Consider the following 115,343-nt stretch of genomic DNA (forward strand, 5'->3'; position numbering starts at 1 on the left):
GACGTAGCTTTCCGCCATGTCGACCACCGACCCTTTCGCCGCGATATCAGATCCGAACCGGCGGTTCTTGCTGGAGCAGTTGCGGCGCGCGCCGAAAACGGTCAACGAGCTCGCCGAAAGCCTGCCCATCAGCCGGCCGGCGGTCTCGCAGCACCTGAAGGCGTTGCTCGACAGCAACCTCGTGTCGGTGACCAGTGAAGGCACGAGGCGCATCTATGCGGTCAACAACCGTGGCTTCGACAGGCTCAATCTGTGGCTTGATCAATTCTGGGCGTGAAGCCTTTGTCCAATAGAAAATGCGCCAGCCCAACTCCGCACTGTTTGGGACTGGCGCATGATATTATCAAAAATCGCCGATCTTCACTAACCCGTTTGAAAGACTGGATTTTATCCTCTTATGCTGCAGGATCAGCGTGCCGGCAATCGGCATTATTGCTTAGTGAACGGATGATTTCAGACGTTGGATTTCGTCTTTGATGCGCAGCTTTCTGCGCTTGCAATCCGCAATGTCGGTGTCTTTTCTGGAGGGAGATGTCATCAGCGAATGCAACTCCTCCTCAAGAGCTACATGCTTTTTCTCGAGTGACTCAAGATGAGCTTGAACAGTCATTAGACCCTTCCTTCCTCTTGCCTTCCCCAGCCATCCATCGCTGGAGTTCTAGGCGTCAACTTTTGGAATGTGACATATTTTTACATCCTTGTCGAAGGCGAAAACGTGCTCAGTCCGTGGCAAATTCATGATCAACACCAACTAGCCGCTGCCGCTATTTGGTGATAGGAGCTTGCGGAAATCATCGCCAGGCCGGACAACGTCCGAAGACGATTATGGGGAGTACGAATGGCCGATCAGGAACAGGCGGAAATCAGGCTCATGGCGGCGCGATTGCGTCAGGAGCACGAGGATTACGACGCCGCGATCAACGCCATGATTGCCATGGGATGCGACGCGTTGCGCATCCAGCGCATGAAAAAGAAGAAGCTCGCCATCAAGGACAAGCTGACCAAGCTGGAAGACCAGATCATTCCGGATATCATCGCCTGAAAGGGTAATGCCGTTGACGCTGACAGACAGACCGCCCGTCGCCATCATCATGGGCAGCCAGTCCGACTGGGAGACCATGAAAAACGCCGCCGACACGCTCGAGACGTTGGAAATTCCTTATGAAGCGCGCATTATTTCGGCGCATCGAACGCCCGAGCGCATGGTGAATTTTGCCAAGACCGCACGCGACGAGGGCTTCAAGGTAATCATCGCCGGTGCGGGCGGCGCCGCCCACCTTCCCGGCATGACGGCGGCGCTGACGCCGCTTCCGGTCTTCGGCGTTCCCGTCCAGTCGAAGACGATGTCGGGCCAGGACAGCCTTCTTTCTATCGTCCAGATGCCAGGCGGCATCCCGGTCGGCACGCTTGCGATCGGCAAGGCAGGTGCAATCAACGCAGCGCTCCTGGCCGCTGCCGTTCTTGCGCTTTCGGACGAGGACATCGCCGAGCGTCTCGATGAATATCGCGAACGGCAAAGCGCCTCGATTGCCGATTATCCAATGGACAACCTATGACGGCAATGACGATCGGCATCATCGGCGGCGGCCAACTCGGGCGCATGCTTGCGATGGCAGCAGCACGGCTGAACTTCCGGACGATCATCCTGGAACCGCAGGCAGATTGTCCCGCCGCGCAGACAGCCAACCGCCAGATCGTTGCGGCCTATGACGATCCCGCCGCGCTTGCCGAACTGGCAAAGGCCTGTGACGTCGTAACCTACGAATTCGAGAATGTACCGGTTTCGGCAGCCGAGGCCCTGGCAAGGAATGTTCCCGTCTACCCCCCGCCCAAGGCATTGGAAGTGGCACAAGACCGTCTTGTCGAAAAGCGCTTCATCAATGAATGCGGCATCCCGACCGCGCGCTTTCACGCCGTCGATAGCCAAAGCGAGCTTGACAAGGCGTTAAAGGACTTCGGCGGCCAGGGCGTGCTCAAGACGCGTCGGCTTGGCTATGACGGCAAGGGCCAAAAGGTATTCCGTTCCGCCGCCGACAGCGCACAAGGCGCCTATGCCGCACTCGGCGGCGTGCCGCTGATTCTGGAGAGCTTCGTCGCCTTCGAGCGCGAGATTTCCGTCATCGCCGCCCGCGCAGCAAACGGCAGCGTCGTCGCCTATGATGCGGCGCAGAACGTACATCGCAACGGCATTTTGCACACCTCCACGGTACCCGCGTCGATCTCACAGGCGACAGCCACGGCTGCACACCAGGCGGCGGAAGCAATCCTCTCCTCGCTCGGCTATGTCGGCGTCATCGGCATCGAATTCTTCGTCCTTGCAGACGGCAGCCTGATCGCCAACGAGATGGCGCCGCGCGTCCACAATTCCGGCCACTGGACCGAGGCGGCTTGCGTTGTCTCGCAGTTCGAGCAGCACGTCCGTGCCGTCGGCGGGCTGCCGCTCGGCAGCGCGGAGCGTCATTCCGAATGCGTGATGCAGAACCTGATCGGTGACGATATCTTGAGCCTGCCGGAATGGCTGAAACGCCGCAATACCTTCGTCCACCTCTACGGCAAGACCGAATCCCGCCCCGGCCGGAAGATGGGGCATGTGACGGTACTGACGGGGAAAGCCTAGGTTTTGCCCGAGAAAACGCCTTCATGTGGTTGACACAGGCATGAGGCCGGGTTATCTGCACGCCCAACCTAAAGAGCGCGCGCAGACGCGCTTTTTGATTGTTTAAAAGATACGGGCGAATGTGAAATTCCCCCACAGAGATCGCGGATCAGAAAAATGAAGATCAAGAATTCGCTCAAGTCGCTCAAGGCTCGCCACCGGGACAATCGTCTGGTTCGCCGCAAGGGCCGCATCTACATCATCAACAAGCTGAACCCGCGCTACAAGGCTCGTCAGGGCTGATCTTGGCGTGAACCGGACTACGCCTGCGCGTTTTATGTGCTGCGGGCTTATCCGGTTGGGTCGCTTCGGTGATCACATCAAATTTTCTTTGATCTTCGGCGCTGGCGGGCTACATTGTCCGCCATGCGCTTTTTTGCTTTGACCTGCGCGGCGCTGCCGCTTGCCTTCGGTTTGCTTGCTCCTGCTTTTCCTGCTGCTGCAGCGGAGAAGGACGTTATTGTCGAGCAGCCGGATGCCAATGCCTCCCCGAAACAGCATCTCGACAATCTCTATGCCCAGCTCAAGCGCGAGCGCGATCCCGACAAGGCCAGCGGCATTGCGGAAGAAATCCGCCTCGAGTGGAACAATTCCGGCAGCGCCACGGTGAACTTGCTGATGCAGTGGGCCGACAAGGCGATCGAGGAAAAGCGCAATCCTGCAGCCCTTGATTTCCTCGATCAGGCAATCGCGCTGAAGCCCGACTACGCAGAAAGCTGGAACCGCCGCGCAACGCTGAACTATGCCATGGGCAATTACCGCAAGTCGATGTCCGACATCGAGCACGTGCTCGATCTCGAGCCGCGCCACTTCGGTGCACTCTCGGGATTGGCGACGATTCTCAACATGTCGGGCAATGATCAACTCACCTTGAAAGCCTGGGAGCGCTTCCTGGAGGTCTACCCCGCAAACCGAGCGGCGCAGCAGCAGGCGAATACTCTCTCCGAAAAACTCGCCGGCAGCCGGACTTGATCTTGACGGCGAACCGGCATGCGCAATCTTACGGACGGGTGCCTTAACTGTTGCCGGTTCAAAGCCATGCTTGCCGAAATTTCAGCCATTCTCGTGCCCATCGCTGCCGCAATCGGCTATTCGTCTTACAAAGCCCGGCAGTTTGAACAGGCATTTCCCAATATCGGCGAACTGAACGATATCGACGGCTACAGGATGAATGCCGTGCACATCCCCCGCCCCGACACGGCCGACCTGCCGCCCCTGGTCTTTATCCATGGCGCGAGCGGCAACCTGCTCGACCAGATCGGCGCGTTCCTGCTGCCGCTCGAAGGGCGCGCGGAAATGCTGTTCGTCGACCGTCCCGGACATGGCTATTCGGAGCGCGGAGGACCGGAGAACGCCTTTCCCTCCGGCCAGGCGGATGCGATTGCAAAACTCATGGAAAAGCGCGGGATAAAAAAGGCGATCATCGTCGGTCACTCCTTGGGCGGTGCGGTCGCCGCGGCCTTTGGCGTCAACCATCCGGAAAAGACCGCCGGTCTCCTCTTCCTTGCCCCGGCGACGCATCCGTGGCCTGGCGGCATCGACTGGTACTATCATATCGCGACGGTGCCGCTGATCGGCTGGCTCTTTAGTCGAGTTGTGGTCGTCCCGTTGGGCCTGTGGCGGCTGGAGCAGGTCACGCTCAACGTCTTCCGGCCAAATCCGCGCCCGGCTGATTACATCTCAAAGACCGGACCGTCCCTGGTGTTGCGGCCGAAGACCTTTAGTGCCAACGCCACCGATTTCATCAGGCTGCTTGAATATCTGAAGGTGCAGTCCCCCTTTTATACCCGCATCACGGCGCCGACCGTCATCATCACCGGCGACAGCGACGGCATCGTCTGGGAGCACCTGCATTCTCAAGCCCTTGCCCGCGACATTGCCGGCTCCAAACTGCTGAAGATCAAAGGCGTTGGCCATAAGCCTGACTATCTCGCCACCGATGTCGCCATCGCCGCCCTGGAAAACATCGCCGGAATGCCGCGCGATCTGCAAGGCGCCGTGCGCGTTGCCGAAGAAAGGTTGTCAGGCGCCAGCTCGATTGCCGCTTGAACAGACTTGCGCACCGCCAAAACGCAACCATATCCCTGCGAATAATTCGATCGTTTGGAGAAGAAGTGATGGGACGCTTGCGCATTAAAGCCATTTCGCTATTTACCGCGTTTACCTTTGTCGTCTCACCGCTCGCGCCGGCGTTCGCCGCCTCGCCTGCGCCCGTCGAAGCCGAACATGGCATGGTCGTCACCGCACAGCATCTGGCCACAGATGTCGGTGTCGAAATCCTCAAGAGCGGCGGCAATGCGGTGGATGCGGCAGTGGCGGTCGGCTACGCATTGGCAGTCGTGTATCCGACGGCGGGCAATATCGGCGGCGGCGGCTTCATGACGATCAGGCTGAAGGACGGCAAGACCACCTTCCTCGATTTTCGTGAGCGCGCACCGCTTGCCGCCACCAAGACCATGTATCTCGATGCCAAGGGCGATATCGTTCCGCGCGCCAGCCTGGACGGCTATCTCGCCGTCGGCGTGCCGGGCTCGGTCATGGGCTTCGAAACTGCGCGTGAGAGATATGGCACCAAACCCCGCGCCGAGTTGCTGGCGCCTGCGGTCCGCTTTGCCAAGGACGGCTTCACGTTGGAACAGGGCGACGCTGCGACGTTCGCCTCAAGCGCAAAGCGCCTGGCGAAAGATGAAGCTGCCGCAAAGATCTTCCTGAAGCCGGATGGCCGACCTTATTCCGCCGGTGAAAAGCTCGTGCAGCCCGAGCTCGCCAGGGTGCTGACCGATATTTCCGAGAAGGGCGCCGACGCCTTTTACAGGGCCGCACCTGCCGAAGCGATCGTAAAGGCGAGCCAGGCGAAAGGCGGCGTTCTCGCGAAGGAAGATTTCGAGCAATATAAAGTGCGCGAATTAAAGCCGGTCGAATGCAACTACCGTGGCTACGACATCGTCTCCTCGCCGCCGCCCTCCTCCGGCGGCGTCATCATCTGCGAGATCCTGAACGTGCTGGAGGGCTACCCGCTTTCCTACATGGGTTATGGTTCGTCCGAGACGGTCCGCGCCATGGTCGAGGCCATGCGTTACGCCTATGTCGACCGCAACGCCGCCCTTGGTGATCCGGACTTCGTCGACAACCCGGTCTCGAAGCTTCTGGACAAGGGCTATGCCAAGGAAATCCGCGAGAAGACCGACCCCTACAAGGCCGGCAAGTCCCAAAACCTGAAGCCGCTCGGCGCCAAGGAAAGCGTTGAAACCACCCATTATTCGATCATCGACGACGAGGGCAACGCGGTCGCCGTCACTTATACGCTGAACGGCTCTTTCGGTGCCGGCGTGGTTGCCCCCGGGACCGGCATCCTGCTCAACAACGAAATGGACGATTTCACCTCGAAGCCGGGCGTGCCGAACCTCTACGGGCTCGTCCAGGGCGAAGCCAACGCGATCGCGCCGAAGAAGACGCCGCTTTCCTCCATGAGCCCGACGATCATCTCCAGGGATGGCAAGCCCTTCATGGTGATCGGCAGCCCCGGGGGCTCGCGCATCATTACGATCACGCTGGAAGCCATCTTGAACGTCATCGATTTCGGCATGGACATCAGCCAGGCCGTCAATGCACCGCGCATCCATCATCAATGGCAGCCGGACAAGATCTATCTCGAACCCTATACCCTGTCTCCGGACACGATAAAGACGCTCGCCGCCATGGGCTACACTTTTGACGACGGCAGCGGTCCGCCGCAATGGGGCCAGGCGGCCGGCATCCTTGTCGGCGGCAAGAGCCTCGCCGATATCGAGAAGGGTGGCGGGGCGCGCTATTATGGTGCGATGGATAGCCGCGCCACCGAGGGTTCGGCAAACGGTTATTGAGCGCCTACCGGATCCGGGCGCGTACATAATCTGCCTTGATGTTCACCAGCGGGCGCGCGCCCGCGACGCTTGGAACGAGGCTGTCGACGTAGGACGCCTTGGCAGTCACGGTGTAATCGACCGGCACATCCTTGCCGAATCCGAGATCGGCATCGAGCGACTGTGCGCAGATCTCGATCCTTTCATCGTGCTTGACAATATCGTAGGTGAGGCTGGCGCGGACGGCGGCGCCGGAGATATCGACGCTGGAAGCGTGGCCTTCGAGCGTAATGTCGGCCGCCTTTCCCGATGCGCCAAGACTTGCGAAGGCGCCATTCAATTCCGCAACGAAAACCTGCTGCTCGATACGCACGGCGCTGCCGGGCGGGACATTTGCCGAGACTTCCGTCGAGCAATCGGCAATGTCGCTCCAGGCCGACATGGCGACGTCGATCGTCAATGTGGCTCCGTCGACTTGTGCCCGGCTCTCGTCCTTGCAGATATTGAAGAACCAGCTCGAATACCAGGATGAAAACCAGCCACTGCGGCGCCCGCTGGTTGCTGCGCGATAGGGCTCATCCGATTTCGTGGTGATCTTGATCGAGCTTGCATCGCCAATGATGACGATCGTGCGGATGCTGGAAACATCAAAGGTCTCGCCGAGCGGTCCTGCACCGGCGAAACCGGAAATCAGCGTCGTGAGAATGAGGGGAATGAAAAGGACTATCGACATCGGCTTTCTCCTGGATGGCACCGTCGAAATGACCGGCCATGTCAGGCTGCCTTCCGGTCCTTTTTATCGAGACCTCAATCATGATTCGGGTCGCCCGCAATTGCGATCGAGGCCATTGTCGTGCTGATATCGAACCATCGAATCCGGACGCCGCCTCATGATCTTTGTTCCGCTTCCCTTCGTCGTTGCATTGCTGCTCTTCATCGTCCAGTTCCGCCTGCTGCGGCAGGAAGACTGGCGTGCGCCGGAAAAGCGGCCGTTCCTGCTTCTCATCGGCATCTACGCGCTGCAGTCCGTTCTGATCGGAATCCGCTGGGGCTACGACGTTCTCGCGATCATGCCGGCACAAGCCATTCTGGCAGCGATGATTGCCGCGCTCGCCTGGGTCAGTTTCCGGAGCCTGACGCTGGAAGGGCCGGCCTCGTTCGCTCAACTGTGGCCTCATATCCTTCCGGCGGTTCTCATAGCCGCCCTTTTGATATTCTGGCGCGAGCTGACGGGCGTTGCCTTGACCCTCATCTTCCTTGGCTATGGAGCGGCGCTGCTCTTACTCGCGCGCCATGGCCCGGACGGGCTTATCGCGTCGCGGCTCGACGGTGCGCTCCTTTCTTATCGTTCACTCCTGATCACGGCCGCGGCGCTCATTGCCGCCGCGCTCGCCGATATCTACATCAGCCTGGATTTCGACCGCACGGGCGGCACGCATGGCGGTGCCATCGTGGCACTCGGCAACGTCATCACGCTGCTGGTTCTCGGCGGCGCCGCGTCCATCGCCAGCGGCGGCCAACCGGCGCAAGAGCCGAGCCTGGAAACAGCCCCCACCCCGCCGTCAATGCCGACGGAAGAGGACGGCGAAGTTGCCGCCTCGCTCGATGCACTGATGCAGTCACGCGAAATCTATCGCGATCCCGAGCTAAACCTCAACCGCATTGCGCGAAAGTTGAGCCTGCCTGCCCGCCGCGTATCGATTGCCGTCAACCGCATCCACGGCATCAGCGTCTCGCAATATGTCAATGAGTTCCGCATCCGTTCGGCCTGCGATCAACTGATCAAGTCGGACGAACAGGTGACGCGCGTGATGTTCGATTCCGGCTTCATCAGCAAATCGAACTTCAATCGCGAGTTCCTGCGCGTGACCGGCACGAGCCCGACCGACTTCCGGCGCCGGCGCATCAGCGGCGTGGCTGACACCGCTGATGCAAAAGCGCCGGCTTTTGTGTCACGGTGACAAAGTCTGCGTTCACAAGTGAAGGCGGGCATCATATTCATGGATGAACCATCAGCCGAAAGAGCTCATAATGGCCAGCATTGAAATGATCGTCGCCGCTCGCGCCCGTCTCCGGGGCCATGCACGGCGAACGCCACTACTTTCTTCCCCGTTCCTCGACGAGATCGCCCGAAGGCATGTCTTCGTGAAGGCGGAATGCCTGCAGCATTCCGGCTCGTTCAAGTTCCGCGGCGGCTGGTCGGCCGTTTCCGGCCTTGATCCTGCAGTGCGTGCGAAGGGCGTCATCGCCTTTTCGTCCGGCAACCACGCGCAGGGCGTCGCCCTTGCCGCAAGGCTTCACGGCATTCCTTCCGTTATCATCATGCCGTCCGACGCGCCGTCGCTGAAGATCGACAACACTCGTGCCTTCGGTGCCGAAGTGGTGCTTTACGACCGCGCAAATGGCGACCGTGATGCGATCGGCGCCCGGTTTTCGGCAGAGCGCGGCCTCACACTGATCAGGCCTTTCGACGAGCCGTTGGTGATTGCCGGCCAGGGCACGACCGGGCTTGAAATTGCCGAACAGGCAGAAGAGGAAGGTGTGAAGTCCGCAGAAGTCCTTGTACCGTGCGGCGGCGGCGGGCTGACGTCCGGCATCGCGCTGGCGCTCGAAGCAAGCGCGCCGGGCCTCACCGTGAGGCCCTGCGAGCCGAAGGACTTCGACGACACCACACGTTCACTGGCATCCGGCAGGATCGAGCGCAACGCGGCGATGACGGGCACGGTCTGCGACGCGATCATGACGCCGGAACCGGGCAAGATCACGTTCCCGATCCTGCAGCGGCTCGCAGGCGCGGGCATTGTCGTCACCGACGAAGAGGCGCTGCGCGCCATGGCACTCGCATTCAAACGGCTGAAGATTGTCGTCGAGCCCGGCGGGGCGGTCGCGCTTGCCGCTGCGCTTTTCCATGGCGACGCCCTGGAAAGCGACAACGTCATCGCCGTGACATCGGGCGGCAATGTCGACGCGGATATCTTTGCCACCGCTCTCGAGCGATACGGCTGACCCGGTCAGCGCCTACGCATTCTTCGATCACCGTTGCGGCACAAAATCTAAGACCGCCTCTCCTACCGCCCGCAGCAAGATGGAAGCGAGCCGTGCCGTCGCCGGATCTGGGTCGGCTTCCGCGCGGTGAAGCACGAGACCCAACGAGGCAAGCTGCGGCAATCCCAGTTGCTCGGGCTTCAGCGGCCTGACCTTTGCCGGCAAGCCTATCGGCGTGCGTATCGTTACGCCCAACCCGGCCGCCGTCGCAGCCCACAGCCCGCTAAGGCTTGGGCTGACGAAGGCAAGCCGCCAGGCAATGTTGGCCCTGTCCAGCGCATTCGTCGCCGCGGTTCGCAGGAGACAGGGCGCCTCCAGCAAGGCCAGTGGCAGCGGCTCGCCGCGTGCGGAATTCCAGCCGGGCTCACCTTCGGCAGGACCGATCCAGCGCATCGGCACCTCGCAGATCTTTTCGCAATGCGCGCTCAAGGTTGCATCACTCCAAGCGAGCGCCAGATCGAGTTTGCCGGTTGTGACGCGCTCGAGCAGTTCCGCGTTACGGACGACTCGCGCCTCGATGCGCACCTTCGGATGGGCGCGGGCAAAACGGCCGAGAACATCGGGAAGCAGATTTTCGCCGAAGTCCTCTTGTAGGCCAAGGCGGACCCAGCCTTCCAGCTCGACGCTTTGGACGGCCGCTGCCGCTTCGTCGTTAAGTTCAAGCAGCCGTCGGGCGTAAGCGAGCATCGTCTCGCCCGCCTCCGTCAAAGCCAGGCCACGGCCTGCCTTACGGAAAATCGGCGTACCGGCCTGCTCCTCCAGTTTCTTGAGCTGTGCGCTGACGGCCGAGGTGGAGCGCCCCAGCCGATCGGCCGCCTTTGCAAAGTTGCCGAGTTCCATTCCAGTCGCGAAGGCTCGCAATACAGCGAGGTCGAAGACCATCCTGCGCATCGTTTAATCCCGTTTTTCAGAACGTTCAGTTCATATAATTCTGATTTTCTGCATCATCGTGGCGTGCGAGGATCATGAAGTCAAGGATTGGCAACGAAAAGGGAGTCTCCACATGCCTTTGGTTCGAATCTCTTTGCTGAAAGGCAAGTCGCCGGATTATCTCCGTGCGCTCTCAGACAACATTCATCGTGCCATGGTCGAAACGTTCGACGTGCCCGTGAACGACCGCTTCCAGGTCATTCATCAGCATGAGCCTGGCGAGTTGATCTTCGACCGCCACTATCTCGGGGGGCCGAGATCCGACGATTTCGTGCTCTTTTCCATCACCGCGGGCAAGCCCCGCACGATCGGGATGCGCAAGGCCTTTTACCGGCGTGCGGCCGATCTGCTTGGACAGTCGCCGGGCCTGAGACCTGAAGATGTGATGATCGTGGTCAACACGACCTCTCCGGAGGAATGGTCCTTCGCCAATGGCGAAGCTTCGATGATGGAACCAGATTGGCAGATGCGAGCGCTCGCAACCATGGAGGCACCCCGATGATCGCCATGCAGTACAGCTTCACCCTGCCGGCGGATTATGACATGACGATCGTCGATCGCCGGATCGGCGACAAAGGGTCAATGATGGACGGCTTTCCGAATCTTCGGTTCAAGGCCTACCTCAGCGCCAGCAAGGGCGAATTCGGCAGCCGGGAGAACCTTTATGCTCCGTTCTATCTTTGGAAGCGGCCCGACGGCGCCAGCGATTTCCTTACCGGTCCCGGTTTCCAAGGCTTGACGCAGTCTTTCGGCTGGCCGCAGGTCATCCATTGGTTGGTATGGAATGCCGAGATCGCGGACTTGCGCGCCGCAAAGTTTGCAAGCCGCGACATCCTGCCGATCCCTGCCTACGCGCCGCTTGCCGAAATCCGCAAGCAGGAGGTCACGCGGTCAAATGCTGAAGCGGCCGAACGCGGCGTGCTGGCCACGATATCGGCTTTCGAGCCGTCGGGCTGGAGCCTTGTGCGCTTCACGCTCTATCGGGACATGCCGTTGATCTTCAACAAAGACCAGATCTATCGCGTCGGTCATGTCTCCCTGCCTTAGGTCAGGTGGTCGCACGCCGATAAAATGCCAATGACCCGGCAAGCGCGAGGAGTGCGCCGCCGCTGATACGGTCAAGCCACATGGCGCCGGAATTCTTGAGCAGGCGCACTGCCTGCGAGCCGAAGACGGCGTATCCGAACATGATGACGAAATCGATCGAGGCGAAGATGAGGGCAAGCACCGCATACTGAGTTGGCTGCGGCAGCGCAGGATCGATGAACTGCGGCAGAAAAGCCGAGAAGAACAGGTAGCCCTTGGGATTTGTGACGGCCACCATGAAGCTTTTAAGCCCGATCGCGAAGGTTGAACCGGCGCCACCTGCGCTTTCCACCTTCGCTGCCGTTTCGATCGTCCCCTTGGAGCGCAGCATCATGATGCCGAGAAAGGCAAGATAGGCGGCACCCAGATACTTCAGTACGGAGAACCAGAATTCGGAGGCCGCAAGCAGCGCGCCGAGGCCGATCGCCACAGCACCGATCAGAACGAAATCCGAAAGCACCGCACCCAGCATGCCGGCAATCGCCCGACGAGTGCCGTAACGCGAACCGTTGGTCAGCGCCAGGAGCACTGTCGGCCCCGGCGTCGCGATACCGACAAAGGAAACCGCAGCAAAAGCAAGAAGCGTGACGATATCCATAGGTCCCTCCAGAGCTCGGATACCGGAAGACTTGCATCTGGCGGAACCGCGATCAAGCCGAAAACGAAAACCGTTTGCTTGCGAGGCAGCGAGCTCGTTCGAGAAGGCGAACGGATCACATGCCGCTTTGGCCGTCCGAGCCGATATAGGCGATGCGGAGCATGTTGGTGGCGCCCGGCGTTCCGAGCGGCACGCCGGCCGAGATGATGATGCGGTCTCCCGGCTTGCCGAAACCCTCTCCGGCCACGATGCGGCAGGCCCGGTTGACCATATCGTCGAGATCGGTCGCGTCATGCGTGACAACGCAGTGCAGGCCCCAGACGATCGCCAGCCGGCGCGCCGTCTTGATGATCGGCGAAAGTGCCAGAACCGGCACCTGCGGGCGCTCGCGCGAAGCGCGCAGGCCTGTGGTGCCCGACGAGGTGTAACAGACGATCGCGGAAAGCTTCAGCGTCTCGGCAATCTGACGGGCGGCGAGCGAAATCGCATCGGCACCGGTCGCTTCCGGCTGGGCGCGCTGGGCATAGATGATGCCCGGATAATGCGGTTCGCGCTCGATGGCGCTGGCGATCGACGCCATTGTCGCAACGGCTTCGACCGGATAGTCGCCGGAGGCGGATTCAGCCGAAAGCATGACGGCATCGGCGCCCTCGAAAACGGCAGTCGCGACGTCCGACACTTCGGCGCGTGTCGGCACGGGCGCGGAGATCATCGATTCCAGCATCTGGGTTGCGACGACGACCGGCTTGCCGGAGCGGCGGCAGGCGCGGATCAGCTGCTTTTGGATGCCTGGAACGGATTCGAGCGGCATCTCGACGCCGAGATCGCCACGGGCGACCATCAAGGCATCCGAGAGTTCGATGATTTCTTCGATGCGCTCGATTGCCTGGGGCTTCTCGATCTTCGACATCAGGCCGACCCGGCCCCTGGCGATCTTGCGGACCTCTGCGAGATCTTCCGGGCGCTGGACGAAAGAGAGCGCGACCCAGTCGACGTCATCGGTGGCCACAATGGCATTAAGATCGGTACGGTCCTTGTCCGTCAGAACGCCGACGCCGAGCAGTGTGTCGGGAAGGCTGATCCCCTTGCGATCCGATATCTTCGTGCCGGATATGACCGTCGTAACGATGCTATTGCCGTCGCACTTTTCGGCGCGCAACGCGAGCTTGCCATCATCGATCAGCAGACGGTGGCCGGGCTTGACGGCTTCGAGAATTTCCGGATGCGGCAGGAAAACACGGCTTGCATCGCCGGGTGCTTCATTGTTGTCGAGCGTAAAGGTCTGGCCCGGCTTCAGTTCGACCTTGGTTTCCGCAAACTTGCCGACACGAAGCTTCGGCCCCTGCAAGTCGGCAAGGATGCCGATCGGACGTCCGGAGCGGGCTTCGACGGCGCGAATACGCTCGATCAGAGTGCGCATCAGCTCATGGCTTGCATGGCTCATGTTGATACGGAAAACGTCGGCACCGGCCTGGTGCAGCTTTTCGATCATCGCTTCTTCGCTCGAGGCGGGGCCGAGCGTCGCGAGGATTTTCACTTTGCGATTACGCTTCATCAATTCGGGCTTTCTTGCGTGCCGGGAGTGTCGGAAAGTTGGACCATCCAGCTGCCCTGGCGGCCCGTGTCATATTCCTTGAATCCCATCCTCTGATAACCGCGGGCATAGCAGTCCTGCACGCCCGTGATCTTGAACTCGTTTTCTGCTACGCACATCTGGATGTCACCCGTCCAGCGCCCTCCCCGGGCGGCATCCTCTGCGTAGAGGTAGTAGTATCGCGACTGCAATTCTCCTTCGATCAGCGTCGCGCAGGTCGTTGCCGGGACCTGCCACCACCCTTCAGTAATCCACCCGTCCTTGGCACGGTATCCGATTGCCACACCCACAAGGTTCTGCGTGCCGTTGCAGACACGAAAATCGGCCCGGGCAACATCGGCAGCGAAAAACGGTGAGAGGGCAGCGAATGCAAAAAAGGCGAAACGGGCAATCCCGGACCGGGTGAGGAAACTTGGTGCGGCTTGCATCAACACGGCTTCCGAATGGCTCCCACGGTTATTCGTTGTCCGTGCCTTCTTGCGCCGCCATCAAACGAATGTCAACGCGATGCTAATCGATTATATTCCTTTCGTAACCTGCTCGTGATCAACGACTTGCCGCAGCTTGGCGCGCATTGCGCTTGAACCTGCAGCATGCGCATGCGATCAGTGACGGCGAGTGCCAAATGACGATCGGCAATTTTCTGATGAATCCCTTCCAATCCTTCGAAATTCTACCTGGAAATCATGACAGCGGCATGGTGATTCTGGCCGACCACGCGATGAACCGCCTGCCTGAGCGCTACGGCAGGCTGGGGCTTCCCGAATCCGCGTTTTCCCGCCATATCGCCTATGATATAGGGATCGAGGGCCTGGTGCGGGAGCTTTCCGCAAGGCTGGGGGTTCCAGCCGTTCTCGGCGGATTTTCGCGGCTTCTAATCGATCCCAACCGCGGCGAGGACGACCCGACGCTGATCATGAAGATCTCCGACGGCGCGATCATTCCCGGCAATCATCCGATCACCGACCAGGAATGGAACTACCGCATCGAGACGTTCCACCGGCCCTATCACAAGGCCGTCTGCGAGACGACCGACAAGGTCGCCAACGCGACCGGCAAGGCGCCGCTCGTGCTTTCGCTTCATTCCTATACGCCTGCCTGGAAGGGCGTTCCGCGGCCATGGCATGCCGCCGTCCTTTGGGACAGCGACCACCGCGCCGTCGTTCCGCTGCTTGACATGCTGAGCAGCGATCCCGATCTGATCATCGGCGACAACGAACCGTATGACGGCGCCCTCAAAGGCGATACGATGTACCGGCACTGCATGGTCACCGGCATACCGCATGCGCTGCTCGAGATCCGTCAGGACCTGATTGGCAACGAGGCCGGCATTTGTGAATGGGCCGGACGCCTGGCTCCGATCTTCGCGGCCATGAATGCCGATCCGGCGCTGCACGAATACAATGTCCATGTGTCGCGCACCGGCCCTTATGAATGAAGGAGAGCGAGATGACCGCACTCAGCAAGAAACAGCAAACCGAATTCGAAGCTGCCGCCTTCCGCCGCCTTGTCGCTCATTTGCGCGAACGGACCGACGTTCAGAATATCGATCTGATGAATCTCGCGGGCTTTTGCCGCAACTGCCTGTCGAACTGGTATCGCCAAGCCGCCGAGGAGGGGGGCCTGCTGCTGTCGAAGGACGAATCGCGCGAGATCGTCTACGGCATGCCCTACGAAGACTGGAAAGACCTGCACCAGAACGAGGCCTCAAACGCACAAAAAACTGCATTTGAACTGAACAAGCCTCACAAATAGGTTCACGACGCCCGATTGGACTTGACCGCGGCGCAGCTTCGCGGCAGTCACTCCCCACCGAATTCAAGACGAGAAAATCAGGAGAACACGATGTCCGATGCTCATGGCGTCGCCCGCGACCAGCTTCGCGCTTTTATCGAGCGCATTGAACGGCTGGAAGAAGAAAAGAAGACAATCGCCGACGATATCAAGGACGTCTACGGCGAGGCAAAGGGCATGGGTTTCGACACCAAGATCCTGAAGAAGGTGGTCGCCCTTCGCAAGAAGGACGAGCAAGAGCGCATGGAAGAGGAGGCCATCCTCGATACCTATCTGCACGCGCTCGGCATGATCGAGGCTCCGCCGGAAGGCTGAGATTTTACTTGGCTGTTTTTTTCCAAGGCCGCCGGAATCATTCCGGCGGCTTTTTGAATGCCATGGATCCGACCGTTTCAACCAGGACGCACTTGAATTCTGAACGGGCTGATCCTTCGGTCCATCAGTCTCCCGCCTCCCGTGCGGGAGGATGTCCCCAGCGCAAAAAAGACCGCCGGATTTCTTCGGCGGCCCGATCGTTCATTTCGGTTGATCGGTTCAGTTCGTATTGAACTTGCGCACTTCCATGAAGTTCACCGCCGAGCCGCTGAAGCGGGCAGGATCGATGGAAGCGGTCTTGACGTTGAAGCCTTCGGCGTAGACGGCGGTCGGCTGGGCGCGAAGCGTCTGGCTGACGAAACGGGGGGCCTTGACCGGCTTCGTGATCATTTCCATGCGGGAATTTGTCAGCGCCCACTGCGAAATTATCTTCTGGGTCAGCTTCGGCTCGGTACGGACGGTCGCGCGGCTTTCCTCGGCAGCAGCAGCAGCCTCCTTCGTCGGGCGCCCGCCCTTGGTCGCAGCGCCACTGGAACCTTCGGAAATCTGCTGTAGGTCGAAGGCGTCGCCGAAGCTTGCGGATTTGACAGGAGCGAGTGCGGCAAGTTGCACCGGTGCCTTGTTCTCAGCCCGATTGGCCACGGGCATTGCTGCGCTGATGGCCTGCTCGACGGTGGCCGGTGCAAGGGCAGCCACCTGCCGGTCGACGGCATTGTTCTGATCAAGCGCCTGAGCGAGTGCCGGAGAAAGCCGATCCGCTTCGGCTTCGTCCGCATCCGCTTCCTGATCGGCTGCTGCCGCCGCAAGCAGATTTTCGGCGACCGCGGGACGTTCGGCCGGGGTTGGAACCATGGGGTCGTTCGACGCCAATTCCGCATCACCCGGGGCGTTGCGCGGGCCAAGCAGCGAAGGAACCGGAACGTGATAGGTGCTGAGATCGGCGAACTGCTGCGGCTGGCCCTGCTCTTCGGTGGCAGCGGCAAGTGCCTGCTGTGCAGCATTGCCGGAATTCGGCGAAACGAGCGCATTTGCAACTTCGCCGCCGGCAAGCTGACCGGCAAAGGCTGGACGAACCTGCGGCACCGGTGCATTGACCGCGGCAACCTCAGTTGGCTGCGGCTCGGCCGCGGCAGCAGGCGCTTCGGCCTTGGGCGGCGTTGCCCTTGCAACGGCGACCGGAGCGGTATCCTCCACGCTATCTTCTTCGTCGTCGGCGCCGCCGCCAAACAGCGCAGCGAACAAGGTCTTCGGCTTTCTCGTCTCGGCATCACCGCCGCTTGCCATGACAAGCTGATTGGTGCTTACCCGGCGCTTATACTCGGCCATCGCCTGCTGGTAGCCCGGCAGGGGCTTGCCGTCAGACGGGATATGAATGGTATTGCCGTTCGGGAAAAGCTGCGCCAGCTCCTGACGGCTCATGCGCGGCCAGGCGCGAACGCCCCCGACATCCATGTGCACGAAGGGAGAACCGGACTTCGGATAGAAGCCAACGCCGCCAACCTGCATTTTCATGCCGATCGCACGCAGCTTTGCAAGCTTCACATCCGGAATGAAGAAGTCCATCGCCTTGCCGAGCATATGCTGGCTCTTTTCGGCAACGCCGGAATTGCGCGAACGGGACTTGAGCATTGAATTGGTGGCGGGCGAACGGAAGCCGCAGACCACGTTGATATAGTCCCTGGAACCGCTCTGGCGGTAGACTTCCCAGATCAGGTCGAAAAGATGGGGGTCCATCTTCGTCGGCTGGTTCTTGCGCCAGTCGCGAAGGAATCGGTTCAGCTGCCCAAGACCCTTCGGATCGAACCTGCCATTGCGTTTGTAGGTGATGACGGCCTTTTCGCCGGTATGGATGAAATAGAGTTTCAGACTGCGCGTCTCGCCGGCTGCCTCGGATGGCGTTCCAACGAATACTGGTGAGGAAACCGCCAGTGCGAGAAGGACAGCCATGGCCGTCCTGACCGCCTTTCCGCCAATGTCGGCGCACACCGTACGCCAGCTCAAGCGCGAAGGCTTGGAGTTCTCATTCAGATCCGGCAAACTCAATCCCCGTCAGACTGCCCAGGTCCCCGAACTGTCCCAATGACTGTCAATTGCGGTGACACGATGGCAAAAATGCCACACACGATCAACCTTTTCTTTACATAGTCAACGATCGACTAACAAGTGGTTTATAACGGGTAACAAAACATGCTTGCGGGAATGTTAACCGATCGCTGCTTATGCTGCGTCTTTCTGTGGATTGTCGGGGTCGATGCCGTAATCCTTGAGCTTTCTGTAAAGCGTTGAACGTCCGATGCCGAGTTTTCTGGCCACTTGACTCATCTGGCCGCGATAGAATTTAAGCGCGAACCGAATCAATTCCTCCTCGACGTCGGCAAGTTTGCGCACCTCGCCGGCCGGATTGACGCTTGCGATCGCATTCTCCGGCATTTCGTCGTGGTGCCCGCGCGACACGCTCGCAGAAACCTGCGGAGCGTGAAAATCCGCAAACTCCACCTCGTGCTCGCGATATGTATTGTCGGCAACCAGCGCCAGATGATCGACCACGTCATATTGCGGCAGCTGGGCAGCGATCTGCGGAAAATCTGATTCGCTGAGCTCCTGGCCCTCGGCCAGCACGACGGCGCGGAAGATCGCGTTCTCGAGCTGGCGGATGTTGCCCGGCCAGTCATAGGCCGTCAACAATGCCAACGCACCCGCGCTGACCGTCATGCGATGGCCATTTTTCTGTTCTGACGAGAAGCGGTCGGTAAAGACGCGCACCAGATGCGGAATGTCTTCCTTGCGCTTGCGCAGCGCCGGAATGGTGATCGGAAAGACATTGAGGCGATAATAGAGGTCCTCGCGGAAGTGGCCGTTCTTGACCTCTTCGATCAGGTCCTTGTTCGTGGCGGAAATGAGCCGGACATTGACCTTGTGGGCCGTCCGTGCGCCAACGGTCTCGACTTCACCCTGCTGCACGGCTCGCAGCAGCTTGACCTGCACGTCGAGCGGCAGATCGCCGATTTCGTCGAGGAAGATCGTGCCGCCGTCAGCCTCCATGAACTTGCCCGTGTGGCGCTCGGTTGCACCGGTAAAGGCGCCCTTTTCATGGCCGAAAAGGATGCTCTCGACGAGGTTGTGCGGAATGGCGCCGCAGTTGACGGTGACGAAAGGCTTACCCGAGCGGTCGCCGCCGGACTGGATGGCACGTGCAACCAGCTCCTTGCCGACGCCGGACTCGCCTTCGAGCACGACCGGAATGTTGGATTGGGCCGCACGCTGCGCCAGATCGATGACGCGGATCATCGCCGGGCTTGCCGAAACGATGTCGTCGAAACCGACCAGGCCCGAGCGCGACCGACGGCCCGAGCGGGCCCGCACTTCGCGCTGGTCCAGCTTCATTGCGTTGGCGATCGAGGTTGCGATGCGCTCCGGTGAAACCGGCTTGACCACGAAATCGAAGGCGCCGGCACGCATGGCCTGCACCACGGTTTCGATGCCGCCCTGTCCGGTCTGCACGATCACCGGGATCTGCGTGCCGAGTTCATGGAGCGCTTCAAGGAATTCGAGGCCGGTCATTTCCGGCATCATCAGGTCGAGAAGGATGACGTTGAAGAGACCACTGTCGCGCTTCACCATCTCCAGGCCGATGCGGCCGTTCTCGGCCTGATGGACGACATGTCCGTGACGCTCGATTGCGTTCTTCAGCAGGCGGCGTTGTACCGGGTCGTCCTCGACCACGAGAATCTGCCCTGCACCCTTGAGCTCACTATAACCAGTCATTGTCGCCTCACTTCATGCGAAACCTGCGGGCACTCTGGCAGAAAGGCTTGAACATCCAGTTTTGAGAAATAATTGCATTTTAACGATTGTGGCGACACCGAATCCGTATCGATGCGGGGCCTCCAGCATCCCGAAAGCACCTTGATACGAGGGCTTCCGGCGCTTATGCAGTCAGACCTGTTCGAAACGAGGAAGAGGAACCCAGCCATGAATTTCGTGCTTTCCGGCGCCGGCCTTAATTTTTCGGCAACAGTTGCCTTTGCCGCGGCTGATCCGGCGCTCGGCGACCTTCCGGTCTGGAAGCTGCAGGATCTCTATCCTTCCGCCACCTCGACTGCCTTCACCAGCGACATGGAAAAGGCGGGCCGGAACGCGATCGCCTTCGAGCAGAAATGGAAAGGCAAGCTTGCCGATGCAGCGGCCCAAAAAGGCGCAGGAGGCATCGGCGAGGCGCTGAAGGAATACGAGGCGCTGGACGATCTCATCGGCCGTCTCGGCTCTTTTGCTGGCCTCACCTATTTCTCCGATACGACCAATCCGGTGAACGGCAAGCTCTACGGCGACGTCCAGGCGAAGATCACCGAATTTTCGGGCCACCTTCTCTTCTTCGCGCTGGAGCTGAACCGCATCGACGACGCAGTGATGGACGCATGCATGGCCAACGACGCTGGGGCCGACCACTACCGCCCCTGGCTGATCGACCTTCGCAAGGACAAGCCCTACCAGCTGGAAGACAAGCTGGAACAGCTCTTTCTCGAAAAGTCGATGACGAGTGCGGCTGCGTTCAACCGCCTCTTCGACGAGACCATGGCCGAGCTGCGCTACGATATCGACGGCGAGAAAGTGCCGCTCGAAGTCGCGCTCAATCTGCTGCAGGACAAGGATCCTGAAGCGCGCCGCAAGGCGGCAATGGCGCTTGCTGAAACCTTCAAGGCGAATATCCGCACATTCACGTTGATCACCAATACGCTCGCCAAGGACAAGGATATTTCCGACCGCTGGCGCGGCTTCGAGGATATCGCCGACAGCCGTCACCTGGCAAACCGCGTCGAGCGCGACGTGGTCGATGCGCTGGCAGCTGCCGTCAAGCAGGCCTATCCGCGTCTTTCGCACCGCTATTACAAGATGAAGGCAAAGTGGCTTGGAATGGATCAGATGAATTTCTGGGACCGAAACGCGCCCTTGCCGGAAACGTCCAATGCAGTGATCTCCTGGGACGAAGCGAAGGACACCGTTTTGTCGGCCTACGGCAACTTCGCGCCGGAAATGGCGGCCATTGCCAAGCGCTTCTTCGACGAACAGTGGATCGATGCTCCCGTGCGTGCGGGCAAGGCGCCCGGCGCCTTTTCCCATCCCACGGTTCCCTCAGTGCATCCCTATGTGCTGGTCAACTACATGGGCAAGCCGCGGGATGTGATGACGCTTGCCCATGAACTCGGCCACGGCGTTCACCAGGTGCTGGCCGGTGCACAGGGGGCGCTGATGTGCCAGACCCCGCTGACGCTTGCCGAAACCGCATCCGTCTTCGGCGAAATGCTGACCTTCCGCGCGTTGCTTGACAAGACGACGGACAAGCGCGAGCGCAAGGCGATGCTCGCCCAAAAGGTCGAGGACATGATCAACACGGTCGTGCGCCAGATCGCCTTTTACGAATTCGAACGCGAGCTTCACACCGCCCGCAAGGCAGGCGAACTGACTGCGGAAGATATCGGCGAACTCTGGCTTTCGGTTCAGTCGGAAAGCCTCGGTCCAGCGATCAGGATCTCCGAGGGATACGAGACCTACTGGGCCTATATCCCGCACTTCATCCACTCGCCTTTCTATGTCTACGCCTATGCCTTCGGGGACTGCCTGGTGAACTCGCTCTACGCCGTCTACCAGAAAGCCGACAAGGGCTTTAAGGACAAGTATTTCGAGCTTCTGAAGGCCGGTGGGACCAAGCATCATTCTGAACTCCTCAGGCCTTTCGGCCTCGACGCCACCGATCCGTCGTTCTGGAACAGGGGACTGTCGATGATTGAGGGGCTGATCGATGAACTGGAAGCACTTGACAAGGCCTGAGAGACAACGACGGGTCAGGGGCCAAGCGGGAGCCTGACCTGCAGCTTCGGCTGTCGCGGCAGGTCGCAAGCTTCATTGTGCAACGCTTACGAGGAACGATGAAGGCAACCCGTTCTTGCTCACTCCTGTGCTTGTCACGGCAATCCAGTGCGCCCAGGTCCTTGGGCGCGGGAGACCCTTTGCAACGAAAAGAGTCCTCCGCAGCGACCGTTTCCAGCAAAGGCAAGCGCGGATGACGATTTCTCCGCCTTGCATCCTCTTCCGCGACGACACGACCGGCGAAGTCATGCTCTTTGCCGATCCCGTCGAGACCATCATCGCCCGCACCAGCGGCGAATTCTTCGCCGGACTCGCGCGGATGGAGACGGCCAAGACGGAAGGAAAGTGGCTGGCGGGATACCTATCTTACGAAGCGGGCTATCTCTTCGAGGAAAAGCTCGCGGGCTTCGTGGAAGAGAACCGGCAGACGCCGTTGCTCTGCTTCGGTATCTTCGACGCCCCGCAAAAGGACGGTCATCCGCTCGCGCAGCCGAAACAACGTCTCGACAACGAGGAATTTTTGACGGCACCCAAGGCCGCTTGGGCATATCCCGTATACAGAGAGCGCTTCGACCGATTGCATCGGCATCTGCGCCTTGGCAATTGCTACCAAGCAAACCTTACCATGCCCATCGAAGCACGTTGGAATGGAGATCCGCGCGCGGCCTTCTGGTCGCTGATCGAACGTCAGCCGGTAAAGTACGGCGCCTTCGTCGATCTCGGCGGCCCCGTCATCCTGTCGCGCTCTCCCGAACTCTTCTTCCGGACGGACGAGGAAGGATGGATCGAGACGCATCCGATGAAAGGCACGGCCAAGCGTGGCGCCGATGCGGCCGAAGATGCCGCCATCGTCGCGGCCATGCGTCGCGATACAAAGACGCAAGCCGAAAACCGGATGATCGTCGACCTGCTTCGCAATGACATCTCGCGCATCTCGGAGGTCGGTACGCTCGATGTACCGAAGCTCTTCGACATCGAGACCTACCCCACACTGCACCAAATGGTAAGTCATGTGCAGGCGAGACTTCTTCCCGGCATTTCGATCCGCGATATCTTCGCCGCCCTCTTCCCCTGCGGCTCGATCACCGGCGCGCCGAAGCTCAGCGCCATGCAAATCCTGCACGAACTCGAAGACACGCCGCGCGACGCCTATTGCGGCGCGATCGGCATGGTCTCTCCGGCAGGCGCCATGCGCTTTTCGGTTGCGATCCGCACGATCAGCCTCTTTGAGGACGGCCGGGCAATCTTCAATGTCGGTGGTGGCATCGTCTTCGATTCCACCGCGGAAGCCGAATACGAAGAATGCCTGCTCAAGGCGCGTTTTGCGATCGGCGACCAGGAAATCGCGCGATGAGCGACTTCTCGCTGATAGAGACATTGCGGTGGGAACCGCAGACCGGATTCATTCGGCTGCGGCTGCATCTTGCCCGACTGACGCGCTCGGCCCGGCGCATCGGCTTTGGGGAGCCGCGACATGCGCTCGACGAGCTCGATTGGTCCGTACGAGGCGCGACGGGCGCTCTGCGCGTCCGGCTGACCTTCGATGCTCAGGGCCGAATAGAAGTCACCACCGCGCCCTTCGCACCGCTTGCGCCCGGCACGGTGTGGAACATCCGCATCGCTTCGACCCGCCTCGACAGCGCCGACAAGCTGCTGCGGATCAAGACCACCCGCCGCACGCTCTACGAGGCCGCCCGTGCCGAATACACGCCGCAGCAGGCCGACGAAGTGCTGATGCTGAACGAACGCGGCGAGGTCTGCGAAGGCACGATCACGTCCGCCTTCCTCGGCGATGGTTCCGGCATCCTCCGCACCCCGCCGATCTCCTGCGGCCTGCTCGCCGGCGTGCTGCGCACCGAGTTGATCTGTGAGCGCAAAGCCCGCGTCGGTCGCATCCGGCTGGACGATTTGAACAGCGGCCAGATCTATGTCGGAAATTCGCTCCGCGGCCTCGTCCCTGCACGGCTTGTCATCTGAGATCGCAGAAATCTTGAAGTTCCGTTTGAATATTCGACAGTTTCGCAACGATAGGCCGGAAGGATCTTGCCATGTTCATGCTCTCGCTCACCTATGTGAAACCGAACGAAGAGGCCGATAAGCACATGGAGCCGCATATGGCCTGGGTCAGGCAGGGCTATGCCAAAGGCTGGTTCCTTGCCTCCGGCCGCAAGGTTCCCCGCACCGGCGGTCTCATCTTCGCCATCGGCAATCGTGCCGAGATCGAGGCCTATGTCGCCGCCGATCCGTTCGTGGTTCAAGGCGTTGCAGAATACGAGATCACAGAAGTCGCAGTGACGACGGTGGCCGCGGGACTCGATATCTTGAAGACCTGAACACCGACAATGGGGTTGCCGCTGCAAAGGGCCGGGCCCACTGCAGAGCTTGGGCATGTTCGCCCGCCTGATAAATCCGTTTCCGGCCCAAACGCTCTTTATTGTGACGCCGATTTATGGTTAGAGCCGGTCACCTCGCATTTCCTTGCGCCATTTCACAAGAATTCCTGAAGGTTCATCGCCTTCCTCGCCTTCCATAGGAGATAAGAATGACGGAACAGACCCACCCGGTATATGCCGAAATTACCGGTCCGATCGTGATGATCGGCTTTGGCTCCATCGGCCGCGGCACGCTGCCGCTGATCGAGCGCCACTTCAAATTCGACAAGAGCCGGATGGTTGTCATCGACCCGCGCGACGAGCCGGCCGACATGGAGATCCTGAAGAAGTACGGTGTCCTCCACATCAAGGAATACGTGACGAAGGACAATTACAAGGATCTCCTGAAGCCGCTTTTGACCAAAGGCGGCGGTCAGGGCTTCTGCGTCAATCTCTCGGTCGATACCGGCTCGCTCGACATCATGAAGCTCTGCCGCAAGCTCGACGTACTTTATATCGACACCGTCGTGGAGCCTTGGCTCGGCTTCTATTTCGACAAGAACATGAAGAACGCCGACCGCACCAACTATGCGCTGCGCGAAACTGTGCGCAAGGAAAAGGCGAAGAACCCTGGCGGCGCAACGGCCGTATCCACCTGTGGCGCCAACCCCGGCATGGTCTCCTGGTTCGTCAAGCAAGCGCTCGTCAACCTCGCCAACGAGATCGGCGTGAAGTTCGACGAGCCGGATCAGCACGACCGCGAAGGCTGGGCAAAGCTGATGAAGAAGGTCGGCGTCAAGGGCATCCATATTGCCGAACGGGACACGCAGCGCACCAAGCATCCAAAGCCGCTCAACGTCTTCTGGAACACCTGGTCGGTCGAAGGCTTCATCTCCGAAGGCATGCAGCCCGCCGAGCTCGGCTGGGGCACCCATGAGAACTGGATGCCGAAGAACGCCAAGAAGCAGAAGAAGGGCTGCAAGGCGGCGATCTATCTGGAGCAGCCGGGTGCCAATACCCGCGTCCGCACCTGGTGCCCGACGCCTGGTCCGCAATACGGTTTCCTCGTCACTCACAACGAGTCGATATCGATCGCCGATTATTTCACGGTCCGCGACAAGGATGACGAAGTCACCTTCCGCCCGACCTGCCACTATGCCTACCATCCGGCCAACGATGCGATCCTGTCGCTGCATGAGATGTTCGGCAACGGCGGCACGCCGCAGCCGGTCCACCACGTTCTCGACGAAGACGAGCTGGAGGACGGCATCGACGAGCTCGGTGTGCTTCTCTACGGCCACGAGAAGAACGCCTACTGGTTCGGCTCGCGCCTGTCGCTCGAAGAAACCCGCCGCATCGCGCCCTACCAGAATGCGACCGGCCTGCAGGTGACCTCTGCCGTTCTCGCAGGCATGGTCTGGGCTCTCGAACATCCAAGGGCCGGCATCGTCGAAGCCGACGAGATCGACTACAAGCGCTGCCTCGAAGTGCAGCTGCCTTATCTCGGCCCGGTTGAGGGTCACTACACCGACTGGACGCCGCTCGATGGTCGCCCGGGCCTCTTCCCGGAAGACATCGACACCAAGGATCCCTGGCAGTTCAAGAACATCCTGGTTCGTTCTTGACCGGACATTCAATCCGCATCGATGCCCGCCGAAAGGCGGGCATTTTTGTAACGCCTGCCGCGTAATTTCGCTTCATCGTTGCAGGAGGCTTGCCATGGCGGCGGGCTCGCGCCATGTTTTTCGAGACTTTCGCGGTAAAAGCCGCTCCGAATCGCCGGGAGAACCATATGATGTTCAGAAACATTCTCGTGCTTGCGGCTGCAGCAGCAGCGCTTGCCGCCTGCGTCTCAGACCGCCCCATGCCGGTAGCGACACGCGCTGCGCCGACCGGCGTCGAGGGATCCTGGGCCGATCCGAACGGCATCATTTCCACCTTCCAGGCAGGCACCTTCACGACCCGCACGACAGACAGCAACCAGCTGCTTGCGTCCGGCACCTATATCAACACGTCGCCGTCGCTGGTCGAAATCAGCATGACTTCGCTGGTTCGCAAGACGCAGTCGAAGGTCAATTGCGCGCTCGTCAGCCAAAGTCAATTGAACTGCACCTCGGATGCGGGTTCGCAATTCACGTTGACGCGGCGCATGTAATTGCCCGCCCAGCTTTCGATGAAGAGGCTCTCCTTTGCGGGAGCTTTTTTCGTTTTGCCTCTTGGAAAGCACCCCGGGAACAACAGCTTTTTTGCACTTGCGGTCGGTCATCGTTGATGAAAACATCCGCCCGCCGGGTAGCCGCCAAACGATTAAGGGAAGGACGAAGTCAGGGGTATGGGACTTCGCCAAATTAGGAGAACAGTATGACCAAGTCATTTAGCTTCGGTCTGTTGACCGCATCGATGCTGGCGCTCAGCGCTGGCGCAGCCTTCGCGGACTACCAGCTCAATATTCTTCATATCAATGATTTCCATTCACGCATCGAATCGATCAACAAGTTCGATTCCACCTGCTCGGCGGAGGACGAAGGCAAGAACGCATGCTTCGGCGGCGCCGCTCGCTTGAAGAGCGCGATCGACCAGCGCCGTCAGGCGTTGTCCGGGCAGAACGTCCTGCTTTTGAACGCCGGCGACAACTTTCAGGGTTCGCTCTTCTACACGACCTACAAGGGCACCGTGGAAGCCGAGATGCTGAACGCCATGAAGTTCGATGTCATGACCGTCGGCAATCATGAATTTGACGACAGCGAGGACGGCCTCGCCGCCTTCCTCGACAAGGTTCAGTTCCCGGTTATTTCCGCAAACGTCCTTGCCGCCGACGGCTCCAAGCTCGGCGATCGCATCAAGCCTTCGCTGGTGCTCGATGTCGGGGGGCAGAAGATCGGCATCGTCGGCGCCGTGGCCAATGATACCGAAGAGCTTTCCTCTCCCGGCCCCAAGGTGATGATTGCCGAGGACGTCCAGACGATTGGCGCCGCCGTCCAGGAATTGAAGGGCCAGGGCATCAACAAGATCATCGCTCTCACCCATGTCGGCTATCCGCGCGATCTTGCAGCCATCGCCAAGATTCCCGATGTCGATGTCGTCGTCGGCGGCCACTCGCACAGCCTGCTTTCGAACACCGATCCGAAGGCGGAAGGCCCATACCCGACGATGGTGGACAATCCGGGCGGCTACAAGGTGCCCGTCGTGCAGGCGGCCTCCTACAGCAAGTATCTCGGTGATCTCGTCGTCGATTTCGACGACAGCGGCGTCGTCAAGAGCGCCAAGGGCGATCCGATCCTGATCGACTCCTCCTTCACGCCCGACCCGGCCCTTGTTGCCCGTATCCAGGAACTGGCCAAACCGATCGAAGAACTCCGCAAGAAGGTGATCGGCTCGTCCGAAGGCCCGATCGAGGGCGACCGCACCGTTTGCCGCGTCAAGGAGTGCTCGATGGGCAACCTCGTTGCCGATGCCATGCTCGACCGCACGAAGAACCAGGGCATACAGATCGCCATCCAGAACGGCGGCGGTCTTCGCGCCTCGATCGACGGCGGCGATATCACCCAGGGCGAAGTCATCACCGTGCTGCCGTTCCAGAACACGGTGGCCACCTTCCAGCTGACGGGCGCAGACATCGTCGCGGCGCTGGAGAACGGCGTCAGCCAGATCGACGAGGGCGCCGGCCGCTTCCCGCAGGTCGCCGGCCTGAAGTACAGCTTCGACAAGTCGAAGCCGCCGGGCAGCCGCGTCAGCGGCGTTGAGGTCAAGGAGAACGACAAATTCGCACCGATCGATCCGGCCAGGACTTACGGCGTCGTCACCAACAATTTCATGCGCGCCGGCGGGGATGGCTATTCGATCTTCGAGACAGCCGGCAAGAATGCCTATGACTTCGGTCCGGATCTGGCCGACGTGACGGTCGAGTATCTGGCAGCCCACAACCCTTACAAGCCCTACACCGACGGCCGCATAGCGCAAGTTGCCCCGACCGGGACCCCTGCACCTGCCGCGCCGGCTGCTCCATCCGCTCAAGCCCCAGCCGCAACGGCCCCCGCTGCCAGCGCACCGGCTGCGGCGACGCCGGCAAGCCATGTCATCGCCGCAGGTGATACGCTTTGGGATCTTGCCAAGCAGTTTTACGGCGATGGCGAGCTGTGGAAACGAATCTCCGAGGCCAACGGCAATCCCGATCCGCGTCGCCTGATGGTCGGCAAGGAGCTGCAGGTTCCCGCAAAGTAAGGCGATTGCCTGGTTGTTGAGGACCGGTCCGGGCTTTCCCGGGCCGGTTTTTCCACTTATAGGGTAGGCCACCGAGCCGGCTGCCCAGGAGCGGGAAGATCGATCAAACGTTGGGGCCAAGATGACGATTGCACCTTCATATCTCCCGGCGGAGCATCCTCCGGTCAAATTCGGCAAGGTCGGGGTCCTTCTCGTCAATCTCGGCACGCCCGACGGCACCGATTACGCGTCGGTGCGGCGTTATCTGCGCGAATTCCTGACCGACAGGCGCGTCATCGAATGGTCGCCGTTGAAATGGTATCCGGTCCTCTTCGGAATCGTCCTGAACACCCGCCCGCAGAAGGTCGGCAGGGCCTACGAGACGATCTGGAACAAGGATGAGAACGAGAGCTATCTGCGCACCTACACCCGCAACCAGTCCGATCTCCTGGCGGCGCGCCTGAAGGACCTGCCGAATGTAAAGGTAGACTGGGCCATGCGTTATGGCACGCCCTCGATCGCTTCGCGCATCAACGCACTGAAAGAGGAAGGCTGCGACCGCATCGTTCTTTTCCCGCTCTATCCGCAATATGCGGCGGCGACGACCGCCACAGTCAACGACAAGGCATTCCAGCATCTATTGAAGATGCGCTGGCAGCCGGCATTGCGCATGGTGCCGGACTATCACGACGACGACACCTATATCGAAGCGCTCGCCAATTCGGTGACAAGGCATCTTGCGGGGCTCGACTGGGAACCGCAGGTGATCCTCGCCTCGTTTCACGGCATCCCGCTCTCCTATTCCGAGCAGGGCGATCCTTACTACTTCCAGTGCCAGAAGACAGGGCACTTGCTTCGCGAAAGGCTTGGCCTTGCGAAGCAACAGTTCATGGTCACCTTCCAGTCCCGCTTCGGGCCGGAAGAATGGCTGCAGCCCTATACCGACAAGACCGTCGAGACGCTGGCCAAGGACGGCGTCAGACGCATTGCCGTTCTCAATCCCGGTTTCGTCTCCGACTGCCTGGAAACGCTGGAAGAGATTGCCGAGCAGGCGGCCCATTCCTTCCATGAAAACGGAGGCGAGAAATTTGCGCATATTCCGTGCCTGAACGACAGCGAGGACGGGATGCGCGTGCTGGAAAAGGTCGTGCGTCGCGAACTGATGGGTTGGGCCTGAGACGGACGCAGGCTGCCGCCGCGCCCGGTCTTCCAGCTGCCGACTAAAACCTTGGCGTGCGCTTGTGAAAATCCCGCTCGTTGAATAGGATCGCCGCCATCACAGGCCTGGTGGAGGAGAGAGTGATGATTCTAGGCGGGTTCGATATCGTCGTTATTGCTCTCGTCGTCTTCGTCATCCTTGTGCTTTTTGCGGGCGTCAAGACGGTGCCGCAGGGCTATCGCTATACGATCGAGCGCTTCGGCCGCTATACGCGCACACTGGAGCCGGGCCTCAACATCATCACGCCATTCATCGAGCGCATAGGCGCCCGCATGAACGTGATGGAGCAGGTGCTTGACGTACCGACCCAGGAAGTCATCACCCGGGACAACGCCTCCGTGGCCGCCGATGCGGTCGCCTTCTACCAGGTCCTGAATGCCGCCCAGGCCGCCTACCAGGTCTCCAATCTCGAAAACGCCGTTCTTAATCTGACGATGACCAACATCCGCTCGGTCATGGGCTCCATGGACCTCGACGAGCTTCTGTCCAACCGCGATGCGATCAATGACCGGCTGCTGCGGGTTGTCGATGATGCCGTGCAGCCGTGGGGCATCAAGGTCACCCGTATCGAGATCAAGGACATCCGACCACCGACCGATCTCGTCGACGCCATGGCGCGGCAGATGAAGGCCGAGCGTGAGAAACGTGCCCAAATTCTGGAAGCCGAAGGTTCGCGCAACGCCCAGATCCTTCGCGCCGAAGGTGCCAAGCAATCGGCAATTCTGGAGGCGGAGGGCCAGCGTGAGGCAGCGTTTCGCGAAGCCGAAGCCCGCGAGCGTCTGGCCGAGGCCGAAGCCAAGGCGACAAGGATGGTCTCCGAGGCGATCGCCGCCGGCGACGTGCAGGCGATCAACTATTTCGTGGCGCAGAAATATACAGAGGCGCTGTCTGCCATCGGTACGGCCGGCAATTCCAAGATTGTCTTGATGCCGATGGAGGCCTCATCCATCATCGGCTCGCTGAGCGGTATTGGTGCAATCGCCAAGGAGGTCTTCGGCGACGGCAGCAGTCCGCCCTCCCCGCCGCGGCCGCGTCAAGTGCCGCCGCGCACGACTCCGCCGGTCAATCCCTTCAACCAGGCCCCGGAGCGCTGAGGCATGCTGACACGCGTCGTTGCCGAACTCGGGCCATGGACCTGGTGGATTGTCGGCCTGGCGCTGCTTGCCGCCGAAATGGTGGTGCCTGGCTTTTTCCTCGTCTGGATCGGTCTTGCCGCGCTCGCCGTCGGCATTCTGTCGCTGCTGCTTTGGAATGCCGGCTTCTGGATCTGGGAAACGCAGCTCATCCTTTTTGCCATCCTGGCGGTTGCCGCGACATTCCTTGGCCGCCGGCTGACGCTTCGCCATGATGCGACTGACGAACCCTTTCTCAATCAGCGGGGCGCAAGTCTCGTCGGCCGGACGGCTACGCTCTTGGAACCGATCGCCGAAGGCCGCGGCCGCATCCATATCGATGATACGGTCTGGCGGGTGACCGGCCCGAACCTGCCTGCCGGAACGCAGGTGAAGGTGGTCGCAAGCAACGGGCGCGATCTGACGGTCGAGCCGCTGTGATCAGGCGACGCCGATCCGCAAGAGATCGTGAAAATGCACCAAGCCGGCCGGCCTGTTATCGTCATCGATGACGATCAGCGCTCCGATCTGATGCTGCTCCAGCAATGCCAGCGCGCTGGTGGCAAGCGCCGTCGGCCTGACGGTCTTGGGCGTGCGCGTCATGATGTCGTCAACGCAAAGCTCCGACAGGTTGCGTGTCAGATTCCGTGCGATGTCGCCTTCGGTAACGATGCCGCAGAGCCGCCCATCCTCGTCCAGAACGCCGACGCAGCCGAAATGCTTGCGCGACAGCACGTGGATCGCCTCGGGCATCGGTGTCCCCTTCGCCACCAGCGGAACGCGATCGCCGGTATGCATGACGTCGCCGACATGCATCAGGCTGGCACCGAGCTTTCCGCCTGGATGGAAGACATGGAAATCCCGCGCCGTGAAGCCGCGCGCTTCAAGCAGCGCGATCGCGAGCGCATCCCCGAGGGCGAGCTGCATCAATGTCGACGTCGTTGGCGCAAGGCCGTTCGGGCAGGCTTCCTGCTCGTTCGGGATCAGCAGAACGATGTCGGATGCCGTCGCCAGCGACGAGTGTTCGCTGCAGGTGAGCGCGACCAGGGGGATGGAAAATCGGCGGGTATAGGCAATGATGCTGCGCAGTTCGGCACTTTCGCCGCCTTTGGAAATGGCAAGGACGAGATCGTCGCTCGCAATCATCCCGAGATCGCCGTGATTGGCTTCCGCGGCGTGAACGAAAAACGCAGGCGTGCCCGTCGACGCAAGGGTAGCAGCCAGTTTCGTCCCGATATGTCCACTTTTGCCGACACCCGTAACGATGACACGACCGCTGATGTTGCCGATCGTCTCCACCGCTTGAGAAAACGGCTCCGACAGACCGTCGCTCAAGGCGCGCTCAAGCGCTTCCAGTCCGCGTCTCTCCGTCCCGATCGTCCGCCTGGCGGATTCGAGCACACCGTTTTCAACAAGTCTGACTGCTTTTCTCATGGCCCTGCGTTAGCGCTTTTCACTTAAGGTGTCTACCCACGTCGCCTTTCAACCTGTGAACAGATCCTTGCGGCCGCAACGAATGATTAACCACGAGGCTTTACGTTCGGGTAACGAATTGAAGCCTGCCACGTGCGGAATCCGGATGGTCAAGGAAAGAGAGACGAGCAGTTTGACGCCGCTCCGTGCGGCGCGCTTTGCCGTGTCTTCCCTCGCCCTTTGCGCTTTGTTTCTTCCACCTCACCCGGGTTTTGCTCAGTCCGCGCAAAACAGCACCAGCAGCAGCACACCCGGCTATTCGTCTGCATCCGGCTCGCAGTCCTACGGCGGTTCGGCCAATGCACAGCAGCTGCCCGAAAATGGCGCAGTCGATGGTAGCGACTTGGCAAATCCCCCGGCCTATCAGACAAGCGGCACACCGCCCGGCTCAAACCAACAAGCCGGAACGACGATGGCAGCCGGGGCGACTGAGCAGGAACCGTCTTCCGAAACGACCGGGTCCATTCTCGATGAGGACATTCGTCGCCTGAATACCCGCGAACCGGCAATCGACGACAGAAGGGCGCCACGCAGGCTGGAGGAAAACCTCACAGGTCAGGAGACGCCGGGCATCCGCGTCGGCACTTTCGTGCTGCGTCCTTCCGTTAACCAGTCGATCAACACCGAAACGACGAAGGAAGGTGAGACAAAGGAGACGCGGTCTTTCGCCCAAACCGACGCCTACGCAACGCTGACCTCGGACTGGGCGCTCCATCAACTGATCGTCACCAGCCAGGGCACTTGGCAGCGCAATGTCAGCGGTACCGGCGAAGAACAGCCTGCTTTCGACATCGACGGCGACCTTCGCCTCGATCTGCCGGACGACACGGTCGCTCATATCAAGGGCGGATACCGGTTCTATCGGGAAGATACCGACGATCCTGACGCAATCGCCGATGCCGAGCAGCAATCGGATGTGCAGGAGTTTTCGGCAGGCGCATCCCTCGAGCGCGATTTCGGCATCCTGCGCGCGACCGCGGCACTCGACCTGACCCGGACCATCTACTCTGACGCGGTGCTTTCGAACGGCACCAGGATCTCGCTCAGCGACCGCGACCGGACCTCCGGCACGTTTTTGGCCCGTGTCGGCTATGAGCTTTCGCCGGCACTCATTCCCTTCCTCGAGGCTTCCGTCGGCAAGACTGTCTATGACGAAAGCCGTGATTCGGCGGGTTTTGCGCGCTCCGGCAACAGCTACGGCGCCAAAGCCGGCGTCGAGGTCGATCTTGGAGAAAAGTTGAAGGGTGAAGTCGGTCTCGGCTACGAAACCGCAAGCTTTGACGATAGCCGCCTCGATTCGATCGATACCGCGATCGTCGATGCAAACCTCCTCTGGTCGCCTTTGCGTGGAACCGACGTTCGTTTTGATCTGTCGACCAGCATCCAGCCCTCGACGACAGCTGGTCAGAGCGGCTACGTCTCGCACGAACTGACAACGGCGCTGACGCACCAGCTGCGCGACAACCTCCAGGCAACGGTGCTGGGTGGGGTGATTTTGCGGGACTATCCGTCCGGCGGCAGCAGCGACGAAACGGTCTATACGGCGAGCGGCGGTCTCACCTTGAACATCAACCGCTATCTCGACTTCACCAGCACGCTGGGATACGAGCTGACGACGCGCGATGTGGGCGCCGACTCGCAGCAATGGCGAGCCGGCGTCGGTCTCAAGCTGAAACGCTAGGCTCAAAGGCCTTTCAGCAGTGCCCTGAAACCGTCTTCGACGGTCGGGCGGATATCCGCACGTTCGAGTGCGAAGGCAACATTGGCAAGGATGAAGCCATCCTTCGCACCGCAGTCATAGGTCGTGCCGCGGAAGTGGTAGCCTGCAAAATCCTGTTCCTTGAGCAGCTTCAGCATGCCGTCGGTCAGCTGGATTTCGTTGCCGGCGCCGCGCTCCTGCGTCTCCAGGATCTTGAATATCTCCGGCTGCAGGATGTAGCGGCCGTTGATGAAGAAGTTGGAAGGTGCCGTCCCCTTGGCAGGCTTCTCGACCATTCCGGTGATGCGGAAACCGTCGCCGATCCGTTCGCCGGCTCCCACGATGCCGTATTTATGGGCCTGATCGGGCGCACATTCCTCGACGGCGATGATGTTGCCGCCACTTTGGGAATAGAGATCGATCATGCCCTTCATGCAGCCCTTGCCTTCATTCTTCATGATCATGTCCGGCAAAAGCAGCGCGAAAGGTTCGTCACCGACGATCTCGCGGGCGCACCAAACGGCATGGCCGAGGCCGAGTGGCTCCTGCTGCCGGGTAAAGCTGACCGTGCCTGCTTTCGGAAGCTGATTGGCGAGCAGCGTCATTTCGGCCTGCTTGCTGCGTTCGCGCAGCGTCTGCTCGAGTTCGAAATGAATGTCGAAATAGTCTTCGATGATATGCTTGTTGCGGCCCGTCACGAAAACGAAGTGTTCAATGCCGGCTTCGAGCGCCTCGTCGATCACATACTGAATGATCGGTTTATCGACGACAGTCAGCATCTCCTTCGGAACGGCTTTGGTGGCCGGGAGGAAGCGTGTTCCCAAACCTGCAACCGGGAATACCGCTTTACGAACTTTTTTCTGCTGTCCCACTTAGACCTCCTAGGGGGGCTGGATCGCTTTTACACTCAAGCTATTTTAGGGTGAACTAGATTAGAATCGCTACCGTTTTGCAAAGGATGACGGGAGAAGCCGGTCATGGTAAAGAATTTGTTGACTCCGTTCCGGTAGTGTCGGGTTTGGCCGGAAACTGCAACTCCGCCGCACGTGCAACGAAGATGACGGATACGACTGCCGATGACCCAGAACCGCAAATACTCCCTTCGTGGTCTTGCTCTCGCCTTCACGGTGACCGCTTCCGCAGGTCTGGCTCCCCATAGCGCGGCGGCCGACCAGCGGTTCCAGAAGTGGATCGCGGACTTCTATCAAACTGCCGCGCAAAATGGCATCAGCAAGGCAACCTATCGGAAAGCTTTCGCAGGCGTGACCGAACCGGACCCGACGGTCCTTGAAAAGGCGAACTTTCAGCCGGAATTCACGACCAAGATTTGGGACTATGTGGACTCCCGCGTCAACCCCTATACAGCCGATATCGGCCGCAAAATGGCCACAAAGCATGCGGCGACTCTGACGGCGATCGAACGGCATTTTGGCGTCGACAAGAACATCATCCTGGCGATCTGGTCGATGGAATCGAATTACGGTGCGGTCCTCACGAAGGACGACCGGCTGCACTATGTGCCACGCGCGCTTGCAACCCTTGCCTACGCAGACGATCGCCGCGCCAAGTTCGCCAAGAAGCAGCTCGTCGCTGCGCTGAAGATCCTGCAGAACGGTGATATCTCTGCCGATGGCATGACGGGGTCCTGGGCAGGCGCCATGGGCCATACGCAGTTCATCCCGACAAGCTATCTGCTTTATGCTGTCGATGCCGACCGCAATGGTCATCGCGACATCTGGAATTCGGTGCCGGATGCGCTTGCGACCTCCGCCAACCTTCTTGCAAAGAACGGCTGGGACACCGGCAGGACCTGGGGCTACGAAGTTTCGGTTCCGGCAAGCCTCGCAAAGCAGGTCGGCAAGACACATACGATCGCGCAATGGGCAGCGATGGGCGTCACCCGCCCCAGCGGCAAGGGTTTTCGGGACGGCTCGACAAGAGCCGTGCTGAAGATGCCGGCCGGCCCTGGCGGCCCCGGCTTCCTGATGACCGGGAACTTTTTCACGATCAAGAAATACAACGCTTCCGACAGCTATGCGCTCGCCGTTGGCCTGCTTGCCGATGAGATTGCCGGTTATGGTGGCATGAAACAGCGCTGGCCGCGACCGGAGGGCACACTCGACATGAAGGAAAAATTCGAGCTGCAAAATCGCCTGAAGACGCTTGGCTATTACAACGGCGAGGTCGACGGCAATTTCGGTTCAGGTTCGAAGGCCGCGATTTCGGCGGTTCAAGAACGCCTCGGCATGCAGGCCGATGGCAAACCCTCGCTCCCGCTCCTGAATGCGCTCCGGCGCTAGAAAGGAGAAATCCGCGACATAGGTTTCATGGACAGTGGACGTGTGCGTCTTGTCCATGCGAAAATGTCGTAAGGTTTGGGGCATGACGATGCGTAGATGGGGTGACAGGCTGAAACTGGGCTCAAGGACGCTGCTTTGCGCCGCATTGGCGCTTTCCTTCGCCATCACCGCGCCCTTTGATTTTGCCGACGCGCAGGAGCGCTATTACTACCGCCGCTCGATCTTCGATTTCTTCACCGGCCGCCGCTACATCAACGAAGACTATGCTCCGCCGCCCGAGGTTCGACGCCCGCCGCAGCGTCAGCGCAAGCGGGCACCGATCGCGCCCAAATCCCCAACCGTCGCCACTGCGCGGCCCGTGGCGCCCGTCCTTCAGGAACCGGTGGTCCAGAAACTCGCGAATGCCCAAAAGATCCTGATCGTCGGCGATTTTCTCGCAAGCGGCCTGGGCGATGGCATGACGGAAGCATTCAAGGCCTCGCCTGGCGTGATCGTAGAGGCCCGAGGCAACGTCTCTTCGGGCCTGGTGCGCGACGATTATTACGACTGGCCCGAACAACTGCCGAAGATGATGGACGAACTGAAGCCGGCGATGGTCGTCGTCATGATCGGCGCCAACGACCGGCAGCAGATGGTAATCGGCGACGCCAAGGAGAAGTTCCGCACCGACGCCTGGTATGGCGAATATCAGAAGCGTGTGCTGAACTTCGGCAAGGAAATAACGAGCCGCAAGATACCATTGCTTTGGGTCGGGCTTCCGGCTTTCGAATCGCCCTCGATGACGGCTGACGCCGTCCAGATGAACCAGCTCTATCGCAAGCAGGTGGAAAGCATCGGCGGCGAATTCGTCGACATCTGGGACGGCTTCGTGGACGTGAATGGGCAGTTCGTCGTTACCGGTTCCGACATCAATGGCCAGCAGGTGCGCCTGCGCACCTCGGACGGCATCAATCTGACGCAGGCCGGACGTCGCAAGGTCGCCTTTTATGTCGAAAAGCCGGCCCGTCGCCTTCTCGGCACGCAGGCAAGTCCCGACCTTGTGCGCCTTGACACCAGCAACCAGCCCCATCTCGGTCTGCCGTCGGACCCGGTTGCCCATACACAGCCGATCAGTCTATCCGACCCCGATCTCGATGGAGGATCTGAGCTTCTCGGCGGCGGGCTCGCTCCGGTCACTTTGGCGGATTCGCCGCGCGACATGCTCGTAGAGGACGGCAAGATGGAGCCGGCGCCGGCAGGACGCGTGGACGACTACAGCCTTCCGGCTTCGAAAACGCCCAAGCAGGTCTCGGCCAAGTAAGCTCCGGTCTTTGGCCGAGCATTTTCCGGCAAAGCCTTTCGAAAGCTCACAAGCACTGTGCATGCCTCTTCAACGGATCGGCCGCCCGCAACCTTTTGCGAGCAGCGCGTTCTGTCCGGCTTTAGGCAACGGCGATCAGCGCGGCAGAACCGTCGAGCCCATCAGCGCTTCATCGATCGCACGCGCTGCCTGGCGGCCTTCGCGGATCGCCCAGACGACCAGGGATTGGCCGCGGCGAACGTCGCCTGCCGTCCAAAGCTTGTCGACCGATGTCTTGTAGTCGCGATCGTTGGCAACGACATTGGTCGAGCCGCGGCGATCGGTGTTGAGCGTCAGCCTGCCGTCCAGCTCCCTGAGGACGCTGTCGGTGAACGGTCCGCGGAAACCGATGGCGATAAAGGCAAGATCCGCCTTGATGACGAATTCCGTACCGGCAACCGGCTTGCGGCGCTCGTCGACCTCGCAGCAGGTGACGCCTGTCAGCACGCCGTCTTCGCCGATGAACTCCAGCGTCGCGACCTGGAACTCGCGCACGGCGCCTTCCGCCTGCGACGAGGAGGTTCGCATCTTGGTTGCCCAGAACGGCCAAACGGCGAGCTTGTCTTCCTTCTCTGGCGGTTGCGGACGAATGTCGAGTTGCGTGACCTTCACAGCGCCCTGACGGAACGCCGTGCCGACGCAGTCCGAAGCGGTATCGCCGCCGCCGACGACGACCACATGCTTGGCGCCGGCCAGGATCGGATCCGACGCCCAGCCGACGCTGTCGATGTTTTCGCGGCCGACACGCTTGTTCTGCTGCACGAGATAGGGCATCGCGTCATGGACGCCGGCAAGTTCGATACCGGGAATGCCGGCCTCGCGCGGCGTTTCGGAACCGCCGCAGTAAAGCACGGCATCGTAATCGGACAGCAATTGCTCGACCTTCAAGTCGACGCCGACATTGACGCCGCAATGGAAGGTGACGCCCTCGCCCTTCATCTGCTCGACGCGGCGATCGATGAAGTTCTTCTCCATCTTGAAGTCGGGAATGCCGTAGCGCAGCAGGCCGCCGGGGCGGCTTTCGCGTTCGTAGACATGGACCTCATGGCCGGCACGGCCGAGCTGCTGGGCAGCCGCCATACCGGCGGGTCCGGAGCCGATGACCGCGACCTTCTTGCCGGTATGGACCGTTGCCGGCTGCGGGCGGATGAAACCGAGCTCGTAAGCCTTGTCGGCAATCGCCTGCTCGACCGTCTTGATCGCAACGGGCGCATCTTCGAGGTTCAGCGTGCAGGCCTCCTCGCAGGGCGCCGGGCAGACACGACCGGTGAACTCCGGGAAGTTGTTGGTCGAATGCAGGTTCTGGATCGCCGCTTCCCAATTGTTGTTGTAGACGAGGTCGTTCCAGTCCGGAATCTGGTTATGGATCGGGCAGCCGGTCGGCCCATGGCAATAGGGGATGCCACAGTCCATGCAGCGCGCGGCCTGTTTCTGCACTTCCTGGTCCGACATCGGGATCGTGAATTCGCGGAAATGCCGGATTCGATCCGACGCCGGCTGATACTTCGCTACCTGCCGGTCGATTTCCAGAAACCCTGTGACCTTACCCATATTTTCGTCCCTCATCATCTTAAAGCCCAAGACCTAAAGGTCCCCAATACCAGCAGGCCAGTCCCACGACTGCGCCCAGGGCTACGAATTCCGTTTCAAGGCCGCCGCCGGCAAAAGAGGTTCCGGCGGAAACTGCCACGGCAAGGCACACAGAGATGAAGGAATGAAGCGGCGAAAATCGATTTTTCATCATCGTTCTTTCCAGCATCCTCCATGCCGCTCGTCGAAGCAGTGGCAGATTCAGCGTCTTGGAGCACTCACTCGGCGGCGATCCCCATCCGGCTCCGCTCCATTTCCTCGAGCGCACGACGGTATTCGACCGGCATGACCTTTCGGAACTTGGGACGGTAGTCGACCCAGTTGTCCAGGATCTGCTTGGCGCGGGTGGAACCCGTGTAGTGCAGATGGTTGGAGATCAGCTGATAAAGGCGCTCCTCGTCGTGACGCGTCATGTCGCCGGAGACGTCGACGCGTCCCTTGTGCATGAGGTCGCCACCGTGATGGTGCAGCTTCTCCAGCATGTCGTCCTCTTCCGGAACCGGTTCGAGTTCGACCATCGCCATGTTGCAGCGCTTGGCGAAATCGCCGGCCTCGTCAAGAACGTAGGCGACGCCGCCGGACATGCCGGCCGCAAAGTTGCGCCCCGTTGCGCCGAGAACGACCACCACGCCGCCGGTCATGTACTCGCAGCCGTGGTCTCCCACGCCCTCGACAACGGCAATGGCGCCTGAGTTGCGCACTGCGAAGCGTTCGCCAGCGACACCGCGGAAGTAGCACTCGCCTTCAGTCGCACCGTAAAGCACTGTATTGCCGACGATGATGGAATCTTCAGCGACGATCTTCGAGTTGTCGGGGGGCCGGATGATGATCTTGCCGCCCGAAAGACCCTTGCCGACATAGTCGTTGCCGTCGCCGATGAGGGTGAAGGTGACGCCGCGTGCGAGGAAGGCACCGAACGACTGGCCGGCTGTCCCCTTGAGAGTGACGTTGATCGTATCGTCCTTGAGGCCACGGTGGTTGTAGCGCTTGGCAACCTCGCCAGAGAGCATGGCGCCCGCCGAACGGTCGACATTCCTGATATCGGCTTCGAAGGCGACCGGGGTCTTTGCCGAAAGCGCAGGCTCGGCCTTCTCGATCAGCCTGCGGTCGAGGATGTCGTCGATCGGGTGCTTCTGGCGCGAAGTCCAGTAAGTCTCTTCCTTTGCCGCATCAACCTTATGGAAGATGCGGCTGAAATCGAGCCCCTTGGCCTTCCAATGCGCCAGCATTTCGTCCTTCTCGAGCAGTTCCGAAGCGCCGATGACGTCGTCGAGCCTGGTGAAGCCGAGCGAGGCCAGGATTTCGCGCACTTCGTTGGCGACGAAGAAGAAGTAGTTGATGACGTGCTCTGGCGTGCCCTTGAAGCGCTTGCGCAGGACCGGGTCCTGCGTCGCAACCCCTACCGGACAGGTGTTGAGGTGGCACTTGCGCATCATGATGCAGCCCGCGGCAATCAGCGGCGCGGTTGCGAAGCCGAATTCGTCGGCGCCCAGCAGCGCGCCGATGATGACATCGCGGCCGGTCTTCAGGCCGCCGTCCACCTGCAGGGCGACACGCGAGCGCAGCCCGTTCAGCACCAGCGTCTGCTGGGTTTCGGCGAGGCCGATTTCCCAAGGGCTGCCGGCATGCTTCAGCGAAGTCAGCGGTGAGGCACCCGTGCCGCCGTCAAAGCCGGCAACGGTGATGTGGTCGGCGCGCGCCTTGGCAACACCGGCGGCGACTGTGCCGACGCCGACTTCCGAGACGAGCTTGACCGAGACGTCGGACGCCGGATTGACGTTCTTCAGGTCGTAGATCAGCTGCGCCAGATCTTCGATCGAATAGATGTCATGATGCGGCGGGGGCGAAATCAGCCCGACGCCGGGCGTCGAATGGCGGGTCTTGGCGACTGTCGCGTCGACCTTGTGACCCGGCAGCTGGCCACCTTCGCCGGGCTTTGCACCCTGCGCGACCTTGATCTGCAGCACGTCGGCATTGACAAGATATTCGGTCGTCACCCCGAACCGTCCCGAAGCGATCTGCTTGATCGCCGAGCGTTCCGGGTTCATCGAGCCGTCGCGCAGCGGCATGTAGCGGTCGGACTCTTCGCCGCCTTCGCCGGTGTTCGACTTGCCGCCGATCTTGTTCATGGCGATGGCGAGCGTCGTGTGCGCCTCGCGGCTGATCGAGCCGAAGGACATCGCACCCGTCGAGAAGCGCCTGACGATATCGGCTGCCGGTTCGACTTCGTCGATCGATACCGGCTTGCGGCCGAGCTGCTCGGCACTCTTGACCCTGAACAGGCCGCGGATGGTGTTCATGCGCAGCGCCGTTGTGTTGACCATTTCGGAGAATTCGCGGTAGCGATCCTCGGCATTGCCGCGAACGGCATGCTGGAGGGCTGCAACGGCGTCCGGCGTCCAGGCATGGCTTTCGCCACGCATTCGAAAAGCATATTCGCCGCCGATGTCGAGCGTGCTTGCAAGCAACGGATCGCGGCCGAAGGCGGCGGTATGGCGAGCGACGGTTTCCCTGGCGATCTCTTCCAGGCCGACGCCTTCGATCATCGTTGCCGTGCCGAAGAAATATTTGTCGACGAATTCCGACTGCAGTCCGATTGCGTCGAAGATCTGCGCACCGCAATAGGATTGATAGGTCGAAATCCCCATCTTCGACATCACCTTGAGGATGCCCTTGCCGACCGCCTTGATGTAGCGGTAGACGATTTCACTGGCGTCCACTTCCTTGGGAAACTCGCCCTTGGCATGCATGTCGAGCAGTGTGTCGAAGGCAAGGTACGGATTGATCGCTTCAGCGCCATAGCCAGCGAGCAGGCAGAAGTGATGCACCTCGCGCGGCTCGCCGGTTTCGACGACAAGACCGACGGACGTCCGAAGCCCCTTGCGGATCAGGTGATGGTGGACGGCAGCAGTGGCCAGCAGCGCCGGGATCGCGATGCGATCTGGCCCGATCTGGCGGTCGGAGAGCACGATGATGTTGTAGCCACCCTTGACTGCCGCTTCGGCACGCTCGCAGAGACGATCGAGCATATCCGGCATGCCTTCGGCACCACGCTCGACATCATAGGTGAAGTCGAGCGTCTTGGTATCGAAACGGTCTTCCGTGTGACCGATCGATCGGATCTTTTCGAGATCGCCGTTGGTCAGGATCGGCTGGCGCACCTCGAGGCGCTTGGCGTTTGCCATGCCGGTATGGTCGAGAATGTTCGGCCGCGGCCCGATGAAGGAAACCAGGCTCATGACGAGCTCTTCGCGGATCGGATCGATCGGCGGGTTTGTCACTTGGGCGAAGTTCTGCTTGAAGTAGGTGTAGAGCAGCTTCGACTTGTCGGACATCGCAGAAATCGGCGTATCCGTGCCCATCGAACCGATCGCTTCTTGACCCGTCGTCGCCATCGGCGACATCAGGAGTCTTGTGTCTTCGGTGGTGTAGCCGAAGGCCTGCTGGCGGTTGAGCAGCGAGACGTCGCGGCGCAGCGCACGCGGTTCGACCGGCTTCAGGTCTTCCAGGATGAGCTGAGTACGGTCGAGCCAGCTGCGATAGGGATGCTGGGTCGCAAGCTGCGACTTCACTTCGTCATCCGAGATGATGCGCCCTTCTTCCATATCGATCAGCAGCATCTTGCCGGGCTGCAGGCGCCACTTCTGGACGATGTTTTCTTCCGGAACCGGCAGCACACCGGCTTCCGACGCCATGATGACACGATCGTCATTGGTGACGAGATAGCGCGCCGGACGCAGGCCGTTTCGGTCGAGCGTCGCGCCGATCTGCTTGCCGTCGGTGAAGGCCACGGCAGCCGGTCCGTCCCATGGTTCCATCAAGGCAGCGTGGTATTCGTAGAATGCCTTGCGCTCAGCGGCCATCGACTGGTTGCCGGCCCAGGCTTCCGGGATAAGCATCATCACCGCATGCGACAACGAATAGCCGCCGCGCACGAGGAATTCGAGCGCGTTATCGAAGCAGGCTGTGTCCGACTGACCTTCGTAGGAGATCGGCCATAGCTTGGAAATGTCTTCGCCGAAGAGCGGCGAAGACACCGACGCCTGACGCGCCGCCATCCAGTTGACGTTGCCGCGCAGCGTGTTGATTTCGCCGTTGTGGGCAACCATGCGATAGGGATGGGCCAGTTTCCAGGACGGGAAGGTGTTGGTCGAGAACCGCTGGTGTACGAGGGCAACTGCGCTTTCGAACCGCGGGTCCGACAAGTCCTTGTAGTAAGCGCCGACCTGATAGGCGAGGAACATCCCCTTGTAGACGACGGTAGATGACGAGAGCGACACCGGATAGAAGTTGCTCTCCTCGCCTTCGAATTCGTCATAGATGCGGTTGGAGATCACCTTGCGGAGCGTGAAGAGGCGGCGCTCGAACTCGTCGTTCGTCGCGGCATCCTCGCCGGCACCGATGAAGACCTGAACATGATGCGGTTCCGTGGCGGCGATATCCGGCGCCTTGGAAAGCGACGAGTTGTCGACCGGTACGTCGCGGAAGCCGAGGAAGACCTGGCCTTCCTCGGTGATCACGTCCTGGATCACCTTCTTGAAGTGCTCGATCTGCTGTTCGTCGCGCGGCATGAAGATATGGCCCATGCCGTATTCACCGGCCTTGGGCAGGATGACGCCCTGCTTCGCCATTTCCTCGCGGAAGAAACGATCGGGAATCTGCACGAGAATACCGGCGCCATCGCCCATCAGCGGGTCAGCACCGACGGCACCGCGATGCGTCAGGTTTTCAAGAATGAAAAGGCCGTCCTTGACGATCTGGTGCGACTTCTGGCCCTTCATATGCGCGACGAAGCCGACGCCGCAGGCGTCATGTTCGTTGCGCGGATCGTACAGACCTTGTTTTCGCGGCAAACCGGAGGCGGATTTACGCGTATTGGCCGTTGCGCGCACGTGTGCTGCTGCAAACTGGTCAAAACCCGTGGATGGCGTCTTCGTCATCTTTCCCTCCTGTCAAAGCCCGCGAGTGGGCGTCTCCTTGTCGCGCGCCGTCCCTTGAAAAGGGGTTCGGCGCGTGACAGCGCTGTTGCATTGTCGAAGATCCGGTCGCGTTGGCCCGCCAAAAGCGAGCCGTTGCGCTCCGCGCCTGCCAGTCGCCGCCGCGCGGCCTTGGCTGCGCTCGGGTGGACTATAGCGTGAAACCCTGCAAAGGTCAGGGCTTTCGGCGCCTCTTCGGCCGTTTAGGCCAAAATAGGACAGCAACACTGTCCTAATTCATCAGTTCTATGCCAGAAACCTATGCGCTCCGCAAGAGCGCGCGTTTAAAAAACCTCGTTTTGCGACGGAAGATTGCCAGATTGGAGAAAATGGCGAAATTAAATTACACCGCACCACGCTATTTTGTTTATTGATTGCGCAGTTCAATATTTGTGATGCATTGCGACGCAGATGTTTGACGGCGTGAAGCTTTGGCGTAATGTCCCTGCCGAACCTGCCAACCCCCCGCATTCCCCAACGGTCCTCCATGTATTTTGCTTCCGACAACTGGGCTGGCGCCCATCAATCGATTGCCCAACGCCTGCTCGAGGCTTCCGCGGGGTTCGCGTCCGCATACGGCACCAGCGACCTCGACAGGAAAGTCGAGGCACGCTTTTGCGAGGTCTTCGAGCGTAACGTCGCCGTCTTCTTTGTCGCGACCGGAACGGCTGCGAATTCGCTTTCGCTCGCCAGCGTCCAGCGCCCCGGCGGCGTCACCTTCTGTCATTCGGAAGCCCACGTCATCGAGGACGAATGTGGCGCACCGGAATTTTTCTCCGACTCCGCTCGCCTTGTCGCCGTTGCCGGGGACTCCGGCAAGATCGATCCAGCAAAGCTTTCGGCGAAGATTGCAAGCTTCCCCGAGGATGCTGTGCACCATGGCCGCGCCAGCGCCATCACCATCACCCAGGCAACCGAAATCGGCACGGTCTACTCGTTGCCGGAAATCGGCGAGATTTCAGCCATCGCAAGAAAGAGGAGCCTTGCCCTTCACATGGATGGAGCACGTTTTGCCAACGCGCTCGTTGCGCTCGGCGCAACGCCTGCCGAAATGACATGGAAACGCGGGGTGGACATGCTTTCCTTCGGCGGCACCAAGAACGGCTGCTGGTGCGCCGAGGCGATTGTCTTCTTCAATCCGGACGAGGCCAAAGAGATGCCATTTATCCGCAAGCGGGCGGCACAGCTCTTTTCCAAGTCGCGCTTCATCGCCGCCCAGTTCGATGCCTATTTCGACAATGGTCTCTGGCTCGACCTTGCCCGCCACGCAAACGACATGGCCGACGGCCTTCGTGCCGGCATCGGCGCTAGCAATTGCGCCAGACTCGCCTGGCCCACTGCCTCCAACGAAGTCTTCGCCGTCATCACCAAGAGCGCGGCAAGGACTGCTGAAAAAAGGGGGGCAGCGTTCTACGAGTGGTCGATTCCGGCCGCAACGCCTGACCTCGTCGACGACAACGAGACGCTGATCCGCCTCGTCACCAGCTTCGCCACGACAAAAGCCGATGTCGACGGCTTCCTGAAGTGTCTGGCGGCATAAAGCTCGGTAGCACCTAGTTCTGATGGCCATAGACGGCGGATTGCGGGGCACCCTCATCCGTCTTTTCCGCCTCGTGTCCAATCACCAGGATCATCATTACACAGGCCACCAGCCCGGAAACGAAGAGTACGCCATACATCATCGGTCCGTCCTTTCTTGCCCCGAACGACGACCATATTGGTTCCTAACGTAGGAGCCGTAATATCAACAAATAGCTAAGCGACAAGGTTGAAAGGGGCTTAAGACGGTAAGCAGCCGGTTAACCTTCCGTCCGGCGAACGCATGGGACCCTTATCTTATGGAACTTGGTGGGCACTCAACCGTTTATAAGCGAAAGGTGAAGTGCCATGAAAAAAATAGCAGTCGTTCTTGTGTCGCTCGTGACTGCCTTGACCAGCGTACCACCTGCCGAGGCGTTTCCTGCGATCAATCTGGAAAAGCCGAAAGTCGCATCGAACATAGAGCAGATTGGGGATCGCGACTGGAGCGGATGGAGCAATTTTGCCAGACGCCGGTATATCAAGAGCTGGCGCAACAATCGCGGCGGATACTATGGCGGCAATCGTGGTTATCGCTACAACAGATATTATGGTCGCCGGTACCACGATTATGACAATGACAACGACGCGGCCGCAATTATCGGCGGATTGGCGCTCGGTGCGATCGTCGGCGGCGCCCTGGCTCAGCCCTACTATGGCGCCCCGTCCTCCTATGCTTATGGCGGCAACGGTCATACGAGCTGGTGCTACAGCCGATATCGCTCCTATAGGGCCTGGGACAATACGTTCCAACCCTATTACGGGCCGCGCCGGCAGTGCGTTTCGCCCTATTGATCGGCAAGCAACCGAAACCCGCCGTCTGGCGGGTTTCTATTATGCGGCCGATCGCAAACCCCGCACCTTTCCAACAATGTCCTCCGAAAGCGCCGACACCAGTGCCTGATCGGCGCCCTTGCGCGGCACCAGCACGAATTCCACATCCTCCAGCAGCGGCAGCCCTGCCGTGCCGATTTCTTTCAAACCCGAGGGGGCCATGCTGCGGGGCTGCACCAGGACTCCCATTCCGGCCCGCGCTGCGGCCGTAAGCCCGCTCAGGCTGCCGCAGGTACAGACGATCCGCCAGGGCACCTGCATCCGGCTGAGGGCCTCCAGTGCAATGCTGCGCGTCACGCTTGGCGGCGGGAAGGCGATCAACGGCAATGGCTCCTGGGCAAGCACATGTTCCGGATCGCGCGCCAGCCAGACCAGCGGCTCGCGATAGACGAGTCGGCCACGGGCATCGCCGAGCCGGCGCTTGGCAAGCACCAGATCGATCTCGCCATTGTCCTGCATCTCGTAAAGCGCACCCGATAACGCGACCGTCAACTCGAGGTCGACCGACGGATGCGACCGCACGAAATCCTCCAGCACGGCCGGAAGCTGGCTGGTCACGAAATCTTCCGAGACGCCGAGGCGGAGGCGGCCGCGCAGACTGTTTTCCTTGAAAAGCGACCGAACCTGCCCTTCGATGGAAAGCATCATGCGCGCATGCGAAAGCAGCGCCTCGCCATCTGCGGTGAGCACGACCTTGTGGGTGTCGCGCGCCAGTAGCTTTCGCCCAAGTGACGTTTCCAGCCGCTGGACGTGCTGGCTGACGGTAGACTGACCGAGCCCCAAACGCTCTGCGGCGAGCGTGAAACTGCCCATCTGCTCGACGGCAACGAAGCTGCGCAACTGCGTAAGATCAAGCATGATGTATCCCGGTTCGCAATAACTGTTATTCCTTGCATCCTGATTCATAATAGAGGACAAGACAACTGTCTTTCTGAGAATTCCGAGAATGCACCATGCGCCGCTTCCTTCCCGATACCTTCACGATCCTGCTCGTCTCTACCGTCATTCTTGCCTCGCTGCTTCCGGCAAGCGGCGTGTTCGCAGATTATTTCGGCCTCGCCACCGGTCTTGCCATCGCGTTGCTCTTCTTCCTGCATGGCGCCCGGCTATCCAGCGATGTCGTCGTTGCGGGCATCCTGCACTGGCGGCTGCACCTCGTCATTCTTGCGACGACGTTCGCCGTATTCCCGCTGCTCGGCATGGCGCTCGGCCTCATACCGGATTGGATCCTGCCCCAGCCCCTTTATCTCGGCATCCTTTTCTTGTGCGTCCTGCCGTCCACGGTGCAATCCTCCATCGCCTTCACCTCGATTGCCGGCGGCAATGTGCCCGCCGCCATCTGCTCGGCCTCCGCTTCCAACATCTTCGGCATGTTCCTGACGCCGCTGCTCGTCGGCCTGCTCTTTTCCGTCGGCGGCCATGGCGGCTTTTCCTGGGATGCGCTGGAGAAGATCCTGCTGCAATTGCTTGCTCCCTTCGTGGCCGGGCAGTTCCTGCAGCCCTTTATCGGCGGCTGGATCCGCGCGAAGAAGAAAATCCTGATGCCGGTCGATCGCGGATCGATCCTGATGGTTGTCTATCTCGCCTTCAGCGCCGCAGTCGTCGAGGGACTGTGGCAGACTTTTTCGGTAAGAGACATCGCGGTCGTCGTCGTGCTCGACATGTTGCTGCTCGCGATCGTCCTGCTGCTCACGATGCATGGCAGCCGCCTTGTCGGCTTCAACAAGGCCGACGAGATTACCATCACTTTCTGCGGCTCGAAAAAGAGCCTGGCAAGTGGCGTGCCGATGGCAAGCGTCATCTTCGCCGGCCAGTCGGTCGGCGCCATCGTTCTGCCGCTGATGCTCTTCCACCAGATCCAGCTGATGGTCTGCGCGGTGATCGCGCAAAAATATGCCGCAGCGGCTGCGCATCGGATAACAAAAGAGGAAGCCGAAGAGGCTGCAAGCCCAGCCTGATCTGCAGCCGACAAAAAAGCGGCGCCCAACGAACGCCGCCTGTCTTTTCCAATCCTGGGAGGGATCGTTTAGTTGGAGACCTGAGCCTCGATAGCCTTCGGCGCGCTTACAGGCTCTGCGGAAATCGCGATCTTGCGCGGCTTCATGGCTTCGGGGATGCTGCGAAGAAGGTCGATATGAAGCAGGCCGTTCTTCAGCGAAGCGGCGGTCACCTCGACGTGATCGGCAAGCTGGAAGCGGCGCTCGAAGGCGCGCTTGGCGATGCCGCGATAGAGGAACTCGCTGCCCTGCGCGTTCTCTTCGCTCTTCAGGCCCTTGACGGTCAGCGCGTGGGCCTGAGCCTCGATGGAGATTTCGCTTTCATCGAAACCGGCAACGGCCATGGTGACGCGGTAGGTGTTCTCACCGGTGCGCTCGATGTTGTAGGGTGGATAGGTATTGCCCTGATCCGGCTGAGCCAGGCTGTCGAGCATGGTGAAGAGACGGTCGAAACCGACGGTCGAACGATAAAGTGGAGAAAAGTCTACGTGACGCATGATGTCCTCCTGAAGGAAGCGACGTGTTGCGATAATTGCCCCTGAAACCCCTTATTCGGCAGCTTCGGGACGGTTCAGCGGACCCGTTTGGCACCCGCAGAATTCAGATGGTGATCGGCTTTCCTCAGTTCAAGACCTTTTGGAAGCCTGGTGAACGGGGCATGAACGCGAGGTTTTGCGTGCGTTCAGCAGCACGTCTGTAAAACTAGTCATTGTCGGGTAATCAAACTGGCCCGATGGCTGAAGTGCATCGTCCCTTCTTCTTCAGTCCGATTTACGGCCGGCGCCGGGCAGATCTCAAATCGCCCCGCCGGTCTCTTTTTATTCGCTCCGCGCTTAACTGTTGATTTTCCGTCCCCGTGCATTATCCCCTAGACCGAAAGCGGCATCGAAAGCAGCGGCTCATGGACAGCGTCCTTATTTCGACACCTGACAATCCGGTCCCGGACAGCCGTACCGAAGGCTATTTCGAGACACATGACGGCTTGAAGCTGCGCTATGCGGTGTTCCGCTCCGATGCCTCGGTTGCAAAAGGCACGGTCGTCATCCTGCAGGGACGCAACGAATGCATCGAGAAATATTTCGAGACGATCGGCGACCTGACGGCGAAGGGCTTCTGGGTTGCGATCTTCGATCTTCGTGGCCAGGGCGGTTCGCCACGGCTCATCAAGAAGCGCCAGCATGGCCATGTGAGGCGCTTTTCCGATTACGAGCGAGACCTCGACAGCTTTCTGGAAAAGGTCGTGCTGCCCGACACCCGCCTGCCCTTCTACCTGCTCGGTCACTCGACCGGTGGCCTGATTGCGCTTTCGGCCGCTCCCTATCTTGCAACACGCATTGAACGCATGGTGCTTTCGGCGCCCTTCATCGGCCTGATCGGCCAGGCAGCGTCTGCCACGACCATCCGCCGCCTGGCCGCCACGGCCTGCTCGCTCGGACTTGGCTCGCTGCCATTGAGCCGCAAGCTACGGGAGCTTCCGTTCCAGGACAATCCGCTGACATCGGACGCGGTGCGTTACGAGCGCAACCTCGCCATGATGAGGGAGCATCCGGAACTGATGCTCGGCCCCCCGACCGCGCGCTGGGTCCATGAATCGTTCAAGGCGATCGACAAGGTTCTGATGCCGAGCCACCTCTTTTCGATTACCATCCCGACGATCGTCATTGCCCCGACCCGCGACGGCGTCGTGCCCTATATCGCGCAGGAACGGCTTTCGCGATATTTCCGCGCAGCCCAGCTCGTGCCCATCAATGGCGCACGGCACGAGATTTTTCAGGAGCGCGACGCCTACCGCGCCGCAGCACTGGCCGCGTTCCACGCATTCATTCCCGGCAGCGATGCCGAGGCCGCTGAAGAGGTCGAAGGATTCGGCGTCTGAGGCGGATGGCGACTAGCGCTGCAGGATCGCAAGCGCCTGGTCGTAAACCGCGCGGCTGCCGGCGGCGATGATCGAGCCACCGTTTTCCGGCCTCCCGCCGTCCCAGGTCGTGATGATGCCGCCTGCATTTTCGATCACCGGAATGATCCCGCCGACATCGTAGGGCTTGAGGCCGTTTTCGATCACGAGATCGACGTGGCCGGCCGCCAGAAGTGCGTAGGCATAGCAATCCGTGCCATAGCGGAAGAGCCGGACCTGGCGTTCGATCTCGCGATATTTCTCCATTTCCAAGCCGGTGAAGAGATGCGGCGAGGTGGTGAAGAGGATCGCGTTCGAAAGCGTTTCGCAATCACGTGTCTTCAAGCGCCGTTCACCCTCCGGTCCGGAATAGATCGAGCCGTTCTCATCCGCGAAATAGCGTTCGCCGGTAAAAGGCTGCTCGATCATGCCCATGATCGCCCGCCCGTTCTTCTGTAGCCCGATCAGCGTTCCCCATACCGGCACGCCGGAAATGAAGGCCCGCGTGCCGTCGATAGGATCGATGATCCAGACATAATCACGGTCCAGGCCAATATCGCCGTGTTCCTCGCCCAGAATGCCATGACTGGGAAAATGCTCTTCGATCAGCTTGCGAATTGCCGCTTCCGCTGCCCGATCGCCCTCGGTCACGGGATCGAAGCCACTCGAAAGCTTGTTCGTCACATCGAGGCCAGATCGGAATCGCGGCAGTGTCTCGGCCTTGGCGGCTTCCGCCAGGCAATTGAAGAACGAGCGGTCAGGGAGCATGGATGATCCGTTTTCTAGGCTTGTGGCCGCATTTTCTTAGCTGAATTGGGCTCGAATGCAAATATACAAGGCATCCTCTCGATTTATGCCTAAAGATTTTGCATCGCAAAATAATGATTGACAATTGTGCAACGCAGCAGTAGCGTCTTCATACAGTCTTCTGACTGTAAATACCCTCCTTGGGTGTTTCCTCCCTAGACTTAGCCGCGCTGAACAGCGCGGTTCTTTTTTGAGCGACTGTCCGCAAGCTCATTCGGCAGCAAGTGCCGTATCGGTTGCGAACTGCTCCACGTAACTGGCCATCTGCCGCATGAAGCCGGTGACGGCGTTGACGATCAGCGGAAAGTCCGTGTGCTTTTCCAGCGTCACTTCGTCCACGTAGATTGCCCGGTTGACCTCGATCTGCAGGGCGTGCAGCCCGCGGGCTGGCCGGCCGTAATGCTCGGTGATGAAGCCGCCGGCATAAGGCTTGTTGCGGATGGCGGTGAAACCCATCTCCTCGAGAATACTGATCGCCGTACGCGAAAGTTCGGCCGATGCGCTGGTCCCGTACCGGTCGCCGATGATGAAGTCGGGCCGCGAATTGCTGCCTGCAACGCGGACATTGCCTGGCATCGAATGGCAATCGATCAGCACGCCGAAACCGAACTGCACGTGGGTGCGGGCGATCAAGCGGCGCAGCGCGGCGTGGTAGGGTTTGTAGATGCTCTCGACCCGATCGAGCCCTTCCTGCACCGGCAGCCGCCGGGCATAGATTTCCATATTCTCGGCCACGATGCGCGGGATCGTGCCGAGCCCGCCTGCCACGCGCAGCGAATTGATGTTTGCATAAGGCGGCAACAGGCCGTCGAACATGCGCGGATCGAGCTCATAGGGTTCGCGGTTTACATCCAGATAGGCGCGCGGGAAGTTGGCGAGAAGCAGAGGAGCGCCAAGCAGGCTGGCGGCGTAAAAGAGCTCGTCGACATAGTGATCCTCCGACCGGCGGATGGAAATGCCTTCGAGCCGCGACTGGGCGATAAATTCCGGTGGATAAATACGGCCGCTGTGGGGAGAATTGTAAACGAAGGGAATGGTCTGCGACACGGGCTCACGGATCTCAAAAAGCTCGTATTCGCGAATTTCCGGCACCTTTTTCCCTCTTAACCATGTCACAGGACGGCTGCTTCGCCCATGTTGCCAGTTGCCTCAGCGCAAGTCCATACTATGTAGCGGGGATGACGGCCCAAGGTAGGCAATTCACCGGTTGTTTACCGGCCAAAGTCTAGTGTAAATAGCTGGCACCTCCCACTAAAAAACCTATTCACCAATCGGTCTGGATAATGACTCAGAAGATACTGCTCGCCGAAGACGACAACGACATGCGCCGCTTCCTCGTAAAGGCGCTCGAAAAGGCCGGTTACAAGGTTCTGTCCTACGATAACGGCGCAAGCGCCTATGACAGGCTGCGGGAAGAGCCCTTCTCCCTGCTCCTGACCGATATCGTCATGCCTGAAATGGATGGCATCGAACTCGCACGCCGTGCCACCGAGCTCGACCCGGACCTCAAGGTCATGTTCATCACCGGTTTTGCAGCCGTTGCACTGAACCCCGATTCGAAGGCGCCGAAGGATGCAAAGGTGCTTTCCAAGCCCTTCCATCTTCGCGATCTGGTCGACGAAGTGAACAAAATGCTTGCCGCATAAGGCTTGCGGGTGGCGGGTCACAAAACTTCAAAAAAGCCTATTGACGGCTCCCAAGGTTTTGTGATCTATGCGCCGCCATCGGATGGGCGTGTAGCTCAGCGGGAGAGCACTACGTTGACATCGTAGGGGTCACAAGTTCGATCCTTGTCACGCCCACCATCCTTTTCAAGGGCTTAGCGGGAAACCGCCGAGCCCTTCTTGGTTTCTGGTGCCAAATGGTGCCAAGTTCGGTGATGAAAGGTTGCCACGTTTGGCATCCGATAACCTAGAAATGCACTTTCATCAGGACTGTAGCGGACTTCCGTTTGAAACCCGTTTTACCAGCACCACTGCCCGCTCTCGGTAAACTCGGGCACCGAGCCTCGGATGATTGGGCCATCTCGACTGCCTCAGCAGCTCCGGGCGCGAAAAAACCATCTGATTTAGTCGCATACGGTGTCGGCGTAGAGCAGATAACTTGTTGCGCTATACGCCATAACATTCTGATCGAAACAGAACCTTTTCGGGGCGAGGCGAACGAGATATCGCCTGTTGCACTTTGCCGGGATGTCCAGCTTGAAGTCACGTGGCACTATCGACGGGGTTGGGTCGGTGAACCTGGAGTGTCCAGCGTAGGAGACATTTTTGATCAGCATTGTATCATCAGAGGCCTCGACATTCTCATTGAGGACAGTGATCTTCTTGCTGTCTGTTTCATTCAGATAGGGGTAGTCGCTCGGAGATGGAGGCTCCCGCGTCAGAGGGATTGCGGCCGTCCTGACTGCGACGTTGAACCGGACATCATCCCTCTCTGGAACGCCGCCGTAGCCGTTGAGATATTTCCAGCGCAATCGTACCCTATGGTCCCTTTCGGTTTTGCCTGACGACGGCGGAATTACCTCGATCGACAGATCCGTCGGTGCGGAGCCGTCCTCTTGCGGGCCTGATCCCGGCGCAAGGCAGGCCGTGTAAAGCGGTCGATAACCGCATTCGGCCTCGCCGGCATCCCAAAGACAATTGCTTAGTTTTTGCCAGTCTGCAGCGCTAATCGGCGGCTGCAACGCGGACAAGTCGTTTCCCCCACCCGGCACCATCCAGGGATGGATCTTGCCGGCGCCGGACCGGAGCGCCCAGTCCGTGCGCCGGTTGTCGATCCGTGCGATCTTCTTTTTTTCTTCTTGCAGCTCCATGACTTTGTCCCATTTCGGCTTGGCGATCCATGGTTCCCGACCCACTGCATCGGCGGCAAACCGCTGGCCTGTGATCTGTGTCGTCAAAGTATGGCAGGCCGTACAGCTTCCCGTCGGATCTCGGACCGTTTTGGCGCGGGCGAGGTCGGCGCCGTGGACCGCGGTGTAGCTGGAGCCGATGACGCGAAATGGCATCTGTTCGGTACGCGGCCTTTCGGGCAGGTAGCCGCCCAGACTGAACGCTATTGCTCGCAAATCCTGCTCGCCGTCGAAATAACCCACACGCGCCTGCGCGGCATGTGGATTGATCACATAGGGGCTCTTGTTGTCGTGACAGATATGGCATTGAATTTGAAAGGTCGGATCGTATAGCGCCTCGGCGGACGCTCTTCCCGAACTATCGGAGTAAGAATGCCCTCCCGGCGGAACGAATGATCGGGACCAATCAAACTCGCTTCGGTCTTTGCGCCCGTCAAAAAATATAATCTCGCCGGTAACGCGGTTAAATCCGACCGTGCCTAGAAGGGCGAAGCGGGGATTGGAAGCCTGCCAATAGGGATTTGAGCTCACCATCAGATTCGACGTCGACTTGCGACACAATGTTAGCCATTCCACGTTGCCTTTGACCACACGCTTCAGGCGCGAGCCCGGAGCGCAATAGGCGACGTTTCCGGCCAGCGAAGGCTTGTCGCATTTCTCGATCCCGCTGGTCCACGCGATGACGTTGCCCGAAGCGTCGCGATGCTCGAATTCCAATGGGTGATTGGGCCTGGTGAAGTTGGGCTTCAACTCGACAATGTTGCCGTCGACCTCGATCGGCATTGTCTGAGCGTCATTCGCGCAATCCGCATCCGGAATTGGTCCAAACACAGCGCGTGCCTCGTCGCCGAATTTGGTGACGGTGCTGTTGGTTGCTGAAGCCGGTGCCCAGAGGATATCGCCGTCAAGGCGAAGAACCGCTTCAGCGAACGCCTCAGCCTCAAGTGAAGAGGAGGCGAGATTGACACGCAGAACATCGTTCTTGCTCTGGCTCTTCTTCGAAAGAACTATTTCCCTGCAGGCTTCAAATATCCGAAGCTGCTGCACATAGCGCTCATAAACTTTGTCTTGAGGAAGAACCTTCACGGCAGAGCCCGGAGGGGGCACGGGCGCGATGCAACCTGTCAGGGCGTCACACCTGCCGCCCTGTTCACAAGTTTGTCCGCCACCGCTCTGTAGCGCGGTAGTCGCCATTCGTGAGCCGAAACGGTAAATCTCCGTTGGTCCGGATCCAAAGGGTGAAAACCAATATGAACCGCTGGCCGAAACAACTGCCGCAATAACCCCGATGATAGATGCAAAGCCTCTTGCAGCCATGCAGCAAGACCCTCTCCAGCACCTCGTTTTCGGACCAAAGCCGGTCAACGAGCTCTTGCTTGAACTCCTGGCGTGTCCGTGATCAGTGTCAGCTTCGAGAAGCGCCAAAGACCGTCATCGTCTTTTACGAAGGTTTCTTGCATGACCGCCGTATAATCCAGCTCGGGAACTTCCCTATCTGGCCACTGAAGCGTCACCAGGAGCGTGGTCTTTCCGTTGACACTTCCATCTTTGTTTTGGTGCAGCAGCGTATTGCTCTCAAAGTGTCGCGCCTGCCTTGACCCCAGATCGCTCAGAATATCCGCGATATATTCTTGCAACTCGGGCGTCACAGTCGTTCTGATAAGCTGAAGGGCTCCGCCGCCGGAGCATGCCTCATATTGTGCGTCACTGGTGAACAATTGTGCGAATGCGGCGGCGTTCTTGTCATCCAGAGCCCAATTATAGCTGTGAATCAGATCCATTATTGCCTGCCTGTCGGCCGTCGAAGGATTGACGATATTGGCGCGTGGCGGCAGCCAGTTTGGATTGACGTTATCGACGCAGCTTGCCGCCATCGCCGTTCCGCCGAACATGACGCCAAACCCCAATAGAAGCGTGAATATTTTTGGCGTGCTCTTCATCCACCTCGCATAATGTCTCACCATCATAACCTCCTTTGGTGTTAACCTTGGGCAATTGGCTTGTTGAGAAGCGATCATTTGATCAATGATCCGAGCGGGAACCCTTCCGCGCGGCCTCCACCCCTGCAAGCAATTTGCCTTGTTCTTCAATGAGTATGCTAAGCCTATGCAAAAGCGTTCTATCCTCGCCGCGGACGTCAGGCTTGGAGATGGTGTCGGCGACAAGCTTCAAATATTCGGCGATCAACTTCTCCTGCGCGCCGACGTTTTCGATGTACCCTGGACTGGGAACGACGGCTGGCTGAGCGCCCGGCGCCACAACATACGTCATTCCGCCGAGGATCCTTTCCTCCTTCATGTCCGACGCCTGGTAGAGCTGAACGATGTTTATCGAGGCCGATGGCTGTCCATGGGACATGATCGAGATTTCGACGGGCAGGCTCTCCTTGGCGCCCAATTCAATGCGCTTGCCCATCTCGACTCCGCTGGACTCGACATTCCAATCCTTGGGTCGCCAGGCGACCAGCCGGGTGTTGATCGGGTAATCGAAGGGATTTGAAACAATGAGCTGAGACCTCAATCCACTCGAATTGCCGGAATCGACAAGGTGCAGGTTTTTTTGCGTCACGTTGTTGTCGCTTGGAGTGATCAAGTCCGGCACCTGGGGACCGACCGAGACCGTGGAGACCGGATCGTCGGGTGCCGTGACAACTAAGAACAGGCAGAAGTGATCCGGATTGTTCACGGACGCATTGTAGACGGGAGCGGCAAAATCGAACGGCAGCACAATGGAATTGTCATTGCTGTTGCCGGCCACGGAAGCACCGGAATAGGGCAGCGACGGTATCGTTTGAGCCGGCAAGGGATGCCAGATCGAAACATCGGTCGAGTTTGCGGGAAAAGCTGGCCAGAAGTCGGCGGGTAGAGCGGGGAGACCAGCTCCAGCAAAGGCCCAGTGCAACTTTACCTGAACATCGGTTGCAGTTTGCGTTCCGCGATTATGGATGCGGACATATACGCGATTGAGCGTGTTCGAAAGCGGGTTCTCGTCGATGAACGCGTCGAATTCTGTCGAGGATATCGGCTGTGTTGCGCTATAGGGGGGTGCATCGACTTTGATATCGACGCTTTGCCAATGGGGTATAAATCCACGGGTTTGCTCAAATGTGACATTTGATGGCTGCTCCGTGTTACCCCAATCCAAGCTGTTGTCGCGCACGTAGACATCCACTCCTCCGCGCCCGAAAATGTCCCGTCCAGCCACCGTCCGTGCCGCCTCAAAGGCGTTGACCCTGCCGAAACCGTGGGTCGGTAAGCCACCGACCGGAGTCGAAGAACCCGTCTGCTCCGAATAGGCTCCGCTGGAAGGAGATATTTTGTCGGCGGTATCCTGAAGAAGTCTTTGAACCTGCAACCGGGTCAACGAATTGTCATGCGACAGGAGCAGACCTGCAATACCGGCAACGACAGGGGCGGCGAAAGATGTGCCGCCGAAACAAAAAGTGTAGTCCCGGTTTGAAGGTGGCGGAGGCGCCGGTTCGGCGGATGCGCAGGGCGAAACAGGCGATCGATTGTTGTAACCGATGTCTCCGATCCTGTCCGTCGTTACCGCATCCAACGTGCCGCCATGCGTCGGAGCGAGTAGATCCATGCACGTGCCGAAGCCGGCCGGTAGCCTTTGGTCTTGATTGGTTGCACTGCTGACGGCGATCACGTTGGCAAGCGATGAAAGGTCGGGAGTGCCGTCGCAATTGTCCTCGACGGTATCGGTCATGGCAACGACAACAATTATGCCTTTGCTGACGCCGTTCTGGACACGACCGGTTGTCGCGGCGCTGTTGATCGAGTTGACGACATTTGTAGGAAGCACGACGCCGGAAGCATATCCCCAAGACAGTGAGATAATGTCGGCACCTATTGTCTTTGCATAGTCGATTGCGAGGCTTTCAGCGTAGTCCGTACCGTCAAGAGCTCTGATCGGCAGGAAGCTGCAACGCGGGCATGTCCCGACCACGCCAATGCTGTTGTTTTTACGCGCCAAGGCCACGCCCGCAACGGCTGTTCCATGCAATTGGTCCAGCCGTGGGCGAACATCGTTATCCCCGCAGGAAACCGGCGTAATACAGGGTGTAAAATCCCAGCCGTGAAGATCGTCGATGAAACCGTTACCGTCGTCATCCACATTTGGGCTGCCTATCTGCTCGGCATGGTTGGTCCACAGGCCGGCGGCGAGATCCGGATGATTCGCTTCAAGCCCATCATCGATAATTGCAATCACGATATTGGGATTGCCCGATCCCATCGGTCCGAGCGACCACGCGCCATCAGCATCGATGTCGGCGTCGGGTGTGCCCATCGCCTGACCGGTGTTGTTCAGGTGCCATTGATCTGAATAAAAGGGATCATTCGGGGCTGGCGGTGCCTGGCGCTTTTCAATCGGCCGGTAGAAGTTCGGATGCGCGAATTTTATGCCCGAAAGGCGGTTCAGTGCGTTGGAAACCTCAAGGGTATTCTTCGCGCTATCGGGCAATAGCCTGATCACAAACTGCCGCTTGTCGAACGGATTGTTGCCCAGGATTTCGCAATGATATTGTTCGGCAATGGTCTGGATGAGACCGACGTCAGCGTCGTCGGCGATCTGCACGACGATCTTGTCGGTCAATACATAGGGTAAATCGGAATTGCCGATTCTAACCAGGATGCCCGAATCCACGACCAGGTCGGGCCACGACTTCATCAGGTCTCGAGCAGCAGCATTGAGGCTCTTTGCATCCTTGGCATCGGGCACTTCGACCTCGACGATAGCGTCGGAAAGGGTCGGAATACGCCGACCGCCGAGGCTATCGAGCGTTTTCCGGTAGCGCTCAGCGTCAGCCATCGCCGTATCGGAGAGGATCAATGCGATGCGGTCCGGCACGATGTGCGCTGGATATGTCTCGTCGTCCTGGATGAAGACCGTCTCATTTTCAGCAGCGCTGGCAAAGGAAGATGGATTCAGGAGCAGAAGTGCAACTGCGGTAACAGTCAAGATTGTCGTGAAAATACCCTTCATGACTATCCCTCCGTCGTCGGACCAGCTTTCTGGCGTCGGGAGCGTCGTCCGATGCGCAACCTTGCGCCCAAAACAACCAAGACTCAACCTCACCGATTGGGCTTAACCAGAAGTAGTTACCCTCAGTGTTTGAACCGTGCTCGGGGTATTTCTCGACGTTTCGCCGACAATTTGATGCCGGATCCAGGCCCAACGCATTCGATACCATCGCACGCGAAATGTGCCGATCACGGCAGGTGCATTGCCGACTTCGCGGTGCAATTCCGGCAATTCGGCTGCTTAAGCCTCTAGAGCATGCCACGGCTGACGAACGCGGGCGCGAACATTGCGCTGACCGACAGAGCCTTGGACCTGCTTGGATGATTGTCGTCGACAAACGCCGGAATTCCGTGGTCCTGGACAGGGCAGGTTTCCTCATTGCAAAAGAAGGGCGTGGCATCGATCAGCGTCACCTTCGCAAAGTCAGGCCTCGAAAACAGCCGCCTGACGATTTTCTGCCGCTCCTCGAATACTTCCCTCGACACGCCCGAAGGCAGCGGCTGGCCGAGCCGATGCCGGACCAGAACGGTCTGCGGCACGTATATCGACTGCTCCGGAACGAAACCGACAACGATGATACGCTTGCGGTCGAGGTGAGCGAACTGATCTGAAAGAGCCGCGGCAAGGCGGGAAAGTTTGGCTTCATCGTCGGGATGCTTCATCGACGGCGGCACAAGGATGGGAGCGCCATAGCGATAGCCGCTGGCGATGTTTGCCCAGCGCGCGACGATGATGACGGTATGAATGGTTTTCTCTTCTTTCAGAAGTTGTTCGGCTTCCACCAGAAACCGTTGGCAGCTGGTGGAATCGCTTCTCGACCGGATGATCGGTCTGCAGCCTTCTTTCGTCAGGATCATGACACTCTGTTGTGCCTGCTTGGCAGCCGCGACCACACCCGGGGCGAGCGCGTCTGCGATGCTGTCGCCCATCAGCGCCACGCCGGGCACCTTGTCGGCGCCGAGAATGCATGGAGTGCCAGCCCTCAGCCGTTCCAGCGAAGGGGCGTCACATGCACGACGGTCGGGATTGGTATCTCGCGCACCCGACGCCATGCGACGTTCGATGTCGGAGAACCGCTCGGGCATGCCGTCCAGTCGTTCCGTGACCACCCACAAGCCGATGCAGGTCGCAACGGTCGCTGCGACCAACTTTGCGGCAGTAGAAAAGCCGATGTCGGATCGCCGCGCGGGATTTTCGATGAACCGCCAGGCGGCGTAGCTGACAGCAAACGTAAGAGGCAACAGGGAGAGCCCTTCACCGGCCGTGAGTGCTTGTCCTTTTACGATTCTTCCAAAGTAGAGAACGGGCCAATGCCATAGATAGAGCGAATAGGACAGTTTTCCGATGAAGGCGAGCGGCCTGGAAGCCAGGACCGTTGAGACGAAACTTGGCCCGGAGCGGGCCGAATGCAGGATCAGGGCAGCTCCGAGACAGGGAAGCAGTGCCGTCTCGCCGGGGAATGTCGTTTTCTCTCCATAGAAGAGAACAGGAATTGCGATGAGAGCGAGCCCGGCGGCCGACGCTGTCTGACGCCTGCCGTCGTCACGAATGGCGCCGAAGGTTCCCGTCGCCAGCAGGCTTCCGACGAGGAGCTCCCAGAAGCGGCCGAACGGTAGGTAATAGGCGGCCGTCGGCCAATGCCGGACCATGACGACAGAGATTGCGAAGGAGACGACCATCGGGAGGATGACGATCCGCTGCCATGACCAGTTGGTTCGGGAGCGGGCGACGAAGAAATAGAGCGGCAGGAACAGATAGAACTGTTCTTCGACACCGAGAGACCAAGTGTGAAGCATCGGTCGCCAGGCGGTGCCCTCGTCGAAATACCCCGCCGCCTTGGCGAAACTGAAATTGGAGATCGACAGGCTGGCCTCGCCGATGCTCCGCATCAGCCGCTCGAAGGCTGGAGGCGTGAGAATTGCTGCACCGACCAAGGCTGTTACAAACATCATCGCGAAAAGAGCAGGCAAGATCCGCTTTGCTCGGCGAAGGTAGAAATCGGCCGCGGAGAACGTCTGTTGCTTCATCTCGCCGATGATGATCGTCGTGATCAGATATCCCGAGATGACGAAGAAGACATCAACGCCGACGAAGCCGCCCGGCAGGAAGGAAACGGCTGAATGAAAAAGGATCACCGATAGGACGGCGATGGCTCTGAGGCCGTCAATTTCTGCGCGGTATTTCATCGGTCAATCCTGCAAACTCATCCGACATAACTGAAAAGTCGTCGCATTTCCTCGTGCCAGGCAGCTGAAAATTGGGGAAAAGACGGCGGAGAGTTTTCTTATGTCCGGCCATTGCGTCAGCAAAAAGAATGCGACGCAGTCGTCGCGCCAGCGTGCGCAAGGACATTTCAGCGTTTGATCGTGCTCCTCGACAATAGTGGGCCTTCACGCGCTGTCTGCGTCCAGTCACCATGGGGTGCTATGGGCTCACCAACCCATGGGACCTGGGTAATGTTCCACTTCCAGGTATTTTCCGAAAAGTCGTGACGGCACCCAGCTGGATGCGGACTCGCTGTCGAAGGCCAGATGGTCGTGGCGTCTGTCGCCAGGCAACACCTGTTCGGACGCTGAACGAAGAAGGGCGATATCTCTTGCTATCTTCCTCGAAATTTGCCGGGAGGTTTGGTCGGAGCAGGCTGAAGCCTGCGCAACCTTGCTGTTGGTGCGCCGTAAAGAGCCGCCGATACATGCGCGTTTGCAGATGCCGGCCAACGATCAAGGCTATGGATTGCTCCAAAGACCTTCCTTGACATCGTAAGGCGCACAGGTTCGACCCTTGTCGCGCACCATTCGATCCTCTTGAAATACAAGGGGACTTCACCAAACGGCCGATTGAAGAGTTCTCTTCAAGGACGTGAGAAGGCTTGCCTTACGGCGCAAAACTGCGCCCTTGCCCAACACGGCTCACACAAGCCAGCCAAAAACCCATCAAATACTTTACTTCGTAAGCGTGGCGTCTTCAGATAGAGTTGATGCGGTTTGCAAGTTCGGCGTCTCAGGGATTGCTGCGATGAAAAACATCGTGAACGCATAAACTGAGAACAACGTCAGCACCGCGGTCAATCGAATCATTCAGTATCTCCTTATTCACACAGACAGCTTGACCCATATCGGGGTTTTCCAAAACTGTTTTCTGAACGGGAGATGAACAAAAACTTGTGACGGGGCATTTTAACGATATTTTTACAACACATTTTGAAGGTTTCTCGTCGTCCCGCGGGTGCTTATAAGCCGGAAGAAGCAGGGTTTGATGGTCGTGAAGGAGGTGCTGCTCCATTTGGGCTAATCCTGTGAATATCGAGAATCCACGCCGACGGCCTGGACTTTAGCAAGGAGAAATGTTTGCCTAGGAAGGCTGGCTGAGGGGCCGGCGGTTGGGGGCACGCGATGAATATCGAAGAACTGCTCGACATGCAGGAGCGCGGAATACGCGACCGGATCCTCGGCTATTCCTTAAGCGACAATCCGATGTCGCGACCGGAACTGATGCCGATCCGCGATGCTTCGGAGCTTGAAGTCTGGTACGCCCGCTACGATGCATGGCGCTTCGGTTGGTCCGTCGAAGACGCCAGCCGGCTCCACTGAATTCTTGAACGGGCGAAGGCTCCGCGCAAGCAAGAGAGAAGATACAGAGGGCGGCCGTCGTCGTTGACGGTCACGCTTCCCAGAACGGGCCGCTATCCCTGCAGCGGCCCGTTTTCTTTGAGCGCGGCAAATTTCGGACACAGAAACATGCGACCCCCGTCCGGTAAACCAGCATGACAGGATTCCTGAACAGATGAGACTGACAGTGATTGCAGCTGCGGCGCTTTCTGCCGCGGCTTTCGCCTCCGGCGCCAATGCCGCCTCCCAGAATTTCCCGGGCAGCGGCGTTTCGACACTCGCAGGCAAATGCGCAAAGCTCGTCGTTGGCAATGTGGATGCGACGAAGGGCTGCAAGGGCGAACTCGCCAGCGTGGGACTGCCGAACGGCCAGGTGACCTTCATCTTCACCTCAGGCGGCAAGATGCTTGGCTTTCAGGGCGATGGCACCGCGATCAAACCGGCATCCAACGACAATGCCAGGATTCCGCTCAAGATGGTGACAACCGGCGTCGGCGAGAAGATGACGGGCCAGGTCAAGGTGGCAGGCACCTGCACATTCGGCAACCCTTACGGCGGCAAGCCGGTCGTGATCGAATGCTCCGCGCAAAGCAAGGATACCACCTTTACCGGCAGCTTCCGCACCAGCGGCAAGGCTCCGAAGCAAAAATAGACCTCAGGTGCACCACCCGCCGGCGGCGCCAGGCTTGCGGGCAAGACCCTCGGTAACCAGTTGAGTGCCCAAGGAGCGGCCGCCGCGCGAAATCACGTGTGGTGCACCGGTACTGGCGGGTTTGCCGGCAGCGTTCATGACGAAGGGTCCGGCATTCAGAAATTTGAGCAGCCTCGATTTTGCGGCAAAGCCGATCCTCCGCTCGCCTTCGCAACGCGCGGCGCCGACATCCGGCACGACCATATCCGCAACCAGGATCTTCTCGCCCTTGTACCAGAATATCCCACCGTCTCCGACGCAGTTCACATGTGCGCCCTGCCCGCAATAGCCGAAGGCGGCGCGGGCGCTTTGCGGGCCGGCGGTCGATCTCGCCGTTGAGGAGAGCTTCACAGGCTCCGCGGCAGGAACAGGAACGGCTTCGGGCGGCACGGCAAGCTGCGGCGGTGAAGCGGCTGCCTGCTTTGGCACACTCCTGGCGACGACCGCTTTCGGCGCATCTGCCTTGATTGCAGCGGTAATCGCGGCTTTATCGAGCGCCCGTGAGGCAAGAATCGGGCGCACGCTCTTCCAGTTGTCGTAAAGCGCGATACTGCCTACGGCAACGACACCGGCGAAGAGCCAGGGCAAGGCTCCACCATGGCCCCTGCCCTTCGATTTTGCGGATGATTTGCGGCGGCCGCCGCGAGCTGCAGTTCTTGCCATCTGGTCCTAATCCCGTGTTGGGGCGATTATCGCCTCCCAATCCTTTCCGAAAGGTTGGCATGGAGCCTCAACGTCGAAACGGACGAACAAAGAGCCGCAGAAGACGTTAGCCCCGCGAAGAAATGTTCACCCGAAGGAGCGCCTTCTCCATGGAAATGGTCTTTTCCGACATGTTCCCTGAATCCCGTATTCAATACCCGGTGATTTTTGCCCGGCTCATCGGCGCAATTATACTGGGCGGCATCATCGGCTTCGAACGCGAGGCGCAAAACCATGCGGCCGGTCTGCGGACCCATATTCTGGTGAGTCTGGCTGCAGCTCTTTTCGGCATCATTTCCATCGAGTCCGTGCATATGCCGGGCTTTGCCGACGATCAGCAGGTCCGCATCGACCCGTTGCGCGTCATCGAGGCCGTGACGGCGGGTGTCGCGTTTCTCGCCGCAGGCATGATCGTCTTTTCCAGAGGCAGGGTGATGGGTCTGACGACGGGAGCAGGCATGTGGCTGTCAGGTGCGATCGGCCTTGCCATGGGGTTCGGCTACTGGCCGGTCGCCTTCTTCGCGACGGCGGCAGCAGTCTGCGTCCTCTTTGCTCTTGGAAAAATGGAGGAGCGCCTGGAGCGAGATCCCGCAAAGCACCTGCCGCCGAAAGACGGTGCCAAACCATAAAAAACGCCCGGCATGCCGGGCGCGCATTATCGGCTATGAGAATGAGCCAGTCTTTGCTCTTGAACTGTCCTTGCCGCCAGGAGCGCCCGCCTCGCTATGAGCGTTATTCCCGAATTCGCGCTTGTGGAAGTCAATGCCGTTCTCGCAGGCCTGTTTGAGGGCCTGCCATTCGTTTTCATGTTTCAAATAAATGTCCTGCGGCACGAGATCAGTCGTCATGGAACCCTCACAGTTTCGTCCGGGCCTTAAATGCAAAAGCCCCGACGTCGGTTCCCGCGCCCGTCATAAAAATCTACGTACTCCGTTTGCCGCCTTTGGACGCTGCAAGGTCTGGACCGCCTTTTGAGAGATCGCCGCCTGTGACATGGGCCGGAACATGAATGTCGTCCATCGGCGTCTGCGGCAGCGTCAGATCGACATGGTGCGGCGGCAGCACCTGCACCTTCTGCATGCGGTTCGGCTTTGCCCGCTTCATGCGGTCTGTCGCATCCGCACGCTTGTCGGCGGGATGGTTCGACGTGTGCATTTCTTGGTCCCTCCTTATTTATCGCGTCGGCAATAAAGTTTCATTGCCTCAACCAGAGCTTAACGGGCGGGCAACTGCATGGTTCCACACAAAAGCTTCGGCGCAGACCGCAGCCTCCTTGACTGACGCCACAGGTTGACTACGTAGGAGCCTGATCCGCAGCCAAAACGATGCGCATGGTTGCCCCCCGTGCAAAAGCATCGGCTGCCGGACAAACACTGGTGCCGGGCCCCTCTGGCGAGAGTTTTTTCGGCGCTCTCGTGATGTCGGTACCGCCTGCAAATAGCCGGCGGATTTTCACTCGATGAAAAAGCTCACAATGCCTCACGCGCATATCCCTTGCGATGTGCCGCGTTCTTCCATCACATCATCCTTCAAAAGCAATGTCCGCATCAACGAGGTGCGGCCATGAAGCAACCCATCAGCCATAAATCCACGCTCGGCTATTTCCGCTGGGCCTTCGTCATAACGGCCGTCGGACTGATGCTCGGCGCTTTGCTGGGCTGGCAGTCCACCGGCACGATCAGCGGCATGGCGACCATCTTCTTCATCTGCACGGTTCTGGCCGTGCTGGAGATTTCCCTGTCCTTCGACAACGCGATCGTAAACGCCAACAAGCTCAAGGAAATGACGCCTGCCTGGCAGCACCGGTTCCTCACTTGGGGCATTATCATTGCCGTCTTCGGCATGCGCATCGTCTTCCCGCTGGCAATCGTGGCGATTGCCGCAAGGATCGGCCCGATCGATGCCATCATCCTCGCCGCACGGCAACCGGCCGAATATGCGCGCATCATGAACGAAGCCCATCTGCCAATCGCAGCCTTCGGCGGGACCTTTCTTCTGATGGTCGGCCTTTCTTACTTCTTCGACCCTGAGAAGGATGTCCATTGGATCGTCTCCGTTGAAAAACTGATGTCGCGGGGTGCGACGGTCAAAGGCATCGAGATCGCCTTCGTCCTCGCATTGATCCTCACTTTTGCATCACTGATTGAAGGCCAGGAATCGACGACCTTCGTCTACAGCGCGATCTACGGTCTGCTCACATTTCTGGTGGTCGAAGTGATCGGCGCACTGCTGGACGCCTCGCAAAAGGCCATGGCAGAAGCGGCACGCGGTGGCCTCGGCGCATTCATCTATCTTGAGGTTCTGGATGCAAGCTTCTCGTTCGACGGCGTCATTGGCGCGTTTGCGCTGACGCAGAACCTTTTCATTATCGCCATCGGTCTGGGCATCGGCGCGATGTATGTACGCTCGATGACGATCATGCTCGTCGAAAACGGGACGCTGACGCATTACCGCTACCTCGAGCACGGCGCGTTTTATGCAATCCTGATCCTTGCGATCATCATGTACGTCCAGACCCTCTTCCACATTCCGGAAGTCGTCACCGGTCTCGGCGGTGCAGCGCTTATCGGTGTCTCGCTGTGGTCCTCGATCCGTCATAACAAGCGCAAGGAAGCCCGCGCGAAGGCGCAAGCAAAGGCACAGGCCGAAGTCCATTCACCTGCCCGCGAGCGGCTGGAGGCCTGACATCGTCAAAGCCGCAGCCTTTACAGGCGTTGCGGCCTGGCACAAAAAATAAAGCCCGCGACCAACCGGTTGCGGGCTGTTTCATGGGTGATTTATCAGCGGATTAACGGCCGATATGATCGAAGGCATCCGGCGCGATACCGAGAACCTTGAGGTCTCGGGGCTTCGGACGGCGACCCGCTTCGAATGCAGCGCTTACAGCATTTGCAGCGCCGATGACAGCGAAGGCACGGCCGAAGAAACCTTCCCGAATGGACTTGCTGTAGGAGGACATTGTCTTTCTCGCTTTGGCTTCATTATTGACGCCTCATATATGATGCGCTGCAGCATTCTCCACAAGTGACGGGATTTCAGGCCAGCCATGCAAAAACAGGCGGCCGGCCCATGTTTGGGCCGGCCGCAAGAAAGCGCCCGAGGAGTATTTTTCTTGCTCAGTCTTCGCTTGCAGCAAGTTGCGAAAGAACTTCGCCGCGGCCGCGTATTCTCAAGATCAACGGGATGATGAAGGCGGCAGCCGCAACGAGCAGCAACCCGGCTGCGATTGGCGAGGTGACAAGCGTCGTCACATCGCCCTGGCTGATGGCGAGCGCCCGGCGAAGCTGCTGTTCGGCAAGCGGGCCGAGAATCAAGCCGACGACCACCGGGGCGATCGGATAGCCGAAAAGCCGCATGATATAGCCAAGGACGCCGAAGGCGAGCAGCATGCCGAGCTCGAATACGGAGGGATTGGCGCCGATGGTACCAAGCGTGGCAAACAGCAGGATGCCGGCATAAAGCCAGGGCTTGGGGATCGTCAGCAGGCGGACCCAAAGCCCGATCAGCGGCAGGTTCAGAACCAGCAGCATGGCATTGGCGATGAGCAGGCTGGCAATCAGGCCCCAGACGAGCTGCGGATTGTTCGCAAACAGCAGCGGACCGGGTTGCAGGCCGTATTGCTGGAAGCCGGCGAGCATGATCGCCGCCGTCGCCGTCGTCGGCAGGCCGAGCGTCAGGAGCGGCACCAGCGTACCGGCTGCCGATGCGTTGTTGGCCGCCTCCGGACCCGCGACGCCTTCGATCGCACCGTGCCCGAATTCTTCCGGGTTCTTCGCCAGGCGTTTTTCGGTCGCGTAAGAAAGAAACGTGCCGATTTCAGCACCGCCAGCCGGCATTGCACCGATCGGGAAGCCGATCAGCGTACCACGCAGCCATGCCTTCCATGAGCGGCCCCAGTCCTGCGCCGTCATCCAAAGAGAACCCTTGACCGCTTCGACCTTGTCCTCGCCGCGATTGGCTTGAGCGGCGATATAAAGCGTCTCGCCGATCGCGAACATGGCAACGGCAAGCGTGGTCACTTCGATGCCGTCCAAAAGGTCCGGAATGCCGAAGGAAAGACGTGCCTGGCCGGTCTGTTGATCGATGCCGACCATCGCCAGCGCAAATCCGACGAAAAGCGACGTCAGCCCGCGAAGCGCCGAATCGCCGAAAGCGGACGAAACGGTCACGAAGGCGAGTACCATGAGGGCAAAATATTCACGCGGCCCGAAGATCAGCGCCAGTTTGACGATGTAGGGCGCGATGAAGGCAAGGCCGAGCGTAGCGATGAGGCCGGCGACGAACGAACCGATCGCCGCCGTGGCCAGCGCCGGACCGCCGCGACCTGCGCGCGCCATCTTGTTACCCTCGAGCGCCGTCACGATCGAGGCGCTTTCACCCGGCGTATTGAGCAGGATGGAGGTCGTCGAGCCGCCATACATGCCGCCGTAGTAGATACCGGCAAACATGATCAGTGAACCGGCAGGGTCGAGCTTGTAGGTGACAGGCAGAAGAAGGGCAACCGTCAGCGCCGGGCCGATGCCCGGCAGAACGCCGACTGCAGTGCCAAGCGTGACGCCGACGAAGGCGTAAAGAAGGTTCATCGGCTGCATGGCGACCAGGATGCCCTGGAAGAGGAATTCGAAGGTGCTCATCGCATCCAATCCTAGAAGAAGAGTCTCTCGAACGGTCCGGCAGGCAGCGTGAGCTGCAACATCTGCGAGAAAATGATCCAGACGACGAAGCTGAAGACGATTCCCGTCGGGATCGAAAGCCAGAGCTTGCGACGTCCGAAACCGCGCGCAGTGAAGGCAAAGAGAATGCCTGTGGCAATCGAGAAGCCGGCCGTTTTCAGAAGCAGCATTTGCGCCGCAAGACCGGCAACAATCCAGATGACGGGAGCGACTTCCTGATGCTCGCGCTCGGGAAACTCATTGCGCAACGCCTCAAAGACGGTCCAGATGCCGAGGCCGATCAACCCGAACGCCACGACCTTTGGCGCGGTAGCCGGTCCGATGCGGGCATACTGGGCGATCGCTTTCATATGCGTGGCATCCCAAAGCATGACGGCGGCAAGGACGAAAAGACAGATGGCAATGATCAGCGCCGCCCAATCCGGGCGGCGCTTCGTTGCCAAGGGTGCGTTACCCCTGCTCATTTAACAAGCCCGATCTCTTTGAGGATGCCTTCGGTTGCCAAGACGTCCTTCTCGAGCTGCGCCTTGAAGGCATCGCCGGCGAGGTAGGTGTCGGCCCAGCCCTTCGTCTTCAGGATTTCCTGCCAGCCTGCCGACTTGGAAAGCTTGTCGAAATCAGCGGTGATGGCAGCCGTCTGCTCAGGCGTCAGGCCGGGAGCGGCGGCGACCATCCGCCAGTTCTGCACGCTGACATCGACGCCGGATTCCTTCAGCGTCGGGGCATCGACGCCGTCAATGCGCTTATCGCTCGACACGGCAAGCAGGCGGAGCTGCCCGGCCTTCACCTGCGATTCGAACTCGCCATAGCCTGAGATGCCGGCCGTCACCTGTCCGCCCAAGATAGCGGCAAGTGCCTCACCACCGCCCGAGAAGGCGACATAGTTGATCTTCGTCGGATCGACGCCGGCGGCCTTCGCGATGAGACCGACGGCAATGTGGTCGGTGCCGCCGGCCGAGCCGCCGCCCCACGATACCGAACCCGGATCTGCCTTCAGCTTGGCAACGAGGTCACCCATGGTCTTGATGTCGGACGATGTCGGAACGACGATAGCTTCGTACTCGCCGGTCAGGCGAGCGATCGGGGTGACGTCCTTCAAGGTGACAGGCGACTGGTTGGTGAGAATCGCGCCGACCATGACATAGCCGCCAACGATCAGGGCATTCGGATTGCCGCTGTTCTGGCTGGCGAACTGCGCCAGACCGATGGTGCCTCCGGCGCCCGGGACGTTCTGAACCTGAACGTTGCCGGAAATGCCTTCCTTCTGCATGACGGTCTGCAGCGAGCGGGCCGTCTGATCCCAGCCGCCGCCGGGTGCGGCGGGCGCCATGATGGTGTAATCGGCCGAATAGGCCGGCAGCGCGATAGCGGCTGCGAAAAGCGTAGCAAGGAAAGTATGCTTCACGATGTGTCCTCCGTGATCGCGGTGAGCGCCGCGTTTGTTCTCAAGGGAATCGGGAAGCGTTGCCGGGCTGCGGACATCGATGGTCCGCAAATAGCGACGGAGACTCCTCCCGAAACGTCTACTCTCCGCCTCCACGAAGAGAAGTACCACAACCGCACCACATCAAGCTGTCATTTAGCTGACATCGGCAGGATATCCAGCCGCCAGGACACTTTTTTGCCGCAATTCAAGCATGAGCGGCCGTGCATGCCGGTGGCGTCGATTGGAAATCCTTTCCAGATCGAGGAGGCAGGTGTGAACGCTATCGCCATTTACTGTGTCCGCAGCACCTCGTTCCAATGAGCGATCAGCCGCGCACGCTTGACCTGGTCGAGATAGACCATCAGCCCCGGACTGACGGGAACGGGTCGGAGCTGGGCGCCGAGAAGCTCCTGCAGGGTATTGGCCGTATTCTCGCCCGCAACCTCGGGGCTGACGGCCGGTATCTGAAGCTTTCGGGCCATGATCGTCTGTCCTTCCTTGGACATGAAGAAGGTGAGGTATTGCCGCCCGAGTTCCGGCTCCGCGGCAGCCTGCGGCACCAGCCCGATGCGTGACATCACGACTGTATAGTCCTTCGGCAGCACGATGCCGACATCGGGGTGCCGCGAGGCCCAGTCCGCCGCATAGGAACCGAGAATGTTGTAGCCGAGCACGAAGCGCCCGTCGGCTACCCTCTCCAGGATCGCCGAACTCGTCGAATAGAGCTTGACACCGGCAGCCCCCATCGCCCGGATCACCGACCAGATGTCCCCGAACTGCTCCTGATCGCGCGCCATGAACAGAAAGCCGACGCCGGAGCGTTCGATGTCATAGGTGCCGATCCGGCCGTAAACCGCGTTGCCTTTGCGTTTCAGGTAATCGACGAATTCCGCCCGTGAGCTTGGCACCGGCTCATGCAGGAAGCTCGGCTTGTGATAGACGAAGACGGCCGGCTCGAATGTGAGCGCATAGGCCGTGTTGCGCCAGTTTGCCCATTTCGGCCATTGTCCGCTCATTGGCAGATTGCTGACCTGCGCATAGCCGTCGTTGGAGAGCTTCACCTGCAGGTCCATCGCCGAAGAAAAGGCGAAATCCGCCGTTTTCTTCCCGCCATCCGTCTCCCGCACGATCCGGTCATAGATCTCGCCCGTCAGCATGTCTTCATAGCGCACGGCGACATCGGGATTGGCTTCCTGAAAGCCATGGATCATCGGCCGGGCGAGAGGCTCGTCGAGCGATGAATAAACCGTCAGCACCCGCGCATCAGCCTTGCCGGATCTGGCGGGATAGAAGGCCTGATCCGCGGCTGCAAAACCGGGACAGAGCAGGAGTAGCAGAACAAGAAGTCTCCTCATCAGCGCAGAATGCATCACCACGCTTCACCGGGCAAGCACGCGTGATCGCCTGACGCCTGTCTCGCAACGCGACAAGAGCATTAAAAGACGCTAAGCTAATTTAGACAACCGTATGGAGGGGCTATTGGAACGACGGCTGAGTGCCATACTCGCTGCCGACGTGGTGGGTTATAGCCGTCTGATGGGTATCGACGAGACCGGTACCCTGCAGGCGCTCAACCGCCACCGCTGCGAACTGATCGATGTCAGGATCTGCGACTACAAGGGGCGCATCTTCAAGTTGACCGGCGACGGAATGCTCGCGGAATTCCAAAGCGTGGTAAACGCAGTCGCCTGCGCTGTCGAAATCCAGCGCGAGATGGCTGCCCGCAACAAAGACGTCCCGCAGGACCAGCGCATCGAACTGCGCATCGGCATCAATCTCGGCGACGTCGTCATCGAAAACGACGACGTCTTCGGCGACGGCGTAAACGTCGCTGCCCGGCTCGAGCGCCTCGCTTGGCCCGGCGGCATTGTCGTTTCCGGCTCGGTTCGCGATCAGGTCGGCACGCGCCTCAACATCGGCTTCGAGTTCCAGGGGGAGCAATCACTGAAGAACATCAAGCAGAACGTGTCGGTGTTCACGGTTGTCCTCGATCCGCCTTCTGCAACGGCCGGCGCGTCAAGCGATGAGGCACGCAACACCTGCTTTATTGCCGTTCTGCCTTTCACCAACATGAGCGGCGATCCTGAGCAGGAATATTTCGCCGACGGCATCACCGAAGACATCATTACCGACCTTTCGAAGATATCGAGCCTACACGTCGTGCCGCGGCACACCGTCTTCACCTACAAGGGCAGTTCGCTGAAGGTAAAGCAGCTCGCAAACGAACTGGGCGTGCGATACGTTCTGCAGGGCAGCGTCCGCATCGCCGGCGCGCGCGTGCGCATTTCGGGCCATCTCATCGATACGGCGAACGGCGACCATCTGTGGGCCGATCGCTACGACCGCAATCTCACCGATATCTTCGCGATCCAGGACGAGATCACCAATTCGATCGTCGGCCAGCTCAAGATCCGGCTCCTGCCGGCCGAGAAGAAGGCCATAGCCGCCGAACCCACGGCCAATATCGAGGCCTATACCTACTATCTGCGAGGCCGCCAGCTATCGCACACCTGGACGAAGTCGTATCTGCAGCTCGCCCGCAGGATGTTCTGCAAGGCTGTGGAGCTGGATCCCGATTATGCGCGCGCCTACGCGGGCATTGCCGATTGCGATGCGGCATTACGCGATTGGGACCCGGACAATGTCCCTCTCGAGAGCATTCTGCAGATGAGCGCGCGCGCGCTCGAACTCGATCCTGATCTCGCCGAGGCCCATGCCTCCCGGGGTCTGGCGCTGCATCAAAACGGCCAGGATCAGCAGGCCATTGCAGCCTTCGAGCGGGCACTTGCACTTGAGCCCAATCTTTATGAAGCCAACTTCCACTATGCGCGATTCTTCTTCATGCGTGGCGATTTCGCCAACGCCGTCCGCTACTTCACGCGCGCGGCGCACATCCGCACGGACGACTATGTCTCGCCCATTCATCTGATGAGCGCCCACCGCTCGCTCGGGCGCATGTCGGATACGGAAAACTGGGCCAAGCTCGGGCTGCTGCGCGCAGAACGCGCACTGAACCTCAGTCCGGAAAATTCAGGGCCGGCCCATCGCGGCGCCCTGGCGCTGGCGCATCTCGGAGACAGGGCAAGAGCAAGGGACTGGGCAGCCCGCGCCATCGCGATCGATCCCGACGACATCGTTGCGCAATACAATCTCGCTTGCGTCTATTCGGTCCTCGGTGACGTGGAAGAAGCGATTGATATTCTGGAGAGGCTGATGCCGCGAAGCTCGGTCTACCACATCAAGTGGTTCGACAACGACTCCGATCTGGATAACATCCGCAGCGACCATCGCTTCCAGAAACTCCTGCTGGCAGCGCAGGAAGAACAACCGCGCGAGGTCGCTGAATAGAGCAGTCGGAACAGCCAAACTGCCGTTGATGAAATGACGCCGGGTTTTCCATTGCCGCTGGATGACATCCCCCTTCACGGGCTGTAATCTTCTTTGTTGAACAACAGGAAACCACCCGTGCGCATTCTCCTCACCGAAGACAATATCGCGCTGGCCGACGGCCTTTCGGCGATCTTGCGCGGTACGGGGCATGCCGTCGATGTCGTCCACGACGGCGCATCCGCCAATGCAGTCATCGCGGCGGAGAATTTCGACCTCGTGATCCTCGACCTCAACCTGCCCGAGATGGACGGGCTGGACGTCCTGCGCAGCATGCGCGCCCGGCAGAACCAGGCAGCGGTCCTAATTCTGACGGCACGCGGAGCGCCGGAGGAGCGGGTGAGAGGCCTCGACCTCGGCGCCGACGATTATCTCATCAAGCCCTTCGACATTACCGAATTCGAGGCTCGCGTGCGCGTGCTGCTGCGGCGCCAGGCGGGCCTGCATTCGGCGACGGTGATGTACGGCTGCGTGTCCTTCGACCTCAAGTCGCGCACCTTTGCGGCCGGCAATATGCAGCTTGATATTCCCGCTCGCGAAGTCGGACTGCTTGAAATCCTCTTCATGCGTGCCGGCAAGGTCGTTTCCAAAGAGGCAATCACCCAGTCGCTGACGGCCTTCGACGATGATATTTCCGCCAATGCGATCGAGCAATATGTCAGCCGGCTGCGAAAGCGCCTGGCACCGCATGGATTGACCGTGAAGACCGCGCGCGGCATCGGATATTATCTCGACAAGCTTCCCGAGGCCTCATGAAAGCCGCCTATTCGCTAAGGCGCCGGTTGCTTTTCTGGCTGCTGATCTCCACCGCCGTCATCGGCACGCTGGCGCTGGCCGACACGTACCGGGAGGCAGTCGAGACGTCGAACATCGTTTCAGATCGTGTGCTTGCCGGTTCGGCGCTCGCCATTGCCGAGCGCGTCGTCGTGGCAGAAGACGGCGCGCTGCAAGTCGACATTCCCTATGTCGCGCTGGAAATGCTGACGTCGGCCGCTCAGGACCGGGTGTTTTACCGCGTCGATGGCCCGCCGGGACGATTCATTACCGGCTACCAGGCGCTTCCGGTACTTGAGGAAACCAAGGGCGACGCAGCCGTCTTCGCAGACGATATTTTCCGCGGCGAGCCGATCCGCGTCGCGACGCTGGAACGCTCCGCCTCAACCGGCATCCGCTCGGTTCCCTTTGTTGTCACCGTCGCCGAAACGACGATCGCCCGCCGTCAGCTGGCACGTGCGATCCTTTTCCGTTCGGCTGTCCGCCTCGCCTTCATGATTGCCGGTGCAGCCGTGATCGTCTGGATTTCGGTCACGGTGGCGCTGCGGCCGCTCTACAAGCTGCGGGACGCAATCGGTGAGCGCAGCCCCGACGACCTGCACCCGATCGAGCAGTCGGTGCCGAGCGAGGTGCAGCCCTTGGTGGATACGGTCAACAGCTTCATGGTGCGCCTGCAGTCAGCCCTTGATGCGCTGCGGAATTTCACCGGCAATGCCAGCCATCAATTGCGCACGCCGCTTGCCATCATCCGAACCCAGCTTGCACTTTCCGCCCGCGCCGCAACCCTTGCTGAAGCGCAGGACTCGGCCCTGAAAGGCGACCAGGCCGTTGCGCACGCCGAACGCATTCTCGCCCAGTTGCTGCTGATGGCAAAGATCGACGCAGCAACAGCCAAGGAGGCTCTGGCAACCTCGAGGATCGACATCGCCGAGATCGCCCAGGAGATCACCGGCGAACTGATCCCGGCAGCCGCCGAAGCCGGTATCGATCTCGGCTTTGAAGGCGAGGGACATGCGATGGTCCGCGCCGAACCCCTGTTGATCGGCGAGCTGCTGCGCAATCTTGCCGGCAACGCCATCGCATATGCCGGCAAGAGCGCCGAGGTTACCATCAGGATTGCGCAGGATGACAAAACCGTGCGCCTCGAGGTTGAAGACAATGGTCCCGGTATCGCGCCGGAAAAGCTCGACGCCGTGCGCCGCCGCTTTTCGCGCGGAAACGACTCCGATGCGCCGGGGGCGGGCCTCGGCCTCCCGATCGTCGAGGAAATCGCCAATCTTTTCAATGCGACGCTTACGCTCTCGCCTGCGACCAGCGGCAAGGGGCTCAAAGCAGCCGTCGCCTTTGCAAAAGTGTCGTAAAGGCTTCGCGGCGTTAACCTTTGCGCCTTGCTTTCTTTCGTTGCATTGCACACTATCGCTGCGGGAACAGCAAATGCCGCATAACGATGTGGCGTCGGACAAGGCAAAATATGTCGATCAAAGCCAGTATCTATCATCTGACGCATTACAAATACGACAGGCCGGTCCGCCTTGGGCCGCAGGTTATCCGCCTCAAGCCCGCATCGCATTCAAAGACGCGGGTGCTCAGCCATTCGCTGAAGGTCACTCCGTCGAACCATTTCGTGAACCTGCAGCAGGACCCTTACGGCAATTATCTTGCCCGCTACGTCTTTCCCGACCCGGTGACCGAATTCAAGATCGAGGTCGATCTCGTCGCCGACATGACGGTCTACAACCCCTTCGACTTCTTCGTCGAAGAAGAGGCCACCAAATGGCCCTTCGACTATCCGCAGACGATCCAGGAAGACCTGTCGATCTATATGAAGCCCGAGGACCCCGGCCCGCGGCTCAAGGCTTTCCTCGAAACGCTCGACTATTCGCCGGGACAGCCGACCGTTGACATGGTCGTCGGCCTCAATGCCCGCCTGCAGCAGCAGATCGGCTATGTCATTCGCATGGAGGCCGGCGTCCAGACGCCGGAGGACACGCTTGAAAGCGCCAGAGGCTCCTGCCGTGATACAAGTTGGCTGCTCGTTCAGGTACTGCGTCATCTCGGCCTCGCCGCCCGCTTCGTCTCCGGCTACCTCATTCAGTTGACGCCCGATCTGAAGGCCCTTGACGGACCCTCCGGTACGGAAGTCGATTTCACCGACCTGCATGCCTGGGCCGAAGTCTATCTGCCCGGCGCAGGCTGGGTGGGCCTCGACCCGACATCCGGACTGCTCACCGGCGAAAGCCACATTCCGCTTGCCGCAACCCCGCATTACAGCAACGCCGCCCCGATCTCCGGCGGCTATTTCGGCGAAGCCAACACCGAGTTCGCCTTCGACATGAAGGTCGCCCGTGTCGCCGAGCATCCGCGCATCACCAAGCCCTTCTCGGAGGAAAGCTGGAACGAGCTCGACGCACTTGGCGAAAAGGTGGATCGTATCCTCAAAGCACAAGATGTGCGCCTGACGATGGGCGGCGAGCCCACTTTCGTGTCGATCGACGATTTCGAATCCGAAGAATGGAATACCGCCGCGGTAGGCCCGACCAAGCGGGAGAAAGCCGACAGCCTGATCCGCAGGCTGCGCGAGCGCTTTGCCCCGGGCGGCTTCCTGCATTACGGACAGGGCAAGTGGTATCCCGGCGAAAGCCTGCCGCGCTGGACCTTCTCACTCTACTGGCGCAAGGACGGAAAGCCGATCTGGCAGAATCCGGATTTGATCGCGGCAGAAGGCGCTGACACCGTCGCCAAGGCCGAAGACGCCGAGCGGCTTCTCACCGGCATCGCGCGCGAGCTTGCGATTGCGCCTGATATGGTGCTGCCGGCCTATGAGGATCCCGCCGAGTGGATCGTCAAGGAGGGAAGCCTCCCCGAAAATGTCGATCCGTCGAATTCCAAACTGAAGGATCCGGAAGAACGCAACCGCATTGCCCGCGTTTTCGAACGTGGCCTGACGGTTCCGACAGGCTATATCCTTCCCGTTCAGGCCTGGAACGCTCAGGCTTCAGGGCACCGTTGGATCAGCGAGAAATGGCAGACCCGACGCGGCAAGATCTTCCTCGTGCCAGGCGATAGCCCTGTCGGGTACCGTCTGCCGCTCGGTACGCTGCCCTACGTGCCGCCATCGCAATATCCCTATATCCATATGGCCGACCCATCGATCCCGCGCCAGCCGCTGCCGGAGGTCTTCGTGCCGGCCGGCCGCGCCATGCCGGAGGCCTCCTTTCATCGCGACGAGAGCGGCCAGAGCCGTGTGGAGCAGACCCTCGGCGAGATCGGCGGCGCGGTTCGCACTGCAATCTCGGTCGAGCCGCGCGACGGCCGGCTTTGCGTCTTCATGCCGCCCGTCGAGCGCATTGAAGACTATCTCGAACTCGTCGCAGCCGCCGAAAACGCTGCGGCTGAACTTGGACTTGCCGTCCATATCGAGGGCTACTCGCCGCCTCAGGACGAGCGCATCAACGTCATTCGTGTTGCACCGGATCCCGGCGTCATCGAGGTCAATATCCACCCCGCCTCGAACTGGCGGGATTGCGTCGCGATCACCACTGCGATTTACGAAGAGGCGCGCACGACCCGGCTGGGCGCCGACAAGTTCATGATCGACGGCCGTCACACGGGCACGGGCGGCGGCAACCACGTCGTCGTCGGCGGCGCCAATCCGAACGACAGCCCGTTCCTGCGCCGGCCCGACCTCTTGAAGAGCCTCGTGCTGCACTGGCAGCGGCATCCCTCGCTCTCCTATCTCTTCTCCGGCATGTTCATCGGGCCGACCAGCCAGGCGCCGCGCATCGACGAGGCCAGGCACGACAGCCTGTACGAGTTGGAAATCGCGCTTGCCCAGGTGCCGGCACCTGGCCGCGGCACGCCGCCGCTTCCCTGGCTGACCGACCGTCTATTCCGCAATCTCCTGATCGACGTGACCGGCAACACCCACCGTGCCGAAATCTGCATCGACAAGCTGTTTTCGCCGGATGGGCCGACCGGACGTCTCGGACTCGTAGAGTTCCGCGGTTTCGAAATGCCCCCGAACGCGCGCATGTCGCTTGCTCAGCAATTGATGGTCCGCGCCCTCATTGCCCGCTTCTGGAAAAATCCCGCCGACGGCAAGTTCGTGCGCTGGGGCACTTGCCTGCACGATCGCTTTATGTTGCCGCATTTCGTCTGGGCCGATTTCCTGGATGTGCTTGCCGATCTCAAGGAAAACGGGTTCGAGGTCAGCCCGGAGTGGTTCAAGGCACAGCTCGAATTCCGCTTCCCCTTCTGCGGCGAAGTGGAATACGAAGGCTCGAAACTCGAGCTTCGCCAGGCGCTCGAACCCTGGCACGTCATGGGCGAGGAAGGCGCGATTGGCGGCACTGTTCGATATGTCGACAGCTCGGTCGAACGACTTCAGGTTCGCCTCGAAACCAGCAATTCCTCGCGCTACACCGTCACCTGCAACGGCCGAACCGTGCCGCTTCAACCGACAGGGACGTCCGGCGTCTCCGTGGCCGGCGTCCGTTTCAAGGCCTGGCAGCCGGCCTCGGGCCTGCACCCGGTCCTGCCGGTCAATACGCCTCTGACATTTGACATTTATGATACATGGTCCAAGCGTTCGATCGGCGGCTGCATCTATCATGTTGCCCATCCGGGCGGGCGCAACTATGACACCTTCCCGGTAAACGGCAACGAAGCGGAAGCAAGGCGGCTGTCCCGATTCGAACCGTGGGGACATACGGCAGGCGGCTTCATTCCGCGCGCCGAGATGGGTTCGCCGGAATTCCCGCTGACGCTGGATCTCCGCAGGCCGGCAGGCATTTGACGAGCTAGGTTTTAATGGGCAAGAAACCGGCAGTGGAGAAACGTAGGCACGAGGTTGCAAGCCGCGGCGGCAACGATGCGGCATCAGGCTATGCGCCCCTGCCCGGCATTGCCGACGAGATGGTCGACAACAACGGCGCAATCCGCCCGGCCTGGCAGCGCTTTCTTGCGGGCTTCGGAGCAATTCCAAAGAAGGAACTGACCGAGCGCTTCGCCCGCGCCGACCGCTATCTTCGCGATGCCGGCGTGTTCTATCGCGCCTATGGCAGCAAGGGCACCGGCGAGCGGTCCTGGCCGCTGTCGCATATCCCGGTCCTGATCGACGAGCGCGAATGGCAGGCGCTTTCGGCCGGTCTCGTGCAGCGCGCTAATCTGCTTGAGGCGATCGTTGCCGATATCTACGGCCACAACAAGCTGGTCGAGGAAGGCTTCCTGCCGCCTGGCCTGATCGCCGCCAACCCGGAATTCCAACGTCCGCTTGCAGGCGTAAAGCCCGCGACCGGCCACTACCTGCATTTCTGCGCCTTCGAGATTGGCCGCGGTCCGGACGGAAACTGGTGGGTTCTGGCAGACCGCACACAGGCGCCGTCAGGTGCAGGCTTCGCGCTTGAAAGCCGCGTTGCCACCACACGCGCCTTCTCCGATATCTATGCCGAAACCCCGGTTCACCGTCTCGCCTCCTTCTTCGGCGCCTTCCGCGATGCGTTGCAGACGATGAAGCATTCCGGCGACGACCGCATCGGCGTCCTGACCCCCGGGCCGGCAAACGAAACCTACTACGAACACGCCTATATCGCCCGCTATCTCGGTTTCATGCTGCTTGAAGGCGAAGATCTGACGGTGGTCAACGGCCGCGTCATGGTTCGCACGGTGGCCGGCCTGAAGCCGATCGGCGTCCTCTGGCGTCGCCTCGATTCCGCTTATGCCGATCCGCTGGAGCTGAACCAGAATTCTCATATCGGCACGCCCGGTCTAGTCGAGGCACTGCGCGCCGAATCGGTGACGATCGTCAATGCTCTTGGAACAGGCATACTGGAGACGCGCGCCTTGCTCGCCTTCATGCCGACGATCTGCCGCCGCCTGCTTGGCGAAAAACTCCACTTGCCGTCGATCGCCACTTGGTGGTGCGGCCAGAAGGAGGAGCGCGAACATGTCGCAAGGAACATCGAGAAGATGGTGATCGGCCCTGCCTATTCGCGCGCTCCCTTCTTCGACGATAGCGGCGAGTCCGTCCTCGGCTCGTCGCTGCGTGCTACGGCAAAGGATTCGATCACCGACTGGCTGATTTCCGACGGCCAGAAACTCGTCGGCCAGGAGGTCGTGACGCTGTCGACGACGCCGGCCTGGGTAGACGGAAAGCTGACGCCGCGGCCGATGTCGCTTCGCGTCTTTGCCGCCCGCACGGCGAATGGCTGGCAGATCATGCCGGGCGGCTTTGCCCGCATCGGCGCCGGCGATGACGCTGCTGCGATCGCCATGCAGTCGGGCGGGGCGGCGGCAGACGTGTGGATCGTCAGCGACAAGCCGGTCGAGCGCCATACCCTGCTGCCTGCCGAGGGAAGCTTCACCCGCAATATGCCGGGCAGCCTGCCGAGCCGGGCGGCCGACAATCTCTTCTGGCTCGGCCGATACATCGAGCGCGCCGAAGGAGCGCTGCGCATCCTTCGCGCCTGGCACGCCCGTTACGCCGAAGCCGCCGATCCGAGTCAGCCGCTGCTTGCCGATGTTTCCGAATATCTCGCCGCCGTCGACATCGGCACGGACGAGGCCGTACCCGAAACACTGCTGCGCAACATCGACAGCGCCGTCTATTCCGCCAGCAATATCCGCGACCGGTTCTCGCCGGATGGCTGGCTGGCCCTTAACGATCTGGCCAAGACCGCGCATCGTTTCCACGTCAGTGTTGCAGCAGGCGACGACGCCAGCCATGCCATGACGATCCTGCTGCGCAAGCTCGCGGGCTTTGCAGGTCTCGTGCATGAAAACATGTATCGATTCACGGGATGGCGCTTCCTCTCGCTCGGTCGCTATATCGAGCGCGGCCTGCACATGACCCGTCTTCTCGGCCATATGTCGGGCCCCGATGCCCCTGACGGCGCGCTCGACATGCTGCTCGAGATCGGCGACAGCGTCATGACTCACCGCCGCCGGTACAACGTCAACACCGCGCGCCTGACCGTCACGGACCTTCTGGCGCTCGATCCGCTGAACCCGCGTTCGGTTCTCTTCCAGATGAACGAGATCCATCGCGAGGTCGAGCAGCTGCCGAACGCCTTCGTCAACGGCCAGATGTCGCCATTCTACCGCGAGGCAATGCGCCTGCATTCCGGCCTCGCCGTCATGACGCCGGAAACGATGAGCGGCGAGTTCTACAACAGGTTCGAACGCGAGCTCGAGCAGCTGTCCGACCTTCTCGCCCAGACCTACCTCGGGTGACCGCCGTGCTCTACGACCTCACCCTGCACATGGGATACACCTACGACACGCCGGCTTCCGGCGCGCGTCACATCATTCGCCTGATGCCGCTTTCGCTGCCCGACCGGCAGCGGCTGGTCGCAGGCTCGATCACCGTATCCCCCTCGCCGGATGAGCAATCGCATTTCACCGATTTCTTCCTCCATCCGGCAACATCCTTCCTGCTGCGGTCGCCGCACGAGACGTTGGATATCCGCATGCAGGCCCGCGTGCAGGTCGACAGCCGTTCGATCGCCGCCGATTTCTCGCCGGATCTCGACCGCCTGCCCAAGGAGGTCGCCGGCGTCTGGTCGCTGGAGCCTGACGCTCCCCATCATTTCCTCGCCAGCAGCCCTCGTCTCACGGAAACCCGCGCCATTTCGGACTATGCCAGGGGTTGCGCTCTGCCGGGCCTTACGGTCCTGCAGATCGCCACTGCCTTGTGCACTCGCATCAACAAGGATTTCACCTACGATACGGAAGCGACGACGGTAGATTCAACGGCTCTCGACTCTTTCACCCTGAAACGCGGCGTCTGCCAGGACTTCGTCCATGTCATGATCCTGGCATTGCGCAGCCTCGGCATCCCGGCAGGCTATGTCTCCGGCTTCCTGCGGACCATCCCGCCGCCCGGCAAGGAACGGCTCGAAGGCGCTGACGCCATGCATGCCTGGGTTCGTGTCTGGTGCGGTGAAACACTCGGCTGGGTCGAACTCGACCCGACCAACGACATGCCCGCCGGCACCGACCACATTGTCGTCGCCTATGGCCGCGACTATTCCGACGTCGCCCCCGTCATTGGCGTCCTGAAGAGCTACGGCGGCCATCGCGCCGTGCAGGCCGTCGACGTCATTCCCATCAAGTGATGGCAAGACAGGAATAACCGCTGCTTCCTCAAGCCTCGCGACCTGCAAAAATTCCTGTTCTTTCCGACGGCCTGAAGCTTGAGACCGACGGGCCTTGGCGCAAGCACCCGTCTGCCGTCTTCCCGGCCTTTGTGCCGGAATGAGCCAATGGCTGCGGTAAGGCTTGCAGGGCCGACGCAGAACCGGCCGCCACAGGCGTTAATGCGCAAACGCGCCAGCCATCTTCTCGGCGCGACGTCCATGCGGCAAAACGCAGTAGATCATGTCCCGAAATCGCAAGTTGTCTGCAATTTTAGCGATTACCTTAAGACCTGTGGTAACAACCGCGCTGTAGATATGCAAACAGCATAAATTTTCTCTTGCTGCAGGTGACATTATGTCTCCCATATCTTTTCTGGGCGCCAAACTTGCGCGCCTCGTGCGTGATTGTTCGGGCAATTTCGCCATGATGACGGCAATTTTGATGCCAATCGCCATCGGCGCTGCCGGGCTCGCCGTCGACGTATCCAACATGATGCTTTCGCAACGTCAGTTGCAGGAAGCATCCGATTCGGCCGCTCTGGCCGCAGCCTCCGCGCTCGTCGCCGAAAAGGTCGACGTGGATGGCGCCAAGGAGCTCGCCAAGAACTTTGTCATCGGCCAGATGTCAAATTACATTGACGATGCCGACACGATCGCAGCCCTTAGGGATGCAATGTCTGTTGTTGTCACCGAAACCGCATCCAGTTCGGGCGGCAAGTCCTTCAAGGTCGAGGTCAAGAGTGCCTACAACGCGAACAACACAGCGCTGATGCGCGTCATGGGCAAGGAAGCGACGCGGATCGGAGCTTTGTCCAAGACGGAGAGCAGCACCGAAAATACCGTCACAAAGAGTTCGCTTTCGATGTATCTCGTGCTCGACCGTTCGGGATCGATGGCCGAAGATACTACGGCTTCGTATACGCGCACGGAAAGCTACAACTGCGGCACGAAGAAGAACCCGAAGACCTGCGACCGAACGGTCACGGACTACTACACCAAGATCGAGGCATTGAAGCTGGCCGTTTCGAGCCTTCTGACCCAGCTGAATACCGCAGATCCTAATCTGCAATACGTCCGCACCGGCAGCGTGTCTTACAATGACCAGATGCAGTCGGCGTTGAATCTTGCCTGGGGAACGTCCGCCGTGTCGACCTACGTCAACGTTTTGACGGCGACAGGCGGTACAGATTCAAGCGATGCCTTCAAGGCGGCATACAACAAGCTTGTCGACCCGGCCGAGAATGCAGCGCATTTGAACAAGAACGGCCTGACGCCCGACAAATACATTGTGTTCATGACGGACGGCAACAACAACTACACTTCAGCCGATACCGAAACAAAGACGTGGTGCAACCTGGCGCGCGAAAATAACATCACGGTCTATACGGTTGCGTTCATGGCTCCCGATCGCGGCAAGGCGCTTTTAAGCTACTGCGCGACGAGCTCGTCGACCTATTTCGAAGCCGAGAACATGGCCTCGCTCGTCGCAGCCTTCAAGATAATCGGATCGTCGGCCGCCAAACAGAGCATTCGCCTCACCCAATGAATTCGGCCTTCGTCGTTTCAGGAAAAGGCCGCTCCGGAACAAACCGGGGCGGCTTTTCGTTTAGGGCTAATCTCGCGCATCAGAACGGGAAAACCAATTGAAATCAAGTCCCTTATGCCGGTGAAGACGACGGTTCGCCAAATTTTTGCTTTCGCTAAATCCCTTGTTGCAAGTGCTTGGTAACGATGCATAAACTGCCGTGACCGGCGTGCGTGCAAAGTCGGCTTCGTCAGACGTAACGCACTGTAACTAAATCAAAATTGGCGAGATATGACGATGAACCCCGTTTCCAAGCCGACCATCCCCTCTCCCGCCCCGCGCAGTTCCAGGCCGGAAATTCTAGCCGAAGAAATCATCGAACGCCTGACTTACCGCATCGGCAAGGATGCAAAAGTTGCCAAGCCACATGATTGGCTGACGGCGACTATCCTCGTCGTTCGCGACCGCATCATCGACAAATGGATGGAATCGACGCGCAAGGTCTACGCGACCGGCGACAAGCGCGTCTACTACCTGTCGCTCGAGTTCCTGATCGGCCGCCTGATGCGCGATGCCGTCACCAACATGGGCCTGATGGAGCAGGTGCGCGATGCGCTCGCCTCCCTCGGCGTCGATGTCAACGTGATCGCCGGCCTCGAGCCGGATGCTGCTCTCGGCAACGGCGGCCTCGGGCGCCTGGCGGCCTGCTTCATGGAAAGCATGGCAACGGTCGAGGTGCCGGCCTATGGCTACGGCATCCGTTATGTCCACGGCCTCTTCCGTCAGCAGCTTGCCGACGGCTGGCAGGTGGAATTGCCGGAAAGCTGGCTGGCGCATGGCAACCCGTGGGAATTCGAACGCCGCGAAAGCGCCTATGAAATCGGTTACGGCGGCACCGTCGACGTCGCCAACGACGCCGAAGGCAAGCCGCGTTACGTCTGGAAGCCGGCAGAGCGCGTCATCGCCGCTGCCTTCGACACGCCGGTGGTCGGTTGGCGCGGCAAGCGCGTCAACACGCTGCGTCTCTGGTCGGCCCAGCCGATCGACCCGATCCTGCTCGACGCCTTCAATGCCGGCGACCATATCGGTGCCTTGCGCGAAAGCAACAAGGCGGAAAGCCTGACGCGCGTGCTCTATCCGGCAGACGCGACGCCGGCCGGACAGGAGCTGCGCCTTCGCCAGGAATTCTTCTTCTCCTCCGCCTCGCTTCAGGACATCCTGCGCCGCCACCTGCAGCAGTACGACGATTTCTCCTCGCTGCCGGACAAGGTGGCGATCCAGCTGAATGACACGCACCCCGCCGTTTCGGTTGCCGAGCTGACACGCCTGCTCTGTGACGTTCACGGCATGGATTTCGAACAGGCCTTCGATATCGTCCGCCGCACGATTTCCTATACCAACCATACGCTTCTGCCGGAAGCTCTCGAAACCTGGCCGATCCCGCTCTTCGAACGGTTGCTGCCGCGTCACATGCAGCTGATCTACGCCATCAATGCCAAGATCCTGCTTGAGGCGCGCAGGGAGAAGAACTTCTCCGACACCGAAATCCGGGCGATCTCGCTGATCGACGAGAGCGGCGACCGCCGGGTGCGGATGGGCAATCTCGCCTTCGTCGGCTCGCATTCGATCAACGGCGTTTCCGCCCTGCACACCGAACTCATGAAGGTGACGGTCTTTGCGGACCTACACAAGCTCTATCCGAACCGCATCAACAACAAGACGAACGGCATCACACCACGCCGCTGGCTTCAGCAATGCAACCCCGGCCTCACCAGCCTGATCCGCGAGGCGATCGGCGAAGAGTTCATGGACGACGCCGAAAAGCTCAAGCCGCTCGAAAAATTCGCAACCGATCCGGGCTTTCAGGAAAAGTTCGGCTCCGTCAAGCGCGCAAACAAGGTAGCGCTTTCCAATCTTGTCGCCAGCCGCATGGGCGTGAAGCTTGATCCTTCCGCGATGTTTGACATTCAGATCAAGCGCATCCACGAGTACAAGCGCCAATTGCTCAACGTTATCGAGGCGGTCGCTCTCTACGACCAGATCCGCTCGCATCCCGAACTCGACTGGGTGCCGCGTGTGAAGCTTTTTGCCGGCAAGGCGGCGCCCAGCTATCACAATGCCAAGCTCATCATCAAGCTCATCAACGACGTCGCCCGCACGATCAACAACGACCCGGCCGTCCGCGGCCTGCTGAAAGTGGTCTTCGTGCCCAATTACAACGTCTCGCTTGCCGAGGTCATGGTGCCGGCCGCCGACCTCTCCGAGCAGATTTCGACGGCCGGCATGGAAGCCTCCGGAACCGGCAACATGAAGTTCGCTTTGAATGGAGCGCTCACGATCGGCACCTTGGACGGGGCGAATGTCGAAATGCGCGACAATGTCGGCGCCGACAATATCGTCATCTTTGGCCTGCGCGCCGATGAAGTCGCCGATGCCCGCACCGACGGACACAACCCGCGCTCCATCATCGAAAGCTCGCGCGAACTGTCGCAGGCACTGGCTTCGATTGCCGGCGGCGTCTTCTCGCCCGATGACCGAAATCGCTACGCCCAGCTGATCGATGGCATTTATTCGCACGACTGGTTCATGGTCGCCGCCGATTTCGACGCCTATGCAGCCGCCCAGCGGGACGTGGACCAGATCTGGAACAAGCCCGCCTCCTGGTATGCAAAGACCATCAACAATACCGCGCGAATGGGCTGGTTCTCCTCCGACCGCACGATCCGGCAGTATGCCGATGAAATCTGGAGAGCCGGATGAAAACGCCGAAAGCCGCCCTTGAAGTAAAGCGTCCCTGGGAGATTACGGCAGACGAAATATCGGCAATCCTTACCGGCTCGCACGCCAACCCATTTGCCGTCCTCGGCGTGCATGAGGCAGGCGACAGCTATGCTGCCCGCTGCTTCATTCCCGGCGCCGAAGACGTCACCGCCTTGACGCTCGACGGCAGCGTCATTGGCGAACTGAAGCAGCTCCATCCGGATGGCTTTTTCGCTGGCCCAGTGGCGCTGGCGAAACGGCAGCCGGTGCGCTACCGGGCCCGGCGCGACGATGCGGAATGGGCCGTCACCGACCCTTACAGCTTCGGCCCCGTGCTCGGCCCGATGGACGATTATTACGCGCGTGAAGGCTCGCATCTGCGCCTCTTCGACAAGATGGGAGCGCACTGGATCAAGCATGAAGGCGCACAGGGAATCCATTTTGCCGTCTGGGCTCCGAATGCCCAGCGCGTTTCCGTCGTCGGCGATTTCAACAATTGGGACGGCCGCCGGCACGTGATGCGTTTCCGCGCCAGCGCCGGGATATGGGAAATCTTTGCGCCGGATGTCCCGACGGGCGTCCCTTACAAGTTCGAGATCCGCGGCCATGACGGCGTTCTCCTGCCGCTGAAAGCCGATCCCTTTGCCCGGCGCAGCGAGTTGCGGCCGAAGACCGCCTCCATCGTGGCGCCTGAGCTTCTGCAGGAATGGCAGGACGAAGATCACCTCAAACACTGGAGCGAAACCGACAAGCGTCGCCAGCCGATCTCGATCTATGAGGTGCATGCCGGGTCATGGCAGCGCCACCAGGATGGCTCCTTCCTCTCCTTCGACGAGCTTGCTTCCAGCCTCATCCCCTACTGCGTCGACATGGGCTTCACCCATATCGAATTCCTTCCGATCACCGAACATCCCTACGATCCGTCATGGGGCTACCAGACCACCGGGCTTTACGCGCCGAGCGCCCGCTTCGGCGAACCTGAGGGTTTTGCCCGTTTCGTCAACGGCTGCCACAAGGCCGGCATCGGTGTCATACTCGATTGGGTGCCGGCTCACTTTCCCACCGACGAACATGGCCTCGGCTGGTTCGACGGCACGGCTCTTTACGAGCATGAGGATCCGCGCAAGGGTTTCCACCCGGACTGGAGTACGGCGATCTACAATTTCGGCCGTACCGAAGTTCAGTCCTATCTCGTCAACAACGCGCTCTACTGGGCCGAGAAATTCCATCTGGACGGCCTGCGTGTCGATGCCGTCGCCTCGATGCTCTATCTCGATTACTCACGCAACCATGGCGAATGGATTCCGAACGAATACGGCGGCAACGAAAACCTCGAGGCTGTCCGCTTCCTCCAGGACATGAACACCCGCATCTACGCCGAGCACCCGGGCGTCATGACCATTGCCGAGGAATCGACCTCCTGGCCGAAGGTCTCGCAGCCGGTACATGAAGGCGGCCTCGGCTTCGGCTTCAAGTGGAACATGGGCTTCATGCACGACACGCTGAGCTACATGAAGCGTGATCCGATATATCGCAAACATCACCACAACGAACTGACTTTCGGCCTGCTCTACGCCTATTCGGAAAACTTTGTTCTGCCGCTCTCCCATGACGAGGTGGTGCACGGCAAAGGTTCGCTGATTGCAAAGATGCCTGGCGACGACTGGCAGAAATTTGCAAACCTGCGCGCCTATTATGCCTTCATGTGGGGCTACCCCGGCAAGAAACTGCTCTTCATGGGCCAGGAATTTGCGCAATGGAGCGAATGGAGCGAGGCAACCTCGCTCGACTGGAACCTGCTGCAATACCGCATGCACGAAGGCATGCGCCGCCTCGTGCGCGACCTCAACTTCACCTACCGCTCCAAACCGGCGCTTCACGCGCGCGATTGCGAAGGCGACGGTTTCGAATGGCTGATTGCCGACGATCACGAAAACTCCGTCTTTGCATGGCTGCGCAAGGCACCGGATCACAAGCCGATCGCCGTCATCACCAATTTCACGCCGGCTTACCGAGAAAACTATTCCATCCGCCTGCCGTTCGAGGGACGCTGGCGGGAAATCCTCAATACTGATGCCGATATCTACGGCGGCAGCGGCAAGGGAAATGGCGGGCGCGTGCAGGCCGTCAATGCCGGCGGCAGCATCATTGCGTCGATCACCTTGCCGCCGCTGGCGACGATCATGCTTGAACCTGAGACTTAAGGACTGGTGGGAGGAGTAGATAATGGTAGAAAAGCGCATTCAGCCACTTGCCCGCGACGCAATGGCCTATGTTCTGGCCGGCGGCAGGGGAAGCCGCCTCAAGGAACTCACCGACCGGCGCGCCAAGCCGGCGGTCTATTTCGGCGGCAAATCACGCATCATCGACTTTGCACTGTCGAACGCGCTGAATTCCGGCATCCGCCGCATCGGCGTGGCGACGCAGTACAAGGCCCACTCTCTGATCCGCCATATGCAGCGTGGCTGGAACTTCTTCCGTCCCGAGCGAAACGAGAGCTTCGACATCCTGCCGGCCAGCCAGCGCGTTTCGGAAACACAATGGTACGAAGGCACTGCCGACGCCGTCTATCAGAACATCGACATCATCGAGGATTACGGCGTCGAATACATGGTCATCCTTGCAGGCGATCACGTCTACAAGATGGATTACGAGTGGATGCTGCAGCAGCACGTCGATTCGGGCGCCGATGTCACCATCGGCTGCCTGGAAGTGCCGCGGATGGATGCCGTCGGCTTCGGCGTTATGCACGTGGACAAGAGCGACCGGATCATCGATTTCGTCGAAAAGCCTGCCAATCCGCCAGGCATTCCGGACAAACCTGATTTTGCGCTTGCGTCCATGGGGATCTATGTCTTCCACACCAGGTTCCTGATCGACGCATTGCGCCGCGACGCCGACGATCCGAATTCCAGCAAGGATTTCGGCAAGGATATCATCCCCTATATCGTGAAGAACGGAAAGGCGGTCGCTCACCGCTTCGGCCAGTCCTGCGTGCGCTCGGATTTCGAACACGAACCCTATTGGCGCGACGTCGGAACGATCGAGGCATACTGGCAGGCGAATATCGATCTGACGGCGATCGTTCCCGAACTCGATATATATGACAAATCCTGGCCGATCTGGACCTATGCGGAAATTTCGCCACCTGCAAAATTCGTCCATGACGACGAAGACCGCCGCGGCTCGGCTACCTCCTCGGTCGTCGCCGGCGATTGCATCATCTCCGGCGCCACGCTTCACAAAAGCCTGCTTTTCACCGGTGTTCGCGCCAACTCCTATTCCAAATTGGACGGCGCCGTCGTCCTGCCGAGCGTGAAGGTCGGCCGGCGCGCGCAGTTGAAAAACGTCGTGATCGATCATGGCGTCGTCATTCCGGAGGGCCTCGTCGTCGGCGAGGATCCGGAACTCGATGCCAAACGGTTCCGGCGGACAGAAAGCGGTATTTGCCTGATTACGCAACCGATGATCGATAAGTTGGATCTTTAGACATATGAAAGTCCTTTCGGTTTCGTCCGAAGTCTTCCCTTTGATCAAGACAGGGGGCCTTGCCGACGTGGCCGGCGCCCTGCCAATCGCACTCAAGCGGTTCGGCATCGAGACGAAGACCCTCATGCCCGGCTACCCGGCAGTCATGAAGGTCATCCGCGATCCGGTCGTTCGCCTGCAGTTCGATGATCTGCTGGGAGCGCCCGCGACGGTGCTGGAAGCGGAATATGAAGGTCTCGATATCCTCGTCCTCGACGCCCCTGCATATTATGATCGCGCAGGCGGTCCCTATCTTGACCAGACTGGCAAGGACTACGCCGACAACTGGCGGCGTTTTGCGGCGCTATCGCTGGCGGCGGCCGAAATCGCGGCAGGCCTGATGCCCGACTGGCGGCCGGACCTCGTGCATGCCCACGACTGGCAGGCCGCCATGACGCCGGTCTATATGCGCTACTATCCGACACCGGAACTGCCGACGGTTCTGACGATCCACAACATGGCATTCCAGGGCCAGTTCAGCGCGGACATCTTCCCGAGCCTGCGCCTGCCCCCGCATGCGTTCTCGACCGAAAGCATTGAATATTATGGCCATATCGGCTTCCTGAAAGGTGGCCTCCAGACCGCACATGCGATCACCACCGTAAGCCCCACCTATGCAGACGAGATACTGACGAACGAGTTCGGCATGGGGCTGGAAGGCGTCATCGCCAGCCGCCGCGACGTGCTGCACGGCATCGTCAACGGCATCGATGCTGAAGTCTGGAATCCGGCAACCGATCCGGTCGTCCACACACACTACGGCGTCACGACACTTAAAAATCGCGAAGAGAACCGCAAGTCGATCGCCGAATTCTTCCATCTGCATGACGACGGCGCGCCGATCTTCAGCATCATCAGCCGCCTTACCTGGCAAAAGGGCATGGACGTGATTGCTGCGACCTCCGACGCAATCGTGGCTCTCGGCGGCAAGCTTGCCATTCTCGGCTCCGGCGATCCCGCCCTTGAAGGCTCGCTGCTTGCCGCAGCCGCCCGTCATCCCGGCCGCATCGGCGTCTCGATCGGCTATAACGAGCCGATGTCGCACCTGATGCAGGCCGGTTGCGATGCCATCATCATTCCCTCGCGTTTCGAACCCTGCGGCCTCACCCAGCTTTACGGCTTGCGTTATGGCTGCGTGCCGATCGTGGCACGTACCGGTGGTCTCAACGATACCGTGATCGATGCCAATCACGCCGCGCTTGCAGCGAAAGTCGCAACGGGAATACAGTTTTCTCCCGTGACCGCAGAGGGTATGTTGCAGGCAATCCGGCGTGCACTACATCTCTTCGCTGACCAAAAAGTCTGGACCCAATTGCAAAAGCAGGGCATGAAATCGGATGTCTCGTGGGAGAAGAGCGCCGAGCGCTATGCTGCCCTCTATTCAAGCCTCGCCCCGAAAGGCAAGTGACAGAAATGAACAAATCTGTATCCACAACGCCCTACCAGGACCAGAAACCCGGCACTTCGGGTCTCAGGAAGAAGGTCCCGGTCTTCCAGCAGCCGAACTATGCTGAGAACTTCATCCAATCGATTTTCGATTCGCTTGAAGGTTATCAGGGCAAGTGCCTCGTCATTGGCGGCGACGGACGCTACTACAACCGTGAGGTCATCCAGAAGGCGATCAAGATGGCCGCCGCCAACGGCTTCGGAAAAGTCATGGTTGGCAAAGGCGGCATTCTTTCGACGCCGGCTGCCTCGCACATCATTCGTAAATACAAGGCTTTCGGCGGCATCATCCTTTCCGCCAGCCACAATCCCGGCGGCCCGACTGAAGATTTCGGCATCAAGTACAACGTCAACAACGGCGGGCCTGCGCCGGAAAAGATCACCGACGCGATCTATGCGCGCACCAGGGTGATCGACAGCTACAAGATAGCCGATTTCCCGGACGTGAACCTCGATCGCATCGGCAAGGAAGAACTGCCCGGCGGCATGATGCTTTCGGTCATCGATTCTGTCGAGGACTATACCGCGCTGATGGAGGAGCTCTTCGATTTCGGCGCGATCCGCAACCTGATCAGCCTCGGGTTCCGCATCGCCTTCGATGCGATGAGCGCCGTGACCGGCCCCTATGCCAAGGAAATCTTCGAAAACCGTCTCGGCGCACCGCTCGGCTCGGTGCGCAATTTCATGCCGCTGCCGGATTTCGGCGGACATCATCCGGATCCGAACCCTGTCCACTGCAAGGAACTCTATGACGAGATGATGGGCGCCGACGCGCCCGATTTCGGCGCAGCTTCGGACGGCGACGGCGACCGCAACCTGATCATCGGCCGCGGCATCTTCGTCACTCCTTCAGACAGTCTGGCGATCCTGGCTGCCAACGCCAATCTCGCGCCAGGATATTCCGGCGGCCTGGCAGGCATCGCACGCTCCATGCCGACCAGCGGCGCTGCCGACCGCGTCGCCGAAAAACGTGGCATCGGGATGTACGAAACGCCGACCGGCTGGAAATTCTTCGGCAATCTGCTCGATGCCGGAATGGCAACCATCTGCGGCGAGGAGAGCGCCGGAACCGGCTCAAGCCACGTCCGCGAGAAGGACGGCCTCTGGGCCGTACTCCTCTGGCTGAACATCCTTGCCGTGCGCGGTGAAAGCGTTCAGGACGTCGTGACCCAGCATTGGCAGACCTATGGCCGCAACTACTATTCCCGCCATGACTACGAAGGCGTGGATACAGAGGCTGCAAACGGTCTGATCGATAATTTGCGCAGCCAGCTTGCAGACCTGCCGGGCAAGACCTTCGGCGGCTTGACGGTCGAAAAGGCAGACGACTTCGCCTACCACGATCCGGTCGACAAGTCGGTCAGCGAGCATCAGGGGATTCGCATTCTTTTTTCAGGCGGCTCGCGTGTCGTGTTCCGCCTTTCGGGCACCGGTACGTCCGGTGCGACGCTGCGTGTTTACCTGGAGCGTTACGAGCCAGATTCGACCCGGCACAACATCGAGACGCAGGAGGCGCTGGCCGACCTGGTCGCCGCCGCCGAAAGTGTCGCGGACATCGCCAAGCGCACGGGCCGTGATGAACCTTCGGTCATCACCTGATCGGAGGCTCATGCGGGCGGACAACAGGGCAAAAAAAGGGGGCGCAATCCTTTTTGAAACCGGCGTCGAATTTTCCGTCTGGTCGCAGCATGCCGCGCAAATCCAGCTCTGCCTCTTCGATGAAACCGGCAACAAGGAACTCGCGCGCTTGCCGATGGCGCGCGAACACGGCCATGTGCACAGCCTTTTCGTCGACGGCCTGAAGGAAGGCGCCTGTTACGGCTTTCGGGCCGACGGCATCTATGATCCGGAAAACGGTCTCTGGTTCGATCCGTCCAAGCTTCTGGTCGACCCGTATGCCAAACAGCTCGACCGGCCCTTTCGCCATGATCTCCGTCTCGGCATCTTCGGCGAAGACACGCACAGCCTGATGCCGAAGGCGATGGTGACCCGCGATACGACAGTGACGCTGGAAAAACCGCTCTTCAAGCCGGGCGGCTTTATCTATGAAGTCGCCGTCAAACCCTTCACGATGCTCCACCCCGACGTTCCCGAGACGCAGCGCGGAACCGTCGCCGCACTTGCCCATCCCTCAGTGATCGCTCATCTCAAGCGCATTGGTGTCGATGCCGTCGAGCTGATGCCGATCACCGCTTGGATCGACGAGCGCCATTTGCCGCCGCTCGGACTGGCAAACGGGTGGGGCTACAATCCCGTTGCCTTCATGGCGCTCGATCCGCGCCTCGTACCGGGCGGCATGGCCGAACTGCGCGATACGGCTGCCAAGCTTCGGGCCGAAGGCATCGGCGTCATTCTTGACCTCGTCTTCAATCATACCGGCGAGAGCGACCGTCACGGCACGACGCTGTCGCTGCGCGGCCTCGACAATCTTTCCTTCTACCGGCATCTGCCCGGCCGTCCGGGCGAGCTTGTCAACGACACCGGGACTGGCAATACCGTCGCCTGCGATCATCCCTATGTCCGCCAGCTCATCATCGACAGCCTGCGACATTTCGTCCTGGGCGCCGGCGTCGACGGTTTCCGTTTCGATCTGGCGCCTGTTCTCGGCCGCACGGCAAACGGCTTCGAGGCAAAGGGAGCGACGCTGTCGGCGATACTCGGCGATGACGTGCTCGCCGAGCGCATCATGATCGCCGAGCCTTGGGATATCGGTCCGGGCGGCTATCAGCTTGGCAATTTTACAGCTCCCTTCCTGGAATGGAACGACCGCGTTCGCGACGATATCCGATGCTATTGGCGCGGCGACGACTGGAAGACCGGGGCGCTTGCAACAGCACTGGCCGGCTCCTCCGACATTTTCTTGCGAAACGGCGGAACGGCGACGCGCAGCGTCAATTTCCTCGCTGCCCATGACGGTTTCACGCTGAAGGATCTCGTTTCCTACAGTCATAAGCACAACGAAGCTAATGGCGAGGAAAACCGCGATGGCCACAACGAGAACCATTCGTGGAACAATGGCATCGAGGGCGATACGGACGATTGCGATATCATCAAAAAGCGCCGTTGCGATCTGAAGGCGCTGATCTCGACGCTCTTTGCCAGCCGCGGCAGCATCATGCTGACGGCGGGAGATGAAGGCGGACGAACACAGCGCGGCAACAACAACGCCTATTGCCAGGACAACGAAATCACCTGGGTCGACTGGAGGGCGCTGGATGAAGAATTGATTACCCACACCGCCTTCGTGGCAGCATTGCGAAAGCGCTTCTCCGTCTTCTCCGAATCCGGCTTCTTCGACGGTAACGGCGATGTCGAATGGATATCGTCCTCGGGCCAACCGATGAGCGTTGGCGAGTGGGAGGCTGCGAACTTGTCCGCGCTCGGCATGCTGCTTAAAACAGGCGACCGCGATATCCGCAGACAAGTGCGTCTGGCCGTGTTTTTCAATCGATCGAACAATGCGATGGACTTCGTCCTGCCGCCCCCGGACACTGCCGAGTGGCGGCTGTTGAGCGCGCCCGGCAACTTTGAAAAGCTTGGCCCGGTCGTGACGGTTCGGCCGCGCTCGGTCGTCTTTTGCCTCGGCAATTGATTCAAGCCGCAACGAAGGTGAATCGTTGTCGTAATTGTCATGAATCCACTGTAAGCAATTGAGCAGGCGGCTTTTTTCATGGGGAATTTATGGTCAGGGAAATTTCGCTCGCGGAAGTGCGCGGGCTCATTGGCACGAAAACAGGGCTTTCAGATTGGATTCTTGTCGATCAGGCGATGATCGACGCTTTTGCGCACGCCACCAACGACCATCAGTTCATCCATACCGATCCGACCCGCGCGGCAACCGAAAGCTCCTTCGGCGGCACGATCGCCCATGGCTTCCTGACGCTCTCCCTGCTTTCGGCTATGAATTACGATGCGTTGCCGAAAATCCGCGAGCAGACGATGGGTATCAACTATGGATTCGACAAGGTGCGCTTCATGGCACCGGTCAAATCAGGCACCCGCGTCCGCGGCCATTTCGTCCTCGCCGATGCACGCTTCCGCGGCGCCAGTATGCTGATGACCACATATGAAGTATCCATCGAGATCGAGAACGAGAAGAAACCCGCACTTACTGCGAACTGGATCACCATCATCCAGTTCGACCCGAAGGACCGGCCGGAGGAAACCTGAGGAGCAGGCTACCGCGCAGTTGTTCCACCTCCTTGAAACCGCCGCTGGCTTGTAAACCACAGGCCAATTCGGCGTTGCCGCGTTATGCTTTGGTCTTTCCAAGAGCCAGCCGGTGAATTTTCCGAACCGCAGGAAAGCGCACTTGCAGAACTGGGCCTGCTCCTGACGAAGGCACGGGCACGATGTCGGCCGATAGGACACGCCCCCCGCTATCCGGTCCATTTCCACGCCGCTCTCGGGCAATTTCACGGTCAGCCCGTCAGTGCCCCGCGTCGACTGCCGCCTCGGCCAGCAGACCGAAGACATAATCGGAAAACGACCGCCAGCATTCTATCCGGAACGTATCGTCCTCGGTGCGGAAGATCACGACTTCCGCCTTGCCGAACAGCGTGCGCGAGCAGGCGCCGACCGGAAATGTGCCGATCGACAGGTCCTGCGGGCAGCCTGCCGAAAGCGTGGCTTCGGCGCCGGGGCCGGAGACGATGATGCCGACATTGCGATGGGAGACGTCTGTTGCCGAATGAAGGAGGCTGACACCTGAGCACATGGCCATCAAATCTGCGCCGTCTTCATCGAGCACCAGCCATTCGTCGGGGCCGAGCCAGAGCACCGAGCGTCCGCCCTGGCGGCCCGACGTCTTCGGCGCATCCGGGACCTTGACGCCGAGAGCCGATGAAAGAGCCTTGAGCGAACCTGCAGGCGCCCGCAGCGCCACCCGGCTCGCCGCAGGCGCAGGTGTCAGTCGCACAGTGGCAGATCCGGCGTGGTTGCCGGAAAGAGCGAATTTGCGAATTGCCACATCAACCATTGATCCGGCCTCCTTCCTTGTCAAAGAACACCATGTCCGTCACTTCGACGGCAATGGTCTTGTCCGGCATCGGCACATAGAGGGTCTCGCCGATGCGCGCCCTGCCGCCGGCGACCAGCGCGAAGGCGATCGACTTGCCGAGGTTTTCCGACCAGTAAGACGAGGTCACATGACCAAGCATGGTCATGGGCTTCGGCTCGTTCGGACTGGCGACGATCTGTGCGCCCTCTTCGAGCACCAGCTTTTCATCCTTCGTGACAAGACCGACAAGCTGCTTGCGGCCTTCCCTGACGAGATCGGGACGCTTCAGCCCGCGAATGCCGACAAAATCCGTCTTCTTCTTGGAAACGGCCCAGGCAAGACCTGCGTCATCCGGCGTAACCGTGCCGTCCGTATCCTGTCCGACGATGATATAGCCCTTTTCGGCGCGAAGAACGTGCATCGTCTCTGTGCCGTAGACGCAGGCGCCGAGCGGCTCGGCATTCGCCCAGACAGCTTCAAGCACCGATTGGCCGAAATCGGCCGGAACATTGATTTCGAACCCGACTTCGCCGGTGAACGACACCCTGAAGAGGCGCGCAGGCACGCCGCAGACCTTGCACTCGCCAACGCTCATATGCGCGAAGGCCTCGTTGGAAATATCGAGCCCCTCAACGAGCGGCGCGACGATCTCGCGCGCCTTCGGACCCTGCACGGCAATCACAGCCCATTGCTCGGTAACGGAGGTCAGCCACACGTTCAGGTGCGGGAACTCCGTCTGCAGATAGTCTTCCATGTGATGAAGGACGCGCGGCGCCCCGCCTGTCGTCGTCGTGACATGGAAACGGTCCTCGCTCAGGCGCCCGACAACGCCGTCGTCGTACACGAAGCCGTCTTCGCGGGTCATGATGCCATAGCGGCATTTTCCCGGTTTCAGCGTGTCCCAGGCATTGGTGTACATCAGGTTCATGAATTCGGCCGCATCCGGGCCGACGACTTCGATCTTGCCGAGCGTCGAGGCATCAAAAACGCCTGCGACGTCGCGAGCCGTTTTGCATTCGCGGGCAACCGACTGATGCATGGTCTCGCCGGCGCGCGGATAGAACCAGGCACGCTTCCAGTTGCCGACGTCTTCGAAAACAGCGCCGTGCGCCTCTTCCCACTGATGCATCGGCGTCTTGCGCGCCGGATCGAAGAGCTCGCCGCGCGAATGGCTGATCAGCGTGCCATATGTGACCGGTGTATAGGGCGCACGGAAGGTCGTGAGGCCTACCTGCGGGATTTCCTTGCCGAGCATTTCGGCGGCGATCGCCAGACCGTGCATGTTGGAGAGCTTGCCTTGGTCGGAGGCCATGCCGTTGGTCGTGAAGCGCTTGATGTGCTCGATCGAGTGCATGCCTTCGCGCACCGCAAGGCGGATGTCCTTGGCGCAGACATCGTGCTGGAAGTCGATGAAGGCCTTGGCGCTCGTCTTGGGGCCTGCACCTTCGGCAGCTCCGATCATGCCTCCGGTCCAGTCATAGGGCTGCTCGGCCGAGATGCTGATCTTGCCACCGCCTGATTTTCCGACGGCTTGCGCCATCAGCTCGCCGGCCGCAAGAGACTCTTCGATCGTCTGTTGCAGGCCGTCCGTGCCGTTGCAGGCACCGACCGAAAGGCAGTCCTGTGCATAGGTCCCGGGCAGGAAGCGCTGGCTTTCCGGCTCGAACTTCACCTTGCCGCGCGACTGCGAGAAAAGGTGCACCGACGGCGTCCAGCCGGCCGAAACCAGCAATGAGTCGATCGCAATCTTGCGCGGCGAGCCTGCGCCGTTGCGGGCAACGGTCATCGATGAGACGCGGAGCTTGCCCGAGGTTTGGATGACCGATTGTCCGGCCAGCACCTCGATGCCGAGCGACCGCGCTTGGGCAAGAACTGCAGCTCCCGGCGTCTGGCGGCAATCGACGATGGCAGCGATTGCCACGCCGGCACGCTTCAGGTCGAAAGCGGCTTCATAGGCCGAGTCATGGGCAGTGTAGACACCAACCTTGGCTCCGACGGCGACGCCGTAATGGTTGAGGTACATGCGCGCGGCAGACGCCAGCATGATGCCCGGACGGTCGTTGTTTGGGAATACCATGTGCCGCTCGATTGCGCCGCTGGCGAGGATCACCCGCTTGGCGCGGACCTGCCAGAGACGCTCGCGTGGCAGGTCACGGCCTGGCTTGGCGATATGATCGGTCACGCGCTCGGCAAGAGCGATGAAATTATGGTTGTAGTAGCCGAAGGCCGTGGTGCGGGTCAGAACCTGCACGTTGTCCATCGCCTTCAGCTTGGCAGCCGTCTGCTGCGCCCAGACGTAGCCTTCGATGCCGTCGATCTTCACGCCACAGTCGAAACGCAATGCACCGCCGCATTCGGCCTGTTCGTCGCAGATGATGACGCGGGCGCCCGCTTCGGCCGCGGCAAGGGCAGCGGAGAGACCGGCAACGCCCGCGCCGGCAACGAGCACGTCGCAATGCGCAAAGCGGCTTGCGTAGTGATCAGGATCGCCTTCCGTCGGCGCGACGCCGAGACCGGCGGAACGTCGGATGAGTGGCTCATAGACATGTTTCCAGGCTGCCTTCGGCCACATGAAGGTCTTGTAGTAGAATCCAGCCGCAAAGAACGGCGAAAGCAGATCGCTGATGCCACCGACGTCAAACGCAAGCGACGGGAAGCGGTTCTGCGACTTGACGGTCATGCCGTCGAAGACTTCCTGAACCGTGGCGCGCACGTTCGGCTGCTTTCGCGCAAAGTCGCGGGCAACGTCGATCAGCGCATTCGGCTCTTCCGCGCCGGCTGAAAGGATGCCGCGCGGCCGATGGTACTTGAAGGAGCGGCCGACGAGATGCACTCCGTTGGCAATCAGGGCCGAAGCGACGGTGTCGCCTTCGAGCGCGGTATAGCTCTTGCCGTCGAAAGTGAAGCGTGCGGTTCTCGCCGGCGTCAGGCGTCCCTTGCCTGGAATTCGGTTCGCGCCGCTCATTTCGCCTCTCCTTCCGTCGCTTCATAGGTTTCGACGGGAGCGTGCGGAACGCTGGCAGCGCCAATTTCAGGCCTGGGCTCGCCTGCCTTGTAGGTCATGATGAATTTGTCGCTGATGGTGTCGCGGGCCGCATTGAAGAAACGGCCGCAGCCGTGGATGTGCCGCCAGCGTTCGAAGATCAGACCCTTCGGGTTGTCGCGCAGGAAGAAATATGTCTCGAATTCCTCGTCGGAGATCGAAGCGATTTGTTGGGGCCGCGCAATATGCGCGTCGCCAGCGCCACGGAATTCGAGCTCGGAGCGCTCTTCCTGACAGTATGGGCAGTAGATCAGTAGCATTTGATTCCCTTGTCGGAATTGCGTGGTCAGTGCGCGACGGCGGCGGCCGCCGCTTCGTCGATGAGCCGTCCGGTGCGGAAGCGCTCCAGGGTCAACCCGGCATTGAACTTGTGCGGCTCGTCGCGGGCGATCAGGTACGCAAAGAGATTTGCCGAACCCGGCGTCGCCTTGAAGCCGCCGGTTCCCCAGCCGCAGTTGACATAGAGTCCTGGAACCGGCGTCTTCGACTGGATCGCCGAACGGTCCGGCGTATTGTCGACGATGCCGCCCCAGGAGCGCATCATTTTCACGCGGCGGAACATCGGGAAGAGCTCGCAAATCGCATCAAGCGTGTGTGTGATGATCTGCAAGCCGCCTGTCTGCGAATAGGAATTGTACTGGTCCGTGCCAGCGCCGATGACGAGCTCGCCCTTGTCGGACTGCGAGATATAGGCATGCACCGTGTTCGACATGACGACACAGGGAAAGATCGGCTTCAGTGGTTCGGAAACCAGCGCCTGCAGCGGGCTCGATTGCAGCGGCACGCGCACGTCGGCCATTTTCATTACGGTCGTCGAGTGGCCGGCCGCGGAGACGCCGACCTTCTTCGCGCCGATGAAGCCGCGATTGGTTTCGACGCCGACCACCCGCCCGTCCGGTCCGCGGCGGATGCCGGTGACTTCGCAATTCTGGATGATGTGCACGCCGCGATCCGACGCTGCACGGGCATAACCCCAGGCGACGGCATCATGGCGCGCCGTACCGCCGCGACGCTGCAAGGCGGCGCCGTTGATCGGGTAACGCGCCGTTGCCGAAATATCAAGCGGAGGGCAATAGGCCTTCGCCTGCTCCGGCGTCAGCCATTCGTTATCGATGCCATAGAGGCGGTTGGCATGGATATGCCGCTTGAAGGACTGCTGATCGTGGATGTTGTGCGAGAGCATCATCACGCCGCGCGGCGAATACATCACATTGTAGTTGAGATCCTGCGACAGGTTCTCCCAAAGCTTCATCGAATGCTCGTAGATGTGCATGCTCTCTTCATAGAGATAGTTGGAGCGGATGATGGTGGTGTTACGGCCGGTGTTGCCACCGCCGAGCCAACCTTTTTCCAACACCGCCACGTTGGTAATGCCGTGCTCCTTGGCAAGGTAGTAGGCTGCTCCCAGACCATGCCCGCCGCCGCCGATAATAATGACGTCGTATTGCGCACGCGGCTCCGGCGAAGTCCACTGCCTCTCCCAGCCCTTGTGGCCTCTGAGCGCTTCCCGTGCCACGGCAAAAACCGAGTATTTCCGCATCCGCCTTCATCTCCTTCAGGGAAAGGCATTTTCTTGGTGTGGCCATACAAATCGCAAATCGAAATGCGGCACAACGTTTCTTTTGCGACGCGAACGGGCTTTTGTTTGACATGGGTCGAACAAGTGCTGATCACACCGAGGTTACTGCATGCCCCCGCGCACCGGATTAGTCCGACTAGCCCAAGAGGGCAGGAAGACGAGGCGCAAAAATACATGCTAATATTCCTATGCTCAGGGGTATTCCCATGTCGTATCTGCGTCTTGCCACAGCCACCGTGCTCAGCGCGGTGCTTTTTAGCTCCATGCCGGCCTTCGCAGCTGAGCAGGTTGGCCAGGCGGTCCACATCAAGACGGAAGTAACCGGTCAAACGGGACCGCTGACCGTAAATTCAGCAGTCCACCGCGACGAGCGCATTCGTACATCGCGATCCGGCCTCGGCCAGTTTCTTTTCCGTGACGGCACCAAGCTTGCGGTTGGCTGGGGTTCATCTGTCGTCATCGACAAATACATCTTCGACGACTCGCAATCGGTGAAAAGGCTGAGCATCCGCGCAGCGAAGGGAACTTTTCGCTGGATCAGCGGCAGTTCGAAATCGTCCGCCTACCAGATCCTGACTCCTGCGGGCACGATCGGGGTGCGTGGCACCGCCTTCGATTTCTATGTCGGCCCGGATGGAACGACGGCCGTCGTCATGCTGAATGGCGCCGCCCAGTTTTGCGGCCCGGGCGGCTGCCGGCAACTGACACGTCGTTGCGATTGTGTCGTTGCGACACCCAACGGCGACATGACGGATGTGGCGCGCGTAAACCAGGGCGTCCTTCGAAGACTGGGGACGCCACGCGCCCTCCCGTTCCTTTCCGGCAGTCAGTCGCTTTCCGGCATGATGGGCGGCGGTTGCGGATTGTCGGCGGCACTGCAGCGGCCAGACGCGCCCCTGCGACAGGCACCGAGCGCTCCGCCTCGAGCACCGAAACCGGAACCAGAGCCCGAAAAGCCCCGCGAACCCCGCAAGCCCCACCCGGAGAAGCCGCATCATCCGGACAAGCCGCACCATCCGGACAAGCCGAGCCATCCGGACAAGCCGCACCATCCGGACAAGCCGAACCACCCGGACAAGCCGAGCCACCCGGACAAGCCGAGCCACCCGGACAAGCCGAGCCATCCTGATGGACCGCGTGGATCACATGATCATTACCGTGGAGATCATGACAAACGTGGCGACAAGGTCGACAATCATCATGGCAGGAACCGCGACAAGGGTCGCGGCGACCGGAGCCGCCATCGCTGATACGTCATCCTGCGGGACGCGCTTCCTCAGAAATCGGTTCATCCCGGAAATGATCGGCCCTGCGGGAAATCCGGCGATAGAATTCCGCAAGCCCGGGAGTGATCATTTTCGTCTTCAATCTGATGGCACTGACGATCCTGCGCGTGTCGGGCGAGCGCGAGCGAAATGCCTCGGTAAGCTGATTGTGGAGCTGCCGCAGCTCGTTGAACTCGGCCGATTGTCGCACGCGCTCATCGCCGACGACGGCGAACAGGCGCGTACGGCTGGTCTTTCCCTTTAGACCGATGGTACCCGCCTCAAGCAGCGCTGCACCTGGCTGCAGCCGTGCCGTGTCCTCCGAAATCAGAATATCGAAGCCGACTTCCTTGCAAGAGGATTCGATCCGCGCAGCAACGTTCACGGCATCGCCGACGGCCGAGTAATTGAAACGCGCCTCGGCTCCCATATTTCCAACACAGGCAATGCCGGTATGGATACCGATACCGATGCCCACCGGCTGATCCTTGCCAAAGCCGAAGGCATCGGCAGCATTGAGCTCGGCAAGCGTTTCCCGCATGGCCAGAGCGGCGCGAACCGCCTTCGTCTCGTGATCGGCAACATCGACCGGCGCATTCCAGAAGGCCATGATCGAATCGCCGATGAACTTGTCGAGCGTGCCCTCGTTGGCGACGACATGGCGGCTTAGCGCGTCGAGCAGGGTGTTCAGGAATCCGACGACGGCCGTCGGCGGCAGCCGCTCACTGATTTCGGTGAAATGGCGCACGTCGACGAACATGACCGTCAGCTCCCGGTCGTCGCCGCCAAGGCGCAGTGCGTCGCGCGTATGCTCGATACGATAGAGAAGCGATGGTGACAGATACTGTCCGAAGGCGCGGCGAACCTCGCGCCTTTCCCGGTCGATCACCAGGATGCGAAACGACGTGGCTGCGAAATGGGTCACTGATCCGCTGATGATCGGAGCCAGCGGATCGAAAAGAAGCCCGGCATAGGAAAAGCAGAGCCATGAGGCGACAACAGCAAGTGCGGTAATCGCCAAACCACAGAACAGGGCCACCGCCGGGCTGACGAAGGTCGTCAATATCACCAACAGGCCGCCGAGCACGGCGATGGCGAATATCTCCAGGCCATCCGCCCAATCCGGCCGCGACAGATAGCGGCCGTTTAAAATCTGCTCGACGGTCTGTGCGTGCAGCGAGACCCCCGGCACATTCTCCCCAAGCGCCGTGACACGGATGTCCTGCAGCCCCGCGGCCGATGTGCCGACAAAGACGATACTTCCGTTTATCGCCGCGCTGACTTCAGTCGATGCACCGTTTTGTGCAAGCACATGCCGCGCGGAAACATATCTGTCTGCATGATCGGGGCTGACATAGAGCCATAGCTCGCCGGCCGCCGTCACGGGGACGACAAAATCGCCTGTCTTGACTGAGGTCATGACGCCTGCCGCATCCGGAGCGCCTGCCAGCACATAGGTCGAGACACCCTGGGCAACACGCAGTGCCTCAAGCGCCAGATTCGGATAAAGCTGCTCCCCATCCGTCAGGAACAGCGGAACTGCCCGCACCACTGACGAAGAGCTGCCCGGATTGAGGCTGATGTGACCGATGCCGGCGGCGTTCGCTTCTAGGCGCGGACGTAAAGGCGTTGCAGCATTGAAATGTGGGGGTGCGCCGACGGGACTCTCGCCGGTAAAGGCAAAGCCTGCCTTGACGGACGGGCGATAGGTTCCCTCGTTGGTCAGGCCGAACCCGAGCACGACAGGCTTATCGGCAACAGAATCGGCGAAAATCTCGTCATTGTCGGGCAATTGCGACAGCAGCGCCGGATCGATTCCGGGCACGGTACCGACGACGGTACGGGGCGAAAGCCGGTCCGGTTCGGCAAAGAGGATGTCGAAGGCGATCGCCGCCGCACCCATCCCGGACAGCCTGTCGACGAGCATAGCCAGCCTGTCTCTTGGCCACGGCCACTGGCCGAATTCGCGCAGCGATGCCTCGTCAATATCGATCACCCGAACAGGCAGCTCTTCGAAGGGCCGCGGCGATACGCGCTGGTATTCGTCAAAGGTCACGTCGCGGATCGATCGCAGCAGCTGTGGATCGCTGGCCCGCAGCAGCGTGAGCACGGCAACAATCGCCAAGCCGATGATGACGCCGATTTGCTGCGCGCGTGTCATGAACCCGATGGCGCCCCCTAAGCTGCACGTCGCTGAGCAGCGAAGAAAGGCTACGCCGCTTTGGCGCCGAACGCCATCCTGTCGCAGGACCGGCGCGCAGCATAAAGGGAGATTGTGTCGAGCGCCTGGAAACTAGCGGCCGGAAAGAGGGTGCGCCTCGTGCACTCGACCTATTGGCCGGCCGATTTGGCTGAACCCTTGCGCTTCCTTTTCGGGGCCGGAAGTTCAGGCTCGGCTTCTGCCTGCCGCTGCAGACGGAGGGCTTTCAGCTTCTCCGTCTTTTTATCACGCAGTTTTGCTTCGTCTGCAATGATCGCCCGCGCCGTGTGATCCGTGGCTTCCGCCTTGTCGCGGGCCGACATCTTCGTGGCGTTGAAGAATGCGTCCTTTGTGGCAGTCATTCACTTTTCCTTGGATGATTCGCGATTGGAAACCACGCTCTCAAGCGGCATTCAACGGGTATTTACGGCCTTCTTGGGCATCGGCAGCAGGCCTTCGCGCTGCATCTTCTTGCGCGCGAGTTTCCGCTGACGGCGGATAGCTTCGCCCTTTTCGCGGGCGCGCTTCTCCGATGGCTTTTCGTAGGCGCTGCGCGCCTTCATTTCGCGAAAAAGACCTTCGCGCTGCATCTTCTTCTTGAGAACGCGAAGAGCCTGGTCGACATTGTTGTCCCTGACGAGAACCTGCAAAATCTTATCCTTTCGCGGCAATGCATGCCGTATCGTTAATGAGGGAAGGCGTTACTTTCGAACCTTGATGCTGGACGTCTTCAGCCAAGGCTCGGCATTGGAAGTTTGGACTACCTGAGCGCCGGAAATCCGCGGCGGGGATTCGGTCGCGTCGATATCGAGCGATGTTATCCTGCGCTCGAAGTTTTCGGCCTCGAACCGAACACGGTACTGCACATGTCCATGGTCGTTCGGCAGGACGCCGACGACCTTGCATCGCCTGTCGGCAGCGGCCGTTCGGGTGAGACCGGATTTCAGCACGACAAAATCCCCGATTTTATAGGTCGGCTTTGCCTTATAATTGGGCCTTGGCATCACGGGTGCTCTTTCAAATGTCAAAAAGGCCGGGCGCTTCACCCGACCTCTTCCCGTCACTCAGCCTGCTGTCAGACCATCCATGGTCAGTCGTGGCAAATGACAAATCACGCGGCCTGGAGATTGTCCGCGGCGTTCTTGCCGGACTTTTTGTCCCGGACAAGATCGTAGCGTAGCTTCTGCCCGTCGGACAACGCGCCCATGCCGGCGCGCTCCACGGCGGAAATGTGAACAAATACGTCGGTCGAACCGTCGTCCGGCTGAATAAAGCCAAAGCCCTTGGCGCTATTGAACCACTTAACTGTGCCTGAATTCATGAACGATCTCCTTTCAATCGCTGCACTGCCGGGAAATATTCACCGGTTCTTATCGAGAGTTGAGAGGAAATCTGACAGAGCGCTCAGCGCGTGACAAAGGTCACAAGCAATATTCGATAGGCTCATATATAGGGGTATTTCTGCATACCGCAATAGCAAATACGTTTCTGGAGGCCGTATCGGCCAAGCCGGCACAAGGCTAATGCGCCATTTTTTCGGCAGAACGCCATATCAGTCTGGACTTCGTGCCTTCTATCTGTTATCCCGCTTCACCAATCGCAAGGCTCCGGCCGCGCGAACCGTATAATTTTGCCCTGGCGCTGTGCCGCCGCTGGTGTCAACCAAAACCAAAGGAACGTGATTCTCGTGCAGGTACTCGTCCGCGATAACAATGTCGATCAGGCTCTCCGCGCTCTCAAGAAGAAGATGCAGCGCGAAGGCATTTTCCGCGAAATGAAGATGCGCGACTACTACGAGAAGCCGTCGCAGAAGCGCGCCCGCGAGAAGGCCGAGGCTGTTCGCCGCGTCCGCAAGCTGGCTCGCAAGCGGGCACAGCGTGAAGGTCTGGTCGCACGCTAAGCGGTACCGTCGTTATTTCGACGTTTTCAGATGCATGTTGGCGGGGGCGATTACGTGTCGCCGCCGCCTTTTTGTTTTTGCTGCTGAAGAGCGTATATCCGATCGCCCCCGGATATGACGCAGGGGGAAAGCGCACGAATGGCTGATTTCTTGTTCACCTCGCACCGGTCCTTGCGCGCGGCGAAAGCGACGCTGCCGGTGCTCGCAATCCTTGCGGCCATCGGCCTTGCCGGTTGCCAGACCGACAACACCTCCGATGCTGTGATCCGCCTCGACAAGGCTCAGGGTTCGGAAGAAAACATTGCCTCGCTGACTTCGGTGATCAATGCCAATCCGCGTGATCCGGAAGGATATAACGTCCGAGGCTCGGCCTACGGCCGTGCCGGTCAGTTCAAGGCCGCGCTGAACGACTTCAATAGCGCCCTGCAGATCAATCCGCGCTTTTACCAGGCCTATGCCAACCGCGCGCTCGTCTATCGCAACATGGGCCAGCAGCAACAGGCGATCGCCGACTACAACTCCGCGCTGCAGATCAACCCGAGCTACGACGTCGCCTATATCGGCCGCGGCAACGTCTATCGCCAGGCCAACCAGGACGATGCGGCATTCAACGATTTCGCCCGCGCGATCCAGCTCGGCACGACCGATGGCCGCGCTTATCACAATCGCGGCCTGATTTTCCAGAAGCGCAATCAGCAGGACAAGGCGATCGACGATTTCTCCAAGGCGATCTCGCTGTCACCGAATTCGCCCGAGCCCTATAACGGTCGCGGCATTTCCTATATCGCGCTGAACGACGACGACAATGCCTTCGCCGACTTCAACCATGCAATAGAGCTCAACGGCAACATTGCCGAATCCTGGGCCAATCAGGCGCTCGTCTATGAGCGCCGCGGCGACAAGGACAAGGCGGCACGTTCCTATCGCCACGCAATCGGCCTGGACCCGAAATACCAGCCGGCCCGCGATGGCCTTGCCCGGGTCGGCGCTGCAACCAGCGGCTAATACCTGCAGATCACGGAGGAAACAGCGATGGCGGCGAAACGGCATGTGATCGTCGTCGGCGCCGGTATCATAGGCGCCTCGATCGCCTGGCATTTGGCGAAGGCCGGTGCAGCTGTGACGGTCGTTGCCGAAGAAACCGGCGGCGTCGCAACACCCAACTCCTTCGCTTGGATCAATGCCAGCTGGGGTAACCCCGAATTCTACTTTCGTTTCCGGCGCCGCTCGATGGCGCAGTGGAAGCGGCTCGCTGCCGAGCTTCCGGGCATGCCGCTTTCCTGGTGCGGCGGCATCTGCTGGGATCTGCCCCGTGATCAACTCGAAGCTTTCGCGAAGGAGCACGGCGGCTGGGGTTACGGAGTAAGCCGCATCGAGCGCAGTGAGATCTCCCGCCGCGAACCCTATCTCGAAAATGCACCCGATTTCGCCCTCGCTGTCGCCGAGGAAGGCGCAGTCGAGCCGGTTGCAGCCGCGCGCATGATGCTGGCGGATGCCGAGGCGCGGGGGGCGAAATTCATCGGCGCTGCCGTTGGCAGCCTCATCCGTAGCGGAGATCACATTGCCGGCGTCGTGACGTCGCAAGGCCTGATCGATGCGGACCATGTCGTCCTGGCTTGCGGCGCAGGATCCGTTCCCATAGCCGCGTCAGCCGGCATCACGCTGCCGGTCGAAGCGCCTCCCGGCTTGATCGTTCACTCCCGCCCGTTCGAAAAACGGCTGAACGGCCTGGTGATTGCGAGGGAACTGCATATGCGCCAGACGACAGAAGGGCGCATCATCGCGGGCAGCGACTTCGCCGGCAGCGATCCGGGCGAAGACCGAAAGGCGACCGCGGCAGCTCTGTTTGCAAAGGTCAAAGCCAGCCTTTTAGAAACCGAGGCCCTGACGATGGATTTCCTCACTGTCGGATATCGCCCGACACCGCAAGACGGCTTCCCGATCATCGGCGATTGCGGCATCGGCGGTCTTTACATCGCAGTGATGCATTCCGGCGTGACGCTTGCTCCGTTGGTCGGCATGCTGGCGGCAAACGAAATTCTGTCAGGCGCAACTGACGAAAGCCTCGAGCCATTTCGCCTTTCCCGGTTCGCCTGACGGCATATTTGTATGACCATTACAATTCTTCCGTCAGCATGTTTTAGTGTGTTGCAACCACTTTCCCGTACCCCTAACATATCCGTGCTTCGATAGCAGGCTATCGGGAATCGAACGCATTGAGGGCACTGACGGCGATGCAGTTTTTTGCTTTCGTAACTGTTTGCGAAAATCAAGCCGGGCAATTCGCCCTCGAAAGGCTGCAAAGAATATTCCGATGAGTCTGCGCACGCGGCTGTTTCCCAAAGCTTCGATTGGCACCTATCTGGTTGCCATGGCGGTCTCGATCGCCGTGCCGATCTTTGCATTCGTCACACTCCTGCTTCTGCAGCTCGAGGACAATCAGCGGACGACGCTGCGGCGCGAGACGGCGCAAGACGCGCTGAGCCTTTCTCGCTCCATTGACCGGCAATTGCAGGACATGGCGACGACGCTTCGTCTGCTCTCGACCTCGCCGGAACTCGAGAACAACGATTTCGCTTCGTTTCATGGGCGGACCGAAACGGCCCTGCGCGGCGATACGCTCTACGTGATCGCCGTCGACCGTAGCGGCCAGCAGCTGCTGAACACGCGCCGTGATTTCGGCACGCCGCTTAGCAAGACAGCCAATATCCCGGCAATGGAATCGGCCATCAAGTCCGGCCGTATCGAAGCATCCGACGTCTTCAAGGGAACGATCAGCGGCGAGTGGGTCTACAATGTCACGATGCCACTGGATGCAGGTCATGTTGCGGCCCTGATCGCCACCCAGAACGCCAAAGACCTCGCCAGACTTGTCACGACCGAAGGTCTTGCGTCGGGTTGGTCTGCTGCGGTGATCGATCAGGGAGGCCATGTGGTGGCTTCGAGCGGCATGGCAAGCTTAGCCCCTGGAACGCCATTCGACACCCGCATCCTGCCGTCGCTTGTCGCTTCGCGCGGCGTCTTCGAAGACAAGGATATTCTGCCGAATCAGCTCCTGGGCTATGCCCAAATTCCCGGCTGGTCCTGGAAAACGGTGGTCTGGGGACCGGTTGCCACGGCCCAGGCATCGATCCTCACGACATGGCGTTTCCTGATCGTCGGCGGCATCGCATTGCTCCTGGTCGCCGTGCTCGCCGCTTATGCCGTGGCGCGGCAGGTGCGCACGACGATACGCGACATAGCCGACATGGCCAAGCGCATGGGCGAGGGCCAGATCGTCTCGCCGATCGATACCAGTGTCATCGAGGCGAACCAGGTCGCCGTTGCGCTCTCCAATGCCTCTTTCGATCGCAGCCAGACGGAAGACCGTCTGCATTTCATAATGCATGAGCTGGTGCATCGAACGAAGAACCTGCTTACGCTGGCCCAGGCAATGATGCGCCAGCTCGCCAAACAGGCTGACAGCGTCGAAGGCTTCCAGAAAGCCGTTTCCGATCGCCTCGACGGGCTCGTCCGTTCGATCGAGCTCTTGACAAGCGAGCAATGGTCCGGTGCCTCGCTCCGCCGGGTCGTCGAAATTCACCTGCAGGCCTTTCCGCAGGCGGCAGAACAGCTTGAGATTTCCGGAGAGGATTTTGTGGTCAAGCCGGAGGCGGTCCAGAACCTCGGCCTGACGTTGCATGAACTGGCTACCAATTCAGTGAAATACGGTGCGCTTTCGGTACCGCATGGCCGCGTCTCCTTATCCTGGGGAAATATCCGGGTCGAGGATCAGTCCGAGGCAATGCTGCGATTTGTTTGGGAGGAACGCAACGGTCCGAAGGTCGCTACACCGTCCCGCTCCGGCTTTGGAACCACCGTTATCAAGACGCATGCGGCAGCAGCCTTCCGCGGAACGGTTCAGGTGGACTATCTGCCGCAGGGCCTGATCTGGACTCTGACAGCACCGCGCAGCGCGCTCGAGCGCGAATAACGGCCGGAACAATCAAAAGGATCAATTCGTTTCCGATAGGTCATCCGAAAGGAGAAACGGCCATGTTCAAGCACATGATCATCGCAGCAACGGCGGCGGCAGCAGTCTTTGCAGGCCCGGCCGGCGCTGCAAACTATATCAGCGTCGGCCGTCTGGTCTGCGGATCGGAAGGCGGTCAAGGGCTGATTGTCACGTCGCAGAAGAATTTGATCTGCACCTACACCCCTGCCGGAGGCGGCCCGAAAGCCGTCTATGCTGGCAGGATCGAAAAATTTGGCCTCGACATCGGCGAGACGGGCAAAAGCGTTATGATCTGGCAGGTTCTTGCCAAGACTGGAACAAACATTCCGGAATTTGCGCTTGCCGGTGAATACTATGGGATCGGCGCCGATGCCAGCCTTGGCGCGGGTGCCGGCGCCAAGGTGATCGCCGGTGGCACCAACAAGGCTTTCATGCTGCAGCCGCTGAACGTGCAGGCCCAGGAGGGCCTCAACCTCGCGATCGGCGTGGAGAAAATGACGCTGGCGCCCGCTGCTACCTGACAAGGTCAGCGGTGACGGAAAAAGGCTCGCTCAGGCGGGCCTTTTTCTTCGGTCTGCATCTGTGAAACGAAGGCCTGATCCCGGCGCCGGGCCTTGGCTCAGTGTCCGATCGCCTTGTTGATTTCCTCGGTAACCTTCTTTGCATCGCCAAGCAGCATCATCGTGCCGTCCTTGTAGAACAGCGTATTGTCGATGCCGGCATAGCCCGAGCCGAGCGAACGCTTGACGAACAGGCAGGTCTTGGCCCTGTCGACATCGAGGATCGGCATGCCGTAGATCGGCGAGGTCTTGTCATCGCGCGCCGCTGGATTGGTGACGTCGTTGGCACCGATGACATAAGCGACATCGGCTTGGCCGAAGTCGGAATTGATGTCTTCGAGTTCGAAGACCTCGTCATAAGGCACGTTTGCTTCGGCCAAAAGCACGTTCATGTGGCCGGGCATGCGGCCCGCGACCGGATGAATTGCGTATTTGACTTCGACGCCGGCCCTCTTGAGATTGTCAGCCAGCTCGCGAAGCGCGTGCTGCGCCTGAGCAACCGCCATGCCGTAACCCGGCACGATAATGACCTTGGAAGCGTTTGCCATCAGATAGGCGGCATCCTCCGCCGAGCCGAGCTTGACGGTCTTGTCGGAATTGTCCGCTGCCGTGGCGGAGGTCTCGCCTCCGAAGCCGCCGAGAATGACGGAGATGAACGATCGGTTCATGCCCTTGCACATGATGTAGGACAGGATCGCACCCGAAGAGCCGACCAGCGCACCGGTGATGATCAGGGCGAGATTGCCGAGCGTGAAACCGATACCGGCTGCCGCCCAGCCCGAATAGGAGTTCAGCATGGACACGACGACCGGCATGTCGGCGCCCCCGATCGGCACGATCAGCAGCACGCCGAGCGCCAGCGAAAGCGCAACGACCGCCCAGAAATCGAAATGGCTTTCGGTTGCCGCAAGCCCGATGATGAAGAAGACGATCAGCACCAAAAGAGCGATGTTGATGATGTGCCGGAAGGGAAGCAGGATCGGCTTGCCGGACATGCGCCCGTCGAGCTTCAGAAAAGCGATGATGGAGCCGGTAAAGGTAAGCGCCCCGATGGCGGCGCCGATCGCCATCTCGATACGCGCCTCGCCGTGGATAGAGCCGATATCGCCGATGCCGAAGGAGGCCGGCGTATAAAGCGCGGAGGCAGCAACCAGCACGGCGGCAAGGCCGACCAATGAGTGGAAGCCCGCCACCAGCTGCGGCATGGAGGTCATCGGGATGATGCGGGCGATATAGGCGCCCGCCCCGCCCCCGATCGCCAGTCCGAGCACGATCAGCACGAAACCGGTAAAAGAAGGCGTTGCCAGCACCAGCGTCGTGAGGATCGCGATCCCCATGCCGATCATGCCGTAGAGATTGCCCTTGCGGCTGGTGGCCGGATGGGAGAGGCCGCGCAGTGCCAGGATGAAAAGCACGCCGGAGACGAGATAGAGGAAAGCTGCGATATCGGTCATGCGTCCGCCTCACTTGTCCTTCTTGCGGTACATCGCCAGCATGCGCTGCGTGACGAGGAAACCGCCGAAGATGTTGACCGACACGAGAACGAGCGCGACGAAGCCGAAACCGGTCGCAAGCCCGCTTGCCGAGATGCCGACTGCAAGCAGCGCGCCGACGACGATGACCGAAGAGATGGCGTTGGTGACGGCCATCAGCGGTGTATGCAGCGCTGGCGTCACCGACCAGACGACGTAATAGCCGACGAAGATCGCCAGCACGAAGATCGCGAACTGGAAGACAAAGGGATCGATCGCCCCGCCCGTTACAGCACCTGCCGCATCCGGTGCCTGCGCGGCCGCCGCCACGACTGCGTTGACCGCCTGGTCAAGCTGCTCCAGCGCCCTGTCCATTGCTTCACTGGCCATCGGCTATCCCCTTCTTCGTCCCGCCGAATGCCGGATGCACGACATCGCCTGCATAGGTCAGCATGGTCGCTTTGATGAGTTCGTCGTCGAGGTTGAGGACGACGCTCTTCGTCTCCTTGTTGAGCATGGTCTCGAGGAAGGTGACGAGGTTCTTGGCATAAAGCGCCGAAGCGCTGGCGGCGACCCGGCCTGGCAGGTTGGCAAAGCCGATCACCTTGACGTCTTCGACCTCGGCGACCTCGTCTGCAACCACGCCCTCGATATTGCCGCCACGCTCGACCGCAAGATCGACGGCGACAGCACCTGGCTTCATCGAAGCCAGCATCTGGCGCGATACGAGCTTCGGCGCAGGGCGTCCGGGGATCAGTGCCGTGGTGATGACGATGTCCTGCTTGGCGATATGCTCGGCAACGAGGGCTGCCTGCTTCGCCTGGTACTCCTTTGACATTTCCTTGGCGTAGCCACCTGCCGTCTCCGCTGCCTTGAACTCCTCGTCTTCGACGGCGATGAATTTGGCGCCGAGCGAGGCGACCTGCTCCTTGGCGGCGGGGCGAACGTCGGTGGCCGAGACCGCAGCGCCGAGGCGGCGCGCCGTTGCAATCGCCTGGAGGCCTGCCACGCCTGCACCCATCACGAAGACCTTGGCGGCCGGGACGGTACCCGCCGCCGTCATCATCATCGGCAGGGCTCGATCATAGACGGACGCCGCTTCGATGACGGCTTGATAACCCGCGAGATTTGCCTGGGAGGAAAGAACATCCATGGACTGCGCGCGGGTGATGCGCGGCATGAGTTCCATGGCGAAGGCTGATAGCCCCGCCTTCGCCATGGCGGCAATCGCCTCGTCATTTCCGTAGGGATCCATGATTGCGATGACGACAGCGCCGCTCTTGTAGCCGGCAATCTCCGCCTCTGTCGGGCGGCGTACTTTCAGCACCACATCGGCGGTTGCCGCATCGCCGGCCGAGCCGATCCGGGCCCCTGCAGCTTCGAACTCGCTGTCCGGCATGCGCGACAAAACGCCAGCACCTGCCTCGACCACGATGTCGAAGCCGAGGTTCCTCATCTTCTTCACAGTTTCGGCAGACGCTGCAACGCGCGTCTCCGAACCGATCGATTCTTTTGTGATGAATACGATATTGCCCAACTGCCCCCTCCTCTGGGTCAGCCAAACCGCCGCGGGCTCACCGCTCAGGCCAAGCACCTATTCGAAAGATCGGAAATGCCGCTCCTCGCCTGCTGGCGATCAGCGCAGCAGCACGATGCCGGCAACGAAGATGACGAGAAAAACCAGGAGGCCGCCGAGAAAGCCGCTGCTGGTGAAAAAACCGGCTGTCATGCCAAGCAGCAAGGCGATGAGGAACATCGTTCCGTATTTCGCAGCCGAAATGAACAGATTGTAGGTCTGTTCATGTTCCTTGTAGTCCATCGGCGCGCCGACTTCGACGGGTCCGTTGTGTTCTTCGGCCATGAAATTTCGTCTCCCTGAATGCCATGATCCCATTGAGGGCTTACACAAAGCCTTCGAAAAGCGCAATGCATGAGAATGCCGCACCGGCAAGCGCTGCAGCATTTCAAGAACGCGGGCGTCAGAGCGGCAGATCGGTGCCGAACTGGCCTTCGGGCACGAAGCGAGCGGTCGGGATGATGGTGAGCGATGGCAGCCTGCTTTCGGGGCCACGGGAAAACATCATGCGCTGTTCGCTGGCGCTGGAAATAAAGAATGGGTAGCGCGTCAGAAGCTTTCGGCCAACCTCGATCACATTCGTCGCCATCAGCGTCATGTCGATTCCGTAGTTCTTCGCCAGCCGGCCCGGCACGATGGTATCTGCGTAAAAAACCCGCTTGTAGAAGGCGGCATGCGGAGGCCGGCAGAACTGGAGAACGCTGTCGGCACGGAAATGCGCGGCCGCAACGATGCTCGGCCTCAGCGTCAGATAGGGAATCCACGACAGGTCGGCGGTCAGTTCCGGATCGGCGGCAAAGCGCGCCGGATCGATCAAGGTCAGCCCTGCATCGAGAAGCGAATCGATCGCCTCGGGAAAGGCGCCCGCCGACTGACTGACGCGATGGTCCGGCGTAACATAGTGAAGGCGGACCGTGCTGACCAGTTCGCCGTAATAGTAGAGACCGAAGACATAAGCATGGCTATCGAAATCGGTATCGTCCAACAGCCCTTTTGGGGCGAGCGCCAGCACATCATGGGCCTTGTAGGCCTTCCAGCGCAACCGTTCCACATCCTCCATATCCTCGCTGCTTTCGATGCGGCGATATTCGACATGGTCC

At 60.1% G+C, this 115,343-nt stretch carries 100 protein-coding genes, 1 tRNA gene and 2 pseudogenes (1 of these 103 only partly in view); 59 read left to right on the forward strand and 44 right to left on the reverse strand.

Going from position 1 to position 115,343, the window contains the following annotated elements:
• The first annotated feature begins 16 nt into the window (after window positions 1-16).
• A complete protein-coding gene (locus AM571_RS17070) occupies window positions 17-277 on the forward strand; it encodes an ArsR/SmtB family transcription factor (protein WP_074062425.1) in 261 nt (86 codons plus the stop codon).
• Between the two features lie 159 nt (window positions 278-436).
• Here AM571_RS17070 and AM571_RS17075 read toward each other — a convergent pair whose 3' ends face one another.
• Window positions 437-610, reverse strand: coding sequence for a YdcH family protein (locus tag AM571_RS17075; RefSeq protein ID WP_074062426.1), 174 nt, complete (start codon window positions 608-610; stop codon window positions 437-439).
• Between the two features lie 228 nt (window positions 611-838).
• On the opposite strand from AM571_RS17075, the gene AM571_RS17080 reads away from it, so the two are divergent.
• The 7 genes from AM571_RS17080 to ggt all read left to right on the forward strand — a co-directional run bounded on the left by AM571_RS17080 (window position 839) and on the right by ggt (window position 6,519).
• Window positions 839-1,042, forward strand: a complete 204-nt coding sequence (locus AM571_RS17080) for a YdcH family protein (RefSeq protein ID WP_027508067.1) — start codon at window positions 839-841, stop codon at window positions 1,040-1,042.
• A gap of 19 nt (window positions 1,043-1,061) precedes the next feature.
• The gene (purE, locus tag AM571_RS17085) at window positions 1,062-1,556 is read left to right on the forward strand and encodes a 5-(carboxyamino)imidazole ribonucleotide mutase (protein WP_074063317.1); all 495 of its coding nucleotides are present in this window, start codon (window positions 1,062-1,064) and stop codon (window positions 1,554-1,556) included.
• Entirely contained in the window at window positions 1,553-2,617 is a 1,065-nt protein-coding gene (locus AM571_RS17090; RefSeq protein WP_074062427.1) for a 5-(carboxyamino)imidazole ribonucleotide synthase, read from the forward strand. The genes purE and AM571_RS17090 overlap by 4 nt, the downstream gene beginning before the upstream one ends.
• Before the next feature lie 156 nt (window positions 2,618-2,773).
• A complete protein-coding gene (gene ykgO, locus AM571_RS17095; RefSeq protein WP_003582204.1) occupies window positions 2,774-2,899 on the forward strand; it encodes a type B 50S ribosomal protein L36 in 126 nt (41 codons plus the stop codon).
• Between the two features lie 114 nt (window positions 2,900-3,013).
• The gene (locus AM571_RS17100; RefSeq protein WP_074062428.1) at window positions 3,014-3,628 is read left to right on the forward strand and encodes a hypothetical protein; all 615 of its coding nucleotides are present in this window, start codon (window positions 3,014-3,016) and stop codon (window positions 3,626-3,628) included.
• A 66-nt stretch (window positions 3,629-3,694) separates the two neighbouring features.
• Window positions 3,695-4,705 (forward strand): alpha/beta hydrolase, encoded by a 1,011-nt coding sequence (locus AM571_RS17105; protein ID WP_074063318.1) that lies wholly within the window; start codon window positions 3,695-3,697, stop codon window positions 4,703-4,705.
• A gap of 68 nt (window positions 4,706-4,773) precedes the next feature.
• Complete coding sequence (gene ggt, locus AM571_RS17110; protein ID WP_074062429.1) at window positions 4,774-6,519, forward strand: gamma-glutamyltransferase; 1,746 nt, start codon at window positions 4,774-4,776, stop codon at window positions 6,517-6,519.
• 4 nt (window positions 6,520-6,523) lie between these two features.
• Here ggt and AM571_RS17115 read toward each other — a convergent pair whose 3' ends face one another.
• Window positions 6,524-7,231 (reverse strand): hypothetical protein, encoded by a 708-nt coding sequence (locus AM571_RS17115; protein WP_074062430.1) that lies wholly within the window; start codon window positions 7,229-7,231, stop codon window positions 6,524-6,526.
• Window positions 7,232-7,388: 157 nt separating this feature from the next.
• Between AM571_RS17115 and AM571_RS17120 the strand changes: the two genes are divergently transcribed.
• Together AM571_RS17120 and AM571_RS17125 are read left to right on the forward strand one after the other, a co-directional pair.
• Window positions 7,389-8,459: a helix-turn-helix domain-containing protein gene (locus AM571_RS17120; RefSeq protein ID WP_074062431.1), complete on the forward strand. Its 1,071-nt coding sequence runs from the start codon at window positions 7,389-7,391 to the stop codon at window positions 8,457-8,459.
• A gap of 70 nt (window positions 8,460-8,529) precedes the next feature.
• Window positions 8,530-9,504, forward strand: a complete 975-nt coding sequence (locus AM571_RS17125; protein WP_074063319.1) for a threonine ammonia-lyase — start codon at window positions 8,530-8,532, stop codon at window positions 9,502-9,504.
• 27 nt (window positions 9,505-9,531) lie between these two features.
• On the opposite strand, the gene AM571_RS17130 is transcribed toward AM571_RS17125, so the two are convergent.
• Entirely contained in the window at window positions 9,532-10,434 is a 903-nt protein-coding gene (locus AM571_RS17130) for a LysR substrate-binding domain-containing protein (RefSeq protein WP_074062432.1), read from the reverse strand.
• A gap of 112 nt (window positions 10,435-10,546) precedes the next feature.
• Between AM571_RS17130 and AM571_RS17135 the strand changes: the two genes are divergently transcribed.
• Both AM571_RS17135 and AM571_RS17140 read left to right on the forward strand, forming a co-directional pair.
• Window positions 10,547-10,975 carry a tautomerase family protein gene (locus AM571_RS17135; protein WP_074062433.1) on the forward strand — a complete coding sequence of 143 codons (429 nt, stop codon included), beginning with the start codon at window positions 10,547-10,549 and terminating at the stop codon, window positions 10,973-10,975.
• Complete coding sequence (locus tag AM571_RS17140) at window positions 10,972-11,520, forward strand: DUF4865 family protein (RefSeq protein WP_074062434.1); 549 nt, start codon at window positions 10,972-10,974, stop codon at window positions 11,518-11,520. The genes AM571_RS17135 and AM571_RS17140 overlap by 4 nt, the downstream gene beginning before the upstream one ends.
• Window position 11,521: 1 nt before the next feature.
• On the opposite strand, the gene AM571_RS17145 is transcribed toward AM571_RS17140, so the two are convergent.
• The 3 genes from AM571_RS17145 to AM571_RS17155 form a co-directional block, all read right to left on the reverse strand.
• Entirely contained in the window at window positions 11,522-12,157 is a 636-nt protein-coding gene (locus tag AM571_RS17145; RefSeq protein WP_074062435.1) for a LysE family translocator, read from the reverse strand.
• 115 nt (window positions 12,158-12,272) lie between these two features.
• Window positions 12,273-13,712 carry a pyruvate kinase gene (pyk, locus tag AM571_RS17150; RefSeq protein WP_074062436.1) on the reverse strand — a complete coding sequence of 480 codons (1,440 nt, stop codon included), beginning with the start codon at window positions 13,710-13,712 and terminating at the stop codon, window positions 12,273-12,275.
• Window positions 13,712-14,179 (reverse strand): DUF1036 domain-containing protein, encoded by a 468-nt coding sequence (locus AM571_RS17155; protein ID WP_074062437.1) that lies wholly within the window; start codon window positions 14,177-14,179, stop codon window positions 13,712-13,714. Before AM571_RS17155 ends, pyk begins: the two co-directional genes overlap by 1 nt.
• A gap of 218 nt (window positions 14,180-14,397) precedes the next feature.
• Between AM571_RS17155 and AM571_RS17160 the strand changes: the two genes are divergently transcribed.
• The 3 genes from AM571_RS17160 (at window position 14,398) to AM571_RS17170 (ending at window position 15,860) form a co-directional block, all read left to right on the forward strand.
• Complete coding sequence (locus AM571_RS17160) at window positions 14,398-15,189, forward strand: N-formylglutamate amidohydrolase (RefSeq protein ID WP_074063320.1); 792 nt, start codon at window positions 14,398-14,400, stop codon at window positions 15,187-15,189.
• A gap of 11 nt (window positions 15,190-15,200) precedes the next feature.
• Window positions 15,201-15,506, forward strand: coding sequence for a DUF1244 domain-containing protein (locus AM571_RS17165; protein ID WP_074062438.1), 306 nt, complete (start codon window positions 15,201-15,203; stop codon window positions 15,504-15,506).
• Between the two features lie 90 nt (window positions 15,507-15,596).
• Entirely contained in the window at window positions 15,597-15,860 is a 264-nt protein-coding gene (locus tag AM571_RS17170; protein ID WP_008533181.1) for a DUF2312 domain-containing protein, read from the forward strand.
• Between the two features lie 219 nt (window positions 15,861-16,079).
• On the opposite strand, the gene AM571_RS17175 is transcribed toward AM571_RS17170, so the two are convergent.
• The 3 genes and pseudogenes from AM571_RS17175 to AM571_RS17180 form a co-directional block, all read right to left on the reverse strand.
• A complete protein-coding gene (locus tag AM571_RS17175) occupies window positions 16,080-17,897 on the reverse strand; it encodes a DUF882 domain-containing protein (protein ID WP_074062439.1) in 1,818 nt (605 codons plus the stop codon).
• Window positions 17,898-18,077: 180 nt separating this feature from the next.
• Window positions 18,078-18,293, reverse strand: a pseudogene (locus AM571_RS38395) (helix-turn-helix domain-containing protein); the annotation flags it as partial.
• A gap of 74 nt (window positions 18,294-18,367) precedes the next feature.
• A pseudogene (locus tag AM571_RS17180) lies at window positions 18,368-19,625 on the reverse strand (sigma-54-dependent transcriptional regulator); the annotation flags it as partial.
• A 207-nt stretch (window positions 19,626-19,832) separates the two neighbouring features.
• Here AM571_RS17180 and AM571_RS17185 point away from each other — a divergent pair.
• From AM571_RS17185 to AM571_RS17230, 10 genes are all read left to right on the forward strand, one after another.
• Entirely contained in the window at window positions 19,833-21,686 is a 1,854-nt protein-coding gene (locus AM571_RS17185) for a M3 family oligoendopeptidase (protein WP_074062441.1), read from the forward strand.
• Window positions 21,687-21,918: 232 nt separating this feature from the next.
• Window positions 21,919-23,079 carry an aminodeoxychorismate synthase component I gene (locus AM571_RS17190; protein ID WP_074062442.1) on the forward strand — a complete coding sequence of 387 codons (1,161 nt, stop codon included), beginning with the start codon at window positions 21,919-21,921 and terminating at the stop codon, window positions 23,077-23,079.
• Complete coding sequence (locus tag AM571_RS17195) at window positions 23,076-23,702, forward strand: aminotransferase class IV family protein (RefSeq protein WP_074062443.1); 627 nt, start codon at window positions 23,076-23,078, stop codon at window positions 23,700-23,702. Before AM571_RS17190 ends, AM571_RS17195 begins: the two co-directional genes overlap by 4 nt.
• Window positions 23,703-23,773: 71 nt before the next feature.
• A complete protein-coding gene (locus tag AM571_RS17200; protein ID WP_074062444.1) occupies window positions 23,774-24,058 on the forward strand; it encodes a YciI family protein in 285 nt (94 codons plus the stop codon).
• A 209-nt stretch (window positions 24,059-24,267) separates the two neighbouring features.
• Entirely contained in the window at window positions 24,268-25,722 is a 1,455-nt protein-coding gene (locus AM571_RS17205; protein WP_074062445.1) for a homospermidine synthase, read from the forward strand.
• A gap of 167 nt (window positions 25,723-25,889) precedes the next feature.
• The gene (gene omp10, locus AM571_RS17210) at window positions 25,890-26,252 is read left to right on the forward strand and encodes an outer membrane lipoprotein Omp10 (protein WP_074062446.1); all 363 of its coding nucleotides are present in this window, start codon (window positions 25,890-25,892) and stop codon (window positions 26,250-26,252) included.
• A gap of 206 nt (window positions 26,253-26,458) precedes the next feature.
• A complete protein-coding gene (locus AM571_RS17215) occupies window positions 26,459-28,318 on the forward strand; it encodes a 5'-nucleotidase C-terminal domain-containing protein (protein ID WP_074062447.1) in 1,860 nt (619 codons plus the stop codon).
• A gap of 121 nt (window positions 28,319-28,439) precedes the next feature.
• Window positions 28,440-29,474 carry a ferrochelatase gene (hemH, locus tag AM571_RS17220; protein ID WP_074062448.1) on the forward strand — a complete coding sequence of 345 codons (1,035 nt, stop codon included), beginning with the start codon at window positions 28,440-28,442 and terminating at the stop codon, window positions 29,472-29,474.
• 125 nt (window positions 29,475-29,599) lie between these two features.
• Window positions 29,600-30,610: an SPFH domain-containing protein gene (locus tag AM571_RS17225; protein WP_074062449.1), complete on the forward strand. Its 1,011-nt coding sequence runs from the start codon at window positions 29,600-29,602 to the stop codon at window positions 30,608-30,610.
• A gap of 3 nt (window positions 30,611-30,613) precedes the next feature.
• On the forward strand, window positions 30,614-31,069 hold the full coding sequence (locus AM571_RS17230; RefSeq protein ID WP_074062450.1) for an NfeD family protein: 456 nt from the start codon (window positions 30,614-30,616) through the stop codon (window positions 31,067-31,069).
• Here the strand turns inward: AM571_RS17230 and AM571_RS17235 are convergent, their stop codons facing one another.
• Window positions 31,070-32,062, reverse strand: coding sequence for a KpsF/GutQ family sugar-phosphate isomerase (locus AM571_RS17235; RefSeq protein WP_074062451.1), 993 nt, complete (start codon window positions 32,060-32,062; stop codon window positions 31,070-31,072). It lies immediately after the preceding gene.
• 145 nt (window positions 32,063-32,207) lie between these two features.
• On the opposite strand from AM571_RS17235, the gene AM571_RS17240 reads away from it, so the two are divergent.
• Complete coding sequence (locus AM571_RS17240) at window positions 32,208-33,782, forward strand: outer membrane beta-barrel protein (RefSeq protein ID WP_074062452.1); 1,575 nt, start codon at window positions 32,208-32,210, stop codon at window positions 33,780-33,782.
• Between the two features lie 2 nt (window positions 33,783-33,784).
• Here the strand turns inward: AM571_RS17240 and galU are convergent, their stop codons facing one another.
• Window positions 33,785-34,672, reverse strand: a complete 888-nt coding sequence (gene galU, locus AM571_RS17245) for a UTP--glucose-1-phosphate uridylyltransferase GalU (RefSeq protein WP_074062453.1) — start codon at window positions 34,670-34,672, stop codon at window positions 33,785-33,787.
• 204 nt (window positions 34,673-34,876) lie between these two features.
• Here galU and AM571_RS17250 point away from each other — a divergent pair, with 204 nt between their 5' ends.
• Together AM571_RS17250 and AM571_RS17255 are read left to right on the forward strand one after the other, a co-directional pair.
• Window positions 34,877-36,100 carry a lytic murein transglycosylase gene (locus AM571_RS17250; RefSeq protein WP_074062454.1) on the forward strand — a complete coding sequence of 408 codons (1,224 nt, stop codon included), beginning with the start codon at window positions 34,877-34,879 and terminating at the stop codon, window positions 36,098-36,100.
• Window positions 36,101-36,188: 88 nt separating this feature from the next.
• Window positions 36,189-37,400 carry an SGNH family hydrolase gene (locus AM571_RS17255; RefSeq protein ID WP_074063321.1) on the forward strand — a complete coding sequence of 404 codons (1,212 nt, stop codon included), beginning with the start codon at window positions 36,189-36,191 and terminating at the stop codon, window positions 37,398-37,400.
• 135 nt (window positions 37,401-37,535) lie between these two features.
• Here AM571_RS17255 and AM571_RS17260 read toward each other — a convergent pair whose 3' ends face one another.
• The 3 genes from AM571_RS17260 to gltB form a co-directional block, all read right to left on the reverse strand.
• The gene (locus tag AM571_RS17260; protein WP_074062455.1) at window positions 37,536-38,990 is read right to left on the reverse strand and encodes a glutamate synthase subunit beta; all 1,455 of its coding nucleotides are present in this window, start codon (window positions 38,988-38,990) and stop codon (window positions 37,536-37,538) included.
• A gap of 19 nt (window positions 38,991-39,009) precedes the next feature.
• Window positions 39,010-39,183, reverse strand: a complete 174-nt coding sequence (locus tag AM571_RS36365) for a hypothetical protein (protein ID WP_155774469.1) — start codon at window positions 39,181-39,183, stop codon at window positions 39,010-39,012.
• Between the two features lie 64 nt (window positions 39,184-39,247).
• Window positions 39,248-43,969, reverse strand: a complete 4,722-nt coding sequence (gltB, locus tag AM571_RS17265; RefSeq protein ID WP_074062456.1) for a glutamate synthase large subunit — start codon at window positions 43,967-43,969, stop codon at window positions 39,248-39,250.
• 523 nt (window positions 43,970-44,492) lie between these two features.
• Here gltB and AM571_RS17270 point away from each other — a divergent pair.
• Entirely contained in the window at window positions 44,493-45,545 is a 1,053-nt protein-coding gene (locus AM571_RS17270) for a threonine aldolase family protein (RefSeq protein WP_074062457.1), read from the forward strand.
• Window positions 45,546-45,558: 13 nt separating this feature from the next.
• Here the strand turns inward: AM571_RS17270 and AM571_RS38015 are convergent, their stop codons facing one another.
• A complete protein-coding gene (locus tag AM571_RS38015; protein ID WP_257788689.1) occupies window positions 45,559-45,687 on the reverse strand; it encodes a hypothetical protein in 129 nt (42 codons plus the stop codon).
• Window positions 45,688-45,892: 205 nt separating this feature from the next.
• Here AM571_RS38015 and AM571_RS17275 point away from each other — a divergent pair, with 205 nt between their 5' ends.
• Window positions 45,893-46,378, forward strand: coding sequence for a BA14K family protein (locus AM571_RS17275; RefSeq protein WP_074062458.1), 486 nt, complete (start codon window positions 45,893-45,895; stop codon window positions 46,376-46,378).
• A gap of 39 nt (window positions 46,379-46,417) precedes the next feature.
• Here the strand turns inward: AM571_RS17275 and AM571_RS17280 are convergent, their stop codons facing one another.
• A complete protein-coding gene (locus AM571_RS17280) occupies window positions 46,418-47,275 on the reverse strand; it encodes a LysR substrate-binding domain-containing protein (RefSeq protein ID WP_074063322.1) in 858 nt (285 codons plus the stop codon).
• A gap of 95 nt (window positions 47,276-47,370) precedes the next feature.
• Between AM571_RS17280 and AM571_RS17285 the strand changes: the two genes are divergently transcribed.
• Entirely contained in the window at window positions 47,371-48,375 is a 1,005-nt protein-coding gene (locus tag AM571_RS17285; protein ID WP_074062459.1) for a bile acid:sodium symporter family protein, read from the forward strand.
• Window positions 48,376-48,443: 68 nt separating this feature from the next.
• On the opposite strand, the gene AM571_RS17290 is transcribed toward AM571_RS17285, so the two are convergent.
• Window positions 48,444-48,911, reverse strand: a complete 468-nt coding sequence (locus AM571_RS17290) for an Hsp20 family protein (protein ID WP_074062460.1) — start codon at window positions 48,909-48,911, stop codon at window positions 48,444-48,446.
• Window positions 48,912-49,315: 404 nt separating this feature from the next.
• On the opposite strand from AM571_RS17290, the gene AM571_RS17295 reads away from it, so the two are divergent.
• Window positions 49,316-50,290, forward strand: coding sequence for an alpha/beta fold hydrolase (locus AM571_RS17295; protein WP_074062461.1), 975 nt, complete (start codon window positions 49,316-49,318; stop codon window positions 50,288-50,290).
• Window positions 50,291-50,302: 12 nt separating this feature from the next.
• Here the strand turns inward: AM571_RS17295 and hisN are convergent, their stop codons facing one another.
• Both hisN and AM571_RS17305 read right to left on the reverse strand, forming a co-directional pair.
• Window positions 50,303-51,076: a histidinol-phosphatase gene (gene hisN, locus AM571_RS17300; protein WP_074062462.1), complete on the reverse strand. Its 774-nt coding sequence runs from the start codon at window positions 51,074-51,076 to the stop codon at window positions 50,303-50,305.
• 249 nt (window positions 51,077-51,325) lie between these two features.
• Window positions 51,326-52,207, reverse strand: a complete 882-nt coding sequence (locus tag AM571_RS17305; RefSeq protein WP_074062463.1) for an N-formylglutamate amidohydrolase — start codon at window positions 52,205-52,207, stop codon at window positions 51,326-51,328.
• Between the two features lie 191 nt (window positions 52,208-52,398).
• On the opposite strand from AM571_RS17305, the gene cpdR1 reads away from it, so the two are divergent.
• Both cpdR1 and AM571_RS17315 read left to right on the forward strand, forming a co-directional pair.
• Window positions 52,399-52,761: a response regulator CpdR1 gene (gene cpdR1 / locus AM571_RS17310; RefSeq protein ID WP_003542883.1), complete on the forward strand. Its 363-nt coding sequence runs from the start codon at window positions 52,399-52,401 to the stop codon at window positions 52,759-52,761.
• An 84-nt stretch (window positions 52,762-52,845) separates the two neighbouring features.
• A tRNA-Val gene (locus AM571_RS17315) sits at window positions 52,846-52,920 on the forward strand.
• 263 nt (window positions 52,921-53,183) lie between these two features.
• On the opposite strand, the gene AM571_RS17320 is transcribed toward AM571_RS17315, so the two are convergent.
• The 4 genes from AM571_RS17320 to AM571_RS17335 form a co-directional block, all read right to left on the reverse strand.
• On the reverse strand, window positions 53,184-55,055 hold the full coding sequence (locus AM571_RS17320) for a hypothetical protein (RefSeq protein WP_155774470.1): 1,872 nt from the start codon (window positions 55,053-55,055) through the stop codon (window positions 53,184-53,186).
• 275 nt (window positions 55,056-55,330) lie between these two features.
• Entirely contained in the window at window positions 55,331-55,933 is a 603-nt protein-coding gene (locus tag AM571_RS17325; RefSeq protein ID WP_196776292.1) for a nuclear transport factor 2 family protein, read from the reverse strand.
• 58 nt (window positions 55,934-55,991) lie between these two features.
• Window positions 55,992-58,961 carry a S8 family serine peptidase gene (locus AM571_RS17330; protein ID WP_074062466.1) on the reverse strand — a complete coding sequence of 990 codons (2,970 nt, stop codon included), beginning with the start codon at window positions 58,959-58,961 and terminating at the stop codon, window positions 55,992-55,994.
• A gap of 287 nt (window positions 58,962-59,248) precedes the next feature.
• Window positions 59,249-61,186 carry an acyltransferase family protein gene (locus tag AM571_RS17335; protein ID WP_074062467.1) on the reverse strand — a complete coding sequence of 646 codons (1,938 nt, stop codon included), beginning with the start codon at window positions 61,184-61,186 and terminating at the stop codon, window positions 59,249-59,251.
• Window positions 61,187-62,392: 1,206 nt separating this feature from the next.
• Here AM571_RS17335 and AM571_RS17340 point away from each other — a divergent pair.
• A complete protein-coding gene (locus AM571_RS17340) occupies window positions 62,393-62,590 on the forward strand; it encodes a CrpP-related protein (protein ID WP_074062468.1) in 198 nt (65 codons plus the stop codon).
• A gap of 193 nt (window positions 62,591-62,783) precedes the next feature.
• Entirely contained in the window at window positions 62,784-63,260 is a 477-nt protein-coding gene (locus AM571_RS17345; protein WP_074062469.1) for a hypothetical protein, read from the forward strand.
• Between the two features lie 3 nt (window positions 63,261-63,263).
• On the opposite strand, the gene AM571_RS17350 is transcribed toward AM571_RS17345, so the two are convergent.
• Window positions 63,264-63,962 (reverse strand): hypothetical protein, encoded by a 699-nt coding sequence (locus tag AM571_RS17350; protein WP_074062470.1) that lies wholly within the window; start codon window positions 63,960-63,962, stop codon window positions 63,264-63,266.
• A gap of 149 nt (window positions 63,963-64,111) precedes the next feature.
• Here AM571_RS17350 and AM571_RS17355 point away from each other — a divergent pair, with 149 nt between their 5' ends.
• Window positions 64,112-64,630, forward strand: coding sequence for an MgtC/SapB family protein (locus AM571_RS17355; RefSeq protein ID WP_074062471.1), 519 nt, complete (start codon window positions 64,112-64,114; stop codon window positions 64,628-64,630).
• Between the two features lie 33 nt (window positions 64,631-64,663).
• On the opposite strand, the gene AM571_RS17360 is transcribed toward AM571_RS17355, so the two are convergent.
• A complete protein-coding gene (locus AM571_RS17360; RefSeq protein WP_074062472.1) occupies window positions 64,664-64,849 on the reverse strand; it encodes a hypothetical protein in 186 nt (61 codons plus the stop codon).
• 73 nt (window positions 64,850-64,922) lie between these two features.
• Window positions 64,923-65,156, reverse strand: a complete 234-nt coding sequence (locus tag AM571_RS17365) for a hypothetical protein (protein WP_074062473.1) — start codon at window positions 65,154-65,156, stop codon at window positions 64,923-64,925.
• 408 nt (window positions 65,157-65,564) lie between these two features.
• On the opposite strand from AM571_RS17365, the gene AM571_RS17370 reads away from it, so the two are divergent.
• Both AM571_RS17370 and AM571_RS36970 read left to right on the forward strand, forming a co-directional pair.
• Window positions 65,565-66,686, forward strand: a complete 1,122-nt coding sequence (locus tag AM571_RS17370) for a DUF475 domain-containing protein (RefSeq protein WP_074062474.1) — start codon at window positions 65,565-65,567, stop codon at window positions 66,684-66,686.
• Between the two features lie 115 nt (window positions 66,687-66,801).
• Window positions 66,802-67,029 carry a hypothetical protein gene (locus AM571_RS36970; RefSeq protein ID WP_165918556.1) on the forward strand — a complete coding sequence of 76 codons (228 nt, stop codon included), beginning with the start codon at window positions 66,802-66,804 and terminating at the stop codon, window positions 67,027-67,029.
• Between the two features lie 88 nt (window positions 67,030-67,117).
• On the opposite strand, the gene AM571_RS17375 is transcribed toward AM571_RS36970, so the two are convergent.
• From AM571_RS17375 to AM571_RS17395, 4 genes are all read right to left on the reverse strand, one after another.
• On the reverse strand, window positions 67,118-68,635 hold the full coding sequence (locus tag AM571_RS17375) for a tripartite tricarboxylate transporter permease (RefSeq protein ID WP_074063323.1): 1,518 nt from the start codon (window positions 68,633-68,635) through the stop codon (window positions 67,118-67,120).
• Between the two features lie 11 nt (window positions 68,636-68,646).
• Entirely contained in the window at window positions 68,647-69,138 is a 492-nt protein-coding gene (locus AM571_RS17380; protein ID WP_074062475.1) for a tripartite tricarboxylate transporter TctB family protein, read from the reverse strand.
• Window positions 69,135-70,079 (reverse strand): Bug family tripartite tricarboxylate transporter substrate binding protein, encoded by a 945-nt coding sequence (locus tag AM571_RS17385; protein WP_074062476.1) that lies wholly within the window; start codon window positions 70,077-70,079, stop codon window positions 69,135-69,137. The genes AM571_RS17380 and AM571_RS17385 overlap by 4 nt, the downstream gene beginning before the upstream one ends.
• 311 nt (window positions 70,080-70,390) lie before the next feature.
• The gene (locus AM571_RS17395) at window positions 70,391-71,437 is read right to left on the reverse strand and encodes an ABC transporter substrate-binding protein (protein ID WP_074063324.1); all 1,047 of its coding nucleotides are present in this window, start codon (window positions 71,435-71,437) and stop codon (window positions 70,391-70,393) included.
• Between the two features lie 142 nt (window positions 71,438-71,579).
• Between AM571_RS17395 and AM571_RS17400 the strand changes: the two genes are divergently transcribed.
• The 14 genes from AM571_RS17400 (at window position 71,580) to AM571_RS17465 (ending at window position 95,825) form a co-directional block, all read left to right on the forward strand.
• Entirely contained in the window at window positions 71,580-73,448 is a 1,869-nt protein-coding gene (locus tag AM571_RS17400; RefSeq protein ID WP_074062478.1) for an adenylate/guanylate cyclase domain-containing protein, read from the forward strand.
• 117 nt (window positions 73,449-73,565) lie between these two features.
• A complete protein-coding gene (locus AM571_RS17405) occupies window positions 73,566-74,243 on the forward strand; it encodes a response regulator transcription factor (protein ID WP_074062479.1) in 678 nt (225 codons plus the stop codon).
• Complete coding sequence (locus tag AM571_RS17410; protein ID WP_074062480.1) at window positions 74,240-75,622, forward strand: sensor histidine kinase; 1,383 nt, start codon at window positions 74,240-74,242, stop codon at window positions 75,620-75,622. Before AM571_RS17405 ends, AM571_RS17410 begins: the two co-directional genes overlap by 4 nt.
• Before the next feature lie 110 nt (window positions 75,623-75,732).
• On the forward strand, window positions 75,733-79,056 hold the full coding sequence (locus tag AM571_RS17415) for a DUF2126 domain-containing protein (protein ID WP_074062481.1): 3,324 nt from the start codon (window positions 75,733-75,735) through the stop codon (window positions 79,054-79,056).
• Between the two features lie 14 nt (window positions 79,057-79,070).
• Window positions 79,071-81,491: a circularly permuted type 2 ATP-grasp protein gene (locus tag AM571_RS17420; protein WP_074062482.1), complete on the forward strand. Its 2,421-nt coding sequence runs from the start codon at window positions 79,071-79,073 to the stop codon at window positions 81,489-81,491.
• On the forward strand, window positions 81,488-82,375 hold the full coding sequence (locus AM571_RS17425; protein ID WP_074062483.1) for a transglutaminase family protein: 888 nt from the start codon (window positions 81,488-81,490) through the stop codon (window positions 82,373-82,375). The genes AM571_RS17420 and AM571_RS17425 overlap by 4 nt, the downstream gene beginning before the upstream one ends.
• A 376-nt stretch (window positions 82,376-82,751) precedes the next feature.
• Window positions 82,752-83,942, forward strand: a complete 1,191-nt coding sequence (locus AM571_RS17430; RefSeq protein ID WP_074062484.1) for a pilus assembly protein — start codon at window positions 82,752-82,754, stop codon at window positions 83,940-83,942.
• A gap of 276 nt (window positions 83,943-84,218) precedes the next feature.
• Window positions 84,219-86,681, forward strand: coding sequence for a glycogen/starch/alpha-glucan phosphorylase (locus tag AM571_RS17435; RefSeq protein WP_074063325.1), 2,463 nt, complete (start codon window positions 84,219-84,221; stop codon window positions 86,679-86,681).
• Entirely contained in the window at window positions 86,678-88,885 is a 2,208-nt protein-coding gene (gene glgB / locus AM571_RS17440; RefSeq protein WP_074062485.1) for a 1,4-alpha-glucan branching protein GlgB, read from the forward strand. Before AM571_RS17435 ends, glgB begins: the two co-directional genes overlap by 4 nt.
• A gap of 22 nt (window positions 88,886-88,907) precedes the next feature.
• Window positions 88,908-90,170 carry a glucose-1-phosphate adenylyltransferase gene (gene glgC, locus AM571_RS17445; RefSeq protein WP_074062486.1) on the forward strand — a complete coding sequence of 421 codons (1,263 nt, stop codon included), beginning with the start codon at window positions 88,908-88,910 and terminating at the stop codon, window positions 90,168-90,170.
• Window positions 90,171-90,174: 4 nt separating this feature from the next.
• The gene (gene glgA, locus AM571_RS17450; RefSeq protein WP_074062487.1) at window positions 90,175-91,617 is read left to right on the forward strand and encodes a glycogen synthase GlgA; all 1,443 of its coding nucleotides are present in this window, start codon (window positions 90,175-90,177) and stop codon (window positions 91,615-91,617) included.
• Between the two features lie 5 nt (window positions 91,618-91,622).
• Window positions 91,623-93,254 carry an alpha-D-glucose phosphate-specific phosphoglucomutase gene (locus tag AM571_RS17455; RefSeq protein ID WP_074062488.1) on the forward strand — a complete coding sequence of 544 codons (1,632 nt, stop codon included), beginning with the start codon at window positions 91,623-91,625 and terminating at the stop codon, window positions 93,252-93,254.
• A gap of 10 nt (window positions 93,255-93,264) precedes the next feature.
• Entirely contained in the window at window positions 93,265-95,247 is a 1,983-nt protein-coding gene (gene glgX / locus AM571_RS17460) for a glycogen debranching protein GlgX (protein WP_074062489.1), read from the forward strand.
• Between the two features lie 89 nt (window positions 95,248-95,336).
• The gene (locus AM571_RS17465) at window positions 95,337-95,825 is read left to right on the forward strand and encodes a MaoC family dehydratase (RefSeq protein WP_074062490.1); all 489 of its coding nucleotides are present in this window, start codon (window positions 95,337-95,339) and stop codon (window positions 95,823-95,825) included.
• A gap of 259 nt (window positions 95,826-96,084) precedes the next feature.
• On the opposite strand, the gene AM571_RS17470 is transcribed toward AM571_RS17465, so the two are convergent.
• From AM571_RS17470 to AM571_RS17485, 4 genes are read right to left on the reverse strand one after another with little or no spacing between them, the layout of a single operon-like run.
• On the reverse strand, window positions 96,085-96,633 hold the full coding sequence (locus AM571_RS17470) for a sarcosine oxidase subunit gamma (protein WP_074062491.1): 549 nt from the start codon (window positions 96,631-96,633) through the stop codon (window positions 96,085-96,087).
• Entirely contained in the window at window positions 96,626-99,619 is a 2,994-nt protein-coding gene (locus AM571_RS17475; RefSeq protein WP_074062492.1) for a sarcosine oxidase subunit alpha, read from the reverse strand. The genes AM571_RS17470 and AM571_RS17475 overlap by 8 nt, the downstream gene beginning before the upstream one ends.
• Complete coding sequence (locus AM571_RS17480) at window positions 99,616-99,957, reverse strand: sarcosine oxidase subunit delta (RefSeq protein ID WP_074062493.1); 342 nt, start codon at window positions 99,955-99,957, stop codon at window positions 99,616-99,618. The genes AM571_RS17475 and AM571_RS17480 overlap by 4 nt, the downstream gene beginning before the upstream one ends.
• Window positions 99,958-99,983: 26 nt before the next feature.
• A complete protein-coding gene (locus tag AM571_RS17485; protein WP_074062494.1) occupies window positions 99,984-101,237 on the reverse strand; it encodes a sarcosine oxidase subunit beta family protein in 1,254 nt (417 codons plus the stop codon).
• Between the two features lie 245 nt (window positions 101,238-101,482).
• On the opposite strand from AM571_RS17485, the gene AM571_RS17490 reads away from it, so the two are divergent.
• Window positions 101,483-102,526, forward strand: coding sequence for a FecR family protein (locus AM571_RS17490; RefSeq protein WP_074063326.1), 1,044 nt, complete (start codon window positions 101,483-101,485; stop codon window positions 102,524-102,526).
• 4 nt (window positions 102,527-102,530) lie between these two features.
• On the opposite strand, the gene AM571_RS17495 is transcribed toward AM571_RS17490, so the two are convergent.
• The 5 genes from AM571_RS17495 to AM571_RS17515 form a co-directional block, all read right to left on the reverse strand.
• Window positions 102,531-104,702, reverse strand: a complete 2,172-nt coding sequence (locus tag AM571_RS17495) for a CHASE2 domain-containing protein (RefSeq protein WP_074062495.1) — start codon at window positions 104,700-104,702, stop codon at window positions 102,531-102,533.
• 170 nt (window positions 104,703-104,872) lie between these two features.
• Window positions 104,873-105,103 (reverse strand): hypothetical protein, encoded by a 231-nt coding sequence (locus tag AM571_RS17500; RefSeq protein ID WP_074062496.1) that lies wholly within the window; start codon window positions 105,101-105,103, stop codon window positions 104,873-104,875.
• A 51-nt stretch (window positions 105,104-105,154) separates the two neighbouring features.
• Window positions 105,155-105,391 (reverse strand): 30S ribosomal protein S21, encoded by a 237-nt coding sequence (gene rpsU, locus AM571_RS17505; RefSeq protein ID WP_074063327.1) that lies wholly within the window; start codon window positions 105,389-105,391, stop codon window positions 105,155-105,157.
• A 51-nt stretch (window positions 105,392-105,442) separates the two neighbouring features.
• Window positions 105,443-105,745 carry a cold-shock protein gene (locus AM571_RS17510; RefSeq protein WP_074063328.1) on the reverse strand — a complete coding sequence of 101 codons (303 nt, stop codon included), beginning with the start codon at window positions 105,743-105,745 and terminating at the stop codon, window positions 105,443-105,445.
• Window positions 105,746-105,852: 107 nt separating this feature from the next.
• The gene (locus AM571_RS17515) at window positions 105,853-106,062 is read right to left on the reverse strand and encodes a cold-shock protein (RefSeq protein WP_074062497.1); all 210 of its coding nucleotides are present in this window, start codon (window positions 106,060-106,062) and stop codon (window positions 105,853-105,855) included.
• Between the two features lie 366 nt (window positions 106,063-106,428).
• Between AM571_RS17515 and rpsU (AM571_RS17520) the strand changes: the two genes are divergently transcribed.
• From rpsU (AM571_RS17520) to AM571_RS17540, 5 genes are all read left to right on the forward strand, one after another.
• Window positions 106,429-106,641 (forward strand): 30S ribosomal protein S21, encoded by a 213-nt coding sequence (gene rpsU, locus AM571_RS17520; RefSeq protein ID WP_003585885.1) that lies wholly within the window; start codon window positions 106,429-106,431, stop codon window positions 106,639-106,641.
• Between the two features lie 138 nt (window positions 106,642-106,779).
• Entirely contained in the window at window positions 106,780-107,646 is an 867-nt protein-coding gene (locus AM571_RS17525) for a tetratricopeptide repeat protein (protein WP_074062498.1), read from the forward strand.
• Between the two features lie 27 nt (window positions 107,647-107,673).
• On the forward strand, window positions 107,674-108,738 hold the full coding sequence (locus AM571_RS17530; RefSeq protein WP_074062499.1) for an NAD(P)/FAD-dependent oxidoreductase: 1,065 nt from the start codon (window positions 107,674-107,676) through the stop codon (window positions 108,736-108,738).
• A gap of 217 nt (window positions 108,739-108,955) precedes the next feature.
• Entirely contained in the window at window positions 108,956-110,614 is a 1,659-nt protein-coding gene (locus AM571_RS17535) for a sensor histidine kinase (protein WP_074062500.1), read from the forward strand.
• 62 nt (window positions 110,615-110,676) lie between these two features.
• The gene (locus tag AM571_RS17540; RefSeq protein ID WP_074062501.1) at window positions 110,677-111,156 is read left to right on the forward strand and encodes a DUF992 domain-containing protein; all 480 of its coding nucleotides are present in this window, start codon (window positions 110,677-110,679) and stop codon (window positions 111,154-111,156) included.
• 98 nt (window positions 111,157-111,254) lie between these two features.
• Here the strand turns inward: AM571_RS17540 and AM571_RS17545 are convergent, their stop codons facing one another.
• The 5 genes from AM571_RS17545 to AM571_RS17565 all read right to left on the reverse strand — a co-directional run.
• On the reverse strand, window positions 111,255-112,649 hold the full coding sequence (locus tag AM571_RS17545) for an NAD(P)(+) transhydrogenase (Re/Si-specific) subunit beta (protein WP_074062502.1): 1,395 nt from the start codon (window positions 112,647-112,649) through the stop codon (window positions 111,255-111,257).
• 9 nt (window positions 112,650-112,658) lie between these two features.
• Entirely contained in the window at window positions 112,659-113,057 is a 399-nt protein-coding gene (locus tag AM571_RS17550; protein ID WP_074062503.1) for a proton-translocating transhydrogenase family protein, read from the reverse strand.
• On the reverse strand, window positions 113,047-114,204 hold the full coding sequence (locus AM571_RS17555) for a Re/Si-specific NAD(P)(+) transhydrogenase subunit alpha (protein WP_074062504.1): 1,158 nt from the start codon (window positions 114,202-114,204) through the stop codon (window positions 113,047-113,049). Before AM571_RS17555 ends, AM571_RS17550 begins: the two co-directional genes overlap by 11 nt.
• A 99-nt stretch (window positions 114,205-114,303) precedes the next feature.
• Window positions 114,304-114,528 (reverse strand): aa3-type cytochrome c oxidase subunit IV, encoded by a 225-nt coding sequence (locus AM571_RS17560; protein WP_074062505.1) that lies wholly within the window; start codon window positions 114,526-114,528, stop codon window positions 114,304-114,306.
• A gap of 118 nt (window positions 114,529-114,646) precedes the next feature.
• Window positions 114,647-115,343 carry the 3' portion of an N-acyl amino acid synthase FeeM domain-containing protein gene (locus AM571_RS17565; protein WP_074062506.1) on the reverse strand. 56 nt of this gene lie beyond the right edge of the window, so 697 of the gene's 753 nt are visible here — the last part of the coding sequence; the start codon falls outside the window, past its right edge; the stop codon is at window positions 114,647-114,649.

The sequence above is a fragment of the Rhizobium etli 8C-3 genome (assembly GCF_001908375.1).
Taxonomy (GTDB): Bacteria; Pseudomonadota; Alphaproteobacteria; order Rhizobiales; family Rhizobiaceae; genus Rhizobium; species Rhizobium etli_B.

Bases quoted from the DNA above. Each gene is read 5' to 3' on its own strand.
- AM571_RS17070 (WP_074062425.1), top strand. From the start codon at position 17: ATGTCGACCACCGACCCTTTCGCCGCGATATCAGATCCGAACCGGCGG.
- AM571_RS17075 (WP_074062426.1), bottom strand. From the start codon at position 610: ATGACTGTTCAAGCTCATCTTGAGTCACTCGAGAAAAAGCATGTAGCT.
- AM571_RS17080 (WP_027508067.1), top strand. From the start codon at position 839: ATGGCCGATCAGGAACAGGCGGAAATCAGGCTCATGGCGGCGCGATTG.
- AM571_RS17090 (WP_074062427.1), top strand. From the start codon at position 1,553: ATGACGGCAATGACGATCGGCATCATCGGCGGCGGCCAACTCGGGCGC.
- ykgO (WP_003582204.1), top strand. From the start codon at position 2,774: ATGAAGATCAAGAATTCGCTCAAGTCGCTCAAGGCTCGCCACCGGGAC.
- AM571_RS17105 (WP_074063318.1), top strand. From the start codon at position 3,695: ATGCTTGCCGAAATTTCAGCCATTCTCGTGCCCATCGCTGCCGCAATC.
- ggt (WP_074062429.1), top strand. From the start codon at position 4,774: ATGGGACGCTTGCGCATTAAAGCCATTTCGCTATTTACCGCGTTTACC.
- AM571_RS17115 (WP_074062430.1), bottom strand. From the start codon at position 7,231: ATGTCGATAGTCCTTTTCATTCCCCTCATTCTCACGACGCTGATTTCC.
- AM571_RS17120 (WP_074062431.1), top strand. From the start codon at position 7,389: ATGATCTTTGTTCCGCTTCCCTTCGTCGTTGCATTGCTGCTCTTCATC.
- AM571_RS17125 (WP_074063319.1), top strand. From the start codon at position 8,530: ATGGCCAGCATTGAAATGATCGTCGCCGCTCGCGCCCGTCTCCGGGGC.
- AM571_RS17130 (WP_074062432.1), bottom strand. From the start codon at position 10,434: ATGCGCAGGATGGTCTTCGACCTCGCTGTATTGCGAGCCTTCGCGACT.
- AM571_RS17135 (WP_074062433.1), top strand. From the start codon at position 10,547: ATGCCTTTGGTTCGAATCTCTTTGCTGAAAGGCAAGTCGCCGGATTAT.
- AM571_RS17140 (WP_074062434.1), top strand. From the start codon at position 10,972: ATGATCGCCATGCAGTACAGCTTCACCCTGCCGGCGGATTATGACATG.
- AM571_RS17145 (WP_074062435.1), bottom strand. From the start codon at position 12,157: ATGGATATCGTCACGCTTCTTGCTTTTGCTGCGGTTTCCTTTGTCGGT.
- pyk (WP_074062436.1), bottom strand. From the start codon at position 13,712: ATGAAGCGTAATCGCAAAGTGAAAATCCTCGCGACGCTCGGCCCCGCC.
- AM571_RS17155 (WP_074062437.1), bottom strand. From the start codon at position 14,179: ATGCAAGCCGCACCAAGTTTCCTCACCCGGTCCGGGATTGCCCGTTTC.
- AM571_RS17160 (WP_074063320.1), top strand. From the start codon at position 14,398: ATGAATCCCTTCCAATCCTTCGAAATTCTACCTGGAAATCATGACAGC.
- AM571_RS17165 (WP_074062438.1), top strand. From the start codon at position 15,201: ATGACCGCACTCAGCAAGAAACAGCAAACCGAATTCGAAGCTGCCGCC.
- AM571_RS17170 (WP_008533181.1), top strand. From the start codon at position 15,597: ATGTCCGATGCTCATGGCGTCGCCCGCGACCAGCTTCGCGCTTTTATC.
- AM571_RS17185 (WP_074062441.1), top strand. From the start codon at position 19,833: ATGAATTTCGTGCTTTCCGGCGCCGGCCTTAATTTTTCGGCAACAGTT.
- AM571_RS17190 (WP_074062442.1), top strand. From the start codon at position 21,919: ATGACGATTTCTCCGCCTTGCATCCTCTTCCGCGACGACACGACCGGC.
- AM571_RS17195 (WP_074062443.1), top strand. From the start codon at position 23,076: ATGAGCGACTTCTCGCTGATAGAGACATTGCGGTGGGAACCGCAGACC.
- AM571_RS17200 (WP_074062444.1), top strand. From the start codon at position 23,774: ATGTTCATGCTCTCGCTCACCTATGTGAAACCGAACGAAGAGGCCGAT.
- AM571_RS17205 (WP_074062445.1), top strand. From the start codon at position 24,268: ATGACGGAACAGACCCACCCGGTATATGCCGAAATTACCGGTCCGATC.
- omp10 (WP_074062446.1), top strand. From the start codon at position 25,890: ATGATGTTCAGAAACATTCTCGTGCTTGCGGCTGCAGCAGCAGCGCTT.
- AM571_RS17215 (WP_074062447.1), top strand. From the start codon at position 26,459: ATGACCAAGTCATTTAGCTTCGGTCTGTTGACCGCATCGATGCTGGCG.
- hemH (WP_074062448.1), top strand. From the start codon at position 28,440: ATGACGATTGCACCTTCATATCTCCCGGCGGAGCATCCTCCGGTCAAA.
- AM571_RS17225 (WP_074062449.1), top strand. From the start codon at position 29,600: ATGATTCTAGGCGGGTTCGATATCGTCGTTATTGCTCTCGTCGTCTTC.
- AM571_RS17230 (WP_074062450.1), top strand. From the start codon at position 30,614: ATGCTGACACGCGTCGTTGCCGAACTCGGGCCATGGACCTGGTGGATT.
- AM571_RS17235 (WP_074062451.1), bottom strand. From the start codon at position 32,062: ATGAGAAAAGCAGTCAGACTTGTTGAAAACGGTGTGCTCGAATCCGCC.
- AM571_RS17240 (WP_074062452.1), top strand. From the start codon at position 32,208: ATGGTCAAGGAAAGAGAGACGAGCAGTTTGACGCCGCTCCGTGCGGCG.
- AM571_RS17250 (WP_074062454.1), top strand. From the start codon at position 34,877: ATGACCCAGAACCGCAAATACTCCCTTCGTGGTCTTGCTCTCGCCTTC.
- AM571_RS17255 (WP_074063321.1), top strand. From the start codon at position 36,189: ATGCGTAGATGGGGTGACAGGCTGAAACTGGGCTCAAGGACGCTGCTT.
- AM571_RS17260 (WP_074062455.1), bottom strand. From the start codon at position 38,990: ATGGGTAAGGTCACAGGGTTTCTGGAAATCGACCGGCAGGTAGCGAAG.
- AM571_RS36365 (WP_155774469.1), bottom strand. From the start codon at position 39,183: ATGATGAAAAATCGATTTTCGCCGCTTCATTCCTTCATCTCTGTGTGC.
- gltB (WP_074062456.1), bottom strand. From the start codon at position 43,969: ATGACGAAGACGCCATCCACGGGTTTTGACCAGTTTGCAGCAGCACAC.
- AM571_RS17270 (WP_074062457.1), top strand. From the start codon at position 44,493: ATGTATTTTGCTTCCGACAACTGGGCTGGCGCCCATCAATCGATTGCC.
- AM571_RS38015 (WP_257788689.1), bottom strand. From the start codon at position 45,687: ATGATGTATGGCGTACTCTTCGTTTCCGGGCTGGTGGCCTGTGTAATG.
- AM571_RS17275 (WP_074062458.1), top strand. From the start codon at position 45,893: ATGAAAAAAATAGCAGTCGTTCTTGTGTCGCTCGTGACTGCCTTGACC.
- AM571_RS17280 (WP_074063322.1), bottom strand. From the start codon at position 47,275: ATGCTTGATCTTACGCAGTTGCGCAGCTTCGTTGCCGTCGAGCAGATG.
- AM571_RS17285 (WP_074062459.1), top strand. From the start codon at position 47,371: ATGCGCCGCTTCCTTCCCGATACCTTCACGATCCTGCTCGTCTCTACC.
- AM571_RS17290 (WP_074062460.1), bottom strand. From the start codon at position 48,911: ATGCGTCACGTAGACTTTTCTCCACTTTATCGTTCGACCGTCGGTTTC.
- AM571_RS17295 (WP_074062461.1), top strand. From the start codon at position 49,316: ATGGACAGCGTCCTTATTTCGACACCTGACAATCCGGTCCCGGACAGC.
- hisN (WP_074062462.1), bottom strand. From the start codon at position 51,076: ATGCTCCCTGACCGCTCGTTCTTCAATTGCCTGGCGGAAGCCGCCAAG.
- cpdR1 (WP_003542883.1), top strand. From the start codon at position 52,399: ATGACTCAGAAGATACTGCTCGCCGAAGACGACAACGACATGCGCCGC.
- AM571_RS17325 (WP_196776292.1), bottom strand. From the start codon at position 55,933: ATGGTGAGACATTATGCGAGGTGGATGAAGAGCACGCCAAAAATATTC.
- AM571_RS17330 (WP_074062466.1), bottom strand. From the start codon at position 58,961: ATGAAGGGTATTTTCACGACAATCTTGACTGTTACCGCAGTTGCACTT.
- AM571_RS17335 (WP_074062467.1), bottom strand. From the start codon at position 61,186: ATGAAATACCGCGCAGAAATTGACGGCCTCAGAGCCATCGCCGTCCTA.
- AM571_RS17340 (WP_074062468.1), top strand. From the start codon at position 62,393: ATGAATATCGAAGAACTGCTCGACATGCAGGAGCGCGGAATACGCGAC.
- AM571_RS17345 (WP_074062469.1), top strand. From the start codon at position 62,784: ATGAGACTGACAGTGATTGCAGCTGCGGCGCTTTCTGCCGCGGCTTTC.
- AM571_RS17350 (WP_074062470.1), bottom strand. From the start codon at position 63,962: ATGGCAAGAACTGCAGCTCGCGGCGGCCGCCGCAAATCATCCGCAAAA.
- AM571_RS17355 (WP_074062471.1), top strand. From the start codon at position 64,112: ATGGAAATGGTCTTTTCCGACATGTTCCCTGAATCCCGTATTCAATAC.
- AM571_RS17360 (WP_074062472.1), bottom strand. From the start codon at position 64,849: ATGACGACTGATCTCGTGCCGCAGGACATTTATTTGAAACATGAAAAC.
- AM571_RS17365 (WP_074062473.1), bottom strand. From the start codon at position 65,156: ATGCACACGTCGAACCATCCCGCCGACAAGCGTGCGGATGCGACAGAC.
- AM571_RS17370 (WP_074062474.1), top strand. From the start codon at position 65,565: ATGAAGCAACCCATCAGCCATAAATCCACGCTCGGCTATTTCCGCTGG.
- AM571_RS36970 (WP_165918556.1), top strand. From the start codon at position 66,802: ATGATCGAAGGCATCCGGCGCGATACCGAGAACCTTGAGGTCTCGGGG.
- AM571_RS17375 (WP_074063323.1), bottom strand. From the start codon at position 68,635: ATGAGCACCTTCGAATTCCTCTTCCAGGGCATCCTGGTCGCCATGCAG.
- AM571_RS17380 (WP_074062475.1), bottom strand. From the start codon at position 69,138: ATGAGCAGGGGTAACGCACCCTTGGCAACGAAGCGCCGCCCGGATTGG.
- AM571_RS17410 (WP_074062480.1), top strand. From the start codon at position 74,240: ATGAAAGCCGCCTATTCGCTAAGGCGCCGGTTGCTTTTCTGGCTGCTG.
- AM571_RS17415 (WP_074062481.1), top strand. From the start codon at position 75,733: ATGTCGATCAAAGCCAGTATCTATCATCTGACGCATTACAAATACGAC.
- AM571_RS17420 (WP_074062482.1), top strand. From the start codon at position 79,071: ATGGGCAAGAAACCGGCAGTGGAGAAACGTAGGCACGAGGTTGCAAGC.
- AM571_RS17430 (WP_074062484.1), top strand. From the start codon at position 82,752: ATGTCTCCCATATCTTTTCTGGGCGCCAAACTTGCGCGCCTCGTGCGT.
- AM571_RS17435 (WP_074063325.1), top strand. From the start codon at position 84,219: ATGAACCCCGTTTCCAAGCCGACCATCCCCTCTCCCGCCCCGCGCAGT.
- glgB (WP_074062485.1), top strand. From the start codon at position 86,678: ATGAAAACGCCGAAAGCCGCCCTTGAAGTAAAGCGTCCCTGGGAGATT.
- glgC (WP_074062486.1), top strand. From the start codon at position 88,908: ATGGTAGAAAAGCGCATTCAGCCACTTGCCCGCGACGCAATGGCCTAT.
- glgA (WP_074062487.1), top strand. From the start codon at position 90,175: ATGAAAGTCCTTTCGGTTTCGTCCGAAGTCTTCCCTTTGATCAAGACA.
- AM571_RS17455 (WP_074062488.1), top strand. From the start codon at position 91,623: ATGAACAAATCTGTATCCACAACGCCCTACCAGGACCAGAAACCCGGC.
- glgX (WP_074062489.1), top strand. From the start codon at position 93,265: ATGCGGGCGGACAACAGGGCAAAAAAAGGGGGCGCAATCCTTTTTGAA.
- AM571_RS17465 (WP_074062490.1), top strand. From the start codon at position 95,337: ATGGTCAGGGAAATTTCGCTCGCGGAAGTGCGCGGGCTCATTGGCACG.
- AM571_RS17470 (WP_074062491.1), bottom strand. From the start codon at position 96,633: ATGGTTGATGTGGCAATTCGCAAATTCGCTCTTTCCGGCAACCACGCC.
- AM571_RS17475 (WP_074062492.1), bottom strand. From the start codon at position 99,619: ATGAGCGGCGCGAACCGAATTCCAGGCAAGGGACGCCTGACGCCGGCG.
- AM571_RS17480 (WP_074062493.1), bottom strand. From the start codon at position 99,957: ATGCTACTGATCTACTGCCCATACTGTCAGGAAGAGCGCTCCGAGCTC.
- AM571_RS17485 (WP_074062494.1), bottom strand. From the start codon at position 101,237: ATGCGGAAATACTCGGTTTTTGCCGTGGCACGGGAAGCGCTCAGAGGC.
- AM571_RS17490 (WP_074063326.1), top strand. From the start codon at position 101,483: ATGTCGTATCTGCGTCTTGCCACAGCCACCGTGCTCAGCGCGGTGCTT.
- AM571_RS17495 (WP_074062495.1), bottom strand. From the start codon at position 104,702: ATGACACGCGCGCAGCAAATCGGCGTCATCATCGGCTTGGCGATTGTT.
- AM571_RS17500 (WP_074062496.1), bottom strand. From the start codon at position 105,103: ATGACTGCCACAAAGGACGCATTCTTCAACGCCACGAAGATGTCGGCC.
- AM571_RS17510 (WP_074063328.1), bottom strand. From the start codon at position 105,745: ATGCCAAGGCCCAATTATAAGGCAAAGCCGACCTATAAAATCGGGGAT.
- AM571_RS17515 (WP_074062497.1), bottom strand. From the start codon at position 106,062: ATGAATTCAGGCACAGTTAAGTGGTTCAATAGCGCCAAGGGCTTTGGC.
- AM571_RS17525 (WP_074062498.1), top strand. From the start codon at position 106,780: ATGGCTGATTTCTTGTTCACCTCGCACCGGTCCTTGCGCGCGGCGAAA.
- AM571_RS17530 (WP_074062499.1), top strand. From the start codon at position 107,674: ATGGCGGCGAAACGGCATGTGATCGTCGTCGGCGCCGGTATCATAGGC.
- AM571_RS17535 (WP_074062500.1), top strand. From the start codon at position 108,956: ATGAGTCTGCGCACGCGGCTGTTTCCCAAAGCTTCGATTGGCACCTAT.
- AM571_RS17540 (WP_074062501.1), top strand. From the start codon at position 110,677: ATGTTCAAGCACATGATCATCGCAGCAACGGCGGCGGCAGCAGTCTTT.
- AM571_RS17545 (WP_074062502.1), bottom strand. From the start codon at position 112,649: ATGACCGATATCGCAGCTTTCCTCTATCTCGTCTCCGGCGTGCTTTTC.
- AM571_RS17550 (WP_074062503.1), bottom strand. From the start codon at position 113,057: ATGGCCAGTGAAGCAATGGACAGGGCGCTGGAGCAGCTTGACCAGGCG.
- AM571_RS17560 (WP_074062505.1), bottom strand. From the start codon at position 114,528: ATGGCCGAAGAACACAACGGACCCGTCGAAGTCGGCGCGCCGATGGAC.